Raw genomic sequence first — 115,343 nt, forward strand, 5'->3', positions numbered from 1 at the left:
CTGCCACCGACCGTTTACGAACGGACGATGGCCTTGAAACCACCTATCGAGGTGTCCGGAATTAGTTGACCACTACATCCCGGCTGAAGCCGGTCCTACTAAAGCATTCGCGTGCATTCAATGGGACTGGCGGAAACGCCGACTTGTAGGACCGGCTTCAGCCGGGAAGGCGTCGGATGCCTCACCGCAAAAGTGATGGTGCGCAGACTGGCCTCTTCCCGGCTGAAGCCTGTCCTACCAAAAGCCGCATTTAGCCTGTCAATGCCCGTGGCTGCGGCCTACGTGGGAGTGTTCGACGTCCGCTGCCACGACACTCCCGCTGATTTCCAGTCGATCAAGAATCCCGCAGTGATCCGGCGCCCCTTCGCTGCAGCGTTGGCGCAGGTCGACCAGTTGCTCCTGCAGCGCTTGCAGGCTCGCGACGCGGGCGTTCACGTGCTGGATGTGTTCGTCGATCAGCGCGTTGACGTTCTCGCACTGGTCCCGCGGACTGTCGCGCAACGCCAGCAGGCTGCGGATCTCGTCCAGCGTCATGTCCAGGCTGCGGCAGTTGCGGATGAACGTCAGGCGTTCGACGTGCTCCTGGGTGTACAGCCGATAGTTGCCGTCGCTGCGCGCGGGTTCGCTGAGCAGGCCTTCGCGCTCGTAATAGCGGATGGTTTCCACCGGGCAGTCCGTGAGTTTTGCCAGTTCGCCGATTTTAAATGAAGGGTTCATGTGCAAGATCTCGATAAGGACGCTTGACCCTATAGTGGCTACAGGGTGTTCACTTGGCAACACGCACATTTAGAGACTCAATCCATGAGTGACTCTGTACCCACATCTTCATCGCACAAGCCTGCCCACGACTCGCACAACCATGCCGAGCACGATCACGCAGGGCATGACCATTCTGCCCATGATCACGCTGGGCACGATCACGCCGGTCATGAACACGGGCAAACCAAGCTCACGCCCGTGCACGACCATGCTGCCCACGCCTGCTGCTCCCACGACAGCGCACCCGCCGTCGTGACCATCGATGGCGCATCAAATGCCGATGGAAAACTGAGTAGCTTCCGCATCGAAGCCATGGACTGCCCCACCGAGCAGACGCTGATCCAGAACAAGCTCGGCAAGATGAAGGGCATTCAGAAACTTGAATTCAACCTGATCAATCGCGTGCTGGGCGTGTGGCATGAGCTGCCGTCCACCGATCCCATTCGCGACGCCATTGGCTCGCTGGGCATGCAGGCGGACCTGATCGAAGAGGGCGCCAACAAGGAAACAGCCTCGCTGCCACCTGCCAACAAACCCTGGTGGCCGCTGGCGCTGTCGGGTGTCGCTGCGTTATCTGCTGAAGTCATCCACTTCACCAATGCCGCGCCCACCTGGGTGGTCGCCATCGTTGCGCTGATCGCCATTTTCAGCGGCGGCTTGACCACTTACAAAAAGGGCTGGATCGCCCTGAAAAACTTCAACCTGAACATCAATGCGCTGATGAGCATCGCCGTCACCGGTGCGGTGCTGATCGGGCAATGGCCAGAAGCGGCGATGGTGATGTTTCTGTTCACCGTCGCCGAGCTGATCGAAGCCAAGTCTCTGGACCGTGCCCGCAACGCCATTGGCGGCCTGATGCAGCTGACGCCGGAAACAGCGACCGTGCAGCAGAACGGCGAGTGGCTAGAGCTTGAGGTCAAAGATATTACGTTGGGCAGCGTCGTCCGGGTCAAGCCGGGTGAGCGCATCGGGCTGGACGGTCAAGTGGTTGCCGGCCAATCGAGCATTGATCAGGCGCCGATCACCGGCGAAAGCCTGCCGGTCGAGAAAACCGTGGGCGACAAGGTCTTTGCCGGCACGATCAATCAGGCCGGTTCGCTTGAATACAAGGTGACCGCCGCTGCCAACAACTCGACGCTGGCGCGGATCATCCATGCCGTCGAGGCGGCCCAGGGTGCGCGCGCGCCGACCCAGCGTTTCGTTGACAGCTTTTCAAAGATCTACACGCCCGCCGTGTTCGCGCTGGCGCTGGGGATTGCGATCCTCCCGCCGCTGTTCATGAGTGCAGTGTGGTTTGACTGGATCTACCGCGCCCTGGTGCTGCTGGTGGTCGCGTGCCCGTGTGCGCTGGTGATTTCCACGCCGGTGACGATCGTCAGCGGTCTGGCGGCGGCGGCGCGCAAAGGCATTCTGGTCAAGGGCGGTGTGTACCTGGAAATGGGCCACAAGCTCGATTACCTGGCCCTCGATAAGACCGGCACCATCACCCACGGCAAACCGGTGCAGACCGATTACGTATTGCTCAACGAGTCACTGGGTGAGCAGGCACTGGCGATCTCGGCAAGCCTGGCCGGTCGCTCGGATCACCCCGTGTCTCAAGCCATCGCCAAGGCGGCGCAAGAAGGCGCTCGGTTGCCGGTCGAGGCGTTCGAAGCCCTTGCCGGGCTTGGTGTGAAAGGCGAGGTGCAAGGGCGTTTGTATCACTTGGGCAATCACCGCCTTGTGCATGACGCCGGGTATTGCTCGCCGGAACTGGAAGCGCAACTTGAAGCGCTGGAAAGCCAAGGCAAAACCGTGGTGCTGCTGTTCGACACCTCTGGCCCGCTAGCGTTGTTTGCGGTCGCCGACACGGTGAAGGACAGCAGCCGCGAGGCCATCGAGCAGCTGCATGCGCTGGGCGTGAAGACGATGATGCTGACGGGCGACAACCCGCACACAGCCAAGGCCATCGCTGCTCAGGTGGGCATCGATCAGGCCCAGGGCAATCTGATGCCGACCGACAAGCTGCAAGCCATCGAAGCCCTGTACGCGCAGAATCACCGAGTGGGCATGGTCGGCGACGGCATCAATGATGCGCCGGCGCTGGCCCGGGCGGAGATCGGTTTTGCCATGGCGGCAGCGGGCACGGATACCGCCATCGAAACCGCTGATGTGGCGCTGATGGACGACGACCTGCGCAAGATCCCGACGTTTATTCGTCTGTCGCGGGACACGGCGGCGGTGCTCAAACAGAACATCGCGCTGGCGCTGGTGATCAAGCTGATCTTTCTGGCGGTGACCTTCACCGGGATGGCGACCATGTGGATGGCAGTGTTTGCCGACATGGGCGTTAGTATGCTGGTGGTGGCCAACGGCTTGCGGCTGTTGAAGAAGTAACGCTCACCATCAGGAGACTGATGGTGCCCAGACAGGCCTCTTCCCGGCTAAAGGCGGTCCCACTAACGCCGCGTGCGTATCCAGTGGGATGATGATCGTGCCCACGCTCTGCGTGGGCACGCGGGTGGTGGACGCTCCGCGTCCTTTGACGCGGAGCGTCAGTTGATTGGTGCCCACGCAGAGCGTGGGAACCATCATCCGGTGGTTACTTCCCGTACTTTTCACGTCCCCAGGCGATCATTTCTTCCAGCAGCCCTTTCAACACCACCTGCGTCGGCTCAGCCAGGTCCGGGCGGTAGTGGAAGGGCACGAACTCGTCCATGTACGTGCTTTGCGCCAGTTCCAGTTGCACGGCGTGGATGTGGTTGGCCGGGTCGCCATAGTGGCGGGTGATGTGGCCGCCCTTGAAGCGCCCGTTGAGCACATGGCTGTAGTTCTTCGCGGCAGCGCACGCGGTATCCAGACGCTGGGCCAGCGCTTCATCACAGCTGGCGCCATTGAAGGTGCCGAGGTTGAAGTCCGGCAGCCGACCGTCAAACAGATGCGGAATGTGCCCACGAATGGAATGCGCGTCGAACAGCAGCGCATAACCGAACTCGGCGCGCAGGCGTTCAAGCTCGCCGCGTAGCGTCTCGTGATACGGCGTCCAGATCTTCTCCAGATAAGTCGCGCGTTCTTCCTTGCTCGGCGCCTGACCCTCCTTGAACAGCGGATCGCCCTCGAACAGCGTCGACGGGAACAGCCCGGTGGTCGCGCCGGCGTAAAGCGGCGTGTCGTCTGACGGACGATTGAGGTCGATGACGAAGCGCGAATATTCCGCCGAGAGCACGCTTGCCCCTAGATCAGACGCAAAGTCATACAGACGCGGAATGTGCCAGTCGGTGTCCGGCAGGCTCACGGCCTCATCCACCAGACCGTCCCGCACGGCGGGCGTCAGGTGCAGTCCCGGGTGCGGCATGCTGATCAGCAGCGGTACGCGACCGCGAGTGAAACTCAGAACCTTGTCCACAGTATTCCCCTGATTAGAGAGTGCGTTCCACGCCATGACGCACGACGCGTTTGTCCAGATCGCCGCCCAGCCAGTAGGCGAGGTCGGCGGGCCGTTCGATGTGCCAGGCGACGAAATCCGCCGTTTTGCCAACTTCCAGTGAGCCATGGGTCTCAGCCATGCCCAGCGCCTGTGCTGCGTGGACAGTTGCGCCGGCCAGGGCTTCTTCCGGCGTCATGCGGAACAGTGTGCAGGCCATGTTCAGCATCAGCCGCAGCGACAGACCCGGCGACGTGCCCGGATTGAGGTCGGTGGAAATGGCGATCTTCACCCCGTGTTTGCGCAGAGCCTCCATCGGCGGCAATTGAGTTTCGCGCAGGAAGTAGAACGCCCCTGGCAGCAGTACCGCGACCGTGCCTGAGGCCGCCATCGCAATGGCGTCTTCTTCGGTCATGAACTCCAGATGGTCAGCCGACAGCGCTTGATAACGCGCCGCCAGACTCGAGCCATGCAGCGAAGACAACTGCTCGGCGTGAAGCTTGACCGGCAGGCCCAGCTGGCCGGCGGTGACGAACACCTGCTCGACCTGCGCTGGCGAAAACGCCAGGTATTCGCAGAACGCATCAACTGCATCCACCAGGTTTTCCGCCGCCAGCGCCGGCAGCATTTCGCTGCAGATGTGGGCGATGTAGTCGTCGGCGCGGTCTTTGTATTCCGGCGGCAGGGCATGGGCGGCCAGGCAGGTGCTGCGCACGGTGACCGGCAGGTTTTCACCCAGTTGGCGAATCACCCGCAGGATTTTGCGTTCGCTGGCGAGGTCCAGGCCGTAGCCGGATTTCATCTCGATCGTGGTGACGCCGTCCCTGAGCAGGTGCAGCAGACGACGTTCGGCGCTGGCGTAGAGTTCTTCTTCACTGGCGGCGCGGGTGGCGCGCACGGTGCTGGCAATGCCGCCGCCCGCTGCCGCGATTTCCGCGTAGCTGACGCCCTGCAGACGCTGCTCGAACTCGCCGCTTCGATTGCCGCCGAACACCGTGTGCGTGTGGCAATCGATCAGGCCGGGCGTGACCCACGCGCCATTCAGGTCGACGCGCTTGATGTCGCCCTGGTCAGGCAGGTCTCGGAGAGGACCGATCCAGACGATCCGCGCTGCATCGGTCACGATGGCGGCGTCCTCGATGATCGAGTACGTGCCGTTCGCCATGGTTGCTGCGTGACAGTGGTGCCAGAGCGTTTTCATCGATCTCTCCAAGGTTTCGGTTTTACAGCCTGTTGCAAGTACTAAGTGTAGGAGTGAGCTTGCTCGCGAAGTGTCTCCGCCGAATATTCGGCGCCTGAAATTCAGTCTTCGCGAGCAAGCTCGCTCCCACACGGACCGTTCATGACAGTCCATTTATCAGCTGTTTGATGTGGCCTTTATCAGGTTCTGCTTCGGCTTCACCCAAATCCAGTACGCAACCACCAGCAACCCGATCCACACCGCCCCCACCACCAGCGCGGCCTGGCTGTCCGGGAAATAACCCAGCACACCAAACACGAACACCATGAACAACGTGGCAACAATCGGCGCGACGGGCCAGAACGGCACCGGGAATTTCAGCTGGGCCACTTCTTCTGCGCTCATCGAGCGGCGCATGGCGATCTGCGTGACCAGAATCATCAGCCACACCCAGACCGTCGCAAAGGTCGCGATCGAGGCGATCAGCAGGAACACGTTTTCAGGGATCAGGTAATTCAGCACAACGCCGCAGAGCAGCGCGACGCCCATCACCAGCACGGTCATCCACGGCACGCCCTGGGCGGACAACTGAGCAAAACCCCTGGGCGCCTGACCTTGTGTCGCCAGGCCGTACATCATGCGTCCGGCGCCGAAGATGTCGCTGTTGATCGCCGAAACGGCTGCAGTGATGACTACGATGTTGAGGACGGTGGCGGCGGAGGAAATCCCGAGGTGATCGAAGATCTGGACGAACGGGCTGCCTTGGCTGCCGATCTGCTGCCACGGATACAGGGACATCAGGACGAACAGCGTGAGCACGTAAAACAGCAGAATTCGCAACGGCACCGCGTTGATCGCGCGAGGAATCACGCGCTCCGGGTTGCGTGCTTCACCGGCGGTGATGCCGATGATTTCGATGCCGCCAAAGGCGAACATCACCACGGCCAGCGAGGCCACGAGGCCACCGATGCCGTTGGGCATGAAGCCGCCGTAGGCCCATAGATTGCTCACGCTGCTGACGCCGCCGCCCGAGACCGAGCCGAGTCCGAACAGCATGATGCCTAAGCCGGCGAGGATCATCGCGATGATTGCGCCGACCTTCAGCAGCGACAGCCAGAACTCCGTTTCACCGAAGACTTTGACGCTGCACAAGTTCAGCGCGCCGATCAGAAAGACAATGCCGAGCACCCAGATCCAGCGCGGCACTTCGGGAAACCAGAAGCCCATGTAGATGCCGAACGCAGTGACATCGGCCAGGCAGACGATGACCATTTCGAATGCGTAGGTCCAGCCGAGGACAAACCCTGCGAGCGGACCCAGATACGTGGTGGCGTACTCGCCAAACGAGCCGGACACCGGGTTGCGCACGGCCATCTCGCCGAGAGCGCGCATGACCATGTAAACCGCAGCGCCGGCGATGATGTACACCAGCAGAACGGCGGGACCGGCCAGTTTGATGGCCGACGCGGAACCGTAGAACAACCCGGTGCCGATGGCCGAGCCCAGCGCCATGAAGCGAATGTGACGCGCGCTGAGCCCGCGTTTCAGATCTGTAGCGTTTTGCGATGTCATTTCACACGTTCCTAGTCTTACTTTTTGCTGCGAAACGAGAGGCTTTTGTAGGCGTGAGCTGGCTCGCGATTGCGGTGTGTCAGACGGTAAATGCGTTTCTGACCTATTGCATCGCGAGCAAGCTCACTCCTACAGGGGGTAATCCCCCCACTCATTTCAACGACAGGCCATCCCTGGCCTGTCCCGATCAGAAGCTCGGCAGCAGGTCAGCAGAAACCAGGTCGCTCAGGCAGTTGGAAGCCAGCAGCTCGATGGCGGCCTCGATATCAGGGGCGAAGAAGCGGTCTTTCTCGTAGAACGGGACTTTGCCGCGCAGCGTGGTGCGGGCGATTTCCAGTTTTTCGGAGGTTTTCAGGCCGTTGCGCAAGTCCAGACCCTGACACGCAGCCAGCCATTCTACAGCCAGCACGCCGCGAGTGTTCTCCGCCATTTCCCACAAGCGCTTGCCGGCGGCGGGCGCCATCGACACATGGTCTTCCTGGTTGGCGGAGGTCGGCAGGCTGTCGACGCTGTGGGGGTGGGACAGCGCCTTGTTTTCACTGGCCAGCGCTGCAGCCGTGACCTGGGCAATCATGAAGCCGGAGTTGACGCCGCCGTTGGCCACCAGGAACGGCGGCAGTTGCGACATGTGCTTGTCCATCATCAGCGAGATGCGGCGTTCGCTCAGCGAGCCGATTTCAGCGATGGCCAAAGCGATGTTGTCGGCGGCCATGGCAACCGGTTCGGCGTGGAAGTTACCACCGGAAATCACTTCACCTTCGGCCGCGAACACCAGCGGGTTGTCCGACACCGCGTTGGATTCGATTGCCAGCACTTCGGCGGCCTGACGCAGTTGAGTCAGGCAGGCGCCCATGACCTGTGGCTGGCAGCGCAAGGAGTAGGGGTCCTGAACCTTGTCGCAGTCGCGGTGGGAGTCGGAGACCTGGCTGCCCTCGCCGAGCAGGTCGCGATAGGCCGCGGCCGAATCGATCTGGCCGCGCTGACCCCGTGCCGCATGAATGCGCGCGTCGAAGGGGGCGCGTGAGCCGAGCACGGCTTCAACGGTCAGCGCGCCGCAGCTCAAGGCGCCGGCGAACAGGTCTTCGGCTTCGAACAGGCCGCGCAACGCGTAGGCCGTCGACACTTGGGTGCCGTTGAGCAGGGCCAGGCCTTCTTTGGCCGCCAGCGTCAGCGGCGTGAGACCGGCAATGGCCAGCGCTTCCACAGCATTCAGCCATTCGCCCTTGTAGCGCGCCTTGCCTTCGCCCAGCAGCACCAGCGACATGTGCGCCAATGGCGCGAGGTCGCCGGAGGCGCCAACCGAACCCTTGAGCGGGATGTGCGGGTAAACCTCGGCGTTGATCAGCGCAATCAGCGCGTCGATGACCTGACGGCGAATCCCGGAGAAACCCCGGCTCAGGCTGTTGACCTTGAGCACCATGATCAAACGGACCAGCTCATCGCTGATCGGCTGACCAACGCCCGCGGCGTGGGACAGCACCAGTGAACGCTGCAGGTTTTCCAGGTCGGCGCTGGCGATGCGCGTTGACGCCAGCAGGCCGAAACCGGTGTTGATGCCGTAGGCGGTGCGATTTTCGGCGAGGATCTGCTCGACGCAGGCCACGCTGTCTTCGATCTGCCGATTGGCGCTGGCGTTGAGGGTCAGCGTGACGGGTCGCTGATAAATCGCGCGCAGCTGGGCGAGGCTCAATTGGCCGGGGATCAGATTCAGCGGGGTCGCCTGTTGGGTGTCGGTCACGATGCTGCTACTCCTGATTGGGTATCGGTCGTCTGCGCTGAACCGGCTCCTGCCTGTCCTGCACGAGGGGCGCTTGCGCTGCGACCGTTGTTGTCGGTGTCGGGATTAGCGCCTGCCGCGTAGTCGCGGCAACGCTGGAATACGGTTTCCAATGACTCTTCGTTCTTGAGCAGGGTCACGCTGCTGGCGATGTCCGGCGCCAGCCAGCGGTCTTCGTCATAGGCCGGCACGCGCTCGCGCAACAGACGCCACGCCGCTTCGGTGCCAACGCCAAAGCGCGGGCCCTTGAAGAACTCGAACGCCTGGGCGGCCAGCAAATACTCGATCGCGAGGATCTGCGTCACGTTCTCCAGCACCTTGTGCAGCTTCAAGGCGGCGCTGGTGCCCATGCTCAGATGATCCTCCTGCAGGCCGGACGTCACGTAGTTGTCGATGACCGCCGGTTGTGCCAGCTGGCGGTTTTCCGCGCACAGTGAGGCGGCGACATATTGGGTGATCATCATTCCGGAGTTGACCCCCGGCTGGCTGACCAGAAACGCCGGCAGCCCGCTGACCGTGGGGTTGATCAGCCGGTCCAGCCGTCGCTCGGCAATCGAGCCCAGTTCGGCCATGGCAATCGCCAGCAGATCAGCCGCCATCGCCACGGACTGGCCATGGGGATTGGCCTGGGAAACCACGCGATACGCTTCAGGCGTGCCGAGCAGCAGCGGGTTGTCGGTGGCGGAGTTGAGCTCGATTTCGATCTGCCGTGTGGCGTGGGCCAGCTGGTCGCGGGTGGCGCCGTGCACCTGCGGAATCGAGCGGATGCTCAACGCGTCCTGGGTGCGGATGCCCTGACTGTTGGCGAGTACTTCACTGCCGGCGAGCAGGCCGCGCAGGTTTTTGCCGACTTGCTGCATGCCGGGGTGTGGCTTGAGCGAAATAATGGTTTCGTCGAAGGCGTCGAGCTGGCCGCGCAGTCCCTCGAAGGTCATGGCGCTGATGACATCGGCCCACTGCATAAGGCGATTCACGTCAGCGACGGCCAGGCAGCTCAGGCCGGTCATGCACGGCGTGCCGTTGACCAGACACAGACCGTCCTTGGCGCCCAGCTCCACCGGCGACAGGCCTTCTTCGCTAAGCGCCTGCAACGCCGACATCACTTGCCCGCGGTAACTGACCTGACCCACGCCGAGCAGTGCGACGCCGATGTGCGCCATGTGCGTGAGGTATCCCACCGAACCCTGGGACGGCACTTGCGGGGTGATGCGTCGGTTAAGGAGGGCGAGCAAGGCCTCGACCACCTGACGATGAATCCCGGATTTGCCCTGGCTGTAGTTGATGATCGCGGCACAGGTGATCGCGCGGGTCTGCTCGTCCGGTAACGCCGGGCCGACGCCGCAGGCATGGCTGAGCAGGGTGTTGCGTGACAGTCGGCCAAGCTGCTCGTCGGCCAGTGACACGTTGCACAGCGCGCCGAGGCCGGTGTTCACGCCATAGGCGCGTTCGCCGCTGGCAACGATGCGTTGCACGATCGCCTGGGCATTGTCGATCCGCGCCCACGCGCTTTCCGACAGCGACAGCGTCGCGCCATGACGGGCAACCGCGGTCACGTCCCGCCAGCTGAGCGGGCCTTCGCCGATGATGATCTGTTCTGCTCGCGACATGACCACAGCGTCCTTAGAGAGTCGCCACGCGCCGCTGCACGAAACGATCTACGTAATCGTCGGCGGGCGAGTAGAGGATTTCTTTCGGCGTGCCGACCTGAATCAGCCGACCGTCCTTGAGAATGGCGATGCGGTTGCCGATGCGCACGGCTTCGTCGAGGTCGTGGGTGATGAACACGATGGTTTTCTTCAGGCTCGACTGCAGCTCCAGCAACTGGTCCTGCATCTCGGCGCGAATCAGCGGATCGAGTGCGCTGAACGCTTCGTCCATCAGGATGATGTCCGTGTCAGCCGCCAGCGCCCGTGCCAGGCCGACGCGCTGACGCATGCCGCCGGAAAGCTGATGCGGGTACTTTTTCTCGTAGCCCTTCAGGCCCACCGTGGTGATCCAGTGCTGTGCGCGCTCGGCGCATTGGGTCTTGCTTTCGCCACGGATGGTCAGCCCGTAGGCGACGTTGTCGATCACAGTCTTGTGCGGCAGCAGGCCAAAGCTCTGGAACACCATGCTGATCTTGTGCCGACGGAAGTTGCGCAACGCTTCCATGTCGTAGGTCAGTATGTTCTCGCCATCGACCAGGATCTCGCCGCTGGTGGGATCGATCAGGCGGTTGAAGTGGCGCACCAGGGTCGATTTGCCGGAGCCCGACAGGCCCATGATCACGAAGATTTCGCCGCTGGAAATGGACAGCGACAGGTCGTTTACCCCGACCACGCAGCCGGTCTGCGCCAGGACCTGATCCTTGCTCTGGTTGTTCTGCACCATGGCCAACGCATCTTTCGCGCGGTTGCCGAAGATTTTGTACACGTTCTTGACGACGATTTTGCCGCCCGTGTTCTCTGGAACGCCCGCGCTCAGTGGATTGCCCGAGCTCGCTGGATTGATAGTCTCGACGCTCATTTGTTCGCCTCATGCCGTGGACGGCCGTAGGCCTGCGTAATGCGGTCGATCACGACCGCCAGAATGACGATGGCCAAACCTGCTTCCAGGCCACGACCGACGTTGAGGGTCTGGATGCCGACCAGCACGTCTTCGCCCAGACCGCGGGCACCGATCATCGAGGCGATCACCACCATCGACAGCGCCATCATCGTGGTCTGGTTGATCCCGGCCATGATGCTCGGCAGGGCCAGCGGCAGTTGCACGCCAAACAGTTGCTGCCAGCGGTTGGCGCCGAACGCGTTGATCGCTTCCATGACTTCGCCATCGACCTGACGAATGCCCAGATCGGTCAGGCGAATCAGCGGCGGCGCAGCGTAGATGACTGTGGCGAAGATTGCCGGGACCTTGCCCAGGCCAAACAGCATCAGCACCGGAATCAGGTACACGAAGCTGGGCATGGTCTGCATGATGTCCAGCAGCGGCATCAGCACCGAGCGCAGGCGATTGCTGCGCGCCGACAGAATGCCGAGCGGTATGCCGATGATCACCGAGATCACCGTGGCGACCAGCATTAGCGCCAGGGTCTGCATCAGCTTGTCCCACAGGCCCACGGCACCGACCAGGAACAGCAGGCCGACGATGACCACCGTGGTGGTGATCTTGCGGGTCGCGTGCCAGGCGATCAGGCCGACGATGGCCAGCAGCAGCCACCACGGCGCAATGCGCAGCAGGCCTTCGAGCTTGACGATGGCCCACAGCAGCGTGTCGGAGATGTGCCGGAACACGTCGCCGTAGTTGGTGACCAGCTTGTCGACCCAGTCATTGACCCAGTCGGCGATGGAGAACGTGAAGCTTTCGGGGAACATATCGTTATCTCATTCAAATACTGCGTGCGGATCCGTGCTCTGCTAATGCCTGGGGGCGGTGGTTGACGACGAATCTGTGGGAGCGAGCTTGCTCGCGAAGTTCTTGTATTCGCCACATTTTCGACGCCTGATCATCCCCATTCGTGAGCAAGCGAAGGCCTACAGGTTTGGATGCCGCCGGATCGCACGGCACCCGGATCAAGGTCTTACAACGAAGCATCCACCTTCTTCGCCGCATCCTCGCTCACCCACTGATGCCACACTTCCGGGTGCTCCTTGAGGAAGATCTTCGCCAGCTTCGGCGACTCGATACGTTCCTTGGTCATGCGCGCCAGATTCTGGTTGAGCAGGTCGATCGGGATGTTGACCTTCTCCATCACCGACACCAGTTCAGGCGCCTGTTCGTGGAACGCCTTGGACAGGCCGACCTTGATCTCGATGGTCTTGTTCACGCCGTCTTTCTCTTCCAGACGGACCATATCCACCTGGCCCATCAGCGGGGTCGGCGACCAGTAGTAAGCCAGGATCGGCTCGCCACGTTTGTAGCTGGACAGAATCGCCGCATCCAGCGCCGGGCCGGTGCCTGGGCGGAAGTTGGTGTATTTGCTTTCCAGACCATAGCTTTTCAGCATCTCGCTGTTTTCCAGCTCGCAGGTCCAGCCCGCCGGGCAGTTATAGAAACGGCCTTTCTCCGGCTCTTCGGCGTCCTTGAACAGCGCTGCGTATTTGCCCAGATCGGCGATGGACTTCAGGTCAGGCGCCTTGGCTTCCAGCTTGCGCTTGGCGTCGCCTTCGATCACGTAACGTGGCACGTACCAGCCTTCCACCGCGCCCTTCACCGGCGAACCGACGCCGACCACTTTGCCGGCGGCTTCAGCCTTGTTCCAGACTTCGCTGCGACCCACCCACTCTTCGGCAAACACTTGAATGTCGTTGGTGCTCAGGGCGTTTTCCATGGTGATGGAGTTGCCCGGCAGGCTGTCCGTTTCGCAGCCATAGCCCTTGTTCAGCACAACTTGCAGTACGTCTGTCAGCAGCATTGCGCTTTCCCAGTTCAGGCCGGCGAATTTCACCGGCTTGCCGGACTCGCACCATCCCGCAGCCTGACTGGCGCCAGTGGCGAGCACGCCCGCGGTGAGCAACGTGGATAGCAGGGCCTTTTTCGTGTTCATTGAGTGACGCTCCGGTCTTGTAGTGGATGACGGCAGTAACGAAAACAGACGGCTTCCAGCCAAGGGGAGAGGCACTTGTCGGCCTCGTCCCGCTTCTCTCTCCAGCATGCCCCCTGCAACAGACGTGCATGACGAACGGTCAGTTCACCGCGACCTGCGCAGGGGCAACGGTGCAACTTGCCTGAGGCGCCCCCGAATCCGCCGGCAGGATCAGGCGATCGGCCACGTTGCCCGGCCACCTCTTCGCCGCCACGTAGTACAGCACAGCCGGCACGATGAGGCCGATGATCCACGAGATGTCGGTGTCATCGAGGCTCGCCACTAGCGGCCCGGTGTAGAAATGCGTGGAAATGAACGGCATCTGAATCAGCACGCCCAGCACGTAGATCCCGATGCCCATCCCGTTCCAGCGGCCATAGCGACCGTTCGGGTCCGACAGCGCGGGAATGTCGTAGCGCTCTTTGGTGATGCAGTAGAAATCCACCAGATTGATCGCGCTCCACGGCGTGAAGAACGCCAGCAGAAACAGGATGAAGGCCGAGAAGTCCTTGAGAAACGAGTCCTTGCCCAGGAGCGCAAGCGCCGTCGCGATGCCGACCATGGCGAAGATGTACGTCAGCCGCAGCGCGCTGGAGATATGCCGGTTGCCGCGAAAGCCGCTGACGATGGTGGCGATGGACATGAAGCTGCCGTAGGCGTTGAGCGTGGTGATGGTCACCTTGCCGAACGCGATGCTGAAATACAGCGCGGCGGCCACCGCGCCTGTCCCGCCAAGGCCGACGATGAACGAGACCTCGTGATGGGCGAAGTTCTTGCCGGCCAGTGCCGCCGCGAACACGCCGAAGACCATGGACGCCTGCGCGCCGATCACCGAACCCAGGCCCACCGCCCAGAAGGTTTTGCCAGCCGACGTGCTGCGCGGCAGGTAGCGCGAGTAGTCCGCGACGTAGGGGCCGAAAGCGATCTGCCAGGACGCCGACAGGGAAATCGCCAGCAGGAAACTGCTCAGCGAGAAGTGCTTGTTGCCCAACAGCGCGCCGACGTCGTTGCCCGCCAGCAGTGCGGCGAACAGGTAAACGAAGGCGATCACGCCGATGAGGCTGGCGACGCGGCCGATCATGTGGATGACCCGGTAGCCCAGAATGGTCAGCACCACGATGGCAGCGGCGAAGATCACCACGCCTTGCCAGTCCGGCACGTTAATCAGTTGCGCCACCGCTTGACCGGCAAGCAACGAGCCGCTGGCGGAAAAGCCGATGTACATCAGGCACACCAGCACCAGCGGGATCACCGCGCCGTAGACGCCGAACTGCACCCGGCTGGAAATCATCTGCGGCAGGCCGAGCTTCGGTCCTTGTGCCGCGTGGAGCGCCATCACGCCACCGCCGATGAGCTGACCGATGAACAGCCCGATCAGCGACCAGAACACATCGCCGCCCAGCACCACGGCCAGGGCCCCGGTGACGATCGCGGTGATCTGCAGGTTGGCGCCCAGCCAGAGGGTGAACTGGCTGAACAGACGACCGTGTCGTTCGGCATCAGGGATGTAATCGATCGAACGCCGCTCGATCACGGAAGCAGGTGCAGCACGATCATCTGGAATAGCCATCTCAAACATCCCCCTAAAGCGAGTGTCGGCACGCGTAACTGCAGAATGCATCCCTCTGTGTAGGAGTGAGCTTGCTCGCGAAGAGGCCGGTACAGACGACGCATCACCTGCGTCTGGGCCTAAGCATTCGCGAGCAAGCTCGCTCCCCCATGGGCTGCGAGCAACCCGGGCATTGATCAGTTATTGATCATCGGCAGGTTCAGACCCTGCTCTTTGGCGCAGTCGATCGCGATCTGATAACCCGCATCGGCATGACGCATCACGCCGGTGGCCGGGTCGTTGTGCAGGACGCGGGCGATGCGCTCGGCGGCTTCATCGGTGCCGTCGCAGACGATGACCATGCCCGAGTGCTGCGAGAAGCCCATGCCGACGCCGCCGCCATGGTGCAGCGAGACCCAGGTCGCACCGCTCGCGGTGTTGAGCAGGGCGTTGAGCAGTGGCCAGTCGGACACGGCGTCGGAGCCGTCCTGCATCGATTCGGTCTCGCGGTTCGGGCTGGCGACGGAGCCGGAGTCCAGGTGATCGCGACCGATGACTACCGGCGCCGACAGCTCGCCGCTGCGGACCATTTCGTTGAACGCCAGGCCCAGCTTGGCGCGCTGACCCAGCCCGACCCAGCAGATACGTGCCGGCAGACCCTGGAAGCTGATGCGCTCACGGGCCATGTCCAGCCAGTTGTGCAGGTGCGCGTCGTCCGGGATCAGCTCTTTGACTTTGGCGTCGGTCTTGTAGATGTCTTCAGGATTGCCCGACAGCGCGGCCCAGCGGAATGGACCGACGCCACGGCAAAACAGCGGACGAATGTAAGCAGGCACGAAACCGGGGAAATCGAAGGCGTGGGTCACGCCGACTTCCTTGGCCATCTGACGGATGTTGTTGCCGTAGTCAAACGTCGGCACGCCCATTTTCTGGAACGCCAGCATGGCCTCGACGTGCTCGGCCATGGACTGCTTGGCGGCCTTGACCACAGCGGCAGGCTCGGTGGCGGCGCGCTCGCGGTACTGCTCCCAGGTCCAGCCTTTTGGCAGGTAGCCGTTGAGCGGGTCATGGGCGCTGGTCTGGTCGGTGACCATGTCGGGGCGTACGCCACGGCGGACCATTTCCGGGAGGATCTCGGCGGCGTTGCCGCACAGGGCGATGGAGATCGCCTTGCCTTCGGCGGTGTATTTGGCGATGCGGGCGAGGGCGTCGTCGAGGTCAGTGGCTTGCTCGTCGACGTAACGGGTCTTCAGGCGGAAATCGATGCGGCTCTGCTGGCATTCGATGTTCAGCGAGCAGGCGCCCGCCATGCCGGCGGCCAGCGGCTGTGCGCCGCCCATGCCGCCAAGGCCTGCGGTCAACACCCAACGGCCTTTCAGGTTGCCGTCGTAATGCTGGCGACCGGCTTCGACGAAGGTTTCGTAGGTGCCCTGAACGATGCCCTGGCTGCCGATGTAGATCCAGCTGCCGGCGGTCATCTGTCCGTACATGGCCAGGCCTTTGGCGTCCAGTTCATTGAAATGCTCCCAGCTCGCCCAGTGCGGCACGAGGTTGGAGTTGGCGATCAGTACGCGCGGTGCGTTGCTGTGGGTCTTGAACACGCCGACCGGCTTGCCGGATTGCACCAGCAGGGTTTCGTCGTCATTCAGGTTCGTCAGGCTTTCGACGATCTTGTCGTAGCATTCCCAGTTGCGCGCTGCACGACCGATACCGCCGTAGACCACCAGTTCGTTCGGGTTCTCGGCAACTTCCGGGTCGAGGTTGTTCATCAACATCCGTAACGGTGCCTCGGTCATCCAGCTCTTGGCCGTCAGCTGAGTGCCACGGGCTGCGCGGATTTCCACATCGCGGCGTTTGGTCCATTGCTGAGCAGGGGTGTTGTGTTCAGTAGTCACTTAACAATCCTCGATGATCAATCCGGCCGGGACGCGGGGTCCGTGACGAATGTGGGAATAAGGTTCTGCATGAGCGTCGCTGCTGTGATCCGAACCGGGCGTGGACGCCTTTTATCGACTCATGCTTACTTGTACATACAAGCATATGCAACCAAGGGGCCAATGTTGGTTTTGCAGGCGCAGAAATCCCGTCGGCCCGCTCTGCGTCGGGCTTGCCAAGATTTCAGGTGTAAGGAGGGTTACGGATGCAAAGAAGATGAAACGAAGGAAATTGTTACTTTTCGGTGCGAACGCCCCAGCTCAGTGCGCGAATTGGGTAACAGAACGTCGTGTGCAGCTATCGCTGCCGACACCTGACCTGTGGGAGCGAGCTTGCTCGCGAAGAGGCCCGTACATCCGCCAAATTCTCTGCGGCTGATACACGGTCTTCGTGAGCAAGCTCACTCCCACATGATCGGTAGCGCTGGGTATATCAGGGTAGTCTCAGTGCTAATCAGTGCTGCGCCAGCTTGCTGCGCAGCAGCCACACCCCGGCAAGCGCCGACGCGATCGAACCCAGCAACACGCCCACTTTCACTTCATCGATCAGATGCGCAGCGCCTGGGAAAGCCAGGTTGCCGATGAACAGGCTCATGGTGAACCCGATCCCGCAGAGCAGGGCCACGCCATACAGCTGCGGCCAGTTGCTGCCTTCTGGCAGCGTTGCCAGGCCGGATCGGATCGCCAGCACGGCTGCGAGAAACACGCCGATCTGCTTGCCGACGAACAACCCCAGTGCCACCCCAAGCGGCACTGGATCGACCAGATTGCCGAGGGTGATGCCCGACAGGGACACGCCCGCATTGGCGAAGCCGAAAATCGGCACCACCGCGAACGCCACCCAGTAGTGCATTTTTTCTTCAAGGAACAGCAGCGGCGAGCGGGCTTCTTCCTTGGGCGTGCCCAGCGGAATGCACAGCGCCAGCGCCACACCGGCTAGCGTCGCGTGCACGCCGGATTGCAACACGAAGAACCACAACAGCAGACCCAGCAGCAGGTACGGCAGCAATCGCTGCACGCCCATGCGGTTCATGATCACCAGCACGGCCAGCGTCGCGAAGGAGGCACCGAGCATCGGCATGTTCAGGCCGCTGCTGTAGAACAGAGCGATGATAGTGACGGCGCCCAGGTCATCGAGAATCGCCAGTGCGGCCAGAAACACCTTTAACGACGTCGGCACCCGCTTGCCCAGCAACGAAAGCACGCCGAGAGCGAAGGCGATATCGGTGGCCGCAGGAATCGCCCAGCCGCTGAGGGTTTCGGCGTTGCCCATGTTGATGCCGATGTAGATCAGCGCCGGCACCAACATGCCGCCCGCTGCCGCAAAACCGGGGAGCGCGCGCTGACCCCATGTGGCAAGGCCACCGGCCAACACTTCGCGTTTGATTTCCAGACCGACCATGAGAAAGAAGATCGCCATCAGCCCGTCGTTGATCCACAGCTCGATCGACAACCCGCCCCACACACTGTGCAGTGCGGCGAAATACGAGGGGGCGAGGGGGGAGTTGGCAACGATGATCGCCGCGAGGGCAGCGCCCATCAGCACAAGGCCGCCTGCCGACTCCGATGAAAGAAAACTGGCAAGAATGGCGAGGGCTCGGGGGCTTTCTTTATTGTTGTTGAGCGTCGTCATGGTCGTCCCTGTGCTGGCGAAAAAAAACGCAATCTACCACAGGGACGGCGGGACTCAGACGCGTGACAACTCGATCACGCACACGCGACTGGCGCGAGGGGCGTAGAGCACAACCTCCAGCAGCCCGCCTGCAGCGTTGTCCAATTGCAGGCAATCGTGTTTTTCCAGCCGTTGCGGCGGATGCTCGCCGACATTGGCGGCCATCTGCTCGGCGGCGCTGAATACCACGAACATGTTGGCCGAACTGAAAAACCGCTGCGGCTGCATCACGTCGATCCACTGCAGGCGCGCGCGGTAGCGGGCGGGCGAGTAGATCAGGTTGAAGTCGCGTATCGGGCCGTCGAGTAGCGTGCATGACACTGCGCTGTCGCCGCTGAACGCGAACGGATCGGACGGCAGCAGTGGCTCGCTGTCCTTGCCATCGATGTTCAGCGTCATGCCTGCGCCTTGCAGCACCGTGATGATGCGCTGATAACCGGCGAACACCGAAAAGCCGCCCGACTCACCGATGTCGGCAATCGACAACCGCCAGCCGAAACCCTCCAGGCCTTCGCCGGCATCGCGAGTGATTTCCTCGGTGCTGCCGCCGCCGTTTTTCCAGGGCATGCGCGGGTAGTCAGCGGCGCGCAGAACAGTCAGTTGAGTCATTTGCTGAAGCGTCCTTCCAGCCGGTGGCGTGAGCCGGGATGAATCAGGCGGGCGGCAGTCACCGGTTGGCGCCCGGACCAGGTGCGCCGACGCACCAGCAGGCACGGCTCGCCCTTCTCGATCTGCAGCAATGTGCACTCGTCGGGTTCAGCGAGAATCGCCTCAACCACGTGCTCGCCCTCGGTCAGCGGCGCGACCTGAGACAGATAGGCGTAGGGCGTTTGTTGGGTGAAATCCTGCTGCAGGTAGTCCGGCGCGACGAGGGCGTTAACGAAACGGTCCTCGATTTGCACGGGGATACCGTTTTCGAAATGCACGATCAGCGAATGAAACACTCGCTGGCCTTCACGCATGTCCAGCGCCAGCGCGCGTTCGGAACCAGCGGCTTCTTCCGTGAGGATGATCACCTGGCAGGTGTGGGTATGTCCGCGGGCGGCGATCTCATCGGCGATGTTATGCACTTCGAACAGTGCCGATTGGGTCTTGGGCTCGGCGACGAATGTACCGACGCCTTGCATGCGCACCAGCAGCCCTTCGGCGGTCATCTCGCGCAGGGCGCGGTTGATGGTCATGCGGCTGAAGCCCAGCTGCGTCACCAGTTCGCTCTCGGACGGCACGCGGTGGTGCGGCGGCCACGTGCCGTTCTGAATCTGTTGGGTGATCATGTGCTTCACCCTGGCGTACAGCGGCGCCGGACTGTCACCCATTTGGGAGGCCAGCGGCAAATTGGCAGGCGGAGTCGGCACAGAGAGATCCTTGTTATGGCGTTATTCAGGCGAAAGAGGTTACAGCGTCCACGCTAACCATTAACAGGTGTGCCGACAAGCGCGGCGCAGTTTACCGGCCGTATAAACGTCTGTATATGTATAGACAATTTCACGCAAGGGGTGCCGAGTCATGTCCGTTTTCTTTGCCGAACGCGCGCTATTGCCCACCGGCTGGGCCAATAACGTTCGTTTCGAGGTCAGCGCCAATGGCCTGCTGAGCCAAGTTCAAGCCGATGCCGAACGCGCTGGCGCCGAGCTGCTCAACGGGCCGGTCGTGCCGGGCATGCCCAATCTGCACTCCCACGCCTTTCAGCGTGCCATGGCGGGCCTCGCGGAAGTGGCCGGCAATCCCAATGACAGTTTCTGGACCTGGCGTGACCTGATGTATCGCGTCGTCGGGCAGATCAGTCCGCAGCAGCTCGGCGTCATCGCGCGGCAGCTGTACATCGAAATGCTCAAGGGCGGTTTTACTTCGGTTGCGGAGTTTCACTACGTCCATCAGGACACCACCGGCAAGCCCTACGCCGACCCCGCCGAGCTGGCGCTGCAGGTCAGCCAGGCGGCGAGTTCGGTCGGCATCGGCATGACCCTGTTGCCGGTGCTCTACAGCCACTCCGGTTTCGGCGGGCTGAACCCGAACGAAGGCCAGCGCCGATTCATCAACAGCACCGACAGCTACCTGGACCTGCAAGCACGTCTTAAGCCCGTCATCGCCGCGCAACCCGCCCAGGCGCTGGGGCTGTGCTTTCACTCGTTGCGTGCCGTGACCCCGCAGCAAATCAGTGACGTGACGGCCGCCAGCGACACCCATTGCCCGATCCACATTCATATCGCCGAGCAGCAAAAGGAAGTCGACGATTGCCTGGACTGGAGCGGTCGCCGGCCATTGCAGTGGCTGTATGAAAACGTCGATGTCGACGCGCGCTGGTGCCTGGTTCATGCGACCCATGCCGAGCCTGACGAAGTGGCGTTGATGGCGAAAAGTCGTGCGATCGCGGGATTGTGCCTGACCACCGAAGCGAACCTGGGCGACGGGATTTTCCCGGCGGTGGATTACATCGCTCAGGGCGGGCGCTGGGGTATCGGCTCTGATAGCCATGTGTCGCTGAGCGTGGTCGAAGAGTTGCGCTGGCTCGAATACGGTCAGCGTCTGCGCGATCAGCGCCGTAACCGCCTGTACCGGCCTGATCAGCCGATGGTCGGGCGCACGCTATACGACGCGGCGCTGGTGGGCGGTGCCCAAGCGATGGGCCAACCGGTAGGTGCGCTGGAAGTGGGCAAACGGGCCGACTGGCTGGTGCTGGACGGTAACGACCCTTATCTGGCAACGGCGTCTGGCGATGCCATTCTCAATCGCTGGCTGTTCGCCGGGAGTGATCGTCAGATCAAGGATGTGATGGTCAATGGCCGCTGGGTGATCCGCGACGGCCACCATGCCGATGAAGGGCAGAGCAGCCGTGCGTTCGCTCAGGTGCTGAGGGAATTGCTGGGCTGAACATGTGTGCAGAGGCAAAGGCCCGCTTCGCGAGCAAGCTCGCTCCCACAGTTTTTGTGTCCACAGGTAGAACTGCGGCGCTGTCAAGTTTCATGAGAGTGAGCTTGCTCACGAATGACCGAACAGGTCAGTCCTTTGCCTTGCCCACTTTCGAATCCGCCACCCGCCAGATCAGCTTGGTGGTGTCGTAGCCCTGTTGCTGCGCTCTCATCAGCAGGTCGTTGCGCACTGCATCCGGCACTTGAGGCGTGCGCGACAGCAGCCAGAGGAACTTGCGGTTCGGGCTGCCCACCAGCGCCACCTTGTAGTCGGGGCTCACGTACAGCACCCAGTAATCGCCCTTCGCCACGCCCGGGAAGAGGTTCGAGAACCAGTTGTCGAACACGACCCACAGCTTGTCGGTCTTGCCCTGAACCTGCGGTGAAGCCGTTCCGGTTGCTTGCTCCCACTTGCCCTCGATCGTGCGGCAGCGGTTGGTGACAGCGATGTTGCCATCGTCCTTCAGCGTGTAATGCGCTTCGGACTGCGCGCAGTTGCGCTGGAAGAACATCGGCAGCCGCGCCACTTCGTACCACGTGCCCTGATAACGCTTGAGATCAACATGATCAACCGTCTTCGGCGCCATGGATTCGGTTTCTGGCTTAACCGCACAGGCGCTGATCCACAATGCTGCCAGCGCCACGGCGCCGATTTTCAATCCCTGACGAATATTCATTCAAGCCCCTGCGCCGAGAACAGCACGACCTTGTCGGCAGCGTATTGGACGCTGATTAAAGTCTTCGCATCGCCCCACGTGCAACTGGACATTCCCAACGCGCCGGAGCATTCGGTCGGACTGCCGAGCAATTGCTCGACTTGGGCCTTGGGCATGCCGGCCGAGATTTTCGAGTAATTTTCCTGAGTGACCTTGCTGCAGGCCGCCAGCAATACGCAGAACGACAACACCGCGAGAGTGCGCAAAGACATGAGATGAAGCTCCTGAATCGAGGGGGGGGAGTCAGCGACGCAGCGCCCGGCGATAGCCGCACAGCGCCAACGTGATGCCGTAAGTTTAGAAGAGAAAAGGGGAGGACTGGTTCCGAGGAAGAGATTTTCCCGCTCGGCCCGACAGCGCGCGGTTGTGCAGCAAAAGTAAACCCTGTGGGAGTGAGCTTGCTCACGAAGACGGAATTTCAGCCGCATAAAATTCAGCGGATGTTCTTGCCCGCCTGCGAAAACAGTCAAGCGCCACCCAAGTCACTTCCACATAACCGGGTCCTGCAGAAAAGAAATGGCCGCCAGAGGCGGCCATCCAGGACGTTACTCCTTGTGATACGCCGTTGCGCGTTCCACTTCTTCTTTCGAACCCAGGAACACCGCGACGCGCTGGTGCAGGCCTTCGGGCTGGATGTCGAGGATGCGCTGATGACCATCGGTCGACGCGCCACCGGCTTGTTCCACCAGGAACGACATCGGGTTGGCTTCGTACATCAGGCGCAGCTTGCCTGGCTTGGAAGGCTCGCGGGAATCGCGCGGGTACATGAACAGACCGCCACGGGTCAGGATGCGGTGGACGTCGCCCACCATCGCAGCGACCCAGCGCATGTTGTAGTTCTTCTTCAACGGACCGTCTTCGCCCGCCAGCAGCTCTTCGACGTAGCGCTTGACCGGGGCTTCCCAGTGACGCTGATTGGACATGTTGACCGCGAACTCCTGAGTGGACTCCGGGATCTTGATGTCTTCGTGGCTGAGGACAAAGCTGCCCATCTCGCGGTCCAGCGTGAAGCCTTTGACGCCGTCACCCAGGGTCAGCACCAGCATGGTCTGCGGGCCGTAGATGGCGTAACCGGCGGCGACTTGCTGGGTGCCTGGCTGCAGAAATGCCTTCTCGTTCAGCGCTTCGTTCTGGCTCAGGTACTCGTTCGGGCAACGCAGCACCGAGAAGATCGTGCCCACCGGCGCGTTGATGTCGATGTTGGACGAGCCGTCCAGTGGGTCGAACACCAGCAGGTAGGCGCCTTTCGGGTATTTGCCGGGGATCTGGTAGGCGTTGTCCATTTCTTCGGACGCCATGCCGGCCAGGTGACCGCCCCATTCGTTGGCTTCGAGCAGAATCTCGTTGGACATCACGTCCAGTTTCTTCTGCACTTCACCCTGCACGTTTTCAGTGCCCATGCTGCCGAGCACGCCGCCCAGGGCGCCTTTGGATACCGCGTGGCTGATCTCCTTGCACGCACGCGCCACCACTTCAATCAGAAAGCGCAGATCGGCAGGGGTGTTGTTGGTGCGGGTCTGCTCGATCAGATAACGACTCAAGGTAACGCGGGACATGGAGAGCTCCGAAATGGGGGATAAAAACGCGCACAGTCTAGCGTGAGCGGAGATTTAATACTGCCTGTCAGACCGGTTAGGTAGTGATTCAGTTCACGGGCTACATCCAAGTGCGACCGGCTTTAGCCGGGAAGAGGCCAGTGTGAACACCGCAAATCTTGCAGCGTGACGACCGACGCCTTCCCGGCTGAAGCCGGTCCCACAAGGGATCGTCGCACCCGGTTGCATCGGGTGTACGTTAAGCGTAACGCGATCGGGGTGACGAATTGGCGGCCATCGTCTGCAATTTTTTCGATGCCGGATCGATTCAGCGTCATCACCCCGACACTTATAATTTGGCGCCTCGGTTGGCGCGTTATTTTGCGCGTTACTTGCTACGAGACCCGCGCAGTGTGCCAAGCGCCATCCAGGCCAGAAAAACCACGCCGAGTATCAGCACGGCCCACAAACCGATGCGTTTCAGGTCGGGACCACTGGCCTCCACGGGTGCAGCCGCAGCAACCGGCGCGACCGGTGTGGAGGCCATGGACGCACTGCCCAGCGCCGCCAGTTTCTCGGGGCTGACACCGGGAATCAGCGTCGCCAGTGGCAGCGCCGCGCTTTTCACCGTGGCATTGCCGACGGCCAGGCTGTAAGGCGGCGCGCCGCGGCCGAGAAACACCAGTTGCGTGGCGCGCACGGCAAAACTCAGCGTAGGCGCGTCATTGCCCAGGCCGCCGCCACGGTCATCCACCTCAAGTTTCAGCTGCTGCACGACATTGCCCGGCAGCTCCATTTCATCCTGCACAACGTCCTGACCGTTCTGGCTGAGCCGATAAAGCAGGCCATTGTCGATCAACTGCCACGGCGCATTGCTATCGCGACGCCCATACAGCGTGGCGGGCGCGAGGCTGTTGGGTTGCGCGATGTCGATCCGCATCCGTTCCAGCGGCAGGGCCACTGGCAATTGCCACACATACACGCCAGGTTTTTCGACGCGTCCATTGATGGCCGGTGACCAGCTCAACGGCAGCACACCGGGTTGCGTGCTGATCAGTTGCACGGCGTTCAGCGTGGGCGCGGAAAGCGGCGATTTCCACAGCAAACGCAGATAGCGGGCGCTGCGCCCCGGCAGATTGACGACGCGCTGCTCAACCAGTTCCTCGGCAAATGACAGCCTCGCCACCTGACCATCGCCCCAGCGCTGCCAATGCTGGAGGTCGTCGCTGGCCTCGATGCTGAACCGCTGAAAACCGTCGCGCTCGCTGCTCCAGTCCAGAATCAGTTGATCCAGCGGCGCGTTGATCGAACTGGTGTCGAGCAACCAGCCGCGCAGAATTTCTTCGCCCGCCTCAATCTCGCCCTGGGGCTGAACCTCCACCAGCGTGCCGTTGGGCGTGCGCTCGACGCGGATTTTCGGCTCGGCGTCTTTCGCGCCATCGCTGTTGTACAGCGGGAACCATTTCACCGAGACCGGGCTGGCGTCGGCGGCACGCTGAGGCGGGCTTTGAGTGATCGCGTAGGGCTGGGCCTGGCCGTCCGCATTGAAAACGCGCACATCGTTGAGATTGCTCTGGCGCGCGTTCAACTGCACGCCGAGGGGCAATTCCAGCCGATACCAAGGCCCTTCGCCGCTGACGGTCAGGGGCGCATGGGTGGTGAAACCATCCGGCAGATCCTCCGCCTGACTGAGCGACGCCGCGCACAGCAGCGAGCCCAGCAACGGGACAAGCAGGGCAGCCTTGATGAAGAACTGACGACTCAACTGAACACTCCTTACACCCTTCATTTCGATGCCCGGTCCGCAATACCCGCATCGGTTAAACCCTCACTTCGGGCCGGATGCCGGGGCGGCAGGGGGGCGAAATATCCCACTACCAGCAACAGAACGCCAACGCCGATGAAGGAAATGATTCGCTCCAGTCCGCCGCGATTGCTCAGCTCGACGAAGAACAATTTGGCGACGACAACCCCGATCAGCGCGGCGCCGACGATCCACAGGTCGCGGCGGGCGCGCAGGTGGCCGCCGATCATCAGCGCCAGCGCGGTCAGCGTCCAGACGATGGAAAGCCCGGCCTGCACCCGCATGGATTCAAACAGCGCATCCAGATACCAGGCCACGCCCAGCCAGTGATGGGCCGTGCGAAGGACCATGGCTGTGATCAACGCAAATAGCGATGCGCCGGCAATGACCAGCGCCGCTTTTTGAGCATGGCCCTCACTGACGCCCAACTGCGGCAGTTGCTGGCGGGTCCAGCTGAAGATACCGGTCAGTGTGATCAGCAAGCCCAGCTCCAGCGGGTTCAGCAGCGGCAGATAGGGCAGGGGATCGGCAGCGCCTTCGCTGAATCCGTTCGCCAGCCAGAACCAGCCGAGCATCAATGCCGCCAGCGGCGCGGCGGCCCAGACGCGGTATTCGCGCGGGTACGCCCCGACAGGCCAGGGCCACGTGCGGGATGCGGTCATCGCCAGCAAGTACAGGCTCGGCAGCAACGCCCAGCCCAGCCAGCGCCAGGCGTTATACGACTCCGACAACACCAGCAATCCGTAACGAAGTTGCAGCGAGAGCACGGCGATGATCAGCCAGCAGCCGATCACATGGGCTGCACTGCGCAAGCGCGGGAGCAGCAGTTTGTCGAGCCGATTCAGCGACCACAGATGAACCGCAAACACCGCGAGCCAGCCCAGCCAGCCCCAGTCGGCGGCAGGGTTGTAGTAGGAATTGAAACTCATCAGTGCAAGCAACACAGCACTCATGGGCGTCAGCAGCGTGGACAGCTGCGCGATTCCCGCCCAGTTCAGACGCAGGGCCGCCATTGTCCACAGCCCGACACTGAAAGCGCCCAACAGCAAGAGCGTCGAGAACTCGGTCTCTCCCGGCACGTAATGGGTGCTGACGCCCACTGCCGCGGACCACCACAGCGCGCCCCAGATCAACAGCAACGGCTGCAGGAAACGATTGCTCAACGACAAACGCAAGGTGCCTACGCGCTCGACCGTGAAGGTGCTGACCAGGCCGGCAAGCGCGATGATCAGCGGTGTCCAGAAATCGCCGTGGTTGAAGTTCGGCACAAACCAGCGGCCGACCACGCCAAGGAACGCGATCCCCGCGCCCAGTTGCAGCAGCAAGCCAAAACCCCGCGCCATCAGGCGGTTCTGGCGCATGCCGAGCCAGAACACCGCCGCGCCTTCGACCGCCCAGGCGACCGTGGTCCATTGCGCGCTCAGGCCCAGCGGAATCGCCAGCGTGCCAAACACCACGCCCAGTGACAGGCACGTTTCGACCAACAGCAATGCCCGACCCGGTGCGCGCCCGGCCAGTAACCGGGCGATGCCCATGTACAGCAAGCCAAGCGCCAGTGCGCTCAACGCAGCGCCGAATTCCAGATGTTTGACGAGCGCGTATTGCAGGCCGAACCCCACGATGGGCGTGCCGAACAATAGGCTGCCATCGACGTAGTGGGTCTGGCGCGCGGACCAGCGCAGGGTGGCTTCGCGGCTGTCGTCGTCGGGCCCGGCGGCATGCTCTTGCAGCTTGCGCCGGGCGAACAGCAGGCCGATGGCCAGGTACATCAGGAAGAACAGAATCAGGAAGGGTTCGGTGCTCCAGAACAGCTCGGGCGTGTACGCGTCCATGCCCCAGGCGAAGCCAATGCCGAACGTGCCGATGAAGCCGATCAGGTTCAGCGGGCGCCATGCCTTGAACCACGCGATGGCGAAAATGCCGGCGTTGAGCAGGGCGAAATAACTGAACAACGCGACATGACTCCCCTCGCCGGAGGACGTCAGCAGCGGCGCGGCAAACCCGCCCAGCGCGGCGACGCAGGCGAGGGCCAGGGAGTTTTGCGTGACGGCGAGAATGGCCGAAAACACGGTGACTGCAACCAACAGGCTGAACGCCATCCCCGGCGCCAGCAGGGTGTGGACTTTCATGGCGGCGAATACGGTCAGGTACAGCACCGCGACGCCCGTCCCCTGGAGCATCAGCGCGAAGGACTCATTGCGGTGACGCAGCCACCAACCCAGACCCAATAGCGCCAGGGCTGCCAACGCCACGCCGGCATAACGGGCTTCGATCGGGACGACCATGCCTTCGGTGGCGTAGCGCAGCAGAAACGCCAGGCCAAGAAACAGCAGCACCACGCCGACCCGCAGCACGGTGTTGCCACCCAGCAGCCAAGTTTTCGCGCGCAGTAAGGCGCTGTCGAAGAGGCTGTGCTGGGGAGGAGCGGGCTGGGTTGAAGCGGGCAGGGAGGCGGGCGGGTAGCTCGAGGCTATAGGTGATGGCGCGTGCGCAGGCCTGCTCCATTCTGAGTCGCCAGCGTCCGAGGCGGCCGGTTCAAGATCCGGGAGGTCCCACAGCAGTTCCGGGCCGTCGTCTGCGATGGGCTGAACATTCAACGGCGCAGGCGCGGGCGCATCCGGCAATTGCGCGGCGGCTGAGTCCAGCTGGCTAAGGCGTTGTTGAACGGCGTTGAGGTCCAGCCGGGTTTTGGCGAGCTCGGCTTTTTGCGCAGCGGTCTCCCGCGTCAATGCACCAAGCCGGAAGCTCAAGCCCGCGGCCAGGCCAATGACCGCGCCGACAGCGCCGCCCAACAGCGACTCATCAAGAAGCGCTCCGATTACCAGACCGGCCAGCAGAAGAATCCATTGCACGCGACGACATCCCTTTTCGGCCGATTAACGGCGATGGCGAAAAGTATATCGGGCCTCAGGAAAGGGGAAACATTTTGTGTCGGGGAGGAGATCTGGGTTTAAGAGGGCGGTGAAGGGGGGCGGCGTTTTTTGGTGAGTGAAGGTAAGTCTTCGCGAGCAAGCTCGCAGGATCGAGGTGAGGTCAGGATCTTGGCCTCGCTGCTGGAATTGTGGGAGTGAGCTTGCTCACGAAGAGGGCGGTACATCCGCTAAATCACCAGCGGCTGAAATACCTATTCGCGAGCAAGCTCGCTCCCACAGGATTTGTACTTGCTGCGAGAGCGAGCGATCACATGAAGGTGATCGTCTCCGCTGAGGCGATCACCCCACGCGTCCTTAATCCAGCGCGTTCCAGATTTCGGTCGCGTACTCGCGGATGGTCCGGTCCGAAGAGAACCAACCCATGCGCGCGGTGTTGAGCACCGCCGAGCGCCACCATTCTTTCGAATCGTGCCAGCGCGCTTCCACCTTGGCCTGCGCGTGCCAGTACGACTCGAAGTCCGCGCAGACGAAGAAGCGGTCGTAGTTGATCAACTGATCGATCAGCCCGGCATAGCGATACGGATCATCCGGCGAGAACACCCCGCCCCGAATCGCTTGCAGCACGTCATTCAGACGCCCGGACGCCGCGATGTCCTGATGGGCGTTGAACTCACCGGCATGCTTGCGCGCTTCGACTTCCTGCGCGGTCATGCCGAAGATGAACATGTGCTCCAGGCCGACCTGCTCGCTCATCTCCACGTTGGCGCCGTCGAGAGTGCCGATGGTAAGCGCACCGTTGAGGCCGAACTTCATGTTGCTGGTGCCGGAAGCTTCCAGACCTGCCGTGGAAATCTGCTCCGACAAATCCGCCGCCGGAATGATGCTTTCCGCCAGGCTGACGTTGTAGTTGGGCATGAACACCACTTTCAAACGGCCGCGCAGCGTCGGGTCATTGTTGACCGTACGCGCGATGTCGTTGGTCAGCTTGATGATCAGCTTGGCCGAGTGATAACTGGCCGCCGCCTTGCCGCCGAAGATCTTCACCCGCGGCACCCAGTCGGTGCTCGGGTCGGCGCGCATGGCCTGATACAGCGCCACAGTGTGGAACAGGTTCAGCAACTGACGCTTGTACTCGTGGATGCGTTTGACCTGCACGTCAAACATCGCCTCGGGGTTAACCGAGATGCCCATGCGTTCCTGAATGATCGAGGCCAGGGCTTGTTTGCTTTGCAGGCGCTGAGCAGCGAACTCCTTCTGGAAACGTGCGTCGTCGGCCAGCGGCTCCAGTTTCAGCAGTGCGGTCTCGTGGTTGTCGAGCACCTGCTCGCCCAGCTCGTTGACCAGCATGGACGTCAGTTGCGGGTTGGACTGGAACAGCCAGCGGCGGAAGGTGATGCCGTTGGTTTTATTGTTGATGCGATCCGGGTGCAGCTTGTGCAGATGGGCGAAAACGGTTTTGCGCATCAGCTGCGTGTGCAGCGCAGACACACCGTTCACGCTGTGCGAACCGAGGAATGCCAGGTTACCCATGCGCACGCGACGGCCGTTGTCTTCTTCGATCAGCGACACGGCGCGCAGCAGGTCGAACAGTGCGGGGTCGTCTTTGAAGTCCTGGCGAACCTTGTCGATGTGCTGAGCGTTGATCATGTAAATGATCTGCATGTGGCGCGGCAACATGCGCTCCATCAGGCCGACCGACCAGGTTTCCAGCGCTTCAGGCAGCAGCGTGTGGTTGGTGTACGCCAGGGTGCCCACGGTGATGCGCCAGGCCTCGTCCCACTCCACGTCGTGCAGGTCGATCAGAACGCGCATCAGCTCTGCCACAGCGATCGACGGGTGCGTGTCGTTCATCTGGATGGCCACGTGTTCCGGCAGGCTGCTGATGCTGTAGCCCATGTTCTTGTGACGGCGCAGCAAATCCTGCAGCGACGCCGAAACGAAGAAGAACTCCTGACGCAGGCGCAGTTCCTGGCCCGCTTCGGTGCTGTCGTTTGGATACAGCACACGGGAAATACTTTCTGCCCGCACCACTTCCGCCACCGCACCGACGTGGTCACCGGCGTTGAAGCGTTCCAGGTGCAGGTCTTCCACGGCGCGCGCACGCCACAGGCGCAGCGTGTTCACCGCTTTGCCGCGCCAGCCCACAACCGGGGTGTCGTACGCGATCGCGCGGACGGTTTCACCTGCGGTCCAGACCTGACGGGTTTCGCCCGAGGCATCCAGAACAGGTGCGCCGGCTGCATCAAGCAGGGGCTGGACGCTGCCGCCGAAGCCGATCTGGTAAATCACTTCAGGGCGTTCGAATTCCCACGGGTTACCGAAGTCCAGCCAGTTCTCGGTCTGCTCCTGCTGCCAGCCATCGACGATGGCCTGACGGAACAGGCCGTGCTCGTAACGAATGCCGTAGCCATGACCCGCAATGCCGAGGGTCGACATGCTTTCCATGAAGCACGCCGCCAGACGACCGAGGCCGCCGTTGCCGAGTGCAGCATCAGGCTCCAGCGAGCGGATTTGCTCAAGGTCGACGTTCAGGCCCTTCAACGCTTCGCGCGCGGTTTCGAGAATGCCCAGGTTGCTCAGGCTGTCGAACATCAGACGGCCGATCAAGAACTCGAGGGATAGGTAATAGACGCGCTTTTTTTCCTGCCGGTAGACGTAGCGCGTGTGGTTCATCCAGCGCTCGGCCATTTTGTCGCGCGTCGCCAGGGCGATTGCCATGAACCAGTCATGGTCGAAGGCATGGTCGGGGTCTTTACCGACGGCATACTCGAGTTTGTTCAGCACAGCTTCTCGGAAGGCTGCCACTTCAGCGTCACGAACGTTGGGTTCCGGAGACATCGGGTACGACCTCAAGTTGGTTTGACGATTAAATGGGTGGGTTGACTGTAGGGCGTGTCATTGGTTATTTCCTCCCGATCGGATGAAAAATACGCGGTTGCACGACCCTCGGTTCGACTCGAACAAGCTACCTCGGTTCGCCGTCAATGCACACCGGCGGCGAATATCTGGCGCTTTCCCCCTGATCTGGAGACGGCTTGCATTGATCGTTCCACTCTGGCGTTGATCTTGCTCATGCCTGCTTTCAGTGGGCTTATGCCGCGTGAAACAGGGATCACAGTTGGCCAGAATGAGGCAGACATGTTCATTCGCCGATTCGGGTTTATGATGCCCCACGGCAGATACACCGCAGCCCCTGAACCGGACTTTTGGAGCACCTATGCAGACTTTGTACCCGCAGATCAAACCTTACGCCCGGCACGATCTGGCGGTGGAAGAGCCGCATGTGCTGTATGTCGATGAAAGCGGCTCGCCAGACGGCTTGCCCGTCATCTTCATCCACGGCGGGCCGGGTTCGGGATGCGACGCACAGAGCCGCCGCTACTTTGATCCGAACCTCTACCGCATCATTACTTTCGATCAGCGCGGTTGCGGCCGGTCCATTCCTCACGCCAGCCTGGAAAACAACACCACCTGGCATCTGGTCGACGACCTCGAACGCATTCGCACTCACCTTGGCGTCGACAAATGGGTGGTGTTCGGTGGCTCGTGGGGTTCGACGCTTTCCCTGGCCTACGCACAGAAGCACCCGGATCGGGTTCATGCACTGATTTTGCGCGGCATCTTTCTGAGCCGTCCCCAGGACATCAAGTGGTTCTATCAAGAGGGCGCAAGCCGGCTGTTCCCTGACTACTGGCAGGATTACATGGCGCCGATTCCGCCGGACGAGCGCCACGACGTGCTCGGCGCATTCCACAAGCGCCTCACCGGCAGTGACCAGATTGCGCAGATGCACGCCGCCAAGGCATGGTCGACGTGGGAAGGCCGCACCGCCACGTTGCGTCCGAACCCGCAGGTGGTCGATCGCTTCACTGAGCCTCATCGCGCCCTGTCCATCGCGCGCATCGAATGCCACTACTTCACTAATGGCGCGTTCCTTGAAGAAAACCAGTTGATTCGCGACATGCCGAAGATCGCCCATTTGCCGGGCATCATCGTCCATGGCCGCTACGACATGATCTGCACGCTGGACAATGCCTGGGAACTGCATCAGGCGTGGCCGAACAGTGAGCTGCAGGTCATCCGCGACGCCGGGCACTCGGCGTCCGAGCCGGGTATCACCGACGCGCTCGTGCGCGCAGCATCAGAAGTGGCGCGCCGTTTGCTGGATCTGCCGCCGGAAGAGGCATAAATGAAAGCGTTGCTGCAGCGCGTTTCCCAAGCGCGCGTCGACGTCGCCGGCGAAACCATTGGCGCGATTGATCAAGGATTAATGGTCCTGATTGGCATCGAGCCTCAAGACACGCCGGCCAGCGCCGACAAGATGTTGCACAAGCTGCTTAACTACCGGGTATTCAGTGACGCCGACGCAAAGATGAATCTTTCGTTAACCGACGTTAATGGCGGGTTGTTGCTGGTCTCTCAGTTCACACTGGCGGCGGATACCAAAAGCGGGATGCGGCCGAGCTTCTCAAAAGCCGCGCCTCCGGCACTCGGTGCCGAGCTGTTTGGCTACCTGGTGACGAAGGCCAGAACGTCTCACCCGACCGTGGAAACGGGCCAGTTTGGTGCAGATATGCAGGTGCATCTGGTCAACGATGGCCCTGTGACATTTTTGCTTGAGACCTAAATGGCCAGGTCTGTTAGATGACCCCGGATTTACGCGCTTTAACCGCAATAAATAGTTTGCGTCACCTGATGCGTTGTAACGCGAGCTACTGGATAATCGCGCGCTACAAGGACGGGCCAGGGCCCGTCAAATCGGTAAAACGCAGACTGGTCCGACACCGCTTGGGGAATCATTGGCCCCTTTTGGAGTCGGAACAATGCTCGCCAACCCGGCATTTGATAGCTGGCCGTTGGTTTCTTCATCTGTTTTCGGCGAGGGTTGCTCGTGATTGTTAGTCCATGTAATGCACCAAAGAACCCGGGTGGTCGCTTGCGTAGCGCACTGCTGGCAGGGTCGGCTTTGTTTTGTCTGTTCGGCGCCAGTCAGCTGTGGGCGTTCGATCTCGACGACGTGGCGACAAAGGCCAAAGATCTGGCCGGACAGAAATTCACCGCGCCGAAGAGCAATCTTCCGGCCGAATTCCGCGACATGAAGTTCGCGGACTATCAAAAGATCCGCTTCCTGCAAGACAAAGCCGAATGGGCCAATGACAAGACCCCGTTCAAGGTGTCTTTCTACCACCAGGGCATGCACTTCGACACCCCGGTCAAGATCAACGAAGTCACCGCCAACTCCGTCAACGAGATCAAGTACGACCCGAGTCGTTTCGATTTCGGCGACGTGAAGTTCGATCCGAAGTCGACCGAGAACTTGGGCTATGCCGGTTTCCGCGTGACTTACCCGATCAACAAAGATGACAAGCAAGACGAAATCATGACCATGCTGGGCGCGAGCTACTTCCGCGTCATCGGTAAAGGTCAGGTGTACGGTCTGTCTGCTCGCGGGATGGCGATCGACACAGCCATGCCGTCGGGTGAGGAATTCCCTCGCTTCACCGAATTCTGGATCGAGAAGCCGAACCCGGATGACAACCATCTGGTCATCTTCGCCCTGCTCGACTCCCCTCGCGCCACTGGCGCGTACAAGCTGACCCTGCGTCCGGGCACCAACACACTGGTTGATGTCCAGTCGCGCATGTACCTGCGTGACAAGGTCGGCAAACTGGGCGTTGCGCCGCTGACCAGCATGTACCTGTTCGGTGCCAATCAGCCGTCGAAGGTCCTCAACTACCGTCGCGAGCTGCACGACTCCAGCGGTCTGTCGATTCAGGCCGCCAATGGCGAGTGGATCTGGCGCCCGCTGAACAACCCTAAACATCTCTCGGTCAGCAGCTTCTCTGTGGAGAACCCGCGCGGTTTTGGTCTGCTGCAACGTGGCCGCAACTTCAGCCACTACGAAGATCTGGATGACCGCTACGACAAACGTCCAAGCGCCTGGATCGAGCCGAAGGGCGACTGGGGCAAGGGCACTGTTGATCTGGTCGAGATCCCGACTGCCGACGAAACCAACGACAACATCGTTGCGTTCTGGAAGCCGGAAACCCAGCCAGAGCCGGGTCAGGCGATCGACTTCAACTATCGTCTGCACTGGACCATGGATGAAGATGCCATTCACTCGCCAGATCTGGGCTGGGTCAAGCAGACCCTGCGCTCCACTGGTGATGTGAAGCAGTCGAACCTGATTCGTCAACCGGACGGCAGCGTTGCCTACCTGGTCGATTTTGTTGGCCCGACCCTCGCCAAGCTGGGCGAAGATCCGTCGATCCGGAGTCAGGTCATCACCGATGACAACACCGATCTGGTCGAGAACAACCTGCGCTACAACCCGGTGACCAAAGGCTGGCGTCTGACGCTGCGCCTGAAGGTCAAGGATCCGGGCAAGGCGGTTGAGATGCGTGCTTATCTACTGCGCGAAACCCCTGCCGAGCCAGGCAAAGAGCCCGCGGTGATCACAGCTGACAAGTCCGACAAGAAACCGGCCGCCAAAGCTGATTCCAAGCCTGCCGTTGCCGCTGCGCCAGTCGTTGCTGCACCGAAAGACGAGAAAGCTGAAATCGTCAAAACCGACGCCTTGAAGGCGGGTGATGCGAAGGAAGCCAAAGGTCCTAAAGCCGACAGCAAAGACGCCGCCAAGTCTGCCGACGCCACTAAAGTAGCGGAAGCCAAGTCGGACGAGGCCTCCAAGCCCGAAGCCGCTCTGGGCGACGCTGCCAAGGCCAACAAAGGCGTGAAAGATACCCCGCAGCCAGCGGTAGAGGCTGCATCCACCCAACAGGGGCCGGCCATGATTCAACAAGTCCTGACCGAAACTTGGAGCTACCAGTTGCCAGCCGATGAGTAATTCACACGCGGTGCCAGAGCCTTTGAATGAGTCTCTCAGCGAGTACCTGGCGCACTTGCCGATGACCGATGCGCAGCGGGCAGAACTTGCCAGCTGCACCTCGTTCGCTGAGTTGCACGAACGCCTTTCGGCGCAAACCGTCGCTGATTCTGCCGAGGCCTCCCAGGCTTCGGTGGGTCGTCGCCTCACCCTGACGACCGCTGATGAACTGCGCGAAGCCGAGATGCTGAGTGTCGACGCCAGCGGGCGCGTGGTCCTGAAAGCGACGCCGCCGATTCGTCGGACCAAAGTCGTGCCGGAGCCGTGGCGGACCAACATCCTGCACCGCGGCTGGCGCCGGTTGACCGGGAAATCCAATCCGCCGCCGCCAAAGGACGATTTGCCACGGGATCTACCGAAAGCGCGCTGGCGCACCGTCGGCTCGATCCGTCGCTACATTTTGCTGATTCTCATGCTGGGCCAGACCATCGTCGCCGGCTTCTACATGAAAGGCATCCTGCCGTACCAGGGCTGGTCGCTGGTTTCGTTTGACGAAATCAGTCATCAGACCCTGTGGCAGACCGCGGTTCAGGTCATGCCGTACGCGTTGCAGACCAGCATTCTGTTGCTGTTCGGCATTCTGTTCTGCTGGGTATCGGCGGGTTTCTGGACCGCGCTGATGGGCTTCCTCGAACTGCTCACTGGCCACGACAAGTACCGTATTTCCGGTGCCAGTGCGGGCAATGAGCCGATCGAAGCCGGTGCTCGCACTGCGCTGGTCATGCCGATCTGCAACGAAGACGTGCCTCGCGTATTCGCGGGTCTGCGGGCGACGTTCGAATCGGTCAAGGCCACGGGCGATCTGGATCGTTTCGACTTCTTCATTCTCAGCGACTCCAACGAAACCGACATCTGCGTGGCCGAGCAACAAGCCTGGCTAGACGTGTGCCGTGAGACCGGCGGTTTCGGCAAGATCTTCTATCGTCGTCGCCGCCGTCGCGTTAAGCGCAAGAGCGGTAACCTCGATGACTTCTGCCGTCGTTGGGGCGGTGAATACCGCTACATGGTCGTGCTTGACGCTGACTCGGTCATGAGTGGCGAATGCCTGACCAGCCTCGTGCGCCTGATGGAAGCGACGCCGGACGCCGGTATCATCCAGACCGCGCCACGTGCTTCGGGCATGGATACGCTGTATGCCCGCATGCAGCAGTTCGCCACCCGCGTATACGGCCCGCTGTTTACGGCCGGCCTGCACTTCTGGCAGCTGGGTGAATCCCACTACTGGGGTCACAACGCGATCATCCGCATGAAGCCATTCATCGAGCATTGCGCCCTGGCGCCGCTGCCCGGGAAGGGCGCCTTCGCCGGTGCGATTCTGTCCCACGACTTCGTCGAAGCAGCGCTCATGCGCCGTGCCGGCTGGGGCGTGTGGATTGCCTACGACCTTCCGGGCAGTTACGAAGAGCTGCCGCCGAACCTGCTGGATGAGCTCAAGCGTGACCGTCGCTGGTGCCACGGTAACTTGATGAACTTCCGCCTGTTCCTGGTGAAAGGCATGCACCCGGTACACCGTGCGGTGTTCCTGACCGGCGTGATGTCCTATTTGTCGGCGCCGTTGTGGTTCTTCTTCCTGGTGTTGTCCACCGCGTTGCTGGCGGTGAACACGCTGATGGAGCCCACGTACTTCATGGAGCCGCGTCAGCTGTATCCGTTGTGGCCACAGTGGCACCCGGAAAAAGCCGTCGCCTTGTTCTCGACGACCGTCGTGCTGTTGTTCCTGCCGAAACTGCTCAGCGTCATTCTGATCTGGGCCAAGGGTGCGACCGGCTTTGGTGGTCGTATCAAGGTCACGATGTCGATGCTGCTGGAAATGCTGTTTTCCATGCTGCTGGCGCCGGTGCGCATGATCTTCCACACCCGCTTTGTACTGGCCGCTTTCCTGGGCTGGGCAGCGACCTGGAACTCACCGCAGCGTGATGATGACTCCACGCCGTGGAGCGAAGCGGTCAAGCGTCACGGACCGCAGACGCTGCTGGGCTTTTGCTGGGCGCTGCTGGTGGCCTGGCTGAACCCGAGCTTCCTGTGGTGGCTGGTGCCGATCGTGGGTTCGTTGATGCTGTCGATCCCGGTGTCGGTGATTTCCAGCCGCACGAATCTGGGTTTGAAGGCGCGCGACAATAAGCTGTTCCTGATCCCGGAAGAGCACACGCCGCCGCAAGAACTGGTGTCCACTGACAAGTACACCCACGAGAACCGCTGGCACGCGCTGAACGACGGCTTTGTTCGCGCCGTGGTTGATCCGCAGCAGAACGCTTTGGCCTGTGCGCTGGCGACCTCTCGCCATCGCGAAGCCGAGCCGATCGAATGGATGCGTGTCGAGCGAGTACGTCATGCGATCAAAGGTGGCCCTGAGCTCCTGAACAACCATGAGCGCCTGCAGTTGCTGAGCGATCCGGTTGCCCTGGCTCGGTTGCACGAACTGGTCTGGAGCGAAGGCAATTCTGCGTGGCTCAATGCCTGGCGCGCCTCGGTCGAAGCCGATCCCCATGCGCCGCTGCTGCCTCTGCAGCCAGCGACCCATGTGAACGACGCGACGCTCGTCAACGCCTGATTGACCCGCTAAACAAAACGCCGCCGGAGAGCCAATCTTCGGCGGCGTTTTTGTTTGGGAATCCGTTGCATTGAAGTCGTAATGCTCAGGCCATGTGCAAGCTCGTTCTCAGCCAACATGCCGACGTCGCAGATCTATCTGTCGAAACGCAAATTGTGGGAGCGAGCTTGCTCGCGAAGATGTCGGTGGATCCACTGAATCTTCAGCGACTGAAATGGCGCCTTCGCGAGCAAGCTCACTCCCACAAGGACTCTGTTTGTTGCGCCATCGCGCTCCGTCCAGAGGCGTTGTCCTGCAAGCTCTGATGCCGGATCAACTCACCCGAAACTTCCCGACCATCTCCTGCAACTGCACCCCGAGCCGCGCCAGTTCAATGCTCGACGCGGCCGTCTCTTCGCTGGACGCGGCGGTTTGCTCGGAGACATCCCGCACGTTCAGCACGCTGCGATTGATCTGCTCCGCCACGCTGCTCTGCTCCTCGCCCGCCGCAGCGATCTGCTGGTTCATTGTCTGAATCGTCGACACCGTGCGTGTGATGTGTCCCAGGGCATCGCCGGCCTGACGACTCAGCTCGACGCTGCTGTCGGTCAGGGTCCGGCTGGCATCAAGGGTCATCACCACCTGCTGGGTGCCGCTTTGCAGCGCCGCGATCAGCACTTCGATTTCTTCGGTGGATTCCTGAGTGCGTTGCGCCAGGCCGCGAACCTCATCGGCCACCACCGCAAACCCGCGTCCCGCTTCGCCTGCACGGGCGGCCTCGATGGCGGCGTTCAGTGCGAGCAGATTGGTCTGCTGCGACACTGACTTGATCACGTCGAGCACCCCGCCGATCTTGTCGCTTTCCAGTTTCAGCTTGCCCATGGCTTGGGTTGAGTTGTTGACCTCCAGCGCCAGGCGCTCGATCTGCGCGATAGCGTCGTTGACCACCTTGTCGCCGTCCCGCGCCTGCTGATCAGCGTGCCGTGCGGCTTCGCTGGCTTCTTCGGCATTGCGGGCCACTTCCATCACGGTCGAGGTCATCTGGTTCATCGCCGTGGCGACGCAGTCCGTTTCGTCTTTCTGGCTGGTGACGCCGACGCTGGTCTGCGCAGTGACGGCCGACAATTGCTCCGCCGCGCTGGCGATCTGGGTCACGCCGTCGCTGATGCCGCTGATGAGTTGCCGCAGGCTCAGGGTCATGTCCTGCATGCTGCGCTGGAGCATGCCCATTTCGTCGCGACGGCCGATTTCCAGGTCCTGACTCAGATCACCCTTGGCGATGCGCGCGGCGGCGCTCAAGGTCAGCCGTAGCGGCGCGATGATCTGCTGGGTGATCAGCCAGGCGGCCAGCAGGCCAAGCAGCATCGCCAACCCGGCCACGCCACTGAGCGTCTGCCGCGACTGAGTGGCTTCGGCATCACGCCGCTGGCCTTGCAGCGCAGTGATCTCCCCGGTTGATGTCAGCAGATTCTCGCTGAGCGCCTCCATGGACTCCTGGGCCGCTTCAACCTTGACCTGGAGGTCCTTGAACTGGCCCATGTGCTCGCGGTACTTGAGCAGCGTCTTACGGGCGTTGAGCAATTCACTGACATTGCCATCGGCCTGGTCGGTGGCAATTTGTTCGACTTCCTTCAGCGCTTCGTCGATGGCGGTAATGGCGGCGACCTCGTAGGACTCCTTACCGCTGAACACGTACGCCTGGACTTCGTAACGGGCGTTCTGCACCTGGCCGCGCAATTGCTGGATGTTGGTGAACTCCCCCAGCCGCTCGCTGCTGTCCTGCTCCTGACTCACGGCCTTCAAGACTTCGCTTTCCACCTGGCCAATGGACGTGATCGCCTCTTCAGACAGAACGGCCAGTTGCGCGCGGGAATCTGCCCGCGCACTCAACAGCTTGGCCAGATCGGCGAAGGTGGCTTCGAGGGCCCGCACGGTGTCGCTCTGCCCGTTGAGTAACGTGAGGATGTCGGCCGGTGGGGCGTCGTCACGCAGGAGCACCAGATGCGCTTCGATCTCATTGATGCGGGCAACGACGCGCGAGGCGCTGTCAGCGGTGTTTTCGACCCGAAAGACAATGCGCTCGGCGCGCAGGTCCTTGGTCATCGCGTTGAGCTGGGCGATGGAGGTCAATGACTCCGAGCGCTCGATCATGGTGTCGAGCCCATGCCAGCCGGTCAGCGTGATGGCCAGGGTCAGAAGCAAAACCAGGCCGAAGCCCAGCGAGAGTTTGAGTTTGACGCTGGTGTTAGCCAGCGTCCGGTTGATGCCTTGCAGCATGATGCGTCTCCTGCGGATGAGCGATAAACGCGCATCGGCAGGGCAAGCGGAGGCGTGACCTGATCAGGTCGTAGGAGATTTCCGAGGGGCGGGAAGGGGTGACGCGTGTCACAGATTCCACCCCTGATCGGAGGTTTTGCGGCAGGTGCGTTACTGAGACGGGTGCGGATCAGGCAACTGAATCAGACCCGGAAGCGACCCACCAGCGCTTGCAGATGGCTGCCCAGTCGCGCCAGTTCGACGCTCGATGCGGCAGTTTCCTCGCTCGCGGCCGAGGTCTGTTCCGATACATCGCGCACGTTGAGCACACTGCGGTTGATCTCTTCGGCGGTGGCGCTTTGCTCCTCGGCCGCGGCAGCGATCTGCTGGTTCATGGATTGAATCGCAGACACGGTGCGGGTGATGCTTTCCAACGAGCTGCCAGCACGTCGGGTCAGCTCGACGCTGCTGACAGTGAGCTCGCGGCTGTTGTCCATGATCGTCGCCACCTGCCGCGTACCGTTCTGCAGGCCGGAAATCAGTTCCTCGATCTCTTCAGTGGATTTCTGAGTGCGCTGCGCCAGGCTACGCACTTCGTCCGCCACTACGGCAAATCCGCGACCGGCCTCGCCCGCCCGCGCAGCCTCGATAGCGGCGTTCAGGGCGAGGAGGTTGGTTTGCTGTGCGACGGACTTGATCACGTCGAGGACGCTGCCGATCTTGTCGCTCTCGCGCTTGAGCTCGGCCATGGCCTCGGTGGAGTGACCGACTTCGGTGGCGAGAAGCTCGATCTGGGCGATGGCCTCGTTGACCACCTTGTCGCCTTCGCGCGCCTGGAGGTCGGCAGCTACGGCGGCCTCGGACGCTTCTTCGGCGTTACGGGCGACTTCCTGCACCGTGGTGGTCATCTCGTGCATCGCGGTCGCTACCTGGTCAGTCTCGACCTTCTGGCTGTTGACGCCGGCGCTGGTCTGTTCAGTAACCGCCGACAGCTCTTCGGCGGCGCTGGCGATTTGAGTCACGCCTTCGCCAATGCCGCTAATCAACTGACGAAGCTCCACGGTCATGCGCTGGATGCTGCCCTGCAACTGACCCAGCTCATCGCGGCGGTCGACGCTCAAGTTGTGGGTCAGATCACCGGACGCCACGCGCTCGACCGCCACGAGCGTCTGGCCCAGCGGCACCGTGATTTGTCGTGTGATGATCCAGGCGGCGAGAACACCGAGGATCAGGGCCACTATCGTAGCGATGCCAAGCGTCGATTGGGCCTGACGAGTGTCTGCATCACGCTTGGCGTTTTGCGAACTGTTCAATTGTTCGCTGTTGTCCAGCAGCTGCTGGCCCAGCTGGGTCATTTTGGCCAGGGCCTGAACGCTGACCAGTTGTGCGTCACGGTACTGGCCGACAGCGTCGCGGTAGCCTTTGAGCGCGAGGTTGGCCTTTTGCAGCTGCGGGATGTATTGGGAGGAAACGTCCCCGGCCAGCGTGTTAACTCCGACGATGGCTTCGTCGATGGCGGCGGTGGCGTTCTTCTCGAAATCCGCTTTGCCGCTGAAGGTGTAACCGCGCACCTGGAAGCGTGCCTGCTGAATCTGTTTGCTGACATCCACCGCGCTGTTGAATTGCAGGATGTTGTCGTGCTGGATCAGCGCTTCTTCGATCTTTTTGACGACATCTACGGCTGCATCGGCCGTAGTTCCCAGATTGGTTCGGCTCGCTTCGCGGGTCTGGATGGCTTTGGTCATGTCGCCAAAGGCGCGGCGGTATTCGCCCGCGGCCTGAGCCTGAGCGTCCATCAGTTTGAGATCGCCGACACCTTTGACCATGCTCTGCGCGGTTTTCAGGTCGGCGTCGAGATTGTCCAGCGCGGTCATGACAGCCGTCGCGGCTTCAGCGGTGTATTGGGTTTCATACACCATGCGTGCCGTGCGCAGGTCCATCGTCCGCTCACTGATCTGCGAGATCATCCCCAGCTTGTCGCCGCGCTCGATCAACGCCTTCACGCTAGACCACCCCGTCGCCGTGATGAGCAGCGTCAGCAATAGCACCAGGCCGAAGCCGATACCCAGTTTGAGGCTGACGCTCATATTTCCAAGGCGTTGGGTAAACCAGCGAGACATGATGATTCCTGCGAATTGTAGTTATGGACGCCTGTACATCGGCCGCTGCGTGACGAACTGAAGCGTGGGGTGATGAAGAGGGCGTGGGGGTGTTGGATGGAAAATTCCCCATCGCTCTGACACCGCGTAATTCAGCCAGCCAACACTGCCCATGTGGGACTGAGCTTGCTCAGGAAGAAGCCGGGACAGTCAGCAACGTTGTCGGGTGACTGACAGTGAGCCTTCGCGAGCAAGCTCGTTCCCACGGGTTATCAGTCTGCGGGGAAATCGGTGTCACGATGTTCGGTGAGCGTTGGTGTGCGTTCTGACACCGCGCTGTCGAGCAGCAAACACAGGACTTGTGGGAGTGAGCTTGCTCACGAAGACTGCATTTCAAGCGCCGGATATTTAGCGGATGTATCGGCGTCTTCGCGAGCAAGCTCCTCCCACGGGGTCTTCGTCGGCGGGGAGATCGGCGTCACGATGTTCGGTGAGCGTTGGTGTGCGTTCTGAAACCGCGCGGGGGCACAGCAAACATCGATCGTGTGGGAGTGAGCTTGCTCACGAAGACTGCATTTCAAACGCCGGATATTTAGCGGATGTATCGGCCCCTTCGCGAGCAAGCTCGCTCCCCACAGGTTTTGCGTCTGCGGGGAAACGGGTGTCCCCATGTTCGATGTGCGCGGGCCCTAGAACAATCGGGCGAGCAGCGCGGTGACGGCGGTTTCGACGCGCAGGATCCGCGCGCCCAGCTGGACTGGAGTCAGGCCCGAGGCCTGCAGCAAATCAACTTCGTAGGGAATCCAGCCACCTTCAGGGCCGATCGCCAGGGTGACAGGCTGCTCAACCGCACGCGGGCAGGCGGGGAAGTCACCCGGATGACCGACCAACCCCAACGTTCCGTCCACAATGGCGGGCAGTCGGTCCTCAACGAAGGGCTTGAAACGCTTCTCGATGATGATCTCCGGCAGCACGCTGTCCCGGGCCTGTTCCAGCCCGAGAATCAACTGTTCGCGGATGGCCGCAGGCTCCAGAAAAGGCGTCTGCCAGAAGCTTTTTTCGACGCGGTAACTGTTGACCAGGATGACTCGGGGCACACCCATCGTCGCTACGGTCTGAAACACCCGGCGCAGCATCTTCGGGCGGGGCAGTGCCAGGATCAGCGTCAGGGGAAGTTTGGCCGGCGGGGCGTGCTCGAAGCTCACCGAAAGCTCGGCTTCCCGCGCTTCCAGCCGCAGCAGTTGCGCACTGCCCAGCAGTCCGCTCACACGACCGACCCGCAGGCTGTCGCCCACTTCGCTGCGATGCACTTCCTGCATGTGCTTGAGGCGCCGATCACGCAGCACAACCCGGTCCGCCGCTATAAAGTCGGCGTCCTCAAGCAACAGCAGATTCATGGCTGGGTCGCTGGCGGTTGGCTCTGTTCGTCTTCGGCTTTTTCGTCGTCTTCATGATCGCCGCGCTTGGTGATCATCGAACTGCACAACACGCCGATTTCAAACAGCAGCCACATCGGCACAGCCAGCAGGGTCTGCGAAAAGATGTCCGGCGGGGTGAGGATCATGCCGACCACGAAGCAACCGATCACCACGTACGGACGAATCTTCTTCAGGTATTTGACGTCGACGATGCCGATCCACACCAGCAGCACAACCGCCACCGGGATCTCGAACGCCACACCAAACGCCAGGAACAGCGTCATGACGAAGTCCAGGTAGCTGGCGATGTCCGTCATCATCGACACGCCTTCCGGGGTAACGCTGGCGAAAAAGTGGAAAATCAGCGGGAAGACCAGAAAGTAGGCAAATGCCATCCCGGCATAGAACAGGATGATGCTGGAGATCAACAGCGGCACTGCCACGCGTTTTTCATGCTTGTACAGCCCCGGCGCGATGAAGCCCCAGATCTGATACAGAATCACCGGCATCGCCAGGAACAGCGCCACCATCATCGTCAGCTTGAACGGCGTAATGAACGGCGAGGCCACATCGGTCGCGATCATCGTGGCGCCGTCAGGCAGAAACTTGCGCAGCGGGGCAGAGACGAAGGTGTAGATCTTCTGGGTGAAGTAGAACAGCGCGCCGAAGATCACGAAGATCGCCAGCACACAGCGCAGCAGTCGCGAGCGCAGTTCTGTCAGGTGCGAGACCAGCGGCATTTGCTGGTCATTTTCCGGAATTTCGCTCATGGGGCTCGTGGTGGCAGTGACGAATCGTTGGCAGAAGGCGCACTTTGCACCGCTGTTGCGGGGGTGATGACGGGCGCGGGTGCAGGTGCAGATGCGGATTCTGGTGCAGCAGGCGCGGCAGGCCCGACGTGAGCAGGCGGCGGTGTGACCGACGCACTTTCAGCCGGAGCGGCCGGACCAATGTCCGCGCTCTGTGCCAGAGATGCGGCACCTATAACCGGCGCTGTAGAGGCCGGAGCCGGTGAAACCGGCGTATCGGCACCAGGTTCGGCCGGCGCTGGCGCAACAGTTGCCGCCGGGGCCGCCGGTGCGACAGGCGCAGCAGGCGGTTGCTGCGGCTGCATGATTTTGCGGGCTTCTTCTTCCAGCGAAAGAATGTGCTCGTTGTGCAGCTGACGCCGAATTTCGTCAGCGCCGATTTCGCGCTCAACTTCCTGTTTGATCGCATTGAAGCTGCGTTTCAGGCGGCCGATCCAGAGACCGGCCGTCCTTGCTGCGCCCGGCAGACGCTCGGGGCCCAGCACCAGCAGGGCAACGAGGCCGACCAATAGCAGTTCAGAAAAGCTGATACCAAACATGCGTCACGACCTAGTCTTTGCGGAGGGGGTCTTCGACTCGTTGCGCTTGCGCGTCGATGGTGTGCGGCTGGTGCAGCGGCTGACTCGGAGGCACCGGCTGCGCGGTCGGCTGTGGCTGAACCGGCGGTTGAACCGTCGGCTCTTCCGGATGCTTGTCGTCGTCATTCATGGCTTTGCGAAAGCCCTTGATCGACTCACCCACGTCAGTCCCCAGGTTCTTGAGTTTCTTGGTGCCGAACACCAGCACGACGACCACAAGAATGACGATCCAGTGTTTCCAGTCAAAAATGCCCATGACGCGTTCCTCACAAGAAATTTCGGGCCGCAGCCCAGGTGTTTATTCCGCCGAGCGAGACGCTTTCTCGGCGTGTCCGGACAGGCCGAAGCGGCGGTCCAGCTCATCGAGCACGGCTTGCGGGTGTTGGCCCAACTGGGCAAGCATCACCATGCTGTGGAACCACAAGTCGGCGGTTTCATAGACGACATCACTGCAGTCACCGCTGATGGCAGCGTCCTTGGCAGCGATTATGGTTTCGACCGACTCTTCGCCGACCTTCTCCAGAATCTTGTTCAGTCCCTTGTGATAAAGGCTGGCGACGTAAGAAGAGTCGGCAGCCGCGCCCTTGCGTGCTTCAAGCACCTCGGCAAGGCGTGACAAGGTATCAGTCATGTTCAGTGTCCTGCTTGGTAAATGGCATCCGGGTCTTTGAGCACCGGGTCCACGGTCTTCCAGCCGGCGTCGTCGTAGACGCGGTAGAAGCAGCTCTCGCGGCCGGTATGGCAAGCGATGCCGCCGATTTGCTCGACCATCAGGATAATGACGTCGGCATCACAGTCCAGGCGCAGTTCATGAAGCTTCTGCACGTGGCCCGATTCTTCGCCCTTTCGCCACAACTTGCCACGTGAACGTGACCAATAGATAGCGCGCTGTTCGCTGGCAGTCAGGCTCAAGGCTTCGCGGTTCATCCAGGCCATCATCAGCACGCGACCGGTCTTGTGGTCCTGCGCGATGGCGGGCACCAGACCGTCCTTGTCCCACTTAATCTCGTCCAGCCAGTCTTTCATCATCGGCTCCGGCCGTTCCAGGGGAGGGTTAGTGTGCCAGCGGCTCGCGCCGATGGCTATCGGCGAACGACCAGATAGACGCCTGCCGCCAGCATCAGCAAGGCAGGCCAGGCGCTCAGCGTGTTCAGCGCTTCGCCGGTCTGGGTATGGGTGATCGCCAACAGAACGCCACCGGCCAGCAGGCCAGCGCCGAGCAAGCGAAGGGCCCAATGATCGCCGTCGCGCCGATAGGGCGGGGGCGGATCGTGGCGATGGGGCTGGGACAGGCGCTCAAGTAAATCCCGGGTCATGTTCGCCAGATGCGGAATCTGTTCGACCTGGGACTGCAGGTTGCCGAGCAGGGTCTTCGGGCTGACCCGTTCGCGCATCCAGCGTTCGAGGAACGGCTGCGCAGTCGCCCAGAGATCCAGCTCCGGGTACAGCTGACGGCCCAGGCCTTCGATGTTGAGCAGCGTCTTTTGCAGCAGCACCAGTTGCGGCTGCACTTCCATGTTGAAGCGGCGAGCGGTCTGGAACAGGCGCATCAGCACCTGGCCAAAGGAAATGTCCTTCAGCGGTTTTTCGAAGATCGGCTCGCACACCGTCCGGATGGCCGCTTCGAATTCATTTAGCTTGGTCTCGGCCGGCACCCAGCCCGAGTCAATATGCAGCTGTGCCACACGGCGATAATCACGCTTGAAGAACGCAAACAGGTTGCGCGCCAGATAGTCCTGATCCTCAGGGGTCAGGCTGCCGACAATGCCGCAGTCGATGGCAATGTACTGAGGATCCCACGGCGTGACCGTGCTGACGAAAATGTTGCCGGGGTGCATGTCGGCGTGGAAAAAGCTGTCACGGAAGACTTGGGTGAAGAACAGCTCGACGCCGCGCTCGGCCAGCTTCTTCATGTCGGTGCGCTGATCGGCGAGGGTTGCCAGATCGGTCACTTGCACGCCGTAGATGCGCTCCATGACCAACACCTTCGGCCGGCACCAGTCCCAATAGACCTGCGGCACGTAAAGCATGGTCGAGCCTTCGAAGTTACGGCGCAGCTGGCTGGAGTTGGCCGCCTCGCGCAACAGGTCGAGTTCGTCGTAGATGGTTTTTTCGTAATCGGCGACCACGTCCACCGGGTGCAGCAAACGCGCATCAGCCGAAACTCGCTCGGCAATCTTCGCCAGGATGAACAGCCACGCCAGGTCAGAGCCGATGATCGGCTTCAGGCCCGGCCGCACGACCTTCACCACCACTTCTTCGCCTGTTTTCAGGCGCGCGGCGTGGACTTGAGCGACAGACGCCGAAGCCAGCGGGGCCACGTCGAAACGACTGAAGACCTCGCTGATGGTCGCGCCCAGCTGTGATTCGATCAGCGCAACGGCTTTGGCAGAGTCGAACGGCGGCACGCGGTCCTGCAGCATCATCAGCTCGTCGGCGACGTCTTCAGGCAGCAGGTCACGGCGGGTGGACAGCAGCTGCCCGAACTTGATGAAAATCGGCCCCAGGTCCTGCAACGCCAGCCGCAGACGCGCGCCACGGCTCAGTTCATTCTTGCGCCGCGGCAGCCAGCGCCATGGCAGTACAAAGCGCACGGCCAGCAGCCACCACGGCAGGGGCAGGGCGAACAACAGATCATCAAGGCGGTAACGGATTACGACACGCTGGATGCGAAACAGGCGGCGGACGGCAAGCAGGCTCATGCGTTATCGCTGGATTTGAGGGAGTGGGCCAGACGCTCGAAGCGGGCTTCGAGGCGTTCCAGGTCTTGTTTGGTCTGATCCAGTTCGGCGAAGCGGGCTTCGGCCTCGCGTTTGCCGACCAGCGTGCGGGATTCTTCGGCCAGGTATTCGGCCAGGTTGTGGCTGAGGCTGGCTGCGCTGTCGCGGGTCCAGCGCGCGCTGTTGCGCAGGTGCCCGCCGATCAGGGGCGCCGCGACGGGACCGAGCCAGCGTTGCAGCTCGTATTCCCAGTCGAGGTCCAGGTCCTGCAGCACGCCCACCAGCTCAAGCAGCACGGCGCTTTCACCCTCCAGCTCGACTTCCGGGCTGTGCAGCACGGCATTTTTGTCTTTGCTCATCGCCAGGCGCATCAGGCTCGCAGCGGGGGCGCGCAGGGTCACATCAGCACCGCCTTCCCAGTTCGCCGCCAGCATCAGGCCGTCGTCGCTGGGCAGTACGTGCAGATGAAACGCCGGGCTGGTGCACTCGATCGCGATGACCTTGCCGCTCAGCCGGTCAAGGCGTGGCAAGGCAGTGCTGTCCATGCGCAGCACGCGGTTGATGCCGTGCTCGGCACTGGCGAGCAAGCCGTTGATCAGCATCAGGGCTTGATGCCCCGGTGCAGCGCGACGATGCCGGAGGTCATGTTGTGGTAGGTCACGCGGTCGAAACCGGCCTGGACCATCATCGACTTCAGGGTTTCCTGATCAGGGTGCATGCGGATCGACTCCGCCAGATAGCGATAGCTTTCCGAATCGTTGGTGATCAGCTTGCCGGCCAGCGGCATGAAGGCGAACGAGTAGGCGTCGTAGATCTTGGACATGACTTTGCTGGTGGGCTTGGAGAACTCCAGCACCAGCAAACGACCACCTGGCTTGAGCACGCGCAGCATGGAGCGGATGGCGTCTTCCTTGTGCGTCACGTTGCGCAGGCCGAAGGCGATGGTCACGCAGTCGAAGTAGTTGTCGGGGAACGGCAGCTTTTCAGCGTCGGCCTGGACGAACTTGATGTTGCCGGCCACGCCACGATCCAGCAGGCGGTCACGACCGACCTTGAGCATCGAAGCGTTGATGTCGGCCAGCACGACTTCGCCGGTCGGGCCCACGAGATGGGAAAACTTCTTCGCCAGGTCGCCAGTACCGCCTGCGATGTCGAGCACGCGGTTGCCGCTGCGAACGCCTGACAGTTCGATGGTGAAGCGCTTCCAGAGGCGATGCATGCCGCCAGACAGGACGTCGTTCATCAGGTCATATTTGGCCGCGACGGAGTGAAACACCTCGGCGACTTTCTCGGCCTTCTGGCTTTCCGGTACGTTTTTGTAACCGAAGTGGGTGATGGGTTCGGCATCGCTGCCTTTGCGCGGATCATTCATATCGCTGTCACCGGAATAAAGTGGCGCCATTCTAATCGTCGGGGCTGGCTTTGTCTTGACAAGGCTCACGGCCAACAGTTTCTTCGGTCCGGGCCGCTGGTATAGTGCGCCGACGATTTAAGCCGAAGCAGGAGCCCGTCAGTGGCCAGAATTACCGTGGAACGCCAGCACACGCTGGGAAAGGAAAAGGCCCGCGAGAAGGCTGAAATCATGCTGCAGAAGCTGTCCGACAAGTACGGCATCGAGCACGAGTGGACAGGCGATACCGTCGCCCTGGAAGGCAAGGGCGCCAAGGGCACGGTCGCTGTCGAAGATGAGTGGGTGCGGGTGAATATCGACCTCAACTTCTTCCTCTCGGCCATGAGCGGTTCGATTCAGACCGAAGTTGAACGGCAACTGGACAAGGTATTGACGGCCTAAGCCCAGAGAGCCGAGCTATAGCATCAGCCTAATGACTTGCTCGGAAGGGTCGCGGGATTTGCCGGCGGCCTTGAGCTCGGCCAAATACTCGTCCCACAGTTGCGTCTGGCGTTGCGCCAGTTGCTCCAGGTATTCCCAGGTAAACAGCCCGCTGTCATGACCGTCGTCGAAGGTCAGCTTCAGCGCGTACTGGCCGGCGGGCTCCACTTTGGTGAGTCCGACGCCCAGCTTGCCGAATTGCAGAATCGGATTGCCATGGCCCTGTACCTCCGCCGACGGCGAGTGCACCCGCAGGAACTCCGCCGGCAAGCGGTATTCCTCATCCGACCCGTATTTCAGGCTGAGGACTTTCGAGGCTTTGTGCAGCTGGATAGCGGTGGGGATGCGGGTCATGGAGGTAATCTCAGCTACAAGCTACAAGCTACAAGCTACAAGCTACAAGCGAAGCAGATTCGTGCAGCCAGTGAAATCTGCTTGCCGCTTGAAGCTAACCGCTTGCAGCTGCTTTAAAGGATATAGCGCGACAGATCTTCGTCTTCCGCCAGCTCACCCAAGTGACTGTTCACGTATTCAGCGTCGATCTGGATCGTCCCGCCATCCTGCGCGCCTGCCAGGTCACCGGCACTGAAAGAAACTTCTTCCAGCAACCGCTCAAGCAGCGTGTGCAAGCGACGCGCACCGATGTTCTCGGTTTTCTCGTTGACCTGCCAGGCGATCTCGGCCAGGCGCTTGATGCCATCCGGCAGGAACGCAATGTTCAGGCCTTCGGTCTTCAGCAGCTCCCGGTATTGCTCGGTCAGCGACGCATGGGGTTCGGTCAGGATGCGTTCGAAATCCTGCGGGCTCAGCGCTTTCAGCTCGACACGAATCGGCAGACGACCCTGCAGCTCAGGCACCAGATCGCTTGGCTTGCTCAGGTGGAATGCACCAGATGCAATGAACAGAATGTGGTCGGTCTTGACCATGCCCAGCTTGGTATTAACGGTGCAGCCCTCGATCAGGGGCAGCAAGTCGCGCTGCACACCTTCGCGGGACACATCGGCGCCGCCGACATTACCGCGCTTGGCCACTTTGTCGATCTCGTCGATGAACACGATGCCATGCTGCTCGACGGCTTCCAGCGCCTTGGCTTTCAGTTCTTCATCGTTGACCAGACGGCCCGCTTCTTCATCGCGAACCATCTTTAGCGCGTCTTTGACTTTCAGCTTGCGGCTCTTCTTCTTGCCCTTGCCCATGTTGGCAAACAGGCTCTGCAGCTGGTTGGTCATCTCTTCCATGCCCGGCGGCGCGGAAATGTCGACGCCGCCCATTTCAGCGACCTCGATCTCGATTTCCTTATCGTCCAACTGGCCTTCGCGCAGGCGCTTGCGGAACAGCTGGCGGGTGTTGGAATCGCTGCCCGACGACGCATCTTCGTTGAAGCCCGCGCGTGCCGGTGGCAGCAGGGCGTCGAGAATGCGGTCTTCGGCGGCGTCTTCGGCGCGGTGGCGAACCTTGGTGATTTCCTGTTCGCGCAGCAGCTTCATCGCTGCGTCGGCGAGATCACGGATGATCGACTCGACATCGCGGCCTACGTAGCCAACTTCAGTGAACTTGGTCGCTTCGACCTTGATGAACGGCGCGTTGGCGAGTTTCGCCAGACGACGGGCGATTTCGGTTTTACCGACGCCGGTCGGGCCGATCATCAGGATGTTCTTGGGAGTGACTTCGACGCGCAGCTCTTCAGGCAGCTGCATCCGGCGCCAGCGATTACGCAGCGCGATGGCGACGGCGCGTTTGGCATCGTCCTGGCCGATGATATGGCGATTGAGTTCGTGGACGATTTCACGGGGAGTCATGGACATGGTTTTCAACGGTCCTCGGCAGATGGCAAGTCGGGCAGGCGGCGATGAATGGCGGCCAGCACCTCAGGCTTACTCGGCGAGGTCCTGCTCCTCAATGGTGATGTTGTGGTTGGTGAAGACGCAGATGTCGCCGGCAATGTGCAGGGCGGTTTCGGCGATTTCACGGGCAGAGAGTTCGGTCTTCAGCAGCAATGCGCGGGCAGCGGCCTGGGCGAAGGCGCCGCCGGAACCCATGGCGATCAGGCCGTCTTCGGGCTCAACGACGTCACCGTTACCGGTAATGATCAGCGAAGCGTCCTTGTTGGCAACGGCCAGCATGGCTTCAAGGCGACTCAGGGAGCGGTCGGTACGCCATTCTTTCGCCAGTTCTACGGCGGCGCGAATGAGGTGACCCTGGTGTTTTTCCAGTTGGGCTTCGAAACGCTCGAACAGGGTGAAGGCGTCAGCGGTGGCGCCTGCGAAACCGGCGATGACCTGGCCGTGGTAAAGGCGCCGGACTTTCTTGGCGTTGCCTTTCATGACGGTATTGCCCAGGGAAACCTGGCCGTCACCGGCCATGACGACTTTGCCTTGGCGGCGCACTGAAACGATGGTGGTCAAGGGGAGAGTCTCCACGCTGCGGGGCGAAAATGCCCTGATGGAAACTCATATGGGGGTGGGGGCGGGTATTTCAACCGTTGAGTGGGTTGAGGGATGAATGGTGGTGCCGATCACTGCCTGATCGTTCCCACGCTCTGCGTGGTAACGCCGACCGCACGCTGAACGTCCTCGAGTGCTTTCCCTGCGGGGGTATGAGAACGATTAATCCATACACCGCAGATGTATCTGATGATGAATGATTCGTGGGAGCGAGCTTGCTCGCGAAAGGGCAGGAACATCCGCTAGATCTTCAGCGGCTGAAATACCGTCTTCGCGAGCAAGCTCGCTCCCACAGGTGCGGTGTTTGATGCGCTATGGCGTTGCATCAGGACCAAGAGCAGCTACCACATTCTATGAAGTGCCCTAGCGAGCCTGGCGCTGTTGCAGCAGCAGGTTGCTGAAACCGCCACCTGCCAACTGCTTCTGCGCTGTGGTCAGCTGTTCGCGGTTGCTGAACGGGCCGACCAGCACGCGGTACCAGGTTTCATCCTTCACCGTGCCTGACTCCACGGTCGACGTTTGCCCCAGCAGAATGATCTGCGCGCGCACCTTCTCGGCGTCGGCCTGTTTGCGGAACGAGCCCGCTTGCAGGAAGAACGTCGTCACCGCCGCCGGCTTGGTCACCGGAGGCGCTGGCGGTGGCGTCAGACCGCTGAGCGCCGCCTGGGCGCGAGCGGTGTCGATCTTCGCGGCCACTTCAGGCGTAACCGGCGTGCTTGGCGCAACGACCGGTGGCGTCTTCTCCGGCACTGCTTCGTTCGGCACGATGACTTCCGACTCAGGCAACAGCGTGTAGAAGTCGTATTTCGGCTTCACAGGCGCGGTCGGGCTGGGCGGCGTCTTGTTTGCTTCGGCAATCTTCGCGGCCTTGGCTTCAGCCTTGACGCGCTTGATGTCGTCGCCGCTGCCGGGTTCGAGCTTCATCAGGAAAACAACGAACGCGCCGACGGTCAGGCCGATCGCCATCCACACCCAGCCCGGAATCGGCTTCTTGGCGGGTGCCTGATACCGGCTGGCGCCGCGCTTGGGAGCAGGTTTCTTTTTAACGGCCAACTTACATACGCTCCAGAGTGTCCAGACCCAGCAACTGCAGGCCTTGCTTGAGGGTGCGACCGGTCAGGGCGGCGAGGCGCAGACGGCTTTGCTGTTGTTCAGGGTTTTCCGCCGCCAGGATCGGGCAGTTCTCGTAGAAACTGGAGAACAGGCCGGCGAGGTCATACAGATACGCGCAGAGCACGTGAGGTGTGCCCTTGTCGGCAACGGTGTTCACGGTCTCACCGAACTGCGCCAGGCGCGCGGCCAGGTCTTGCTCCTGGGCGGCGTCCAGGATGATTCGGCCCTCGCTCGCGTTGAAGCTTTCGCCGTTTTCTTCGAGCTTGCGGAATACGCCGGCCACACGGGTGTAGGCGTACAGCAGATAAGGCGCGGTGTTGCCTTCGAAGCTGAGCATCTGGTCGAAGTTGAAGCTGTAGTCGCTGGCGCGATGCTTGGACAGGTCCGCGTATTTCACCGCGCTGATGCCCACGGCCTTGGCGATCGAGCGCAACTCGTCTTCGGCGACGTCCGGGTTTTTCTCTTTGACCAGCGTGTAGGCGCGCTCTTCGGCTTCATCGAGCAGGTCGACCAGCTTGACCGTGCCGCCATCGCGGGTCTTGAACGGACGGCCATCGGCGCCGTTCATGGTGCCGAAGCCCATGTGCTCCATCTGCATGCCGTTGGTGACGAAGCCTGCGCGGCGCGCCACTTCGAAGACCTGCTGGAAGTGCAGCGCCTGACGCTGATCGACGAAATACAGCGCGCGATCGGCTTTCAGCACGTTGCTGCGGTAGCGAATGGCGGCGAGGTCGGTGGTGGCATAGAGATAACCGCCACCGGCCTTTTGCACGATCACCGGCAGCGGCGTGCCTTCAGCGGTTTTGAATTCTTCAAGAAACACACACTGCGCGCCGTTGCTCTCGACCAGCAGTCCGGCCTTCTTCAGGTCGGCGACGACATTGGCGAGGTCGTCGTTGTAGGCGCTCTCGCCCATGACGTCCTTCGGCGTGAGTTTGACGTTCAGGCGCTCGTACACTTCCTGACAGTGGGACAGGGAGATGTCTTTGAAGCGCGTCCACAGGCTCAGGCACTCGGCGTCCCCGGCTTGCAGCTTGACCACCAGCCCACGTGCGCGCTCGGCGAACTCTTCGGACTCGTCGAAACGGCCCTTGGCGGCGCGATAGAAGTTTTCGAGGTCAGCCAGCTCATCGCTGGTCGCCGGGGTTTCCTGCAGATAGGCCAGCAGCATGCCGAACTGAGTGCCCCAATCGCCGACGTGGTTCTGACGGATCACGGTGTCGCCAAGAAACTCAAGGACGCTGGCCACGCCGTCGCCAATGATGGTCGAACGCAAGTGACCGACGTGCATCTCTTTGGCCAGATTCGGCGCAGACAGGTCGACCACAACGCGTTGAGCAGGGCCGTTCTTGCGCACGGACAAGGTCGCGTCGGCGAGAGCTTCGTCGAGGCGCGAAGCCAGGGCCTGGGTGTTCTGGAAGAAATTGAGGAAACCGGGGCCGGCGATGTCGACCTGGGTGATCTGCTCGTCCGCGGGCAACGCGGCGACGATTTTCTCGGCCAGGTCACGCGGCTTCATGCCCGCAGGCTTGGCCAGCATCATGGCGATATTGCTGGCGAAGTCGCCGTTTTTCTTGTCCTTGGCGTTCTCCACCTGAATCGCCGGCGTCAGCCCTTCCGGCAAGACGCCATCGGTGACGAGTTGGCTCAGAGCTTGTTGAATCAGCTGGCGAATGGTGTCTTTCATGGTGCTCTCTTTCGACCGCAAGCGCGGCCGCGCCTGGATGCGCGGGTGGAAAAACTGGGCATTATCCGTGGCCGGGGCCACCTTGCCAACCGCGCTGGATGCGCGGTCAACCGATGCGAATCAATAAAGGTCCACCGGATCCACGTCCAGCGACCATCTGACCTGGCGCCCGCTGGGCATGTTTTCCAGTGTCAGCAGCCAGGTCGCGAGCAGCTTGTGCAGCGGCGCGCGGGCGTTGGCCTGGACCAGCAACTGAGCGCGATAGCGTCCGGCGCGTCGCTCCATCGGTGCCGGAACCGGGCCCAGCAGCTCAATGCCGCCCAGCGCCATGTCTTTCAGCAAGCGCTCGGCTTCGGTGCAGGCTTCGTCGAGAAAACCCTCGGCGTGACCCGGCTTGTGCGCTTCGGCGCGCAACAGCGCCAGGTGCGAAAACGGCGGCAGCCCGGCGGCGCGACGTTCGCTCAAGGCCTGCTCGGCAAACGCGAAATAGCCCTGTTCGGTCAGTTGAATCAACAAAGGATGGTCGGCCAGGTGAGTCTGGATGATCACCTTGCCCGGCTCTTCGGCGCGCCCGGCTCTGCCTGCGACCTGCACAATCAATTGCGCCATGCGCTCGCTGGCGCGGAAGTCGCCGGAGAACAGCCCGCCATCGGCATCGAGAATAGACACCAGCGTCACGCGCGGGAAATGATGCCCTTTGGCGAGCATTTGCGTGCCCACCAGAATGCAGGGCTGGCCTTTCTGGATGGTCGCGAACAGCTGATTCATCGCGTCCTTGCGCGAGGTGCTGTCGCGATCAACGCGCAAGACCGGGTAGTCGGGGAAAAGAATCGCCAGCCGCTCCTCGGCACGCTCGGTCCCCGCACCCACCGGGCGCAGATCGACCTTGCCGCACGCCGGGCAATTGCGTGGCACCCGTTCGACATGGCCGCAATGGTGACAACGCAGCTCACCCGAGCGCTGGTGCACGGTCATGCGCGCGTCACAGCGAGGGCATTCCGACAGCCAGCCACAGTCGTGACACAGCAGCGTCGGGGCAAAGCCTCGCCGGTTGAGGAACACCAGCACTTGCTGGCCCGCCGCCAGGGTCTGACCGATGGCTTGCTGCATCGGGCCCGAGATGCCGCTGTCGAGCGGGCGGCTTTTGACATCCAGGCGCAGGAAGCGGGGTTGCTGGGCCCCGCCCGCGCGCTGATTCAGACGCAGGAGCGCGTATCGACCGGTGTGGGCGTTGTGCAGACTTTCCAGCGAAGGCGTCGCCGAGCCGAGGACGATCGGAATGTCCTCCTGATGCGCCCTCACCAGCGCCAGATCCCGGGCGTGATAGCGCAGGCCTTCCTGCTGTTTATAAGAGCCGTCGTGCTCCTCGTCGATGATGATCAGCCCCGGATTCTTCATAGGGGTGAACAGCGCCGAGCGGGTGCCGATGATGATGTCGGCTTCGCCATCGCGCGCCGCCAGCCAGGCGTCCAGCCGGTCGCGATCATTGACTGCCGAATGCAGCAGCGCGATGCGCGCGTTGAAACGCTGCTCGAAGCGCGCCAGGGTCTGCGGACCCAGGTTGATTTCCGGAATCAGCACCAGCGCCTGCTTGCCCGCTTCCAGCGTTTCGCGGATGAGCTGCAGGTACACCTCCGTCTTGCCGCTGCCGGTGACCCCCGCCAGCAGTGAGGCATGAAAGCTGCCGAAACCCGAGCGGATGGCTTCATAGGCGGCCCGCTGCTCAGTGTTGAGCGGCAGTTCCGGCTGCGCCAGCCAGTGCTCGTGCCGCTCGACCGGCCCATGACCGCGCACCTCGACGGTCACCAGTCCCTTGGCGAGCAGCAGATTCAGGCTGTCCCGGTTGAGCATCAGCTTGCTCAGCAACTGGTGAGCCACTCCGTGGGGGTGCTGGGCCAGGGTGCGCAGCGCTTCCTTTTGTTTTGGCGCCCGGGCGATGCGCGGGTCATCGACGCTGGCATCCGGCGCCGCGTGCCAGAAACGCTCCTGCCGCGCTTCCGCCGGCTCGCCCTGACGCAGCAACACTGGCAACGCCCAACTGAGCGTGTCGCCCAGGCTGTGCTGGTAATACTGGGCCGTCCACAGGCACAACTTGAACAGTGCGGGCGGCAACGGCGGTTCGGCATCCAGCACAGCAATGGCCGGCTTGAGCTTGTCGGCCGGCACGTCGCTGTGATCGACGACTTCCACCAGCACGCCGATCATTTCCCGACGGCCAAATGGCACGCGCAGGCGCATCCCCGGCTGCAACGTACTGCGCGCCACACCTGCGGGGGCAAGGTAGTCGAACAGGCGACGCAGCGGCGAGGGCAGGGCGAGGCGCAAGATGGCGTCGGGCACGCGGGGGATATCCTGTTACGGAGTATGACGAAGGGCGCGATCTTAGCAGACGACCGGCGTGAACGTTCCCTTGCGTGATTGGCGTTGTCTGTTAATATGCGCGGCCTAATTCCGTGCGGTATTCAACAATAGTGTTGGGTGGCGGCACGATAGCCTGAGGAAATACCCATGAAAGCTGATATCCATCCAGTTTACGAAGCCATTGACGCAACCTGCAGCTGCGGCAATGTCATCAAAACCCGTTCCACACTGGCCAAGCCTCTGAGCCTGGACGTGTGCAACGAGTGCCACCCGTTCTACACCGGCAAGCAAAAAACTCTGGACGTCGGCGGTCGTGTCGACAAGTTCAAGTCGCGTTTCGGTGCATTCGGTCCTACCAAAGCTCCTGCTGCTGCAGAGTAAGGTTGGCCGCTCTGGAGTCGCCGATGCGTTTCTCCAGGCTGCTTAAGAAGGCGTCCCTCGCGGGCGCCTTTTTTATGTCCGCGATTTGGCTTTCGACGGCCCAGGCCTTGTGCCCGGCGCCGCCGTCGCTGCCTGTGGCTCAGGTGCAGCGAGTGGTCGATGGCGACACGGTGCGCCTGAGCGATGGTCGCAGCGTTCGCATGATTGGCCTCAATACGCCGGAAACCGGCAAAAAGGGTCAGTCAGCCCAGCCGTTTGCAGATGTGGCGAAGCGTCGTTTGCAGGCGTTGATCGATGCCAGTGATGGGCAGGTCAGGCTGCGCGTGGGTGAAGAGCCGACCGATCATTACGGCCGCACTCTCGCTAACGTCTATGGCCGTGATGGCGCCAACCTTGAGGCGCAATTGCTTGCCGAGGGCCTTGGCTATCTCGTCGCCGTTTCCCCGAACGTTGCGCTGGTCAGCTGCCAGCAGGCCGCAGAGCAGTCAGCTCGCCAGGCAGGCCTGGGTCTGTGGCGCAATTCGCCGGTTCAACCGGCCGAGCAGATCAGCGCCGGCGGGTTCGCGCTGGTCAGCGGGCGCGTGACCAGCGTGCAGCGCAATGGCGGCGGCCTGTGGATCGAATTGGGCGATTCATTGGTGCTGCGCATTGCGCCCAAGCTGCTCGGCCAGTTCGACACTGCCGCGCTGCAGCGCTTGAAGGGGCAGCGAATCGAAGCCCGTGGCTGGGTGGTCGATCGTTCGCGTCGGGGCGGTCTGAAATCAGGTCAACCGCGCTGGATGATGTCGATCACTCACTCTGCAATGTTGGATACAGTTAATAAATAAATTGTAGACATTTTTGCTGAGGATTGTTGCCGCTCCAGGCCTTATGTTCTGCGGCTCTACGCTGAAAGTCGTAGATGCGGCCTCTTGACACAGGTGACCCGCCAGTCTTGTTAGGACTTTATGACTTGCGTATGCTCGGCGGTCCGTCTGTCCAACAGCAAAAAAGCGGAATGCCCCCATGTCAGATTTGAAAACTGCCGCTCTCGAATATCACGCTCATCCCCGTCCGGGGAAACTCAGCGTCGAGCTCACCAAAGCCACTGCTACCGCTCGCGATCTGTCGCTGGCCTACAGCCCGGGTGTGGCTGAGCCGGTCCGCGAAATCGGTCGCGATCCGGAACTTGCCTACAAGTACACCGGCAAGGGCAACCTGGTAGCGGTCATCTCTGATGGCACCGCGATTCTGGGTCTGGGTAACCTCGGGCCTCTCGCGTCCAAGCCGGTCATGGAAGGCAAAGGCGTGCTGTTCAAGCGCTTTGCCGGTATCGATGTGTTCGATATCGAAGTCGATTCTGAAAGCCCGCAGGCCTTCATCGACACCGTGCGACGCATCTCCATCACCTTCGGCGGCATCAACCTGGAAGACATCAAGGCGCCTGAGTGCTTCGAGATCGAAAAGGCGCTGATCGAGCAGTGCGACATCCCTGTTTTCCACGATGACCAGCACGGCACCGCGATCGTTACCGCAGCCGGCATGATCAACGCGCTGGAAATTGCTGGCAAAACCCTGGAAGCGGCGAAGATCGTCTGCCTGGGTGCTGGCGCTGCGGCCATCTCCTGCATGAAGTTGCTGGTGAGCATGGGCGCGAAGATCGAAAACATCTTCATGATCGACCGCAACGGCGTGGTTCACGACGGGCGTACCGATCTGAACCAGTACAAGGCGCAGTTCGCTCACTCCACCGAAAAGCGCACGCTGGCCGATGCACTGGAAGGCGCCGACGTGTTCGTCGGTCTGTCCGGTCCGAACCTGCTGAGCGCTGAAGGCCTGAAGTCGATGGCGGCCAACCCGATCGTGTTCGCCTGCTCGAACCCGGATCCGGAGATCTCGCCAGAACTGGCTCACGCCACCCGCAGCGACGTGATCATGGCCACCGGCCGTTCGGATTACCCGAACCAGGTCAACAACGTGCTGGGCTTCCCGTTCATCTTCCGTGGCGCACTCGACGTTCGCGCCAAGCGCATCAACGAAGAGATGAAAATCGCAGCGGCCAACGCTTTGCGCGAATTGGCCAAGCTGCCAGTGCCCCAGGAAGTCTGCGACGCCTACGGCGGCATCGCCTTGGAATTCGGTCGTGAGTACATCATCCCGAAACCACTGGACGTGCGCCTGCTGACTATCGTTTCCGATGCCGTGGCTAAGGCCGCCATCGAGAGCGGTGTCGCAACCCTGCCGTATCCAAAGCACTACCCGCTGAAAAGCGTGGATGACGTGTTTAACGGCTGATAGCAATGCCCACAAAAAACCCAGCCAAGTGCTGGGTTTTTTATGGGCGCTCGTTTTGCTGTCCGGCTGGACACAACACCTTTGTTCAGGATACGCAATCCTTGTGGGAGTGAGCTTGCTCACGAATACGGTGCTTCAACCGCTGAAGATGCAGCGGATGTTCCGACCTTTTCGCGAGCAAGCTCGCTCCCACATGGACGGTGTTGATGCCTGAGGATCACCCGCCTACTGATCTACGCCTCACTAGAACAAATCGATCGGCGCCGACTCATCCGCCGGCAGCGGGCTGCCTGGAGGCGGGCTGCCGCCGAGTTCGTTCACGCTAGGCGGTGTGTCCTCGCTCTTGAACAGTTCGAAGAACGCGCCCGGCGTGCTCGGTGTGGCGGAGCGGCCGCTGACGGGATCGATGCGCAGGCTGAGGATGCCATCCGGTTCGGCTTGAACGTGTGGCGGTTTGTCCTTCAGCGCGGCGCTCATGTACTTCATCCAGATCGGCAGCGCGACCGTGCCGCCGAACTCGTGGCGACCCAGGCTTTCCGGCTGATCGAAACCGGTCCAGACCGTCGTCACGTAATCCGCGTTATAGCCCGTGAACCACGCGTCTTTCGAATCGTTGGTAGTCCCGGTTTTACCGGCGATGTCCGGACGGTTCATCGCCAGGGCACGGCGGCCAGTACCGCGTTTGATCACGTCCTGCAGCATGCTGTTGAGGATGTAGACCGTGCGACCGTCAACGATCCGTTCAGCGACCACGGGGGCGGGCGCTGCACCCGACGCGTCGAGTGCGTTCGGTACGACGTTGGCCGTCAACGGCGGGGTCTCTGGCGCTGCATAGGTCGATGCACTGCTGATGGCCGCTTCGCTGACCGCTTTCGGGTTCGGGTCGTTGGCAGGCACTGTCGGCGGGTTGGCTACGAACAGGGTTTTGCCTTCACGGTCCTCGATCTTCTGGATGAGGTACGGGCTGATCTTGTAGCCGCCGTTGGCGAACGCACTCCAGCCGCCGACGATTTCCATCGGCGTCAGGGTTGCAGTGCCCAGTGCGAGGGACAGGTTGGGCGGCAAGTCCTGTTTGTTGAAGCCAAAGCGGGTGATGTAGTTGATCGCGGTGTTCACGCCCAGGCTTTGCAGCAGGCGGATCGACACCAGGTTACGTGACTTGTACAGCGCCTCGCGCAGCCGAATTGGACCGAGGAAGGTGCCGGTGTCGTTCTTTGGCCGCCATACTTTGTCGATGGCCTCGTCGACGAATACGATCGGCGCGTCGTTGACCAGGCTGGCGGCGGTGTAGCCGTTGTCCAGCGCCGCCGAATACAGGAACGGCTTGAAGCTGGAGCCCGGCTGACGCTTGGCCTGCATCGCGCGGTTGTAGTTGCTTTGCTCGAACGCGAAGCCGCCGACCAGCGCACGAATCGCGCCGTTCTGCGGATCCAGCGAAACCAGTGCGCTCTGCGCCACCGGAAGCTGGCTGAACTTGAGCGAGTTGTCCGCCTGACGCTGCAGGCGCACCAGATCGCCGACATGGGCGACATCGCCGGGCTGTTTGGGATTGGCGCCGACGCTATTGGTGTTCAGAAACGCCTTGGCCCACTTCATGCTGTCCCAGGTGACGGTTTCTTCGTTCTCGCCATTGCGGGTCAGGACGCGGATGCCGGTCCTGTCGACCTGAGTGACGATGGCCGGCTCCAGACCGCTGATCGGACGCTGTTTGCTCAGCTCCTGCACCCAGCCCTCGCGGGTCAGGCCTGGGAATCGGCTCTCAGGCCCGCGATAGCCATGGCGCTGGTCGTATTCGATCAGGCCGTCCTGCACCGCCTTGTTGGCGTCTTCCTGCAGGCCGCTCGGGACAGTAGTGGTGACGCGGAAGCCTTCTGTATAGGCTGCGCTGCCATAACGACCCACCATCTCGGCGCGCGCCATTTCAGCGATATACGGCGCGTTCACTTCAGGGCTCTGAACGTGATAGCTGGCGTTGATCGGCTCGGCAAGGGCGGTCTGGTAGGTGTTCTGGTCGATTTTCCCCAGCTTGAACATGCGGCCAAGAATCCAGTCGCGGCGCTCTTTGGCGCGCACCGGATTGGCCAGTGGGTTGAATCGTGACGGCGCCTTGGGCAGGCCGGCAATCATTGCCATCTGCGCAACGCTCAGGTCGCGGATGGATTTGCCGTAGTAAACCTGCGCTGCGGCCTCGATGCCGTAAGCGCGGTTACCCAGATAGATCTTGTTGACGTACAGCTCGAGAATCTCGTCCTTGGTAAGTTGGCGCTCGATTTGCAAGGCCAAGAGAATCTCGGTGGTTTTGCGCGAAAAACTGCGCTCGCTGGTCAGGAAATAGTTTTTCGCGACCTGCATGGTGATGGTCGAGCCGCCGGACTGAATGTGACCGCTCTTGACCAGTTGGCTGGCCGCGCGCATCAGGCTGCTCGGGTCCACGCCATAGTGGTTCTCGAAGTTGTCGTCTTCGGCGGACAGCAGGGCATGGATGAAATTGGGCGGAATGTCGGCGAAACGGATGGGAGAGCGGCGCATTTCGCCAAACTCTGCAATCAGCTTGCCGTCGCTGCTGAAGACGCGCAGCGGGATCTGCAGCTGGATATTGCGCAGCGCATCGACCGATGGGAGGTTCGGGGCCAGGTAGAGAAAGGCGCCGCTCAGGCCGAGGAGCAGCCCGCAGACGACCGCGACGATGGACCACCAGACAAACTTCAGCAGGCGTATCAAGGCTTTTGGATTTCCAGAAAAAAGAATGAGTTAGACGCAGGCATTTACAAATGAACACGCCTTGAAGCTTTGGTACACGAAAAAAACGCTGGGCATTATAAGCATTTTTCGTCGTCGAGCGTTATTTGCGCTACTGTCAAGTCAGCCGACAGTGGCACTGGACTAGAAATCATCCGTAAGTGACGGAAACGCATAGGGAATCGGTTGTGTTCGAACTCTTCAGTAAGAAGGCCAACACCCTTCTGGGGATCGATATTAGCTCCACCTCGGTCAAGCTCCTGGAGCTAAGTCGTTCCGGCAACCGTTACAAGGTCGAGTCTTATGCGGTCGAGCCACTGCCAGCCAACGCAGTGGTCGAAAAGAACATCGCGGAGCTCGAAGGCGTCGGCAGTGCTTTGACGCGTTTGCTGGTAAAAGCCAAGAGTAACGTCAAAATCGCGGCGGTTGCTGTCGCGGGTTCGGCTGTTATTACCAAGACTATCGAGATGGATGCGGGGCTTTCCGACGACGAGATGGAAAACCAGCTCAAGATCGAGGCTGATCAGTACATTCCCTATCCGCTGGAAGAAGTCGCCATCGATTTCGAAGTTCAGGGCTATTCAGCCCGTAATCCAGAACGCGTCGAAGTGTTGCTCGCCGCCTGCCGCAAGGAAAACGTCGAGGTGCGCGAAGCTGCTCTGGCACTGGCCGGGCTGACCGCCCGCGTGGTCGACGTCGAAGCCTACGCGCTGGAGCGCTCGTTCGGTCTGTTGTCTGCGCAGTTGGGCCAGGACCACGAACAGCTGACGGTCGCCGTCATCGACATCGGCGCGACGATGACCACTCTCAGCGTGCTGCACAACGGCCGCATCATTTATACCCGCGAACAATTATTTGGCGGTCGCCAGTTAACCGAAGAAATCCAGCGCCGTTATGGTTTGTCCGTCAGCGAGGCCGGGCTTGCGAAAAAGCAGGGCGGGCTCCCCGATGACTACGTCATGGAAGTCCTGCAGCCGTTCAAGGACGCCGTGGTGCAGCAGGTGTCCCGTTCGCTGCAGTTTTTCTTTGCGGCCGGCCAGTACAACCGCGTCGACTACATCATGCTGGCCGGCGGGACCGCCTCTATTTCCGGTCTTGATCGGCTGATCCAGGAGCGCCTCGGCACGCCGACGCTGGTGGCTAACCCCTTTGCTGACATGGCACTGAGCGTCAAGGTCAACGCCGGCGCGCTCGCCAGCGATGCTCCCGCACTGATGATCGCTTGCGGTCTGGCCCTGAGGAGCTTCGACTAATGGCACGGATCAACTTACTTCCCTGGCGCGAACAGCAACGCGAGGAGCGCAAGAAGCGCTTCATCCTGGCGCTGGCGGGTGTGCTGGTGCTGGGCATCGGCGCCATTCTTTTGGCTGATCAATATTTGAGCAGTGCCATTGCCCACCAAAACGCCCGCAATCAATTCATCAGGACCGAAATCGTCCAGCTCGACGCGCGCATCAAAGAGATCAGCGAGCTCAAGGCACGTCGCAAGCAACTGCTGGAGCGGATGAAGATCATTCAGGACCTGCAAGGCAACCGGCCGATCATCGGGCGCATCTTCGATCAGATGGCCCGCACCCTTCCCGATGGCGTCTATTTCAACGACGTGAAGATGACCGGGCAGATGATCAGCATTTCCGGGGCTGCCGAATCCAATAACCGGGTTTCGGATCTGCTGCGTAATCTGGATGCGTCTGACTGGCTTGAGTCGCCGAGTCTGACCGAGGTCAAGGCAAACACTGCGGCGGGCGGCGTGGATCAGACCAACACCTTCCAGTTGACGGTGCGCCAGACGCAGCCAGCGGTTGAGGGGGTCAGGCCATGAACATGAATGATTGGCTCGATAGCCTGAAAAAGATCGACATCAACGACCTGGACATCAATAACCTGGGTTCCTGGCCCGCCGCGGTGAAGACCATTGCCGGCGCGTTGTTGCTGGCGCTGGTGTTGGCCGGTGGGTATTTCTTCTATATCCAGGACATGCAGACTCAGCTCGATCAGGCCCGTGGCGAAGAGACCGCACTGAAAGAACAGTTCGCGACCAAGGCGTATCAGGCTGCCAACCTCGCGGCTTACAAGAGCCAGATGGTGGAGATGGAAAACACCTTCGGCGCCTTGCTGCGGCAGTTGCCAAGCGACACCGAAGTCCCCGGCTTGCTGGAGGACATCACCCGCACCGGTCTGGGCAGCGGCCTGGAGTTCGAGGAGATCAAGCTGCTCCCCGAAGAGGCCCAGCAGTTTTATATCGAATTGCCGATCCAGATTACCGTGACGGGCAGTTATCACGACCTCGCGACCTTCGCCAGCGGCGTCGCCAGCCTGCCGCGAATCGTGACCCTGCATGACTTCGAGATCAAACCGCTGGACGCCAAGTCCCCCGGGAAGCTACGCATGAGCATCCTTGCCAAGACCTACCGCTATAACGACAAAGGTCTTCAGAACGTCGACACGAAAGGGCCAGCGAAATGAGGGCGATGCGTTGGTTGTGCGTCGGCGTCACGCTGATGGGGCTCGCAGGTTGCGACAGCTCGAACGAATTTGACGATCTCAAGCAGTTCATGGCCGAGGTGCGCGCGCGGCCGGTGGGCACCATCGAGCCGATGCCCAAATTTCGGCCGTACGAAGCCTTTACCTATGCGGCGGCCAGTTTGCGCAGTCCGTTTCAGCCGCCGATCAAGATTGATCTGGTCAACCGTCCAAAGGGCTCGCACCTGGTGCAGCCTGATCCGACGCGGGTGAAGCAGTTCCTCGAAGGCTTCAACATCGACTCCTTTGAAATGGTCGGCACGTTGAGCAATGAAACCGGCACGTTCGCGCTGCTTCGCGGGGCGGGTGGCGTGCATCGGGTGAAAGTGGGCGATTACCTGGGACGTAACGATGGCCGGATCACGGCGATCACCGACTCGGCGGTGCAAGTGATGGAAATCGTTCCGGATGGAGAGGGGGCGTGGCTGGAGCGCCCGCTCAGTATTTCCCTCAAGGAGCGCTCATGAAGACGGCAAGCAAGCGAAGCACCTTCGGATCGGCACAGTGGTGGAATGTGAACATGAACAGGATTCTCTCGATTATCGGCCTGTCGCTAGGGATGGCGATGCTCTCACCGGTTGTCCAGGCGGCTAACCTCAAGACGCTGGATGTGGCTGCATTGCCGGGGGATCGAGTCGAACTGAAACTGTCCTTCGACGGTCCGGTGGCGGCGCCGCGCGGCTACACCACCGAGCAACCGGCGCGCATTGCGCTGGACCTGCCGGGGGTCACCAGCCAACTGGCGATCAAGAGCCGTGACCTGGGTTCAGGCAACGCCCACAGCGTTGTGGTCGTCGAAGCCAAGGACCGCACGCGGGTGATCATCAACCTCACCACGCTTGCGCCCTACAGTTCGCGTGTCGATGGCAACAACCTGTTCGTGGTCGTGGGCCAGGGCGCCGCTGCGGCCCAGGGTTCGCAGCCGAGCACCGCCATGGGCGCGGCGCGAGTGAGTGTGCCGAGTGGGCCTGCCGCTCAATCGAAACCTGTTGCCCGCTCGTATGCGCCAGGCCCGCGTTCGGTGAAAAACGTCGACTTCCAGCGCGGCGAGTTGGGTGAAGGCAACGTCATCATCGAGCTGAGCGACACCGGCATTGCCCCGGACATTCAGGAGCAGGGCGGCAAGATCCGCGTCGACTTCGCCAAAACGCAATTGCCTGAACCGCTGCGCGTGCGTCTGGACGTGAAGGATTTCGCCACCCCGGTGCAGTTCGTCAATTCCAGCGCCACGGGTGACAAGGCGAGTATCTCCATCGAACCGTCCGGTGCGTTCGATTACTCCGCCTACCAGACCGACAACAAGCTGACCATCAGCGTGCGTCCCTTGACCAACGAAGATCAGGAGCGCCGCAACTCGGAAAAACTGGTCTACACCGGCGAGAAGCTGTCGCTGAATTTCCAGGACATCGACGTGCGTTCGGTGCTGCAACTGATCGCTGACTTCACCAACCTCAATCTGGTGGCGAGCGACACCGTTCAGGGCGGCATCACCTTGCGCCTGCAGAACGTGCCGTGGGATCAGGCGCTGGATCTGGTGCTCAAGACCAAAGGCCTGGACAAGCGCAAGATTGGCAACGTTTTGCTGGTCGGTCCGGCTGACGAGATCGCCGCGCGTGAGCGCCAGGAGCTGGAATCCCTCAAGCAGATTTCCGAACTGGCCCCGCTGCGCCGCGAGTTGCTGCAGGTGAACTACGCCAAGGCCGCCGACATTGCCAAGCTGTTTCAGTCGGTGACCAGCGCTGAATCGAAAACCGACGAGCGTGGTTCGATCACCGTCGATGAGCGCACCAACAACATCATTGCCTACCAGACCCAGGATCGTCTGGACGAGCTGCGCCGCATCGTGTCGCAACTGGACATCCCGGTGCGTCAGGTGATGATCGAAGCGCGCATCGTTGAAGCCAACGTCGATTACGACAAGGCCCTGGGCGTGCGCTGGGGTGGTTCGAGCAACAAAGGCAATTTCACCACCGGCGGTAATGGCACGGTCTCGGGCGCATCAGCGACCAATGGTCCTTACGTGGACATGGGTGTGACCGACGCCACCTCGTCGATCGGCCTGGGCTTCCTGACCAACAACACGATTCTCGACCTTGAGCTGACGGCCATGGAGAAAAGCGGCAACGGCGAAGTGGTCTCGCAGCCGAAGGTCGTCACGTCGGACAAGGAAACGGCGAAAATCCTGAAAGGTACGGAAGTGCCTTATCAGGAAGCCAGTTCCAGCGGCGCGACCTCGGTGTCGTTCAAAGAGGCGTCGCTGTCGCTGGAGGTGACCCCACAGATCACCCCTGATAACCGCATCATCATGGAGGTCAAGGTCACGAAAGATGAGCCGGACTACGTGAACACGGTGCTGGGTGTGCCGCCGATCAAGAAAAACGAAGTGAACGCCAAGGTGCTGGTGGCCGACGGCGAGACCATCGTAATTGGTGGCGTGTTCTCGAATACGCAGAGTAAAGTCGTCGACAAGGTGCCATTTTTAGGCGATGTGCCGTATGTTGGCCGCCTTTTCCGGCGCGATGTGGTTTCGGAGTCAAAATCCGAGCTGTTGGTGTTTCTCACTCCGCGTATCATGAATAACCAGGCGATTGCTGTGAGTCGTTGATTCTGTGCGAAATTTAATTCTTGTGGGGCCGATGGGGGCTGGCAAAAGCACCATCGGTCGCTTGCTGGCCAAAGAGCTTCGACTGCCGTTCAAGGATTCCGACAAGGAAATCGAGCTGCGAACGGGTGCCAATATTCCCTGGATCTTCGACAAGGAAGGTGAAGCGGGCTTTCGCGATCGTGAGCAAGCGATGATCGCCGAACTCTGCGCGCTGGACGGTGTGGTCGTGGCCACCGGCGGTGGCGCGGTCATGCGCGAAGAAAACCGTCGCGCCCTGCACGCCGGCGGTCGGGTGGTGTATTTGCACGCGTCGGTTGAGCAGCAGGTGGGCCGTACCTCACGAGATCGTAATCGCCCCTTGCTGCGTACGGCTGACCCGGCGCGCGTGCTGCGTGAGCTTCTGGAGATTCGCGATCCGCTGTACCGCGAGATCGCCGATGTCATCATCGAAACCGATGAGCGGCCCCCGCGAATGGTGGTTATCGACATCCTCGCCCTGCTGGCCGAGCTTCCTCCCCGTTAAAGCGCAGACGGAAATGCGCTATCCTCGGCGACCATAAAAAGTGGGGTCGCTACATGGCCTTGCGCCATAGCCGGTGTCGGCGTTTTTCAAGACCCGCACAGGCAACCAATTGTTAACAGCGTGGGGACACATGCAGACACTCAAGGTCGAGCTTGGCGAACGCAGCTACCCGATCCATATCGGCGAAGGCTTGCTGGATCAGCCCGAGTTGCTCAAGCCGTACATAGCCGGAAAACAAGTGGCGATCGTTTCCAACGCCACCGTCGCGCCGTTGTACATGGACCGCCTCACCCGCTCCCTCGCCGGTTACAGCGTCTTGCCGATCGTGCTTCCCGACGGAGAAGCCTTCAAGAACTGGGAAACCCTGCAAACCATCTTCGACGCGCTGCTCACCGCACGCCATGATCGCCGAACCACCGTGATTGCGTTGGGCGGCGGCGTCATCGGTGACATGGCCGGCTTTGCCGCTGCCTGTTACCAGCGCGGCGTCGAATTCATTCAAGTGCCGACCACGTTGCTGTCCCAGGTCGATTCCTCGGTCGGTGGCAAAACCGGCATCAATCACCCGCTGGGTAAAAACATGGTGGGCGCGTTCTACCAGCCCAACGCGGTGCTGATCGACACCTTGTCGCTGAACACCCTGCCTGAGCGCGAGCTGTCCGCCGGTCTTGCCGAGGTCATCAAATACGGTTTGATCTGTGACGAACCCTTCCTGACGTGGCTCGAAGAGAATGTCGACAAGCTGCGCGGGCTGGATCAGGCCGCGCTGACTACGGCGATCGAGCGTTCGTGCGCCGCCAAGGCTGCGGTCGTCGGTGCCGATGAGCGAGAGTCAGGCGTGCGTGCCACGCTGAACCTCGGTCATACCTTTGGCCATGCCATCGAAACTCACATGGGCTACGGCGTATGGCTGCACGGCGAGGCGGTGGCAGCGGGCACGGTGATGGCGCTGGAAATGTCTGCGCGTCTGGGCTGGATCAGCGAGCAGGAACGTGACCGCGGCATCCGTATTTTCCAGCGCGCCGGCTTGCCGGTGGTTCCGCCGGAAGACATGACGCCCGAGCACTTCCTCGAGCACATGGCGGTGGACAAAAAGGTCATTGACGGTCGTCTGCGCCTGGTGCTGTTGCGTCGAATCGGTGAAGCAATGGTAACGGACGAATATCCACAAGAAGTACTACAGGCCACACTGGTCGCGGACTACCGCGCCTTGGTGGATCAGCTTAGAGGTTAATGAGAAATCCATGACTAGTTTGCACGCCGATGAGGCCTTCCTCGGTCATTACCAGTTGAGTCATGACCCCTTTGCAACGCGGGTTCCCGGCTTCAAATTTTTCCCGGCACAGCGCAAGCCCGTGCTCGGTCAGCTGCATCACCTCGCGCGCTACAGCCAGCTGCTGCTGGTCGTCACCGGGCCTCAGGGCAGCGGCAAGACGCTGCTGCGTCAGGCACTGGTGGCGAGCACCAACAAGCAATCGGTTCAGAGCGTCGTGGTGTCGGCGCGTGGCGCCGGTGATGCGACGGGCGTGTTGCGTCAGGTCGCTCAGGCGCTGAACGTCGCTCAAGCGGAAATGCGCCCGATCCTGGCGCAGGTCGTGCAGTTGGCGCTGACCGGTCAGGAAGTCTACATCCTGGTCGACGATGCCGAACAACTGGGCGAATCCGCACTCGAAGCGTTGTTGGGATTGGCAGCAGGCACCCCGGAAGGGCGTCCGCATGTCTTCCTGTTCGGCGAGGCTTCGATCATTGATCGCCTGGATCAGCTGTGCGCCGAGAGCGGTACCGAGGAAGAGCGCTTCCACGTTATCGAGCTCGCGCCGTACACCGAAGAAGAAACCCGTGAGTATCTGGCTCAGCGTCTCGAGGGCGCAGGGCAGGGCGTTGAGTTGTTCAGCGCCGCACAGATCACTGATATCCACGAGCAGTCCGGTGGATGGCCAGGCGCGATCAACCAGGTCGCGCGCGACTCGATGATCGAAGCCATGATTGCCAGCCGCTCTGCGGTCAAGCGTCCAAGTATGGGGTTCAAAATGCCTAAGAAACACGTGTTGGCTTTGGGTGGGGTTGTTGTCGCAGCCGTTCTCGCGGCGTGGCTGATTCCAGGCCGCAGCAACGCACCTGCCACTGCGCCAGCCAACTCTCAGGCTCAACTGCCTCTGGGTCAGGGCCAGGCGCCGGCACAACAATCGAACAACGGTGGCCCGGCCATCGAATTCGCCGGAAATTCGCAGCCGATGCCGCTGCCGATGAACGGCTCGCAACCGGCGACCCGCGCGCCACTGGCTGAAGCTGCGGGCTCGGGCGAAGGTGATGGGGAAGATGGCGGCCCGGCAGCCAACCAATCGCTGCAGCCACCGACGGTGACCACCACTGCGCCACCGGCGGGCGCGACGGCAAGTCCTGCACCGACCATGGCGCAGCAGCCGGTTCCGGCACCGCGTCCGGCCCCGGCCGCCAAGCCAACGCCTGCTCCGGCGGCGGCTGCGAAACCTGCGCCAGCGCCGACGCAAGTGGCCACCGCCAAACCTGCCCCGGCACCGGCGGCCAAGCCAGCAGCGGCGGCCGCAGCGTCCGGCGCTGCGGGCAGCGGCTGGTACGCAGGTCAGGCTCCGACGCATTACGTGGTGCAGATCCTAGGCACCAGCTCTGAAGCCACCGCTCAGAGCTACGTGAAAGAGCAGGGCGCCGAGTACCGTTACTTCAAGAAAACCCTACAGGGCAAGCCCCTGTTCGTGGTGACTTACGGCAGCTTCGCTGACCGCAATGCGGCACTGACCGCTATCAAGGCCTTGCCAGAGAAGGTTCAGGCTGGTAAACCTTGGCCTCGTACTGTCGGCAGTATCCAACAGGAACTCGCCGCCGCCCGCTGATGACGCAGGGACCTTATCCAGGTCCCTCGCTTGGCCCTCCCGATATCACGCATGAGCGTGCTGCCAACGAGCAGCGCGCCTTGCGGTGTCTGCGTCTCAGACACGCATTGATCTTCGGGCTCTCATTGGTCAGACTCGCAAAAAAGCTCTGGCTAGCACGAGAATCGATATAAAACCTTTCATGAATGCGACATAAATTTGCGACACTTCGTCGTCAAATTTGTGAGGACTTGTGTCGCTGTGTACAATGACCTCCCTTTTGCTCCCGCAAAGCCGGCATACGTTCGGCGTGGATGGTAAATGGTTGAATTGAAAAGAAATTTGCCTCGTTAAGGGGCAGCCTGGTGAGAATGTGTCTATGAAAGCAGGTCTGTACCATCCAGAAGAATTCAAGGATAACTGTGGTTTCGGCCTGATCGCCCACATGCAAGGCGAGCCAAGTCATCACCTGTTGCAGACGGCTATCGAAGCCCTGACCTGCATGACCCACCGGGGTGGGATCAACGCCGACGGCAAGACCGGTGACGGTTGCGGGCTGTTGATGCAAAAACCTGACACCTTCCTGCGTGCGGTGGCCACCGAGCACTTCGGCGTCGAGCTTCCGCGCCAGTATTGCGCAGGCATGGTCTTCCTCAATCAGGACGACACCAAGGCTGAAGCCGCCCGCGAAAACATGAACCGTGAAATCCTCGCGGCCGGCCTGACCCTGATCGGCTGGCGCCAGGTGCCGATCGACACCAGCGTTCTGGGTCGTCTTGCCCTCGAGCGTCTGCCGAAGATCGAGCAGGTGTTCATCGGCGGTGAAGGCCTGAGCGATCAGGAATTCGCGATCAAGCTGTTCTGCGCACGTCGTCGCTCCTCGGTGGCCAACGCCGCTGACACCGACCACTACATCTGCAGCTTTTCCCACAAGACCATCATCTACAAAGGCCTGATGATGCCGCGTGACCTCACGGCATTCTTCCCGGACCTCAACGACGAGCGCCTGCAAACCGCGATCTGCGTGTTCCACCAGCGTTTCTCGACCAACACCCTGCCGAAATGGCCACTGGCTCAGCCATTCCGCTTCCTCGCCCACAACGGCGAGATCAACACCATCACCGGTAACCGCAACTGGGCTCAGGCCCGTCGCACCAAGTTCACTAACGACCTGATGGACCTCGACGAGCTCGGCCCGCTGGTCAACCGCGTGGGTTCCGACTCTTCGAGCATGGACAACATGCTCGAGCTGATGGTGACCGGCGGCATCGACCTGTTCCGTGGCGTGCGCATGCTCGTGCCGCCGGCGTGGCAGAACGTCGAGACCATGGACCCGGATCTGCGCGCGTTCTACGAATTCAACTCCATGCACATGGAGCCGTGGGACGGCCCGGCCGGCATCGTCATGACCGAAGGTCGTCACGCCGTCTGCCTGCTGGACCGCAACGGCCTGCGTCCTGCGCGCTGGGTCACCACCAAGAACGGTTACATCACCCTCGCCTCGGAAATCGGCGTGTGGAACTACAAGCCGGAAGACGTGATTGCCAAGGGCCGTGTCGGTCCGGGTCAGATCTTCGCCGTGGACACCGAAACCGGCCAGATCCTCGACACCGACGCCATCGACAGCCGCTTGAAGTCGCGCCATCCGTACAAGCAGTGGCTGCGCAAGAACGCCCTGCGTATTCAGGCGACGCTGGAAGACCATGACCACGGTTCGGCCTTCTACAACCCGGATCAGCTCAAGCAGTACATGAAGATGTTCCAGGTCACGTTCGAAGAGCGTGATCAGATCCTGCGCCCGCTGGGTGAGCAGGGCCAGGAAGCAGTCGGCTCCATGGGCGATGACACGCCGATGGCGGTGTTGTCCCGTCGTGTCCGCACGCCGTACGACTATTTCCGTCAGCAGTTCGCGCAGGTCACCAACCCGCCGATCGATCCGCTGCGTGAAGCCATCGTCATGTCGCTGGAAGTCTGCCTCGGTGCCGAGCGCAACATTTTCCAGGAGTCGCCGGAGCACGCTTCCCGCGTGATCCTCAGTTCGCCGGTCATTTCCCCGGCCAAGTGGCGCTCGCTGATGACCCTGGATCGTCCGGGCTTTGATCGTCAGATCATCGACCTGAACTATGACGAAGCCATGGGCCTGGAAGCGGCTGTGCGCAACATCGCCGATCAGGCTGAAGAAGCCGTGCGTTCGGGCAAGACCCAGATTGTCCTGAGCGACCGTCATATCGCACCCGGCAAACTGCCGATTCACGCATCGCTGGCCACCGGTGCGGTGCACCACCGCCTGACCGAAAAAGGCCTGCGCTGCGACAGCAACATCCTCGTCGAGACAGCAACGGCTCGCGACCCGCACCATTTCGCCGTGTTGATCGGCTTCGGCGCGTCGGCGGTCTATCCGTTCCTGGCGTACGAAGTGCTGGGCGACCTGATCCGTACCGGCGAAGTGCTGGGCGATCTGTACGAAGTCTTCAAGAACTACCGCAAGGGCATCACCAAAGGCCTGCTCAAGATCCTGTCGAAGATGGGTATTTCGACCGTTGCTTCGTACCGCGGCGCCCAGCTTTTCGAGGCCATTGGTCTGTCGGAAGAAGTCTGCGATTTGAGTTTCCGTGGCGTGCCGAGCCGCATTAAGGGCGCGCGTTTCGTTGACATCGAAGCCGAGCAGAAAGCCCTCGCTTTTGAAGCCTGGAGCGCGCGCAAGCCGATCCAGCAGGGCGGGTTGCTGAAGTTTGTCTACGGCGGCGAATACCACGCGTACAACCCTGATGTGGTGGCGACGCTGCAAGCCGCCGTTCAGCAGGGTGATTACAGCAAATTCAAGGAATACACAGCGCTGGTGGACAACCGTCCGGTGTCGATGATCCGCGACCTGTTGAAGGTCAAAGAGCTCGACACGCCGTTGGGCATCGATGAAATCGAGCCGCTGGAAGGTATTCTCAAGCGCTTCGACTCGGCGGGCATCTCGCTGGGTGCGTTGTCGCCGGAAGCCCACGAAGCGCTGGCCGAGGCGATGAACCGCTTGGGCGCGCGCTCCAACTCCGGTGAGGGCGGCGAAGACCCGGCGCGCTATGGCACCATCCGCAGCTCCAAGATCAAGCAGATCGCGACCGGCCGTTTTGGCGTGACGCCTGAGTATCTGGTCAACGCCGACGTGCTGCAGATCAAGGTCGCCCAGGGCGCCAAGCCGGGTGAAGGCGGGCAACTGCCAGGCGGCAAGGTCAACGGCCTGATCGCCAAACTGCGTTATGCAGTGCCGGGCGTGACGCTGATTTCGCCGCCGCCGCACCACGACATCTATTCGATCGAAGACTTGTCGCAGCTGATCTTTGACCTCAAGCAGGTCAACCCGGCCGCACTGGTTTCGGTCAAGCTGGTGGCTGAAGCAGGCGTGGGCACGATTGCGGCCGGTGTGGCCAAGGCCTATGCCGACCTGATCACCATTTCCGGCTATGACGGCGGCACCGGTGCATCGCCGCTGTCGTCGATCAAATACGCGGGCTCGCCGTGGGAAATCGGCCTGGCCGAGACTCACCAGACCCTGCGCGGCAACGACCTGCGCGGCAAGGTTCGGGTGCAGACCGACGGCGGCCTGAAAACCGGCCTGGACGTTATCAAGGCGGCCATCCTCGGCGCCGAAAGCTTCGGCTTCGGCACCGCGCCGATGATCGCGCTGGGCTGCAAATACCTGCGCATCTGCCACCTGAACAACTGCGCCACCGGCGTCGCGACTCAGAACGACAAGCTGCGCAAGGACCACTACATCGGCACCGTCGACATGGTGATCAACTTCTTCACCTACGTGGCTGAAGAAACCCGCGAATGGCTGGCGAAGCTGGGCGTGCGTTCGCTGGAAGAGCTGATCGGGCGTACCGATCTGCTGGAAATCCTGCCCGGTGAAACCGCCAAGCAGCAGCACCTGGACCTGACGCCGCTGCTGGGCAGCGACCACATTCCGGTCGACAAACCGCAGTTCAGCCAGGTGGACCGCAACCCGCCGTTCGACAAGGGCCTGCTGGCCGAGAAGATGGTGGAACTGGCGATCTCCGCCATTCAGACCAAGAGCGGCGGCGACTACGAACTGGACATCTGCAACTGCGACCGCTCCATCGGCGCGCGGATTTCCGGCGAAATCGCCAAGCTCCACGGCAACCAGGGCATGAACGATGCGCCAGTGACCTTCCGCTTCAAGGGCACGGCCGGGCAGAGCTTTGGTGTGTGGAACGCCGGCGGCCTGAACATGTACCTGGAAGGCGACGCCAACGACTACGTCGGCAAAGGCATGACCGCCGGCAAGCTGGTCATCGTGCCGCCAAAAGGCAGCCCGTTCAAAACCCAGGACAGCGCCATCATCGGCAACACCTGCCTGTACGGCGCGACCGGCGGCAAGCTGTTCGCGGCGGGTACGGCGGGTGAGCGTTTCGCGGTGCGTAACTCCGGTGCCCACACGGTTGTGGAAGGCACGGGCGACCACTGCTGCGAATACATGACCGGCGGTTTCGTCTGCGTGCTGGGCAAGACCGGCTACAACTTCGGCTCAGGCATGACCGGCGGTTTTGCTTACGTGCTCGATCAGGACAACACCTTCGTTGACCGGGTCAATCACGAGCTGGTCGAGATTCAGCGCATCAGCGGCGAAGCGATGGAGGCCTACCGCAGCCACCTGGAGCGCGTGCTGGCCGAATACGTGACCGAAACCGACAGCGAATGGGGCCGCAACCTCTGGGAAAACCTGGACGACTACCTGCGCCGCTTCTGGCTGGTGAAGCCGAAGGCCGCGAGCTTGAAGTCGCTGTTGTCCAGCACCCGCGCGAATCCGCAGTAAAGCAGCTGCGAGCGGCACGCTTCAAGCCGCACGCTAACGGCAGCGCGCGAGTGCCTGCGAACATGATTTTCTTGCAGCTTCAAGCTTGGCGCTTGAGGCTGTAGTCAGGAGTTTTAACACCATGGCTGAACGTCTCAGTAACGACTTCCAGTTCATCGAAGTCGGGCGTAAAGATCCGAAGAAGAAACTGCTGCGTCAGCGCAAGAAAGAGTTCGTGGAAATCTACGAACCTTTCAAGCCTCAGCAGTCGGCCGATCAGGCGCACCGTTGCCTGGGTTGCGGCAACCCGTACTGTGAATGGAAATGCCCTGTGCATAACTTCATTCCCAACTGGCTGAAGCTGGTGGCCGAGGGCAACATCCTCGCGGCCGCCGAGCTGTCGCACCAGACCAACACCCTGCCGGAAGTCTGCGGCCGCGTGTGCCCGCAGGACCGTCTGTGTGAGGGCGCGTGCACCCTCAACGACGGCTTCGGCGCGGTGACCATCGGTTCGGTCGAGAAGTACATCACCGACACGGCCTTCGCCATGGGCTGGCGCCCGGACATGTCCCGCGTCGTGCCGAACGGCAAGCGCGTGGCCATCATCGGGGCAGGCCCGGCGGGTTTGGGCTGCGCTGACGTTCTGGTGCGCGGCGGCGTGAAGCCGGTGGTGTTCGACAAGAACCCGGAAATCGGCGGTCTGCTTACCTTCGGGATCCCCGAGTTCAAGCTCGAGAAGAGCGTGCTGAGCAATCGCCGCGAAGTCTTCACCGGCATGGGCATCGAGTTCCGCCTCAACACCGAGATCGGCAAGGACATCACCGTCGAGCAGTTGCTGGAAGAGTACGACGCGGTGTTCATGGGCATGGGCACGTACACCTACATGAAGGGCGGCTTCCCCGGTGAAGACCTGCCTGGCGTGCACGATGCGCTGGATTTCCTGATCGCCAACGTCAATCGCAACCTGGGCTTTGAAAAGTCGCCGGAAGATTTTGTCGACATGAAGGGCAAGAAGGTCGTGGTCCTGGGCGGTGGTGACACGGCGATGGACTGCAACCGCACGTCGATTCGCCAGGGTGCCAAGTCGGTGACCTGCGCCTATCGCCGCGACGAAGAAAACATGCCCGGCTCGCGCAAGGAAGTGAAGAACGCCAAGGAAGAAGGCGTGAAGTTCCTCTACAACCGTCAGCCCATCGCCATCGTTGGTGAGGATCGGGTCGAAGGCGTGAAAGTCGTCGAAACGCGTTTGGGCGAGCCGGATGCGCGCGGCCGTCGCAGCCCCGAGCCAATTCCGGGTTCCGAAGAGATCATCCCGGCGGACGCCGTGGTCATCGCGTTCGGTTTCCGTCCAAGCCCGGCGTCGTGGTTCGATCTGCAGGGCATCCAGATGGACAGCCAGGGCCGCGTCGTGGCACCGGAGCAGGGCCAGTTCAAGCACCAGACCAGCAACCCGAAGATCTTCGCCGGTGGCGACATGGTGCGCGGATCTGATTTGGTGGTGACCGCGATCTTTGAAGGCCGGAATGCGGCTGAAGGGATTCTGGATTATCTGGGCGTCTGATGACGCCTGCGGCAAGCTGCTAGCGGTAAGCTACAAGCTACAAGCAGACGCGATCTGCTTCTACTTGAAGCTTGCAGCTGCTCCATGCTGGCAGCTGCTTCCACATCTGTTTCGTTTCCTTCCTCGGCTCTCCCGTTCGTGAAAACGTCAGGCACCGCTACGAGTGTCATTTCTGACAGTTCCCAACACGATTCAATAAGTTTCTAATTCGGCAAGGTCTCGGACGCTAGCGAGCCTTTCTGAAATTGAATGGAAGCACGGGCCGGTGTCTGGCGGCCTGTTGGATCACGGAGCGAAAAATGAACAAGTTAGTTTGCTGTCTTGGCCTCGCGGCTTTTTTGACCGGTTGCGGTGAATGGGCGGGTGTGAATGAAAGCAAAAAAATCGTCGGAGGAGAGCCAGCCCCGAGAGGGCAGTACCCGTTCTTTGCAGCAATTGTTAAAGAGGATGGGTCGCACCTCTGTGGCGCTGCATTGATTGCGCCGCGGTGGGTACTGACTGCTGAACACTGCATCGACGGCCAGGCTCCTCACTCCGTGAGCATTGGCCTGGAACAATACCGGCCGACTGTCGTCGAGAAGGACCGGGTCAGGATCCAGGCCACATACGGGCATCCGCAGTTTGATCACAGCGGGCGATACGATATTGCATTGATCAAGCTGGAGCGCGCGGCCAACAGTACCGATTTCCTTGAGTTCGACGGGGCCGAGTCTGTGATGGAACCGGGGGTTGGCTACCCCGTGACGCTGATCGGGTTCGGGAGAACCGAGACGGGATACGGGCCAGATGTGCTGTATCAAGGCCTTGGCGAGACGCTGGAGGACAAGGCGTGTATCGAAGTGCCTCCCGGCTACCCGGCCACCCACTTCGATCCATTGGTCAACCTCTGCGCCGGATACAATCAGGCGTCTGGCGATTCCGGAGGGCCTCTGCTCTACAAGTCAGGCAGCCACTACCTTGAAATCGGACTGGTCAGTCGTTCGTTGTGGATGAATGCCGGTCAGTACACCAGAGTCGCTCACTTCGCAGGCTGGATTACAAAGACGATGGAGGACAACCAATAGGTCGCCGACGTCAGCAAAGCCGGCAGGGCATTGATGCGACAAATCGCCCCGATAAATAAATGGCACGGCACCGACCGTGCCTTTTGCGTTGGTGTCTGAGAAAATGCCCGCACTTTTTTTCCGGATGCCGACATGACTGCCCTGAAGAACGACCGTTTCCTTCGCGCCCTGCTCAAGCAGCCTGTTGACGTCACGCCTGTATGGATGATGCGCCAGGCCGGCCGCTATCTCCCGGAGTACCGCGCCAGCCGCGCCAAGGCCGGAGACTTCATGAGCTTGTGCATGAACCCGGCGTTCGCCTGTGAAGTCACCCTGCAGCCCCTTGAGCGCTACCCGCTCGACGCCGCCATTCTGTTTTCCGATATCCTCACCGTTCCCGACGCCATGGGCCTGGGCCTGTACTTCGAAACCGGCGAAGGCCCGCGCTTTCGCAAAACCGTCACCACCCTGGCTGATATCGAAGCGCTGCCAATCCCTGACGCCCAGAAAGATCTCGGCTATGTCATGGACGCAGTCAGCACCATCCGCCGCGAGCTCAACGGACGCGTTCCGCTGATCGGGTTCGCCGGTAGCCCGTGGACCCTGGCGACCTACATGGTCGAAGGCGGCTCGTCCAAGGACTTCCGCAAATCCAAGGCCATGCTCTACGACAACCCGCACGCCATGCACCTGCTGCTCGACAAGCTGGCGCAATCGGTGACGGCGTACCTGAACGGCCAGATTCTCGCAGGCGCTCAGGCGGTGCAGATCTTCGACAGTTGGGGCGGCAGCCTGTCGGCCGCGGCGTACCAGGAGTTCTCACTGGCCTATATGCGCAAGATCGTCAACGGCCTGATCCGTGAGCACGACGGGCGCAAAGTGCCGGTCATTCTGTTCACCAAGGGCGGAGGTATGTGGCTTGAAAGCATTGCCGACGCCGGCGCCGACGCACTGGGCCTGGACTGGACCTGCGACATCGGCGAAGCCCGCCGTCGTGTCGGCAGCAAAGTCGCGCTGCAAGGCAACATGGACCCGACCGTGCTTTACGCCAACCCAAACGCCATCCGCCAGGAAGTCTCGAACATCCTCGCCAGCTACGGCAGCGGCACCGGCCACGTCTTCAACCTCGGCCACGGCATCACCCCCGAAGTCGACCCGGCCAACGCCGGCGCCTTCATCGAAGCAGTGCACGAAATGTCGGCCAAATACCACCAGTAAGCGCTTTGCAGCTATGAAAACGCCCGGCACATGCCGGGCGTTTTTGTGTGGGGTCAGGCTGCGGTAATCGTCGGGGCGATATACAACGGCGTTATGGGCGGCTGCTCCCGATGCTCGGCCTGCCAGAGGTCGTGGCTCATCTGTACAGCTAGCCAAAAGCGAGCAGTGCTTAAACCTGCACGTTCCAGTCTTACCGCCAGATCTGGGCTAACCGGAGCACGGCAATTGATGACCCGAGACAACATTTCACGTGAAAAATGGAGCCGCCGTGCCATTTCGGCAATTTTGATGTTCATCTCCGGCAGCATCTCCTGGATCATTTCGCCAGGGTGGGGAGGGTTGTGCATCCTCATGCATGAACTCCTGTCAGTGGTAATCGAGATAATCGACAAGCTCGACATCGTTCTCGATAAATCTAAAAATAATTCGCCAGTTCCCGCTTACTGATACTGACCAATATTGCGTCAGATTGCCTTTCAATGGATGCAGATTCAGTGCTGTTAAGCCCAGTTCATGGGGTCCTTTAGCGATCTCTAGCGCACCCAAGATAAATCGCAGGCGGTTTGCGTGAGCCGCGCGAATCCCTTGCGTCGTTCCAGTGTGGAAGAAAGCCCTAAGGCCCTTATGTTTGAAAGATCTAATCATAGCAGCAGAGCGTGAATCAATTAGTCACGCTTTGCTGTCAGGCGATGTAGATGCGGGGGATGTGAAACGATGCCGCGTTTTGTGTGAAAACGCCTATATCCATCAAACCTGCACATTCACCGCCAACGGCTTCACTTTCGCCAGTTTCAGCGCCACAGCGAGGGCGATCAGCAGCAGGGTGCCGATGAAGGCGCCGATGCCGTTCCAGCCGGCGTAATGCCAGAATACGCCGCCGCCGGTGCCGGCGACGCTGGAGCCTACGTAGTAGCTGAACAGGTACAGCGACGAGGCCTGGCCTTTGGCTTTGATGGCGCGGCGGCCGATCCAGCTGCTGGCGACGGAGTGGGCGCCGAAGAAGCCGAAGGTGAACATCAGCACGCCGACGATCACCACCAGCAGCGGGGTGAACATGGTCAGCGCGACACCGACGAGCATCAGCACGATCACGGCCCACAGGACGTTACGACGGCCCAGTTGGTCGGCCAGTGCGCCGATCTTCGCCGAGCTGTAGATGCCGGACAGGTACACCACCGAAAACAGGCCGACCACGGCCTGGCTCAGGTTGTACGGGTCGGCCAACAGGCGGTAGCCGATGTAGTTGAACAGCGTCACGAACGCGCCCATCAGCAGGAAGCCTTCAAGAAACAACCACGGCAACCCGGCGTCACGGAACTGCAGGACAAAGCCTTCCAGCAGGCTGCGGCTGTTGAGCGGGCGGGCGCGGAAGTTACGCGACGGCGGCAGGATTTTCCAGAACACGCCCGCCGCGCCCAGCGCGATGATGCCCATGATCAACAGTGCCGTGTGCCAGCTGACGTAATCACTCAACACGCCGGTGATCACCCGGCCGCTCATACCACCTATGGCGTTGCCGCCAATGTACAGGCCCATTGCCAGTCCGATGTGCTGTGGGTGGATTTCTTCGCTGAGGTAAGTCATGGCGACGGCGGCCAGTCCGCTCAGCGACAAGCCCACGAACGCCCGCGTGATCAGCACGCCTTCCCAGGTCGGCATCAGTGCGCTGGCGATGGTGAAAAGGGCGGCCGAGAACAGCGAGAACACCATCACCGACTTGCGGCCGAGCCGATCTGAAATGGGGCCGGTGATGAGCAATCCGATCGCCAGCATCGCGGTGGACACCGACAGGATCATGCTGCTCTGGGCAGCGTTGATGGAGAAGTCCCGCGACAGCACCGGCATCATCGGCTGCACGCAGTACAGCAGCGCAAATGTCGCGAAACCGCCGGAGAACAGCGCCAGCACCGTGCGGATGAAAGCGGGCGTGTCCTTCTCGATGTAGGAATCGCCCAACGGGATGGCCGCTGTGGCGAACTCGGCAGACGCGGCGGGGGATGCAGCAGTATTCACGGGTGACCTCAGGCGGGAGAGCGGGGAGCAGTGGCAAAAGAATATAGCCGCCTAACGATCGCTTCCAATATATTGTTCGACCTGTTTGATAGGTTTGACGACCTACTGGAATGACTGTGGAATTACGACACCTGCGTTACTTCATCGCTGTCGCTGAAGAGCTGCATTTTGGACGCGCTGCTCAGGCGCTCGGCATCTCTCAACCGCCGTTGAGTCAGCAGATTCAGGCGCTGGAGCAAGAGCTCGGCGCGCGTCTGTTTGAGCGAACCAATCGAAGGGTGGAACTGAGCGAGGCGGGCCGGTTGTTCCTCGATGAAGCGCGCCTGGTGCTGGCGCAGGTCGAGAAGGCCTCGGACGTCGCTCGGCGTGCGCAGTTGGGAGAGCTGGGCGAACTGAAAATCGGCTTCACGGCATCCGCGCCGTTCACCTCAAGCATCCCGCAGGCCATCTTCGCGTTTCGCCAGCGCTATCCGGCGGTGCACCTGGCACTTCAGGAAATGAGCAGTCGGGAAGTCGCCGAGCGGCTCGAGAACGAGTCGATGCAAGTGGGCATCATGCGGCCGCTGCCGTTGCCGGATTCACTGGTCGCCGTGGAGCTGCTGCACGAACCCTTGGTGGCGATATTGCGCTCGGACCATCCACTGGCCGAAGGCTCGGAACGCGGCATTCATCTGCGGGAACTGGCCAGTGAGCCGTTTGTGTTCTTCCCGCGCAGTTACGGCAGCGGGCTCTACGCACAGTTGCTGGATCTGGCGCGGGAGGCGGGCTTTAGCCCATTGTTTACTCAGGAGGCGGGCGAGGCGATGACCATCATTGGTCTGGTGGCGGCGGGACTGGGCGTGACGGTGCTGCCGGCGTCCTATCAACGCATGCGCATTGATGGAGTGGTGTACCGGACGCTGCTGGATGCCCAGGCTACGTCAGCGGTGTGGCTGGTGCAGCGCAAGGATCAGAAATCGCCCATGGCCAAGGCGTTTGTCGAACTGGTGACGCGCAAGGCGGGGTAACTGACCCAGAGCAAAGCAGATGGGGTTGTGGGAGTGAGCTTGCTCACGAACGTGGCATTACAACCACTGAAGATGGGGTGAATGTACTGACCTCTTCGCGAGCAAGCTCGCTCCCACACGGCCTGCGTCGCCCAGTGACCCGTGACGAATGCAAATCTGCAGACTCCCCATTGTTCTGACACCGCACTGGGCTGCGGCAAACGGCGCTCATGTGGGAGTGAGCTTGCTCACGAAGGCTCAGGTGGGTTCGCCGATGATTTGTCGGTTGAACGACCATTTCGCAACCTCCCTCCCATAGCGCAGCCATCCAAGCCAGTGAGCGAGGCAAGACGCCTCAACTCACTGGCAAAAACTTACTGCACCTTCGCCAGATCACCCTTCAACGCAACGCCTGCCATGATGGCGCCGGCGTGGCATTCATACGTAGCCGGGTCTTTGCGTTCGATCTTTTTGTAGTAGCTGGCAATGTTGACCACCGCGTTGGCGCCTGCGCTTTTCGCGGCCTCGTTCAACTGCAGGATGGCGGACTGCAAGACCCACTCGCAGGCCTCGTTGTCGCTCTTGTTGAAGGCGTTGGTTTTCTTGTTGGTCACCGCATTGGCTGACAGTACCGACACCTTGCCTTTTGGCTGCACGCCAGCGAGGTAGAACTTGACGCTGCCGTCGAGCTTCTTCTCTTGGGTCATCTGTGCGACCACCTTGTCGAACGGCAGATACAGGGCCGTGTCCCGAGCCTGGCTGATGCCCGGCAGTGTGCACAAAACGACGGCGGCCGTTGCTGCCCAGACTTTCAATTTCATGGTTTCGCTCCTTGAGGTGGTTAACGGGTGTAGAAGATCAGTGATGTGCCCCGCCGGGAGCGTCTTCCGTTGCGCCGGCGGGTTGAACGAATTACGGGGTCAAGACCAACGCCGGAAGATCAGCGACGTGTTGACCCCGCCGAACGCAAAATTGTTGTTCATCACAAACTCGTGACTCATGTGGCGGGGCTCGCCGCGCAGGTAGTCCAGTTCGCCGCAGCGACTGTCGACCTCGTCGAGGTTGAGCGTGTGGATGTAGCGGTCGCGGTTCATCATCTCGATGCTGAACCAGGATTCCAGCGCACCGCAGGCGCCGAGGGTGTGTCCCAAAAAGCTCTTCTGCGAACTGATCGGCATGCGCGAGCCGAACAGGCTTTGCGTGGCAAGCGTCTCGGCGATGTCGCCCTGTTCCGTCGCCGTGCCGTGGCCGTTGACGTAACCGATGGCCTCGGGCGGCAGGCCCGCGTCTTCCAGCGCCAGTTCCATGGCACGACGCATGGTCACTCGTTCAGGGCGAGTGGTGTGGACGCCGTCGGCATTGCTGCCGAAGCCGACCACCTCGGCGTGAATCTTCGCCCCACGCGCCAGCGCGTGTTCCAGCTCCTCGAGCACCAGCATGCCGCCGCCTTCGCCGATCACCAGGCCGTCACGCCCATTGTCGTAGGGACGCGGGCTGGTGTGGGGCGCATCGTTCTTCAGGCTGGTCGCGTACAGCGCGTCGAACACCATGGCTTCGGTGGGGCACAACTCTTCGGCGCCACCGGCCAGCATCAACGGCAGACGCCCGAACTTGATCGCTTCATAGGCATAGCCCACGCCCTGGCTGCCGCTGGTGCAGGCGCTGGAGGTCGGGATCAGGCGGCCGGTGAGGTTGAAGAAGATGCTGATATTCGCCGCCGTGGTGTGCGGCATCATGCGCACGTACGAGTTGGCATTGAGGCCTTCGGCGACGGAATTCAGCAGCATGTTGCCGAAGGCCTTGATCTCGTCGGTGCTGCCGGTGGACGAACCGCAGGCCACGCCCATGCGCCCGTCGCGAATGATCGGGTCGCCCAGCAAGCCGGCGTCACGCAGCGCCTGTTCTGCGGCGCCGACCGCCAATCGCGACACCCGGCCCATGCTGCGCAGCTGCTTGCGCGTCCAGTACGACGGCACCGCGAAATCATCTATCGGGCCGGCCAGACGGGTGTTGAGCTCGGTGAAGCGATCCCATTCGTCCATGCGCCGGATGCCGCTGCGATTGCCGCTGAAATTGGCCTCGATACTGGCCCAGTCGCTGCCCAGTGACGTAATACCGGCCATGCCGGTGACGACAACGCGTTTCATCAGCACAGGCCTCCATTGACGGCCAGCACCTGGCGCGTGATGTAGGAAGCTTCCGCCGACATCAGGAAATTCACGGCGCCGGCGACTTCTTCCGGCGTGCCCATGCGTTGCGCGGGAATCATCTTCATCAGTTCATCGACCGGCACGTTTTCGTCGAGCATGGCCGTGTCGATCAGCCCGGGCGCGACGCAGTTGACGGTGATCTTGCGTTTGCCCAGTTCTATTGCCAGCGCCTTGGCCGCGCCGATGACGCCCGCTTTCGATGCGCTGTAGTTGACCTGGCCACGATTGCCGATCAGCCCGGACACGGACGTGATGCAGACGATGCGCCCGGCAGCACGGCGGCGGATCATCGGCATCATCACCGGATGCAGCACGTTGTAGAAACCGTCGAGATTGGTGCGGATGACCATGTCCCAGTCGTCATCGGTGAGCGCCGGAAAAGCGCCGTCACGGGTCAGGCCGGCGTTGCAGACCACGCCGTAATAGGCACCATGGGTTTCGACGTCGGCTTCAAGGATGACCTTGCACGCAGCACGGTCGGCGACGTCGAATTGCAGCACGCGCGCCTGACGCCCGAGCGCCTCGACTTCACGCTGTACAGCGTCGGCTTCAGCGCGGCCACTGCGGCAATGCAGCACGATGTCGTAGCCGGCCTGGGCCAGGCGCAGCGCAATGGCGCGCCCGATACCGCGGCTTGAGCCTGTGACCAGAATTGAGTCAGTCATTTACGGCTCCTTCGGCCAGGTAGCTCGCCGATTGCGGCGGGCAATAAACATTGAGTCGGGCGCTGACCTGAATGCCGGCACCGCTCAGAGAACACTCGAACACGCCCATACCGCTGTCATCCTGCAACGACCGCCGCGCATGAATGATCAGCTCGCTGCCGACCGGGAAGTGCTCGACATTGCATTCGAATTTGCGCGTGCCCAGCAGGAAACCCAGCTCGACCGGGTCACCCTTCACCCGTGCCTGACAGCCGGCAAACGCCGCAACGCTTTGGGCCATCAGCTCGACGCCGACCCAGGCCGGCAGGCTGCCGTCGGGGCGATTGAACAGCCCGCCGGGTCGAACGATGACGCGGGTGTGAATCTGCTCTTCGTCGAACGACAGCACTTCGTCGATGAGCACCATGTCGCCGGCGTGGGGCAGTAAATCAGCCGGCGGCCACGGGCATGAAGGGGCGGCGGTCATGGGTGCTCCCCGATGATCAGGCTGACGTTGTTGCCACCGAAGGCAAAGGAATTGCTCATCATCCGGCGTGGTGAATCACGCAGCAGGGTGTCGTTTGCCTTGACCCAGTTCAGCGCGGGCAGGCTTGTATCGGCTTCGCCATCCCACACATGAGGCGGCAGCTGATCCTCGTTATTTTCAGGGGCCAGCGCCAGCCAGCAGAACGCGGCTTCCAGTGCCCCGGCGGCGCCAAGGGTGTGGCCGCTCATGGGTTTGGTCGACGAGCACGCTACGCCGTGGGGGAATATGGCGCTGACCGCCAGACTTTCCATTGCGTCGTTGTGCTGGGTCGCGGTGCCGTGCAGGTTCACGTAGGCGATGTCGCTGGCGGTCAGTCTGGCGCTCGTCAGCGCCTTGCTCATGGCTTCTTGCGCGCCGCGCCCGGTGGGTTCGGGAGCGGAAATGTGGTGGGCATCCGAACTGGCACCGGCGCCCAGCAAGGCGATGCGATGGTCGTCTGCTGGCTCGCGCGTCATCAGAAACAGCACGGCCGCTTCGCCGATATTGATGCCGTTGCGATTGCGCGAGAACGGGTTGCAGCGCTCGTTCGATACCGCTTCAAGGGACGAGAAGCCGTTGATGGTCAGCTTGCACAGGCTGTCGACGCCGCCGCACAACACCGCGTCGCACAGGTTCATGTCGAGCAGCCGACGCGCGCTGAGCAGCGCGCGGGCGCTGGAGGTGCAGGCGGTGGAAATCACGTAGGCCGGGCCGCTGAGGTCCAGCCACGCCGCGAGGAAGTTGGCCGGAGCGCTGAGTTCCTGCTGGCGATAGTCGTAGCTGTCCGGAAAAGTCTGATCGGCCAGGTAACTCGCGATCCCGCGGCTCGCTTCGTCGATGCCCGACGTGCTGGTGCCCAGAATCACGCCGATGCGGCCACGACCATAGCGGGTGATCGCCTGCTGAATGTCAGGCTCGATCTGGAGGGCGGCGGCAAGCAACAGCTGGTTGTTGCGGCTGCTTTGCTGGCCGAGCGCCGCTGGGATTGTCGGCAACAGGCTTTTCACGCCGGCCACGGGCAGCGAGCGATCAGGTATCCAGCCGCTTTCCGTGCGCATGCATGAGGCGTCCCCGGCGAACAGCGTCCGGGCCACGCTCTGGCGGTCGTCGCCCAGTGCGCAGATCAGCCCCAGGGCACTGAGGTATGCCGTCATTGACTCGCCTTGCCTTCGAGCGGGCTGACGACGTATTTCAGTTCGCCGCTTTCCATGCTGATCTTGAAGAAGCCCTCGGAGGCGTAATCGACGATCCAGCGATCATCCAGACTGCGGCCATAGGGACGCAGCTCGACGCCAGGGTATTCAAAGCGCACTTCTTTCAGTGACGTCAGGGCAAACAGCACGGCCGCGAACAACTCGCGCGCTTCAGGATTGGGCGGCAGCAGACCATCGGCCTTCCAGCGATCTTCGCGAAGCTGCTGGCGCGCCACCGGAATACCGAGGGGGTCCATCAACGAGAACCGCAGGCCGTGGCGTTCCTTCTGGATCACCATCACCCAGTCCTGGCGCTGACCCGCCTGTTCGCGCTGCACGTGCAGCTGCACGGGGAATTTGATGTGGGGCGTTTGCGCAGGCAGCGGCGCGTGGCTGGCGCAGCCACTCACCAACAGGACGCAGAGCAACAGAAAGGCGCGAATCATAAGGCTTTACCTTCTAGGGTGGCCGAGAGAGGTTTGCGTGCGACGACATTGATCAGCGTCTCTTCACGTTCCCCAAAGGCCTTGGGTTTGACCAGTTTCAAACGTTCCAGCAGACCGAAGTCTTTGGCTCGGCTCCACCAGAGATAGGGGTAAGAAACGTTGTGCGCAGTGAAATGAAAACCTTCATTGCCCAGCATGTCCAGGTATTGCGCGGCGCTTTTCTGGACGTGCATCGGATGACGGAAGAGCCAGCGAATCACCCACGTGTCGATGTAGGCCTCGGTGGACTCGGCGAACAGCAGGTAACCGCCGGGCTTGAGCACCCGATAGAACTCGGCGAGGGATTTTTCCTGCTCGACCAGATGATGGAACGTCTGATGGCAGAAGACCATGTCGACACTCGCGTCCGCCAGTGGCAAGGCTGCGCAATCACTGCCGATCAGCTCAACGTTCAAACCGCGACGCTTGGCTTCTTCAGCGCTGAGTTGCAGGCTGAGGGGGTCGGCGTCGATGCCGAAAATCTTCGCCGGATTGAACGCGCTATGCAGGTACTGAAACGACTTGCCCTGCCCGCAGCCGGCGTCCAGCACCACCGGGTTCTCTGGCAGGGGCTCACTGAACAGGCTGCGCAGGTCGTCGATGGCCACTCGCAAAACGCGGTGCTGCCACGTGTGACTGCGCAGAAACAGAAAGCCCAGGCGCGTTTCTTCAACGTAACTGTCGCTGAAATACTGGCCGCTCATGGGCGAGGGCTCGCACAGATTTCGGCGAGCATGCGCAGGCGCCGCTTGGGCTCGGCGACGAACGGGTTGCGCTCGTCCCACGCGTAACCGGCCAGGATCGAGCTGATCATGCGGCGTATGTCGGGGCGGCTGTCCGGATAGAAAATCACATCCTGAAAACTGCCCTCGTACCAGCCTTCGACGTAGGCGCGGAAGGTGTCCACACCGCGTTTCAGCGGCGCGGCGAACTCGCTTTCCCAGTCAACGCTTTCGCCTTGCAGCTGACGATGCAAAACACCGGCCGCCATGCTCGCCGAGCGCATGGCGATGGTGACGCCAGACGAAAACACCGGGTCGAGGAATTCCGCCGCGTTGCCGAGCAAGGCAAAGCCTTCGCCGTGCAGGGTTTTGACGTTGGCCGAATACCCGCCGATGCTGCGCGCCGGGGTGTCCCAGACAGCGTTTTGCAACACGCGGCTCAAGCTCGGGGTCTCGTCGATGAACGCGCGCAGGCAGGCGTCGAGGTCATCGGGCTTGCCCGCGAAACGCTCGGCAGACGCCACGACGCCGACCGAACAACGACCGTTGCTGAACGGGATCGACCAGAACCACACGTCCTTCAAGGTTGGGTGAACCGTCACCAGAATCTTTTCGCGATCAAAGCGTGGGTCGTCGATGCGGTCTTCGACGTGGGTGAACACCGCCTGACGCAGAGGGAAGTTCGAGGGTGCTTCCAAGTCCAGCAAGCGTGGCAGCACGCGGCCATAACCGCTGGCGTCGAGCACGAACGTCGCTTGCACGCGGTAGGCCGTACCGTCTTCGCGCTGCACGTCGAGGATCGGCTGATCGCCGGAGAAGTCTGCGGCGGTGATGGTTTCCCGGTAGCGAACTTCAACGCCCTGGCGCTCGGCTTCGTCGGCCAGCAGTTTGTCGAAGTCGGCGCGCTGGACCTGGAAGGTCGTGGGCTTACCGTCACTGAAAGTGTCGCCGAAGTCGAAGGCGCTGTACTGCTCACCGCAGGCGAAGGCCGCGCCGTTTTTCATCTGGAACCCGGCGGCATTGACCGCTTCCAGCATGCCCGCTTCTTCGACGAAATCCAGGCAATGGGACAGCAGGCTCTCGCCGATGGAGAAGCGCGGGAATTCCTGGCGCTCGATGATCAGCACATCGTGGCCCTGACGTTTGAGCAACGCAGCAGCGATGGCTCCGGCTGGACCGGCGCCGATCACGACGATCTGACGACATTCCATTTCAGCTATTGGCACAAGGTTTCCTTTTCGAGTGTTCGACGACATCGACGTCATGCAAATCAAGAGGGCGGTTCATGCCCAGGAGGGCAGGCAACAGGGTGGCGATCAGGCTCATGAGCATCAGCGCGAAATACAGCGACGTGCTGATCAGCCCCTGTTGCAACAGCAGGTTGAGAAAGACGATTTCGCTGAGGCCACGGATGTTAAGCAGCAGGGCTTCTTTCCAGCGCACGGCACCTGCAAACGACGGCGCCGCCCAGCGCACGCCGATCCAGTTGCCCAGCAGTTTGCTGGCGATCGGCAGCACGAGCAGCCCCAGCAGAGTCAGCCAGCCCAGTTCGCCGATGGCGCTGTGAATATTGATCTGGACGATGCCGAACGTGAGGATCAGCGGGATCGCCACGTAGTGCTGCAGCGCCTTGAACCAGGCGGCTTTCAGCGGCAGCGCAAAGGGTTGCTTGAGCGCGTTCATGCACAGCAGATAGCCGATGCCGACGATGAGCGCGTTGAGGCGGTAGTGCTCGGCGACCATCAGCAGCAGAAAGAAAACAGCCCCGTAAACCTGTGGCTGGCGAACCCGCAGCAGCCGTAACAGCAGCGGCACGCCGGCGAGCAGCAGCGGGATAATCAGACTGGTCAGGTGCAGGCTGCCCTGGGCCAGCCCGAACAGCCCCCAGCAGGCCAGATCGATCAGGATCGCCGTCTGCACCAGACGTCGCGTGGCGTGCAGCGGGTAGCCGATGTGGTTGAGATAGAGATAGAGCACCGGGATGGCAGTGATGGCGAACACCAACCCCAACGCCAGGCTGCTCAGCCAGCTCGACGCCGGTAGAAGCCACACGGCGCAGGCTATGCCGCAGAGAAAGGGTACACAGAAGCTGGGCAGCGCGACTTTCAGGCTCTGCGGGTCGAGACGCACATCGATCACGTCGCTGAGGATATGCCCGAGCACGACCGCGAAACTCACGCCGTACAGGGTTTTCAGCCAGACCGGCGCGACCAGTTGCGCGCCGGTGAGCTGCCACTGCGGTTCGACGAGGAACAGCATCAGCAGCGGGATGGCAAACGTCGCCAGCAGCAGCTGGCTGACGATGGGGATCAGGTTCAGTCGGGCGCCGAGCCGGCTGGCCAGCGCAAACAGCCCGAGCACCATCGCCCAGAACGCGACGATTATCACGAGCGTTTCTCGTGCTGGTTGTTCGCGGCGCTCTCATCCTGACGCGCCGCATTCTCATGCTGACGCCCTGCCCAAGGCGCCAGAATGAAGCTGAAGGCCAGACCGAGGCTCACCGACAACCCGAAATTGCTCACCGCCGGGGTGCTGGAAATTGCGAGTAGACCGAATGACAGCCACGTGGTCGCTGCAGCCAACAGCGTGCCCAGCAGGCTCACGGCCGCGCCGCCAATCTGCTCGCGCATGAGGATCGCGTAATCGACGCTGATCGCAGTGACCAGCAGCAGACCGAACAGGCTGAACAGCGTCAGCGGCTGACCCAGCCAACCGAGGCTTGCCAGACTGCACACGGCCGCGAGCAGTGGAAGGGCGATCACCCTCAGTGCCCCGCGCAGACCGAATGGCAAAATCAACAGCAGAACGATCAGCACGCATGACGCCAGCTTGAGTTCCGCGGCGCTGATCTGGGTGGCGGCGAACACCTTGTTCAGGTCGCCAAGGCGGTCCACCAACTGGACGCCCGGAAGGTCCTGCGCCTGCACGCGGAGCAGCGCCGCATCGTTCAGGCCCTGCAGGCTGACGATTCCGGCCACGCCTTGATCGTTGCTGCCCAGCCATAGCAGGCGCCAGGGTTCGCCCAAAGGTCCGGCCAGTACATCGTCAATGCCTTGGACGGGAAGGGTGCGCAGGTTCGCCAATTCATTATCAAGCACCTCCGGTGGCATACCCAGTGCGAGCAGCGGCTGCCAGTGCGCAGGCAGCGTGTCGAGGGCGGCGCGCGCAGCCTGTTGTTCGGCGGGCGTCGCCACCAATTGGTTGAGGGACAGATAACCCTGCAGTTTGCCCTGGGTGACCAGTTGATCAAGTCGCTGACTCAGCGCGGTCTGACGCTCCAGTAATTGTTGCTGATCGGCGCCGCGCACCAGGAAGAACTGGCTGGTGGGTTGGTAGCCGGTGATGCGCGCCACGGAGCGCGCTTCGTCGGTCAGGCTTTGCGGCGCGGCGATCCATTGGCGGATGTCATTCTTGGTGGTCAATTGCAGCAGGCCGGCTGCGCAAAAAATGAGCAACGCCCCCAACAGCACCGGCGTGCCCACTCGAGTGAGCAGTTTGTCGCGTGCGTTCATCAAGGCTTCAGCGATCTTCAGCGGCCATTGCGCAGGCCGCAACTCGACACCGTTGAGCAGCGCCGGCAGCAGGCACACCGCTGTCAGATAGGCGCCCACCAGACCGGCCGCCGAGAACACGGCGATCTGGGTCAGGGCCGGGAAAGGCGTCCAGGCCAGGGCCAGATAGCCGATGCAACTGGTCGCCAGGCTCAGGCTCAGGCCCGACAGCGTCAGACGCAACGCCGGCCAGCTGCGCCAGGGTTTCAGGCTCCAGCTTTTGGAGAGGTAGTGAAGCGGATAGTCCACCGCCACGCCGATCAGGCTTGAGCCCAGCACCAGCGTCATGACGTGCATCTTGCCAAACAGCGCGACGCAGGCCGTGGCGCCGAACAGCATGCCGACCATCACCGGAATGAACGCCAGCAACACACGCCAGCGTTTGAACGCCAGCAGCAACAACAACAGGATGCCCAGCGTGGCGCCGCCGCCGACCCAGGTGATTTCCCGCGTGGCCTGTTGCTGGCCGTGGGCGGCGTACAACAGGCCGCTGGCCGCCAGCAATTGTGCATCGCTGGCGCTCGCCTGTTGGCGCGCTTCGTCCATCAGCGCGGAGACATGCAGCGGCAAGCGCATGTCGAACGCATCGGCGCGGGTGCGGGCGCGGAGCAGGACCCAGCTTTTGCCATCGGCTTTGGCGATCAGCGCGCCGCTGCCGATGTCCAGTTGCACCGAGCCGTGCATCGGCTGCCCGTTCTGAATGCGCCCTGTCAGCCCGAGCCAGTCTTCCTGGCTGGGCACCAGACTGAAACCGCCAAACGGATCGAACAGGCTTTGCACGCGCTGTTGAATAAAAGCTTCGGGATGCTCGATGAGCTCGGAGCGGTCCTTGGGCGGCAGCATCGCCAGACGACCGCGCAGCAGTTGTTCACGCAGCGCCGGAAGATCGGCCTGAACGTTCCACTGGACCTTTTCGAAGAGCCCGCTGGCCTGCCATTTCTCGCTCAGTTGCCGCGCCAGCTCGACGGCCTTTTCGGCATCGGCGTGACCCACCAGCACCAGCATCTCGCGGTTCATCGGCTCCTGAATGCGTTGTTCGGCGCGCAGCTCCAAGGCATCCGGCGTGCTGCCGGGGACCAGTTCCATGAGGTTGGCCGACAGCGGCGCGCCGTGACGCCATTGCCAGCCGGCGAGTGCCAGCACGGCCAGCAAGGCAATCAGGAAAAGGCGCGGCAGCAGGCGTTCAATCGGCAAAGTCAGCGCGCTCCGAATCGCTCAGCGGTTGGGCGCTGGAGCTGTCGATCATCTTCAGCAGCGTGCTGTCGCCCTGGGTTTCAAGCAGCTCGATACGTTGCACCAGTGCGCCGCCATTGATGTTGATCTGGTTGAACACCTGTTTCAGCAACATCGAGCGCGGCACCAGGGTCAGTTGCCAGGCCTGGGCGTCGCCGCTCAACTGCACGTCGAAATCACGCTGCAGGCCGCTGCTGTCACCTTGTAAAACGGCGAGAAACAGCCGGTTCTGCTCGGCGCCTGCGCTTTTGCCCGGCAGCATCTGCCAGCTGCCATCGGCATCGCGGCGGGCGATGCCGGCGGCGGTGATGCGGTAATCCTGTTTGAGCGGCGTATCGAGCAGCCACAGCAGACCTGAATCTTTCGCCAGTACGAAGTCGCCCTTGCTGGTCAGCGGCTGGGGCAGGGCGCGCAGGTGTTTTTCCTGCACGAAGGCGCCATGAATGACGGCAGGTTTGGCCAGTTGATCGCTCAGTTGCTGCAGATCGAAGGCGTGGGCCAGCGAGGTCAGCGTGAGCAGCATCAAGCTGAGGAGGCCTTTAAAGGCACTCATTTCAAAGCCCTCTCGACCGCTTCCACAAACACCATGGGGCAGGCCAGTTGCATTTCGCGGGTGTTCACGTCGACGGCCACTTGCACGGTGCTGGCGCGGGTCAGGCGCTCGCCGGTCGCGATGTCGGTGATCAGATAATCGATCTTCAAGCGGTTCTCCCACTCCACGAGACTGGCGCGCACGTTGATGCGCTGACCGAACACCGCGCCGCGCACATAGCGCAGTTGCAGATCGATCACCGGCCAGGCGTAACCCGAATCGAGCATGTGCGTGTAGTTGTGGCCGAGCTTGTCGAGGAGCGCGCAGCGCGCCACTTCCAGGTACTTCACGTAGTGCCCGTGCCAGACGACGTGCATGGTGTCGACGTCGAAAAACGGCACCAGGATTTCGGTGTCTTCGTGGATCACGCCTTTGCTACGCATGCAGCCTCCAATGTTGTTCGGCGATGCGCTTCAGGCACAACCGTAGTTCGCCTTCCAGCGCGCGGTCTTCGATCACCGGCGGGAAGTCCTCGCGCAGTTGTTCGTGCATGTCCGCAAGGGCCGGTGGAAGCGGGCGCGCATCGGCATCGCGGCTGCGCAACCAGACGCCCTGATTGGCGGCGATCAGCGTGGCGGCGGCGACCTGCTCGGTCAGCTCCAGCACGCGAATGGCGTCGCGGGCGGCGATGGTGCCCATGCTCACCTTGTCCTGGTTATGGCATTCGGTGGAGCGGGAAAACACGCTGGCCGGCATGGTGTTTTTCAGCGCTTCGGCGGTCCAGGCGCTGGTGCCGATCTGCACGGCCTTGAAGCCATGGTTGATCATCGCGCGGTCCGCCGGGGCGCCGGACAGGTTGCTCGGCAGGCCGTGGTTGTAACGCTCGTCCACCAGCAACGCGAGCTGGCGGTCCAGCAGGTCGGCGACGTTGGCAACGAGATTCTTCAGGCTGTCCATGGCGAAGGCGATGTGGCCGCCATAGAAGTGGCCGCCGTGGAGCACGCGTTCGGCTTCGGCGTCGATGATCGGGTTGTCATTGGCGCTGTTCAGCTCGATCTCGATGAAGCTGCGCAGCCAGTTCAGGCTGTCCGCCAGCACGCCGAGCACATGGGGGGCACAGCGCAGGGAGTAGCGGTCTTGCAGGCGATGCAGCGGGGCGGTCGGCGCGTCGATGGCCAGATCCTTGCGCAGCCAGGCGGCCACTTGCATCTGCCCCGGATGCGGTTTTGCAGCAAACAGACGCTCGTCGAAGTGCTCGGGGTTGCCTTGCAGCGCCACGACGTTCATCGCGGTAATGCGCGTCGCCAGTTGCAGCAGATAATCGGCGCGGGCGAAGGCCAGGCACGCCAGGCCGGTCATGACCGCGGTGCCGTTCATTAAGGCCAGCGCTTCTTTCGGACGCAGCACCAGCGGATCCCAGCCGAGTTGACGATGCACGTCGGCGGACTGCCGACGCTCGCCGTTGAACAGCACCTCGCGCTCGCCGGACAGTGTCGCCGCGACATACGAGAGCGGCGTCAGATCACCACTAGCGCCCACCGAGCCTTCTTCCGGAATCAGCGGCAGGATGTCGTGGTCGAGAAAGGCTTGAAGACGCTCAAGCAATTCGACCCGAACGCCGGACACGCCGTGACACAGCGAGCGCAGACGTGCGGCCAGCACCGCGCGGGTGGCCTGGGCATCGAGCAACTTGCCGAGCCCGCAACCATGGAAAGTGTAGAGATGACGCGGCAGCGCTTCGACGTGTTGCAGCGGTACCGCCACCACGCACGAATCGCCGTAGCCGGTGGTCACGCCGTAGATCACGCCTTCCTTGTCCAGCAGCGAATCAAGAAACTGCGCGCCCTTGGCGATGCGCTGGCGGTAGGCACTGTCGTTCTGTAACGCCGTCGGCCGCTGGCGGTTGGCCAGGGCCAGCACGTCTTCGATACGCAGGTGGCCTTCGCCGAAAATAATGGGCTCAGGTGCTTGGTTCGTCATCGGATTTCCAGAACGGGTAGAAGTTGAACCACTGCTGTGGCGCTTGCACGCAGTAGTGCGCCAGCCGGTCGGCGTAGCGTTGGGTCCATTGGGTGATCACTTGCTGGCGATCGCTGCGCCGCCATTCGATGGCAGTGGCGAACGGTTCGAGGATCACCCGGTAGCCGGTCGCGCCCTTGAGGCAGAAAATCAGGTTGATCGGGCATTTCAGCAACCCGGCCAGCAGCCATGGGCCCTGGGGGAACGCCGCCTGATGGCCGAGAAAATCGACCCGCGCGTTGCGCCCGCCGTGCAGCGGAACCCGGTCGCCGGCGATGGCCAGCCATTCGCCGCGATCCAGGCGCTGACTCAGCTGCAGCATGATCGCCGGGTCCAGTTCGCTGACCTGAATCAGCCGCAGATTAGTCGCGCCGGCCTCGCCCAGCAGGCGGTTGAAACGCTCGGCATGCTTGGTGTGCACCAGCACGTTCATGGTGACTTTTTCGCCCAGCTCGGCCAGCGCCCGACAGACTTCAAGGTTGCCCAAATGCGCGCCGACCAGCATCTGCCCGCGCTCGCCGCGCAACTGATCACGCAAGTGCGCGTCGTCGATGATTTCGATCTGCTCCAGACCGAGCTTGCCGTTCCACACGTCCAGCTTGTCGAGCAGGGCGTCGGCGAAGGCCATGAACTGCCCGAACACGCGCCAGTGCGTGGGTCGCAGCTCCGGTTGCTGGGTCCAGTCGGCCAAGTGCCGTTGGTACTGCCAGGCGCTGCGGCGAGCGCGGCGGCCGAACAGGAAAAAGTACAGCACGATGCCGTGCAGGATCGGGCTGAGCACCCGTCTCCCCAGGACTTTGACGCCCCAGGCCGTGAGCTTCATCAGCAGAAAGCTGCCGCGCTCTTCGTGCGCCGCCCAGTGCTGCTTTTGATCGGCGTCACTCATGGCAACCACCGCCGCCAGAGGATCAGCGGAAAGCGCCCGAGCATGCCGAAGAACAGCTTGGCGTGCATCTTCGAGATGAGGGCGTTGTCGTGAAACAGCCGAAAATGCGAGAGGCCGTCCTGGGGGTAGTGAACCTTGGTCGGCAGCCAGCGCATCGGCTGATTGCGCCACGAAAGGCGCACGAGGATTTCCGGGTCGAAGTCCATGCGCTTGCCCAGATTCACGGTGTCAATCAGGTGCAGCACCGGTTTGAGCGGGTAAACCCGAAAGCCGCACATGGAATCGGGAATCTGCAACGACAGGCTGTTGATCCAGACCCAGACGTGGGTCAGGTATCGCGCGTACAAGCGGCCTTTGGGCACGCTGGCGTCGTACTGCGGATAACCGCAGATCAGCGACGTCGGGTGCTCGCGGGAATGATCGAGAAACACCGCGATGTCGTTCAGATCGTGCTGGCCGTCGGCGTCGACTTGCAGGGCATGGCTGAAACCCAATTTCGACGCCTCGCGCAGGCCGGCCATGACCGCGCCGCCCTTGCCTTGATTGACCGGTAGCTTCACCAGAAAGACATTGGCCTGTTGGGCGAGGGATTCAAGCACGGCGGCGCAGGCCGGGCTGCTGGCGTCGTCGACCAGCACGCAGGGCAGGCCGGCGTGCAGCAACTCCTGAACGACAGCCGGTACGGCGAGTTCGTGGTTGTAAACCGGAATCACGGCGCAGGGGTTATGCATAAGCGACCTCTTCCTTGAATGTGCAGAGCTCATGCATCCGCGTTCACCAGTAAAATCCGCCCGCTGGAGCAGGCCGCTTCGCCGTTGCGATAGGCAAAATGCAGCTTGCTGCGCTCGGGGTCGAAACGCAGGGTCAGGCTGATGCGATCGCCGGGGCGCACCAGTTGTTGAAACTTCAGCACTTCCATGCCGGCAAACCGCGGCGGCAGGTCCATCAGACGCTGTGCCAGGTTCATCGCCCAATCGACCTGAACCACGCCGGGTAAAATCGGCGTGCCCGGGAAGTGGCCGGGGAAATGGGCGAGGTCCAAGGGGACGATCAACTCCAGTCGCAACTCGTCGTCGTGTTGCTCTTGAGCGACCAGATCAGGGGCTTGAGTGCGCGGCGACACCAGCAGTGTCTCAATCAGCGCTTGTGGCAACTTGCCTTGGGCGTTGAGGGGCAGATGGCCCAGCAGCCGCCAGCGACGCGGCAATGCCAGCGCCTCGCAGTGCGGCACCAGATGCTGACGCAGCGCCTGGGTCAGCGCGCGCCGACCCTGATTGCGCAACGCGTGCACGCCGCTGGCGCTCAACACCACCAATGCGCCCAGCGACGCGCGGTTTTCCCGGACCACGCCGAGGCGTGCTTCGCTGACCCACTCATGGGTCGCGAGCGCTTGCTCCAGAAGCGGCAGGGAGATGCGCTTTTCTTCCAGTTTGACGATGCGGTCCAGTCGGCCCAGCAGCTCGAAACGACCGTCTTCCAGAAAGCGCACCGCGTCGGCTGTCTGTTCGACATGGCCGCTCGGCAGGTATGGCGACTCGATCCGCAGGGCGCCGTCGGCATCCTGGCTCAAGGTAACGTCGTCGAAAGCGCGCCATAGCGGATCGCCCTGGCGCCAGGCGATGCCGCCGGTTTCGGAGCTGCCGAGTATCTCGCTCGGCCACTGCCCGAGCCGCTGATGGAGGCTGGCTGCGGCGTCGGCCGGCAGCGCACCGCCGGAAGAGAACACCCGGCGCGCGACGCTCAGGTGGGGCCAGTCGAGATTGTCGCCCATGCGTTTGAGCAGTGCAGGGCTCGCCACCCAGGCGAAGGATTCATGCTCGCGGCTGGCGCGTTGCAAGTCTTCGGTAAACGGCAGTTGCTGGCGCACAAAGCTGCGTCCGGCGCACAACGGCCACAACACCCGGAACAGCAGGCCATAAATGTGCTGCGCCGCCACGCTGCCGATGATGCAGGCATCGCCCAGTTCTGCGCCCCACAAGCGTTCGAGTGCACTGACTTCGTTGGCCAACTGGCGCAGGCGTTTCTCGATCAGCTTGGGCTCGCCGCTGGAGCCGGACGTGCACAGGCTCAAGCTGCACTGATCCAGATCGAGCGCGGCAGGGGGCAGCGGATCGGCGTTCAGTTGATCGAGGCGGGTGTCGTCCGGCAGATCCGTCAGCCACAGGTCGACATGACTGGCCCAGCGCTGTCTCGTCTGCGCCTGCAGATCGGACGGCAGCAACACCGCCACGCCGGCGCGCCAGGCCGCAAACAGCGCGATGGCCAATTCAGCGGCATCTTCGAGATGGACCGCCAGGCGTGTCACGCCACGCTGCTGCAATGCGGCGGCGACGCACAGCGCGCGTTTCTGCAGGGCGGCATGGCTCAGCGCGGGAGCATGGGCAACGGCGCGCTGCGGATGGGCTTTAAGCAACAGGTGTTCGAGATCGATCCAGCTCATGCCCGACCCCGGACGCGCTGACGAATGATCCATTCACCCGCAAACAGAAGACCCATCAAACCGTAGGCGATGAGCCCTGTGTATAACGTCCACCAGCTCAGCGGCGCCCAAAGGGTCAGCGCGGCGGCGACAAGGCCATTGAACAGGAAAAACAGGCACCAGACGCGGGTGACCTGGAGGGTGTAGCGAACCACAACGGGCGGCAGGTCAGGCTCCGTCAGGCGTGCCAGTCGCTCGATCAGCGGCATGCCGCGCATCAGGCTCAGGCCGAATAGGGTCAGCATGAAACCGCTGATCAGCACGGGGTACCAGCGTAGCAATTGCGGGCTGTTGAACAGCCCGAGCAGCAGGCAAAAACCCATCGCCGTCAGCGCCATCGACACGCCGCCCGGACGTCGCTCGCTGGTCAGCGCACGCACCGCCCACAGCGCGCCGAGCAGCAGTGCGAATTGCCAGGGGGCGAAGTGGCCCATGCCGAAGTAGACGGCAAACGGATACAGCACGCCTGCAAGCAGCAGGACCAGGCCAATCAGTCGACTCATGCGGCGCTGTGGACCAGGCGATAGACCGCGTCGACGACATCGCCCACGGTGCGCACCGACTTGAATTCTTCGGCGGCGATTTTCTTGCCGGTCTTGCGCTTGATGTGGTCGATCAGGTCCACGGCATCAATGCTGTCGATTTCCAGGTCCTGATACAGGTTGGCTTCGAGGGTAACGCGCTCGGGTTCGAGCTCGAACAGCTCAACCATCGACGAGCGCAGGGTGTCGAAGATGTCTTCACGGGATTGCATGTTCTGTCCTCAGGCCACTTGGCGCGCGCTGACGAATGCCGCGAGGCTGTCGACGCTGGTGAAGTGATTGCGAGTGTCTTTGGCGTCGGCGTCGATCTTGATGCCGTAGCGTTTCTGGATGGCCAGGCCCAACTCCAGCGCGTCGACCGAATCCAGTCCCAGGCCTTCACCGAACAGCGTCTGGTCGTTGCCGATGTCGTGGGTGCTGATGTCTTCGAGGCCCAGGGCATCGATGATCAGCTGTTTAATGTCCTGGTGCAGATCGCTCATCTGTGGCGAGCTCCTTGGTGAAGTGTTGATGCAGATAGTCGTTGAGCTTGCGCGACGCCACAGGGGCCGGGCCAAGCGCGGCGAATGCCGCTGGATCGATATCGTTGCCCACGCGCAGGTGAAAATGCGGGCGGCGCAGGGGAATGCGGTACCACGGCTCGGCCTTGGTCAGCGTGGTCGGCGACACGTGGATGGTCACCGGCGTAATGACGTGGGCGCCACGCAGGGCAATGGCCGCAGCGCCGCGATGGAAGGCGGGCGCATGGCCTGGCTGGGTCCGCGTGCCCTCAGGGAAGATGATCAGGGTTTGCCCGGTCCGCAGCAGATGCGCGGCTTGCTCCAGCATGTCGGCGCTGCCGTCGTTGCTGACGTAGCCGGTGGCCCTGACCGGGCTTCGGGTGAATACGTTTTGCCACAGGCTCTGCTTGACCACGCAATTGGCGTCACGCACCAGCCCGATGAGAAACACCACGTCGATCAGCGACGGATGGTTGGCAATGATCATCTGCCCCGGGCGGCCCAGACGCTCGGCGCCCTGGATTTCGTAGGTCAGCACCCCAGCGTTGCTCATGATGCGGATAAATGCCCAGAACAGGCGGCTGATGGTCCGCCGGGCGCGGCGTTGATGGCTGCAGGTATCGCCGGGCAGCAGCGCCAGCAGGGGAAAGACGAACACACGCAGGCACAGCCCGCCCACACCGAACAGGGCAAAGCTCAGGGCCGTGGCCAGCAGGCGCCAGTAATAGGCGTCGCGGCTTTTGCTCAGCGGTTGTGTTGCCAATTCCATAGCCGATTTTTCCAGGGATGTTGCAGAGCGCTCTGTTGTGTCGACAGCGCACGTAAAAGGTTGAGCGCGTGGGGCCATTGGCTGCGCTCGGAATCCGTCTCGATCGATTCGCGGGTCGTCAGCGAAAGCTGCCACTCATCCCCCGGCGTCAGCAGCAGGCCGAGCGCATAGGGAAACGGCACATCGTCGATCCACGGCGCGTACGCGGCAGGCGGCTGCTCTTCGGTGATCACCAGCAATACCGCCGGCGCACCTTCTTCAAGCAGGGAGGCCGCCTCGATGACGCCATGTTCAAGCCCGTCGCCCGCACAGGCCAGGGCCGTCATCTCGCTGGTCTCGCCGCGCAGGATCGACCACAGGCCAATAACGGCGTTGTGCACGGACAGGCTGAACTGGGTGGGCGACAGCGGCTCGTCTTTGGCCAGATCGCTGAGGATGTCGAAGGTCCGGGGCGTTTCGCCGTGGCGCGACACGAACACCAGCGGCAATCGCTCCAGACCCTCCGCCAGCGGCCAGCCTACGCCGAAGGCCATGCGGGCCAGACGGCTCAACCGGCGGCGCTGCATGGCCGGCAAAAATGAAACGTCCGGCGCTGCGTCCGTCAGGGCGGGGATCACGGGTTCGTGGCTCCATTGGCGCCACTCTTCGACCGACGTCAGCCCCGGCGCCCACGCGCGCCACTGTGCAATGTTGAACTTGATCACAAAATTATCCTGCCCTGACACGGGCATACTTCCGGGCTTCGAGTCTCCGAAGTGGCACCAACCATGGCGCGGCGCTATCACCGAGTGGCGGGCATTATCCCGATGCCCAGGCACCGAGGCAAACGTTGAAACAAAAGGTTTGTTTACTGGCGATTATTCTTACTGGTAGGGCAGCGGCGTCTGACACTGTTTTGTAGGATCAATAGGACTGTATGCGTTGCAGGCTTCGCCTTTGCAGTCAGATTTTTCCGAGAGACTCGCCCTACTCATCGCGATTGCCTAGACTCGGGACCATTCATCGGGTCGCTGGCGATCCTTTACGGCTAGACAGCAACAGGGAGTCTTACATGCGGCGTGTGGTGTTCAATCAGAAGGGCGGCGTTGGCAAGTCCAGCATCGCCTGCAATCTGGCGGCTGTCAGTGCTCATGAGGGTTATCGGACGCTGTTGATCGATCTTGATGCCCAGGCCAACTCGACGCAGTACCTCACCGGTCTGACCGGCGACGAGATTCCCATGGGGATCGCCGATTTCTTTAAGCAAACCTTGTCTTCCGGGCCTGGCGCCAAGAAGAATCAGGTCGACATCTATGAAACGCCCTTCGACAACCTTCATGTCGTGACTGCCACAGCGGAGCTGGCGGATCTGCAGCCCAAGCTGGAAGCCAAACACAAGATCAACAAGCTTCGCAAACTGCTGGATGAGCTGAGCGAAGACTACGATCGCATCTATCTGGACACGCCCCCGGCGCTGAATTTCTACGCGGTATCGGCATTGATCGCAGCGGATCGGGTGCTGATTCCGTTCGACTGCGACAGTTTCTCCCGCCAGGCGCTGTACGGGTTGCTCAAGGAAATCGAAGAGCTCAAGGAGGATCACAACGAGGATCTGGAGGTGGAAGGCATTATCGTCAACCAGTTCCAGGCGCGGGCGAGCCTGCCCCAGCAGATCCTTGATGAGCTCATCGCTGAAGGGCTGCCGGTGCTGCCGGTCTACCTCACCAGCTCGATCAAGATGCGTGAATCTCATCAAGCCAATATGCCGCTGATCCATCTGGAGCCGCGGCATAAGCTGACTCAGCAATTTGTCGAGCTGCATCACTTGCTGGAAACGGGTGCAGGTAATCGGTAGCTGCTAGGCGAGCGGTTCGGGGCTCTCTCGACGGGCTCGCGTCATCTGCTTGGCTCGTTTGCGCGCTTTTTCGGCCATGTCCTTGGGAATGTCGATGGTCGCGTCCATGTCGGCCTGAAGCTGAGTCTGGCTGGCGATCAAACGATGGGTGCCTTCCTCGCAGCCGCAGCGCACTGCCTGGCCGTGCGTCGCCACGGCCACGAGTTCGTCGATGAAGGTCGGATTGCCTTGGGCAATGAAGCCGATCTGCGCGCACAGCTCGCACCAGACCGGATCGCCCATGCGCGCCAGGCGCCGGTCCTCCCATGTGTGCGAGCCTGAGGCCCGCAAAACCACGCCGCCGGTTGTTGTTGAATCGCCCTCTCTGACCACATATGTCATTGCTAACCACTCCAGGGTGCCGATAGGAGTGGCGAAGCCTAGACGCAGAATTCGACGAATTCGGGGCAAAAGAGCGCTTTCAGAACATGCCTACAGCGCTGGCTGTCACGCACTTCGATCGCTGAAGAAACGCCCCTCATATTCCCTGACTGGTCAGCCAGGCCATCAACTGTTGCAACGGCATCGCGCCACTCTGCCGGGCGATTTCACGGCCGTCCTTGAACAGGATAAGACTCGGGATCGAGCGAATTCCAAGCTGTGCTGAAAGCTGCTGATTAGCCTCGCTGTCTAGCTTCGCCAAGCGAACACGACCGCTTAGCTGCGTGGCCGCTTGCTCGAACGTCGGCGCGAACGATTTGCAGGGGCCGCACCATTCCGCCCACACGTCCACCAGCAACGGCAGATCGCCCTTTATCTGGCTGGCGTAATCGCCCTGCGTCAGGTTGAACGGCTTGCTCAGCAAAACCGGCTGCTTGCAGCGCCCGCATTTCGGCTGGTCGGACAGCCGCCCGGCAGGAATGCGATTGAGCCCGTTGCAGTGCGGGCAGGGGATCAGCAGTGATTCGGACATGGGAGAGACCTGAGTAGGATTGATGACTGTTACGTGGAGTCTGGGGGATGGGTTATCAAGCTTTACGGCTGCACCTGTAGCGACGGGATGTCATCAATGGCGGTCGGCATTCACTGATCACCGGAAATGCCAGGTGTGAACTACCCCAGATTTCACCGCTCGTTTAAATACCCACGCCCAATAAAAGCTCAAACCTGAAGACGCAACGAATTCCCCTTTGACCCTTCGTACCAGCCCCCGACTGCGCGGGTCAAGCCACATCCCCGAGCGCTGATTACCCGAAAGCATCCCCCGTTCGCCCAACTGTTCGCCCGGCCTGGCCGTCGCTAGTGTCGACGCGAGGGGCTGACTGACGAACATGCGCGTCGGCCCTTGTCATCTCATAGCCAGGGAGTCGCCCATGATCAGCCAGATCCAGGCCGCGGTTGCAGCGGTTGTCGCGAACAAAAAGCCAGTCGTTGACGCCGCTCTAAACAGTGACCCCAAACCCGTCGACAAGGCGGCTACGACAGCTACCGACAAGGCGACGTTTTCGACACTGGCGGCTCAGCTTAACGAGAGCGCAGCGCGAGCCCAGAAGAGGGACGCGGTGATGACCCACTCCGAGTTGGGGCAGTACGGGCGTAATCGCATCAATGAGTTCTTGATCGAGGGCCGCACAGTCAACAGCGGCACCCGGGCCATGGAAGTGCCCAAGACGAACGACCCTGAATTGCTGGACCGCGCGCGCGAGGCCAGTGCGTTCGTGACCCGGACCCTGGCCGGCGACAAAACCGCCAAGAGCCCGTTCGAGAACCTCTCACGCGAGCAACTGAACCTGATTGCCTTCGACGACAGCGCAAGCTTCACGCTTAACGAGCGGCGCGCGGCCTGGCAGGGCGTGCAGAAGATGGACGAGGACTGGCGCAACGTTGCGATAAACGAGGGCGTGATCGAGCAAGCCCGGACGGGCAAGGCCACCCGGTTCTACAACGACGCCCTGAGCTACCTCAAGTCGCTGCCGGCGATTGAGAGGGCGGTGAGCTATCCCAAAGGAGCGGAAGCCATTCTGGAAGCGCGGATCAAGAGCGACCTGACGCTGCCCAGCCTGCCGGGCGCTTTTGGACGCCAGGCGCCGGACCGCAAGCTGACCCTTTACGACATCCTCGCCGGCATCGTCGACACCACCAAAGACAAGAAAACCGATCCGAATAATATCGTCCACACGAAGAAATTCTCGCCCCGCACTTCTCCGGTGCCGACTACCGCAGCTCAGGAGGTTGAGAAGCCAACGGCTGCGAATGCCAATGCGCAAGTTAAGCAAGCTGGTACCACGTCCAAGAATGAGAAGGCAGCAGGATAAAAGATGCTCCGGCTATTGCGGTTGGTGATGGTCGGATGGGTAGCTAGGCTGGATATTGCACGCACAACGGTAGGGAAATGCACGTCATCACTGAAAAGCGAATATGGGAGGCAAAAAAGAAATGGCCACAATCGGCAACTGCTCTTGACGCTTGGTACCGCTTAGTCAAAGCATCCAGGCTGAACGATTTTAGTGCGATGAGAGCGATGTTGCCCTCGACAGATAAAGTGGGAAGATTTCATGTTTTTGATATCGGCGGGAACAAGATCCGGCTGATTGCGTCGGTTAACTACTCAGCACAGCGGCTGTACATAAAGCATGTGTTCGACCATCGTGAATACGACAAAGGTAAATGGAGGGATGAGCAATGAGCGCGCTCATTAAACAGGCTGCGGAGCACTGGCATCACTTGGCGCCATTACTGACTCGGCCTGAAACGGAAGCTGAATATGATCTGCTTGTCAGCGGGCTCGACGAACTGTTGGAGATCATCGGAGAGGATGAGCAGCACCCTCTGAATCGTCTCGCCATATTGGTCAGCGAAATGATTGAAGCCTATGACCATGAGCATCGGCCCATGCCTATGGCCTCAAGCGCCGAGACGCTGCGTTACCTGATGCACGAGCACAACCTCGGCCAAGGCGACATGCCTGAAGTAGGGACGCAGTCCGTCATTTCCGAAATACTCTCAGGCGAGCGCCAGTTGAGCCTCAAGCAGATCCGCAAGATTTCGGAACGTTTCGGCGTGCCGGTAGAGGTCTTTATCTGACCTCAACTCACCCCCACTCACGACGAACAACTGATCTCCAGATGCTTCCCCCAATCCGGCGGACGCTGTGCATAACTTTCCATTCCGGGCTGTTCGTCGAACGGCTTGCACAGCACGTGATGCAGGCGGCGGACTTCGCTATCGTCGCCCTGTTCGGCCGCTTCGATGGCGCGTTGGGCCAGGTAGTTACGCAGGATGTACAGCGGGTTAACCGCGTGCATGCGCGTGCGGCGATCCTCTTGGCTGGACTCGGGCTCGCGGGCGATGCGGGCTGTGTAGGCGTCGGCCCAGGCGTCGAAGCCAAGCATGTCGACGAAGTCGTCGCGCAACTTTCCTGCCGCGACGTCGGCTGACTCCTCCCCCAGATGGCGGAAAAACAGGGTGTAGTCGACGCCGCTGTTTTGCATCAGCTGGAGCAACCGCGCGATCAAGTCAGCGTCATCGTCTTCAGCCGTTGTCAGCCCCAGCCGTCGGCGCATCAGGTCCAGGTAATGCGCCTGATACAGCGGCAGAAACAGGTCCAGCGCCTCACGCAATGCCTCGACGCTGACGAAGGGTGTCAGCGCCTGGGCAAGCGCGCTGAGGTTCCACTGGCCAATCGGCACCTGGTTGCTGAAGGAGTAGCGGCCTTCGTGATCGGAATGGTTGCAGACGAAATGCTGGTCGAAGTCATCCAGAAACGCGAAGGGGCCGAAGTCGAAGGTGATGCCGAGAATCGACATGTTGTCGGTGTTCATCACGCCATGACAGAAACCATAGGCCTGCCATTTGGCGATCAATTCGGCCTGACGCTCGACGATCACGCGAAACATCGCTAGGTACGGCTCGGGCTGTTCCAGGCATTCGGGGTAGTGCAGGGACAGCACGTGATCGGCCAGTTGCTTCAGCTGTTCCGGCTGTTTGGTGTAGAAGAAATACTCCAGGCTGCCGAAGCGCACGTGGCTTTGCGCCAGTCGCAGCACCATCGCCGCGCGCTCCTGGGTTTCACGCCACACCGGGGTGCTGGAGCCGATCACGCAGGCCGCGCGACTGGTCGGGATGCCCAAGGCATGCAGGGCTTCTGAGGCGAGAAACTCGCGGATCGACGAGCGCAAGACAGCGCGACCATCGCCCATGCGCGAATATGGCGTCTGCCCGGCGCCCTTCAGGTGCAGGTCCCAGTGTTCGCCGGCGTCGTTGTACACCTCACCGAGCAGCAAACCGCGGCCATCACCCAGGCGCGGGTTGTACGAACCGAACTGATGACCGGAGTAAACCATCGCCCGCGGATCGGCTTCGGCCCACAGTTTGTGGCCGCTGAAAATTTCAGCAAAAAGAGGTTGTTCTGCCTGAGCGAGGTCCAGATCGAGCAACGCGAGGACGGCTTCGCTGGCAACCACCAACCGCGGGTCGGCGATGGGCTCGGGCAGCACGGTGGTGGAAAACGCATCGCCCAGACGGGCAAAGCGATTATCGAAGGTCAGCTCGTCGAGGGCTTTCAAGGGATGCCTCCAGCAGAATGTCCGACCATTCTGCTGGGTTTTTACCGGTCAGTCGAGTTTGGCTTCGGGCGGCTCCGGTGCATCTTTTGGCGCCGGGGGCACGGCAGCGGGCGGTGTGATGGTTTTCTGCTCGGACTCGATGGGCACCATCTTGTACTCCTGTCCCTGCATGTTCTTGAGGTAAACCTCCATCTGCCGGAACGAGATATTGATGTGCTGCTTCTTGAATTCCTTGTTGATGAACCGGTTGATTTCGTCGAGCACCGGGTTGCGGTCGCCCAGGTCACGCACGTGCATGCGCAGCTCGTGGTCGAGGGTGCTTTCACCAAAATTGAGGAAGTAGACAATCGGCTCGGGCTCTTTCAAGACCCGTGGATTGTCACGGGCGGCCTTGAGCAGCAGGTTGCGCACCAGATCCAGATCCGAACCGTAATCCACGCCCAGCTTCAGCGTCACGCGGGTGATCGTGTCGGTCAGCGACCAGTTGATCAGTTGCCCGGTGATGAACGTCTTGTTCGGGACAATGATGTCCTTGCGGTCGAAGTCGGTGATGGTGGTCGCGCGGATGCGGATCTTGCTCACCGTACCCGACAGTGCGCCAATGGTGATCGTGTCGCCGATCCGCACCGGGCGTTCGAACAGGATCATGATCCCGGAGATGAAGTTGGCGAAGATCTCCTGCATGCCGAAACCCAGGCCCAGCGATAGCGCCGCCACCAGCCATTGCAGCTTGTCCCAGCTCACGCCGAGGGCCGATAGCGTGGAGACGAAACCCACGCCGACGATGGTGTACGACAGCAACGTGGTGGTCGCGTACGAACTACCTTGTTTGAGGTTGAGCTTCGACAGCACCAGCACTTCCAGCAGGCCCGGCAAGTTGCCGGCCAGCACGAAGGTAATGCCGATGATCACCAGGGCGCCGATCAGGTCGCCGAGGCTGATCGGCACCATGCTGATGTTGGCGCCGGTACCGCTGGTGTACTCGTACAGCGTGATGTTATCGAGGTACGAAAACACCGAAATCAGGTCGGCCCAGACGAAGTAGAGCGCGCCGATGAAGCCGGCAATCAGCGCCAGACGAATCAGCCGCAACGACTGCTGGTTGACCTGCTCGATGTCCAGCGTCGGCTCCTCGATCAGCGTCTCGCCTTCGCCGGCTTCTTTCGCGGCCTGACGTTTGCTCAGTGCGCGCTGGTACGCCAGACGGCGCGCGGCGACGCTCAGCCCGCGTACGAAAGCGGCTTCGATGACCAGCCACAGCATCAGCAGATACAGCGTGTCGATCAGGCGATCACTGAGTTTCAGCGCCGTGTAGTAGTAGCCAAAGCAAACGGCGACGAACAGCGCGACGGGCAGGGCAGTGAAGGCCAGACCGACGGCGCGGCGAAACAGCGAAGCGCTGCGGTGGGTCGGGCTGGTGAGCAACAGGCGCGCGAGCAGCCAGGTCATGAGCGCGTAGCAGGTCAGCACCACCGCGATGCCGATCACGTCGTCGGCCAGTGCTGAGGGTTCGTGCTCGGCTACCGCAACCACCGTCACCAGCGCCAGCACCACCAGACCCAAGCGCCGGATCCAGCCGCGCAGGAATTCAACCTGCGGCTTTTCCCAGCGGAAGTGCAGTTGCGCCACGCCGCCCGGCGCGAGAATCCGGTAAGCGGTGTAGAACACCAGCCAGGCCAGCGCCACTTGCAGCAGTGCCGAACCCAGATTGACGTTCTGCCCGCGGGCGTCGATCTGCAACGCGAACGCGCATACCGCGAGGGTCAGCGACAACGGCATCGCCAGCAACACGTTGATGAAAATCGCCAGCGGCGTCTGCCATTGCCGGTCACGCTTGAAGTGGCCGATGTCGGCGTGCAGGCGATTGAGCTTGTCGTACAGTGCCTTGCGTTTCCACATCAGCGCGCCGATCACCAGGAACAGCGGCAGGAAAATCAGTGGGCGCTGGGTCAGCCCGTCATACAGTTCGCTGACACTGGACGTCCAGGGCAGGGTGGTGACCTGTTTGACGAGTCGTGGCTGGATGCGCTCGAACCACTCCAGGTCCAGCGGCTTGTTACTCGGAATCCAGAACATCTGCTCATCAAGGGTGGCCCGCAGGCTGTTGGCCGTGCTGACCAGCTGCTTTTGATTGAGCTGCAGGGTGATGGATTCGTTGAGCAGCGCACTCAGCTCGCGGTTCAGCCGCTCCAGCAGGTCGCTCCGCGTGGTGGCCAGATCAAGCAACGTCTTGCGCAGTGCGGGTGTGACGTCTTCGGGCTTCTGCGTCGCCAGCAACGTGTCGACGTAAGCGCTCGGGCTGCTCATCTGCTCGCGCTGCTGATTGACCTCGAACTGATACAGGCGAATGTCGGCGATTTCGTCGGCCAGGCCGCTGTCGAGCTTGAGCTTGGGTAAGGATTGCTTCTGTTTGTAGAGGATTTTCGACAGCAGCAGACTGCCGCTCAACACGTTTATCTGCTCGTCCAGCGCCTGATCGGTCTGCGTGATGGCATCCAGCTGGGTCTTGGTCTTGAGATTCTGCTGGGTCAGCTCGTTGAGGCGGTCGGTGCCGCGCAGCAGGTAGTCGGAGAGCTTGAGGTTGGCCGCGCTTTCACTCGCCAGCAGGCTGCTGCCGCCGGCTTTCTGCGCTTCAAGGGACAACTGCGTCACGGTTTCCTGGGACTGGGCGCGACGCTTCTCGTTGATCAGCGTCTGCAGGTCCTGGATTTCCTGATCTTGTCGATTGACCTTTTCCGTGAGCAGGTCGCGCTGGCTGCCGCCCAGGTCCTGCAACTGGCTGTTGCCGGCGAGCTCCTGACGACGCAACGCAATCAACGCGTTCAATGAGGCCTGTTCAGCGTTCAACGCGTTGCGCTGGTCGGCGTTGATGGTTTTGCCGCCGTCTTTGCCCGACTTGAGGATGCCATTGATGGCCTGAATGCGCGTCTGGCTGCTGCTGATCTCGGCCTGGGCGCGCTCGGGCCGGGTTTGCGCGGTGATGGTCAGGCTGTTGGCGTCGTTGAGGGATTTTTGCAGATCAGCCTGCTGGGCGCTGCGTTGGCTCAGCACTTGCTCAAGCTGCGGCACGTCCAGATTGGCGTAGCGCTGGGTGACCGGAATGACTTTGCTGGCCTTTAGCTTGGCCAACTCGCGCTGGTTTTCGGCGGTCTGGCGGGGCGCGTCGGCAAGCTGCTTTTTCAGATCCTCCAGCTTCTGCTGATTGTCCTTCTGGCTGGACAGGAACGTCAGCGTCTGTTCCAGCACCTGCTGCAGCGCTTTCTGGTCGTCAGGGTTCAGTTTGCGGTCGGCGATCTTGTCCAGACTGCGCTGGACGGCCTCGCTGGACAGGGGAGGCGTATCGGCGGCAAGCGCCGGTACGGACGACAGGCAAAGCCCTAGCAGGGCCGAGGCAAAAAAGTTACGCAGCGTGAACATAGACACCGGGTCGAGCGAGCAGAAATGGGGGGCAGTTTAAAGGAACAGCGCGGGCCCCGGGCTGCTTCCTTCGGGGAATCTGACGCCCACTTTGAGGATCTTGTTCCCGTCCATAACCGCGACGGTCCAAATAGTTCCATTCCATTCGATCTGGTCGCCCACGATCGGCGCACCGCGATTCTTCTGAATGATGAACTGACTCAGCGGCATGCCCGGGTCCAGCCCGTCGAGTTTCAGACCGTAAAGTGCCGCGACAGCCCCCAGCTCAGCGTCTCCCTCGAGCACGAAGTCACCGAAGAAGCGCAGATCCAGACCGCGCTGCGGCGCCTGGCTGAACAGCTTGCCGAGGGCGGGAAGGTCATGTTCGTGACCAATGACGCACAGCAGATCGCCGACTTCCAGCACCGTACTACCCGACGGGTGGAGCAGTTGCTGGCCACGAAAAAGGGCTGCGATCCGCGTGCCTTCGGGCATTTTCAGCTCACGCAACGCGGCGCCGATGCACCACTTTTCGGCGCCAAGGCGATACACGAACAGCTCCCACTCGCTGGTGACATGCACTTCCAGCGCTGCGCGGGAAATCGGCGCCGGATCAGGCGGCACCGTCACTTTCAGCCATTTCGCCACCCACGGCAGGCTGGTGCCCTGAACCAGCAGCGACACCAGCACGATGAAGAACGCGAGATTGAAATACAGCTGCGCATGGGGCAGACCGGCCATCAGCGGGAACACCGCCAGAATGATCGGTACCGCGCCGCGCAAGCCCACCCAGGCAATAAAGGCTTTTTCGCGGCCATGGAACACCCGGAAAGGCAGCAGGCCCGCCAGCACAGACAACGGCCGCGCCACCAGAATCATCCACAGCGCCAGGCCCAAGGCTGGCAGCGCGATCGGCAGCAAATCGTGGGGCGTGACCAGCAGGCCCAGCACCAGGAACATGCCGATCTGTGCCAGCCAGGCCATGCCGTCGAGCATATGCAGGATGCCGTGGCGGCTGCGAATAGGCTTGTTGCCCAACACCAGACCGCACAGATACACCGCGAGGAAGCCGCTGCCGTGAATGGCGTTGGTCAGTGCGAAGACCACCAGACCGCCGGCGACCACCAGAATCGGGTACAGGCCGTTGGCCAGATTAATCCGGTTGACCAGCTGTAGCATGATCCAGCCGCCGCCCAGCCCGATGATCCCGCCGATGCCGAACTCCTGAACCAGATGGCCCAGCAGGCTCCAGTGCAGGCCGGTCTGGCCGCTGGACAGCATGTCGATCAGCGTGACCGTGAGAAATACCGCCATCGGGTCGTTGCTGCCGGATTCGATCTCGAGACTGGCGGTCACCCGTTCGTTCAGGCCTTTGCCGCCCAGCAGCGAGAAGACGGCGGCGGCGTCTGTGGAACCGACGATGGCGCCGATCAGCAGCCCTTGAATGATGTTCAGGTCGAACAACCAGGCGGCGACCATGCCGGTCAGCCCCGTGGTGATCAGCACCCCGACTGTCGCCAGGGACAAGGCTGGCCAGAGTGCGACGCGGAAACTCGCCACCCGCGTGCGCAGGCCGCCGTCGAGGAGAATGACTGCCAGCGCGAGATTGCCGACCAGATAGGCCGTCGGGTAGTTATCGAAGATGATGCCGCCGCCATCGACGCCGGCCACCATGCCGACGGCGAGGATGATCACCAGAATGGGAATGCCAAGGCGGGAGGACAGCGAGCTGACCAGAATACTTGCGCCCACCAGCAACGCGCCGATCAGGAACAGGCTGTTGATGGTCGTGGCATCCAAGGGCGGTACTCCAGAAAACGAATTCGAACAAACGAGGGCGCGAACTGACCATGCAGTCCGCGTGCCAAGGGATTTAACCTGTTGAATTGCTTGGCTGTCAAAGCGTAATTCCAGATGGGCAGGCTAATGGCCGTGCAACGGGCCTGTTACTCGCAGGCCGCTGATCACATCCGTTCCCGGATGACAGCAGCAATACATATTTATGCCAGCCCGCGCTGCCAACTCTGATCACCTCTGGCTCCTATTTCAGGAGAAGTGATCATCATGAACGTACAAGCCCACCCATTACCCGAATCGGATGAACGTCAGCTCAAACTGATAGCCAGCCGTTACGTCACCGACTATCCCGATCTCAATGCACTGGCGAGATCCGCTGCCCAGAGCATCATTTTCAGGCACACGGGTAAGCATCTGGACCCCGATCAGGTGTATTGGCATCGGTTCTCCAGCGCCAGCAGCAGTTCGCGCTCTTTTACCGGATGGAAGCACGCTGGCGCTACGATGGAATCCATGACGATGACCGAACTGGTGATTCGTCGTTTCAACGCAAGCGAGCAGCAAGCCCCCGACGAGCTCGCGGTGTATGGCGGTTTCTACACCGACGGTCCGCAGCATGGCTTTTATGACGAACGGAATGAAGTGCGCATGCTCCCGGCAGAGGTGCTCAACGATTTCTGGGCCCTTGATTTCAGTGCGGGCTACCGCCGCAAAATGGACAGGTTCTGGGCGCAGCACGGCGACAACTTCTGCGTGCTTGCCAAGGTTCGCTACCTGGCGTCTGCAGGAGAAGGCCGGAGCAGAAACCAGCTGTCAGCCACGGATTTCGAGATGCTGCGCAGCGTCCTGGCGACCGGGCCGGGGCTTGTAACCCTCGCGCAGCTGCGTGAGCCAATGCCTGTGACGTCAGCGGTGTCGGTGTTTTATCTGGAACTGGGCGCGTTCAAGGCTCGGGACATTCTGCGTATCGTCGATGAAAACGGACGTCAGATCCTGTATGTCTGCGGGGCGCAAACGCCGTTCTACTGCTTCGATACCCACCACCAAATGTACGAGTGGTTGAAGGCGCAGTTCCTGTCCATCAGAACTCGGGCGGTCTTTTGCGCCCGATTTCTGCATTCGGCGAGTGACTGGGAGACGCACCGCGCTGCATTCCAGCGCGATGTGGCTCGGCTGCTGAGCAATGATCACGACGACGCTGGAGTCAATCGCCTCCTCAATCGCGGAACAGAGCCGATCTCGGGTGATCCGTTCGTCTACCTGCGAGATGTCGCCCGTCATGACATGACTGCTGACGCCACCACCCTGCTTACCGATAACAGCGACCTTCGCAAGCAGATCTGGCTCGGCTACTTGAACGCCTTTCTGTCCGTGCTCGGCAATCTGGCGCCGCTGGGCTGGCCGCTGGCGTTGGCTGTGGTGGGCGCGAGCCTGATCAGCACGGGGTTGAATATCGATCAGGCGGTCAACGGTAAAAGCGCCGAACAACGCAGGCGAGGTATTTTGGGCGCCATCGCCAGCGCTATTTATCTGTTCTTGAACCTGCCGCTGCTGACGCGCATGGGGACTGATGTCAGGCCGTCCATGGCGGCACGAAGCCCGTTGGGGCTAGACGCAGGCGCCGATGCGATGCCGGCTCTCCCGGCGACCGATCCGTTGTCGGGCATGAGCGACAACGTCGTCCTCGAATCGCTGGCGCCTGTGTTGGAGGAGGGGCCCTATCAAGGGTCATTCCGGCTGAGCAGTGGCGAAGCATGGGCGGTCATCGAAGGGCGAGCGCATCGTTTGAACTTCGATCAAAGCCTGGACAGCTGGGTCATCATCGATCCCCAGAACCCGTTTGCGTTCCATGGCAGATGCCCGGTCCGCTTCAGTGTGCAAGGCGGCTGGGAACGGCTTCCGATCCCGGGCTTGTCTGGCGGTGCACCCATGGACGCCGGCGCCGTGACGATCAGTCCGCCGCCCACGACGGCCATTGCCAATGTGCAATCGGCGTTCTGGGACCGCTTCATGCAGCTCAACCTTTTCGATGAGCAGCTTTATTCGGAGGCGGCGCTGGCCCGGCAAAAGGCAGTGGTCGAGGTGTTCTGCATGGAGCCCGAAGAAGTTATCGCCACTGATTCCGAGGGTGAAGAGGTGCATTTTGATGAGTGGTGGGCCAAACATCGCGTGTTCAAGACCGCGGACGGTGAATATGTCGGTGCTTCCATCAAGCATTACACCCATGAGGACGATGCGTATAACCGGTACTTGCGAACCGGCGTGGCGACCTATTCCGATCAAGTCGCGATGGTGCAAAGGCTTGCCGAGGACGTCAGCACGCTGGGGTACAACAATGACGTCGCGCTGTATCGAGGAGGCAGTGGGGCGCGTGGTACGTCGGGCGCCTTTTTCCGTAACGGCGACGTCAGCGTGGGCGATGTGCTGGTCAACACCGATATCACCTCATTCAGCGAAAACCCCTATCAGGCGCGCACCTTTGCCAGCAGTCAGGGCGGCGCCCATGCCAGTGCCACGAGTGCGCCGATCCGCTTTGACGACACCAGCGTGGTGTTCGTACTGCCGGAAAAACAGTACTTGAGCGCAACCCCGATCGCACTGTTCTCTGCGAGTCCGGAAGAGGCCGAGGCTATTTTTTTACCCGGCCACTATTTTCAGATCGACAGCATCGAACACGTCATCGGGACGTTCTACCGGTTCATGAAAGTCCAGCTGCGTGAAGTCACCGGGCCAGTCCCGGGCCGAAAATTGCTCGACATGCGGACCGCTGAGCCTTTCAGTCGCCAGGGTTATGCGGCGCGATTGGGAAGTGCCGGGCGGGTGCTGGTTGATCGTTTCTTTCCGATTCAACAACCCTGAACAGTCTGCACATTTCGTAAGCAATAATTATCTATAGCGGCCCTGCGTGCCTGTCGGTGGACTCTACGGACTCACTCACTGACAGGATGTCGGGTTATGAAAGACAGAAAGGATACGACCGCTC

96 protein-coding genes and 1 pseudogene (1 of these 97 running past the window's edge) are annotated in these 115,343 nt (G+C 61.5%); 29 read left to right on the top strand and 68 right to left on the bottom strand.

From position 1 onward, the window contains the following. Positions 1-258: 258 nt before the first annotated feature. Positions 259-717, bottom strand: coding sequence for a Cd(II)/Pb(II)-responsive transcriptional regulator (gene cadR, locus AC07VF_RS10175; RefSeq protein WP_122533975.1), 459 nt, complete (start codon positions 715-717; stop codon positions 259-261). 84 nt (positions 718-801) lie between these two features. Between cadR and AC07VF_RS10180 the strand changes: the two genes are divergently transcribed. Next, the gene (locus AC07VF_RS10180) at positions 802-3,135 is read left to right on the top strand and encodes a heavy metal translocating P-type ATPase (RefSeq protein ID WP_495008604.1); all 2,334 of its coding nucleotides are present in this window, start codon (positions 802-804) and stop codon (positions 3,133-3,135) included. A 205-nt stretch (positions 3,136-3,340) separates the two neighbouring features. Here the strand turns inward: AC07VF_RS10180 and hutG are convergent, their stop codons facing one another. The 13 genes from hutG to hutC all read right to left on the bottom strand — a co-directional run bounded on the left by hutG (position 3,341) and on the right by hutC (position 19,726). Beyond that, positions 3,341-4,144, bottom strand: a complete 804-nt coding sequence (gene hutG, locus AC07VF_RS10185; RefSeq protein ID WP_282369795.1) for an N-formylglutamate deformylase — start codon at positions 4,142-4,144, stop codon at positions 3,341-3,343. A gap of 13 nt (positions 4,145-4,157) precedes the next feature. Further along, positions 4,158-5,363, bottom strand: a complete 1,206-nt coding sequence (gene hutI / locus AC07VF_RS10190; protein ID WP_495008603.1) for an imidazolonepropionase — start codon at positions 5,361-5,363, stop codon at positions 4,158-4,160. A 156-nt stretch (positions 5,364-5,519) separates the two neighbouring features. Next, entirely contained in the window at positions 5,520-6,914 is a 1,395-nt protein-coding gene (locus AC07VF_RS10195) for an amino acid permease (protein ID WP_495008602.1), read from the bottom strand. 187 nt (positions 6,915-7,101) lie between these two features. Next, on the bottom strand, positions 7,102-8,652 hold the full coding sequence (gene hutH / locus AC07VF_RS10200; protein ID WP_495008601.1) for a histidine ammonia-lyase: 1,551 nt from the start codon (positions 8,650-8,652) through the stop codon (positions 7,102-7,104). Beyond that, positions 8,649-10,298 (bottom strand): histidine ammonia-lyase, encoded by a 1,650-nt coding sequence (hutH, locus tag AC07VF_RS10205; protein WP_495008600.1) that lies wholly within the window; start codon positions 10,296-10,298, stop codon positions 8,649-8,651. The genes hutH (AC07VF_RS10200) and hutH (AC07VF_RS10205) overlap by 4 nt, the downstream gene beginning before the upstream one ends. Before the next feature lie 13 nt (positions 10,299-10,311). After that, positions 10,312-11,196 (bottom strand): quaternary amine ABC transporter ATP-binding protein, encoded by an 885-nt coding sequence (locus AC07VF_RS10210; protein WP_282369788.1) that lies wholly within the window; start codon positions 11,194-11,196, stop codon positions 10,312-10,314. Continuing rightward, on the bottom strand, positions 11,193-12,044 hold the full coding sequence (locus AC07VF_RS10215) for an ABC transporter permease (RefSeq protein ID WP_423571017.1): 852 nt from the start codon (positions 12,042-12,044) through the stop codon (positions 11,193-11,195). Before AC07VF_RS10215 ends, AC07VF_RS10210 begins: the two co-directional genes overlap by 4 nt. Before the next feature lie 206 nt (positions 12,045-12,250). After that, positions 12,251-13,216: an ABC transporter substrate-binding protein gene (locus AC07VF_RS10220; protein ID WP_495008599.1), complete on the bottom strand. Its 966-nt coding sequence runs from the start codon at positions 13,214-13,216 to the stop codon at positions 12,251-12,253. A gap of 139 nt (positions 13,217-13,355) precedes the next feature. Beyond that, entirely contained in the window at positions 13,356-14,825 is a 1,470-nt protein-coding gene (locus tag AC07VF_RS10225) for a purine-cytosine permease family protein (RefSeq protein WP_495008598.1), read from the bottom strand. Between the two features lie 176 nt (positions 14,826-15,001). Next, positions 15,002-16,699, bottom strand: a complete 1,698-nt coding sequence (hutU, locus tag AC07VF_RS10230) for a urocanate hydratase (protein WP_495008597.1) — start codon at positions 16,697-16,699, stop codon at positions 15,002-15,004. A 493-nt stretch (positions 16,700-17,192) separates the two neighbouring features. Continuing rightward, the gene (gene nhaA, locus AC07VF_RS10235) at positions 17,193-18,371 is read right to left on the bottom strand and encodes a Na+/H+ antiporter NhaA (RefSeq protein WP_463583969.1); all 1,179 of its coding nucleotides are present in this window, start codon (positions 18,369-18,371) and stop codon (positions 17,193-17,195) included. Positions 18,372-18,425: 54 nt separating this feature from the next. Continuing rightward, positions 18,426-19,019: a HutD/Ves family protein gene (locus tag AC07VF_RS10240; protein WP_192171243.1), complete on the bottom strand. Its 594-nt coding sequence runs from the start codon at positions 19,017-19,019 to the stop codon at positions 18,426-18,428. Beyond that, positions 19,016-19,726 (bottom strand): histidine utilization transcriptional repressor HutC, encoded by a 711-nt coding sequence (gene hutC / locus AC07VF_RS10245; RefSeq protein ID WP_495008619.1) that lies wholly within the window; start codon positions 19,724-19,726, stop codon positions 19,016-19,018. The genes AC07VF_RS10240 and hutC overlap by 4 nt, the downstream gene beginning before the upstream one ends. A gap of 190 nt (positions 19,727-19,916) precedes the next feature. Between hutC and AC07VF_RS10250 the strand changes: the two genes are divergently transcribed. Next, entirely contained in the window at positions 19,917-21,281 is a 1,365-nt protein-coding gene (locus AC07VF_RS10250) for a formimidoylglutamate deiminase (protein WP_495008596.1), read from the top strand. Positions 21,282-21,408: 127 nt separating this feature from the next. Here AC07VF_RS10250 and AC07VF_RS10255 read toward each other — a convergent pair whose 3' ends face one another. The 6 genes from AC07VF_RS10255 to AC07VF_RS10280 all read right to left on the bottom strand — a co-directional run bounded on the left by AC07VF_RS10255 (position 21,409) and on the right by AC07VF_RS10280 (position 31,085). Continuing rightward, the gene (locus tag AC07VF_RS10255; protein WP_244655860.1) at positions 21,409-21,906 is read right to left on the bottom strand and encodes a lipocalin family protein; all 498 of its coding nucleotides are present in this window, start codon (positions 21,904-21,906) and stop codon (positions 21,409-21,411) included. Between the two features lie 86 nt (positions 21,907-21,992). Further along, positions 21,993-22,247 (bottom strand): outer membrane protein assembly factor BamE domain-containing protein, encoded by a 255-nt coding sequence (gene bamE / locus AC07VF_RS10260; protein WP_495008595.1) that lies wholly within the window; start codon positions 22,245-22,247, stop codon positions 21,993-21,995. 333 nt (positions 22,248-22,580) lie between these two features. Beyond that, the gene (locus tag AC07VF_RS10265; RefSeq protein WP_065986681.1) at positions 22,581-23,591 is read right to left on the bottom strand and encodes a class 1 fructose-bisphosphatase; all 1,011 of its coding nucleotides are present in this window, start codon (positions 23,589-23,591) and stop codon (positions 22,581-22,583) included. A gap of 367 nt (positions 23,592-23,958) precedes the next feature. Continuing rightward, positions 23,959-25,305, bottom strand: a complete 1,347-nt coding sequence (locus tag AC07VF_RS10270; RefSeq protein ID WP_495008618.1) for a DUF3999 domain-containing protein — start codon at positions 25,303-25,305, stop codon at positions 23,959-23,961. Positions 25,306-25,355: 50 nt separating this feature from the next. After that, the gene (locus AC07VF_RS10275; protein ID WP_495008594.1) at positions 25,356-28,226 is read right to left on the bottom strand and encodes a DUF2339 domain-containing protein; all 2,871 of its coding nucleotides are present in this window, start codon (positions 28,224-28,226) and stop codon (positions 25,356-25,358) included. 375 nt (positions 28,227-28,601) lie between these two features. Next, positions 28,602-31,085, bottom strand: a complete 2,484-nt coding sequence (locus AC07VF_RS10280; protein WP_192171236.1) for a glycogen/starch/alpha-glucan phosphorylase — start codon at positions 31,083-31,085, stop codon at positions 28,602-28,604. 379 nt (positions 31,086-31,464) lie between these two features. On the opposite strand from AC07VF_RS10280, the gene pip reads away from it, so the two are divergent. The 4 genes from pip to mdoH all read left to right on the top strand — a co-directional run bounded on the left by pip (position 31,465) and on the right by mdoH (position 37,684). Next, positions 31,465-32,436, top strand: a complete 972-nt coding sequence (pip, locus tag AC07VF_RS10285; protein ID WP_495008593.1) for a prolyl aminopeptidase — start codon at positions 31,465-31,467, stop codon at positions 32,434-32,436. Next, positions 32,437-32,874 (top strand): D-aminoacyl-tRNA deacylase, encoded by a 438-nt coding sequence (gene dtd, locus AC07VF_RS10290; RefSeq protein ID WP_495008592.1) that lies wholly within the window; start codon positions 32,437-32,439, stop codon positions 32,872-32,874. A 264-nt stretch (positions 32,875-33,138) separates the two neighbouring features. Next, the gene (locus tag AC07VF_RS10295; protein WP_282369765.1) at positions 33,139-35,094 is read left to right on the top strand and encodes a glucan biosynthesis protein; all 1,956 of its coding nucleotides are present in this window, start codon (positions 33,139-33,141) and stop codon (positions 35,092-35,094) included. Further along, positions 35,087-37,684: a glucans biosynthesis glucosyltransferase MdoH gene (gene mdoH, locus AC07VF_RS10300; protein ID WP_495008591.1), complete on the top strand. Its 2,598-nt coding sequence runs from the start codon at positions 35,087-35,089 to the stop codon at positions 37,682-37,684. Before AC07VF_RS10295 ends, mdoH begins: the two co-directional genes overlap by 8 nt. Positions 37,685-37,996: 312 nt before the next feature. Here mdoH and AC07VF_RS10305 read toward each other — a convergent pair whose 3' ends face one another. The 12 genes and pseudogenes from AC07VF_RS10305 to ubiE form a co-directional block, all read right to left on the bottom strand. Next, on the bottom strand, positions 37,997-39,940 hold the full coding sequence (locus AC07VF_RS10305; protein WP_495008590.1) for a methyl-accepting chemotaxis protein: 1,944 nt from the start codon (positions 39,938-39,940) through the stop codon (positions 37,997-37,999). Positions 39,941-40,122: 182 nt separating this feature from the next. Then, complete coding sequence (locus AC07VF_RS10310; RefSeq protein WP_495031057.1) at positions 40,123-40,986, bottom strand: methyl-accepting chemotaxis protein; 864 nt, start codon at positions 40,984-40,986, stop codon at positions 40,123-40,125. A gap of 39 nt (positions 40,987-41,025) precedes the next feature. Next, positions 41,026-42,039 (bottom strand): annotated as a pseudogene (locus tag AC07VF_RS10315) (methyl-accepting chemotaxis protein); the annotation flags it as partial. Positions 42,040-42,707: 668 nt separating this feature from the next. After that, positions 42,708-43,415 carry a 16S rRNA (uracil(1498)-N(3))-methyltransferase gene (locus tag AC07VF_RS10320; protein WP_495008589.1) on the bottom strand — a complete coding sequence of 236 codons (708 nt, stop codon included), beginning with the start codon at positions 43,413-43,415 and terminating at the stop codon, positions 42,708-42,710. After that, positions 43,412-44,206, bottom strand: a complete 795-nt coding sequence (gene tatC / locus AC07VF_RS10325; RefSeq protein WP_065986665.1) for a twin-arginine translocase subunit TatC — start codon at positions 44,204-44,206, stop codon at positions 43,412-43,414. The genes AC07VF_RS10320 and tatC overlap by 4 nt, the downstream gene beginning before the upstream one ends. Next, a complete protein-coding gene (gene tatB, locus AC07VF_RS10330) occupies positions 44,203-44,784 on the bottom strand; it encodes a Sec-independent protein translocase protein TatB (protein ID WP_495008588.1) in 582 nt (193 codons plus the stop codon). The genes tatC and tatB overlap by 4 nt, the downstream gene beginning before the upstream one ends. 10 nt (positions 44,785-44,794) lie before the next feature. After that, positions 44,795-45,079 carry a twin-arginine translocase TatA/TatE family subunit gene (locus AC07VF_RS10335; protein ID WP_495008587.1) on the bottom strand — a complete coding sequence of 95 codons (285 nt, stop codon included), beginning with the start codon at positions 45,077-45,079 and terminating at the stop codon, positions 44,795-44,797. A gap of 42 nt (positions 45,080-45,121) precedes the next feature. Further along, on the bottom strand, positions 45,122-45,454 hold the full coding sequence (locus AC07VF_RS10340; protein WP_192171226.1) for a phosphoribosyl-ATP diphosphatase: 333 nt from the start codon (positions 45,452-45,454) through the stop codon (positions 45,122-45,124). Between the two features lie 2 nt (positions 45,455-45,456). Then, positions 45,457-45,849: a phosphoribosyl-AMP cyclohydrolase gene (hisI, locus tag AC07VF_RS10345; protein WP_074890798.1), complete on the bottom strand. Its 393-nt coding sequence runs from the start codon at positions 45,847-45,849 to the stop codon at positions 45,457-45,459. A gap of 56 nt (positions 45,850-45,905) precedes the next feature. After that, the gene (ubiB, locus tag AC07VF_RS10350; protein ID WP_192171224.1) at positions 45,906-47,525 is read right to left on the bottom strand and encodes a ubiquinone biosynthesis regulatory protein kinase UbiB; all 1,620 of its coding nucleotides are present in this window, start codon (positions 47,523-47,525) and stop codon (positions 45,906-45,908) included. After that, positions 47,522-48,145, bottom strand: coding sequence for a ubiquinone biosynthesis accessory factor UbiJ (locus AC07VF_RS10355; protein WP_423570995.1), 624 nt, complete (start codon positions 48,143-48,145; stop codon positions 47,522-47,524). Before AC07VF_RS10355 ends, ubiB begins: the two co-directional genes overlap by 4 nt. Beyond that, a complete protein-coding gene (gene ubiE / locus AC07VF_RS10360; protein WP_122534362.1) occupies positions 48,145-48,915 on the bottom strand; it encodes a bifunctional demethylmenaquinone methyltransferase/2-methoxy-6-polyprenyl-1,4-benzoquinol methylase UbiE in 771 nt (256 codons plus the stop codon). Before ubiE ends, AC07VF_RS10355 begins: the two co-directional genes overlap by 1 nt. 141 nt (positions 48,916-49,056) lie before the next feature. Here ubiE and AC07VF_RS10365 point away from each other — a divergent pair, with 141 nt between their 5' ends. Further along, on the top strand, positions 49,057-49,335 hold the full coding sequence (locus AC07VF_RS10365) for a polyhydroxyalkanoic acid system family protein (RefSeq protein WP_346629408.1): 279 nt from the start codon (positions 49,057-49,059) through the stop codon (positions 49,333-49,335). A gap of 15 nt (positions 49,336-49,350) precedes the next feature. On the opposite strand, the gene AC07VF_RS10370 is transcribed toward AC07VF_RS10365, so the two are convergent. From AC07VF_RS10370 to AC07VF_RS10395, 6 genes are all read right to left on the bottom strand, one after another. Then, positions 49,351-49,728 (bottom strand): gamma-butyrobetaine hydroxylase family protein, encoded by a 378-nt coding sequence (locus tag AC07VF_RS10370; protein WP_192171221.1) that lies wholly within the window; start codon positions 49,726-49,728, stop codon positions 49,351-49,353. A gap of 113 nt (positions 49,729-49,841) precedes the next feature. After that, entirely contained in the window at positions 49,842-51,179 is a 1,338-nt protein-coding gene (gene hslU, locus AC07VF_RS10375) for an ATP-dependent protease ATPase subunit HslU (protein ID WP_192171220.1), read from the bottom strand. Between the two features lie 69 nt (positions 51,180-51,248). Next, the gene (gene hslV, locus AC07VF_RS10380; protein WP_065986638.1) at positions 51,249-51,779 is read right to left on the bottom strand and encodes an ATP-dependent protease subunit HslV; all 531 of its coding nucleotides are present in this window, start codon (positions 51,777-51,779) and stop codon (positions 51,249-51,251) included. 402 nt (positions 51,780-52,181) lie between these two features. Next, the gene (locus tag AC07VF_RS10385; protein WP_192171219.1) at positions 52,182-52,871 is read right to left on the bottom strand and encodes an SPOR domain-containing protein; all 690 of its coding nucleotides are present in this window, start codon (positions 52,869-52,871) and stop codon (positions 52,182-52,184) included. Position 52,872: 1 nt separating this feature from the next. Further along, on the bottom strand, positions 52,873-54,618 hold the full coding sequence (gene argS / locus AC07VF_RS10390; RefSeq protein ID WP_495008586.1) for an arginine--tRNA ligase: 1,746 nt from the start codon (positions 54,616-54,618) through the stop codon (positions 52,873-52,875). 120 nt (positions 54,619-54,738) lie between these two features. After that, positions 54,739-56,958, bottom strand: a complete 2,220-nt coding sequence (locus tag AC07VF_RS10395; protein ID WP_192171217.1) for a primosomal protein N' — start codon at positions 56,956-56,958, stop codon at positions 54,739-54,741. 168 nt (positions 56,959-57,126) lie between these two features. Between AC07VF_RS10395 and rpmE the strand changes: the two genes are divergently transcribed. From rpmE to AC07VF_RS10410, 3 genes are all read left to right on the top strand, one after another. After that, a complete protein-coding gene (gene rpmE, locus AC07VF_RS10400) occupies positions 57,127-57,360 on the top strand; it encodes a 50S ribosomal protein L31 (protein WP_065986634.1) in 234 nt (77 codons plus the stop codon). Between the two features lie 23 nt (positions 57,361-57,383). Then, positions 57,384-58,187 carry a thermonuclease family protein gene (locus AC07VF_RS10405; protein WP_495008585.1) on the top strand — a complete coding sequence of 268 codons (804 nt, stop codon included), beginning with the start codon at positions 57,384-57,386 and terminating at the stop codon, positions 58,185-58,187. Positions 58,188-58,365: 178 nt separating this feature from the next. Continuing rightward, positions 58,366-59,634: a malic enzyme-like NAD(P)-binding protein gene (locus AC07VF_RS10410; RefSeq protein WP_282368788.1), complete on the top strand. Its 1,269-nt coding sequence runs from the start codon at positions 58,366-58,368 to the stop codon at positions 59,632-59,634. A 243-nt stretch (positions 59,635-59,877) separates the two neighbouring features. On the opposite strand, the gene AC07VF_RS10415 is transcribed toward AC07VF_RS10410, so the two are convergent. Then, positions 59,878-62,352 (bottom strand): penicillin-binding protein 1A, encoded by a 2,475-nt coding sequence (locus AC07VF_RS10415; RefSeq protein WP_495008616.1) that lies wholly within the window; start codon positions 62,350-62,352, stop codon positions 59,878-59,880. A 209-nt stretch (positions 62,353-62,561) separates the two neighbouring features. Here AC07VF_RS10415 and AC07VF_RS10420 point away from each other — a divergent pair, with 209 nt between their 5' ends. The 12 genes from AC07VF_RS10420 to hemE all read left to right on the top strand — a co-directional run bounded on the left by AC07VF_RS10420 (position 62,562) and on the right by hemE (position 79,499). Beyond that, positions 62,562-63,626 (top strand): pilus assembly protein PilM, encoded by a 1,065-nt coding sequence (locus AC07VF_RS10420; RefSeq protein ID WP_074890782.1) that lies wholly within the window; start codon positions 62,562-62,564, stop codon positions 63,624-63,626. Next, positions 63,626-64,195 carry a PilN domain-containing protein gene (locus AC07VF_RS10425; RefSeq protein ID WP_192171214.1) on the top strand — a complete coding sequence of 190 codons (570 nt, stop codon included), beginning with the start codon at positions 63,626-63,628 and terminating at the stop codon, positions 64,193-64,195. Before AC07VF_RS10420 ends, AC07VF_RS10425 begins: the two co-directional genes overlap by 1 nt. After that, positions 64,192-64,839, top strand: coding sequence for a type 4a pilus biogenesis protein PilO (gene pilO / locus AC07VF_RS10430; RefSeq protein WP_192171213.1), 648 nt, complete (start codon positions 64,192-64,194; stop codon positions 64,837-64,839). Before AC07VF_RS10425 ends, pilO begins: the two co-directional genes overlap by 4 nt. Beyond that, a complete protein-coding gene (locus AC07VF_RS10435) occupies positions 64,836-65,363 on the top strand; it encodes a pilus assembly protein PilP (protein ID WP_065986622.1) in 528 nt (175 codons plus the stop codon). Before pilO ends, AC07VF_RS10435 begins: the two co-directional genes overlap by 4 nt. Positions 65,364-65,416: 53 nt before the next feature. Further along, the gene (locus AC07VF_RS10440; RefSeq protein ID WP_282368776.1) at positions 65,417-67,501 is read left to right on the top strand and encodes a type IV pilus secretin PilQ; all 2,085 of its coding nucleotides are present in this window, start codon (positions 65,417-65,419) and stop codon (positions 67,499-67,501) included. A gap of 4 nt (positions 67,502-67,505) precedes the next feature. Beyond that, on the top strand, positions 67,506-68,024 hold the full coding sequence (gene aroK / locus AC07VF_RS10445) for a shikimate kinase AroK (RefSeq protein WP_192171211.1): 519 nt from the start codon (positions 67,506-67,508) through the stop codon (positions 68,022-68,024). 130 nt (positions 68,025-68,154) lie between these two features. Continuing rightward, on the top strand, positions 68,155-69,258 hold the full coding sequence (aroB, locus tag AC07VF_RS10450) for a 3-dehydroquinate synthase (protein ID WP_495008584.1): 1,104 nt from the start codon (positions 68,155-68,157) through the stop codon (positions 69,256-69,258). 10 nt (positions 69,259-69,268) lie between these two features. Then, positions 69,269-70,894, top strand: a complete 1,626-nt coding sequence (locus AC07VF_RS10455) for an SPOR domain-containing protein (RefSeq protein WP_282368765.1) — start codon at positions 69,269-69,271, stop codon at positions 70,892-70,894. Positions 70,895-71,252: 358 nt separating this feature from the next. Continuing rightward, complete coding sequence (gene gltB / locus AC07VF_RS10460) at positions 71,253-75,698, top strand: glutamate synthase large subunit (RefSeq protein WP_495008583.1); 4,446 nt, start codon at positions 71,253-71,255, stop codon at positions 75,696-75,698. 121 nt (positions 75,699-75,819) lie between these two features. Then, a complete protein-coding gene (locus AC07VF_RS10465) occupies positions 75,820-77,238 on the top strand; it encodes an FAD-dependent oxidoreductase (protein ID WP_346626913.1) in 1,419 nt (472 codons plus the stop codon). A 299-nt stretch (positions 77,239-77,537) separates the two neighbouring features. Then, on the top strand, positions 77,538-78,302 hold the full coding sequence (locus tag AC07VF_RS10470; protein ID WP_346629397.1) for a S1 family peptidase: 765 nt from the start codon (positions 77,538-77,540) through the stop codon (positions 78,300-78,302). A 132-nt stretch (positions 78,303-78,434) separates the two neighbouring features. Beyond that, complete coding sequence (hemE, locus tag AC07VF_RS10475; protein WP_346629396.1) at positions 78,435-79,499, top strand: uroporphyrinogen decarboxylase; 1,065 nt, start codon at positions 78,435-78,437, stop codon at positions 79,497-79,499. Positions 79,500-79,552: 53 nt separating this feature from the next. Here the strand turns inward: hemE and AC07VF_RS10480 are convergent, their stop codons facing one another. From AC07VF_RS10480 to AC07VF_RS10490, 3 genes are all read right to left on the bottom strand, one after another. Next, complete coding sequence (locus AC07VF_RS10480) at positions 79,553-79,852, bottom strand: HigA family addiction module antitoxin (protein WP_282368753.1); 300 nt, start codon at positions 79,850-79,852, stop codon at positions 79,553-79,555. A 13-nt stretch (positions 79,853-79,865) separates the two neighbouring features. Next, positions 79,866-80,144, bottom strand: coding sequence for a type II toxin-antitoxin system RelE/ParE family toxin (locus tag AC07VF_RS10485; protein WP_495008582.1), 279 nt, complete (start codon positions 80,142-80,144; stop codon positions 79,866-79,868). 102 nt (positions 80,145-80,246) lie between these two features. Then, on the bottom strand, positions 80,247-81,512 hold the full coding sequence (locus AC07VF_RS10490; RefSeq protein WP_346626911.1) for an MFS transporter: 1,266 nt from the start codon (positions 81,510-81,512) through the stop codon (positions 80,247-80,249). A gap of 116 nt (positions 81,513-81,628) precedes the next feature. Between AC07VF_RS10490 and AC07VF_RS10495 the strand changes: the two genes are divergently transcribed. Beyond that, positions 81,629-82,519 (top strand): LysR family transcriptional regulator, encoded by an 891-nt coding sequence (locus AC07VF_RS10495; RefSeq protein WP_122625545.1) that lies wholly within the window; start codon positions 81,629-81,631, stop codon positions 82,517-82,519. Positions 82,520-82,872: 353 nt separating this feature from the next. On the opposite strand, the gene AC07VF_RS10500 is transcribed toward AC07VF_RS10495, so the two are convergent. The 21 genes from AC07VF_RS10500 to AC07VF_RS10600 form a co-directional block, all read right to left on the bottom strand. Further along, on the bottom strand, positions 82,873-83,319 hold the full coding sequence (locus AC07VF_RS10500) for an excinuclease (RefSeq protein WP_192171201.1): 447 nt from the start codon (positions 83,317-83,319) through the stop codon (positions 82,873-82,875). A 99-nt stretch (positions 83,320-83,418) separates the two neighbouring features. After that, positions 83,419-84,645, bottom strand: a complete 1,227-nt coding sequence (locus AC07VF_RS10505) for a beta-ketoacyl-ACP synthase (RefSeq protein ID WP_495008581.1) — start codon at positions 84,643-84,645, stop codon at positions 83,419-83,421. Beyond that, positions 84,645-85,373 carry a 3-oxoacyl-ACP reductase FabG gene (gene fabG / locus AC07VF_RS10510; RefSeq protein WP_172610449.1) on the bottom strand — a complete coding sequence of 243 codons (729 nt, stop codon included), beginning with the start codon at positions 85,371-85,373 and terminating at the stop codon, positions 84,645-84,647. The genes AC07VF_RS10505 and fabG overlap by 1 nt, the downstream gene beginning before the upstream one ends. After that, on the bottom strand, positions 85,366-85,839 hold the full coding sequence (locus AC07VF_RS10515) for a hotdog family protein (protein WP_346626907.1): 474 nt from the start codon (positions 85,837-85,839) through the stop codon (positions 85,366-85,368). The genes fabG and AC07VF_RS10515 overlap by 8 nt, the downstream gene beginning before the upstream one ends. Then, a complete protein-coding gene (locus AC07VF_RS10520; RefSeq protein WP_495008580.1) occupies positions 85,836-87,032 on the bottom strand; it encodes a beta-ketoacyl-[acyl-carrier-protein] synthase family protein in 1,197 nt (398 codons plus the stop codon). Before AC07VF_RS10520 ends, AC07VF_RS10515 begins: the two co-directional genes overlap by 4 nt. Then, positions 87,029-87,517: a hypothetical protein gene (locus tag AC07VF_RS10525; protein ID WP_192171196.1), complete on the bottom strand. Its 489-nt coding sequence runs from the start codon at positions 87,515-87,517 to the stop codon at positions 87,029-87,031. Before AC07VF_RS10525 ends, AC07VF_RS10520 begins: the two co-directional genes overlap by 4 nt. Further along, the gene (locus AC07VF_RS10530) at positions 87,514-88,260 is read right to left on the bottom strand and encodes a class I SAM-dependent methyltransferase (protein WP_495008579.1); all 747 of its coding nucleotides are present in this window, start codon (positions 88,258-88,260) and stop codon (positions 87,514-87,516) included. Before AC07VF_RS10530 ends, AC07VF_RS10525 begins: the two co-directional genes overlap by 4 nt. Continuing rightward, entirely contained in the window at positions 88,257-89,504 is a 1,248-nt protein-coding gene (locus AC07VF_RS10535) for an NAD(P)/FAD-dependent oxidoreductase (RefSeq protein ID WP_495008578.1), read from the bottom strand. Before AC07VF_RS10535 ends, AC07VF_RS10530 begins: the two co-directional genes overlap by 4 nt. Further along, positions 89,491-90,666, bottom strand: a complete 1,176-nt coding sequence (locus AC07VF_RS10540) for a cation:proton antiporter (RefSeq protein WP_495008577.1) — start codon at positions 90,664-90,666, stop codon at positions 89,491-89,493. The genes AC07VF_RS10535 and AC07VF_RS10540 overlap by 14 nt, the downstream gene beginning before the upstream one ends. Continuing rightward, the gene (locus tag AC07VF_RS10545; protein WP_495008576.1) at positions 90,663-93,023 is read right to left on the bottom strand and encodes an MMPL family transporter; all 2,361 of its coding nucleotides are present in this window, start codon (positions 93,021-93,023) and stop codon (positions 90,663-90,665) included. Before AC07VF_RS10545 ends, AC07VF_RS10540 begins: the two co-directional genes overlap by 4 nt. Further along, positions 93,013-93,615, bottom strand: a complete 603-nt coding sequence (locus AC07VF_RS10550) for an outer membrane lipoprotein carrier protein LolA (protein WP_192171191.1) — start codon at positions 93,613-93,615, stop codon at positions 93,013-93,015. Before AC07VF_RS10550 ends, AC07VF_RS10545 begins: the two co-directional genes overlap by 11 nt. After that, entirely contained in the window at positions 93,612-94,037 is a 426-nt protein-coding gene (locus AC07VF_RS10555; RefSeq protein WP_192171190.1) for an acyl-CoA thioesterase, read from the bottom strand. Before AC07VF_RS10555 ends, AC07VF_RS10550 begins: the two co-directional genes overlap by 4 nt. Continuing rightward, on the bottom strand, positions 94,030-95,574 hold the full coding sequence (locus tag AC07VF_RS10560) for an HAL/PAL/TAL family ammonia-lyase (RefSeq protein ID WP_495008575.1): 1,545 nt from the start codon (positions 95,572-95,574) through the stop codon (positions 94,030-94,032). The genes AC07VF_RS10555 and AC07VF_RS10560 overlap by 8 nt, the downstream gene beginning before the upstream one ends. Continuing rightward, entirely contained in the window at positions 95,555-96,499 is a 945-nt protein-coding gene (locus tag AC07VF_RS10565) for a lysophospholipid acyltransferase family protein (protein WP_495008574.1), read from the bottom strand. Before AC07VF_RS10565 ends, AC07VF_RS10560 begins: the two co-directional genes overlap by 20 nt. Further along, the gene (locus AC07VF_RS10570; protein ID WP_192171187.1) at positions 96,496-97,230 is read right to left on the bottom strand and encodes a glycosyltransferase family 2 protein; all 735 of its coding nucleotides are present in this window, start codon (positions 97,228-97,230) and stop codon (positions 96,496-96,498) included. Before AC07VF_RS10570 ends, AC07VF_RS10565 begins: the two co-directional genes overlap by 4 nt. Positions 97,231-97,259: 29 nt before the next feature. Further along, complete coding sequence (locus AC07VF_RS10575) at positions 97,260-98,939, bottom strand: ApeI family dehydratase (protein WP_495008573.1); 1,680 nt, start codon at positions 98,937-98,939, stop codon at positions 97,260-97,262. Further along, the gene (locus AC07VF_RS10580) at positions 98,936-99,481 is read right to left on the bottom strand and encodes a COG4648 family protein (protein ID WP_495008572.1); all 546 of its coding nucleotides are present in this window, start codon (positions 99,479-99,481) and stop codon (positions 98,936-98,938) included. Before AC07VF_RS10580 ends, AC07VF_RS10575 begins: the two co-directional genes overlap by 4 nt. Next, the gene (locus AC07VF_RS10585; RefSeq protein ID WP_192171184.1) at positions 99,478-99,732 is read right to left on the bottom strand and encodes an acyl carrier protein; all 255 of its coding nucleotides are present in this window, start codon (positions 99,730-99,732) and stop codon (positions 99,478-99,480) included. Before AC07VF_RS10585 ends, AC07VF_RS10580 begins: the two co-directional genes overlap by 4 nt. A gap of 9 nt (positions 99,733-99,741) precedes the next feature. After that, a complete protein-coding gene (locus AC07VF_RS10590; RefSeq protein ID WP_192171183.1) occupies positions 99,742-100,002 on the bottom strand; it encodes a phosphopantetheine-binding protein in 261 nt (86 codons plus the stop codon). Beyond that, entirely contained in the window at positions 99,977-100,789 is an 813-nt protein-coding gene (locus AC07VF_RS10595) for a lysophospholipid acyltransferase family protein (protein WP_423570954.1), read from the bottom strand. Before AC07VF_RS10595 ends, AC07VF_RS10590 begins: the two co-directional genes overlap by 26 nt. Then, the gene (locus AC07VF_RS10600) at positions 100,765-101,520 is read right to left on the bottom strand and encodes a beta-ketoacyl synthase chain length factor (protein ID WP_495008571.1); all 756 of its coding nucleotides are present in this window, start codon (positions 101,518-101,520) and stop codon (positions 100,765-100,767) included. The genes AC07VF_RS10595 and AC07VF_RS10600 overlap by 25 nt, the downstream gene beginning before the upstream one ends. Before the next feature lie 320 nt (positions 101,521-101,840). Here AC07VF_RS10600 and AC07VF_RS10605 point away from each other — a divergent pair, with 320 nt between their 5' ends. Next, the gene (locus AC07VF_RS10605; protein ID WP_172610465.1) at positions 101,841-102,623 is read left to right on the top strand and encodes a ParA family protein; all 783 of its coding nucleotides are present in this window, start codon (positions 101,841-101,843) and stop codon (positions 102,621-102,623) included. A 3-nt stretch (positions 102,624-102,626) separates the two neighbouring features. Here AC07VF_RS10605 and AC07VF_RS10610 read toward each other — a convergent pair whose 3' ends face one another. Then, entirely contained in the window at positions 102,627-103,004 is a 378-nt protein-coding gene (locus AC07VF_RS10610) for a PAAR domain-containing protein (RefSeq protein WP_192171179.1), read from the bottom strand. A 136-nt stretch (positions 103,005-103,140) separates the two neighbouring features. After that, positions 103,141-103,575, bottom strand: coding sequence for a thioredoxin TrxC (gene trxC, locus AC07VF_RS10615; protein WP_423570950.1), 435 nt, complete (start codon positions 103,573-103,575; stop codon positions 103,141-103,143). A gap of 400 nt (positions 103,576-103,975) precedes the next feature. On the opposite strand from trxC, the gene AC07VF_RS10620 reads away from it, so the two are divergent. The 3 genes from AC07VF_RS10620 to AC07VF_RS10630 all read left to right on the top strand — a co-directional run bounded on the left by AC07VF_RS10620 (position 103,976) and on the right by AC07VF_RS10630 (position 105,686). Further along, entirely contained in the window at positions 103,976-104,917 is a 942-nt protein-coding gene (locus AC07VF_RS10620) for a hypothetical protein (protein WP_495008570.1), read from the top strand. 77 nt (positions 104,918-104,994) lie between these two features. After that, positions 104,995-105,288, top strand: coding sequence for a type II toxin-antitoxin system HigB family toxin (locus AC07VF_RS10625; RefSeq protein WP_192171176.1), 294 nt, complete (start codon positions 104,995-104,997; stop codon positions 105,286-105,288). Further along, positions 105,285-105,686: a helix-turn-helix domain-containing protein gene (locus AC07VF_RS10630; protein WP_192171175.1), complete on the top strand. Its 402-nt coding sequence runs from the start codon at positions 105,285-105,287 to the stop codon at positions 105,684-105,686. Before AC07VF_RS10625 ends, AC07VF_RS10630 begins: the two co-directional genes overlap by 4 nt. Positions 105,687-105,703: 17 nt before the next feature. Here AC07VF_RS10630 and selO read toward each other — a convergent pair whose 3' ends face one another. From selO to AC07VF_RS10645, 3 genes are read right to left on the bottom strand one after another with little or no spacing between them, the layout of a single operon-like run. Next, complete coding sequence (gene selO, locus AC07VF_RS10635) at positions 105,704-107,167, bottom strand: protein adenylyltransferase SelO (protein WP_495008569.1); 1,464 nt, start codon at positions 107,165-107,167, stop codon at positions 105,704-105,706. Positions 107,168-107,215: 48 nt separating this feature from the next. After that, the gene (gene mscK / locus AC07VF_RS10640; RefSeq protein WP_495008568.1) at positions 107,216-110,584 is read right to left on the bottom strand and encodes a mechanosensitive channel MscK; all 3,369 of its coding nucleotides are present in this window, start codon (positions 110,582-110,584) and stop codon (positions 107,216-107,218) included. A gap of 36 nt (positions 110,585-110,620) precedes the next feature. Beyond that, positions 110,621-112,363 (bottom strand): potassium/proton antiporter, encoded by a 1,743-nt coding sequence (locus AC07VF_RS10645; protein ID WP_192171172.1) that lies wholly within the window; start codon positions 112,361-112,363, stop codon positions 110,621-110,623. Between the two features lie 264 nt (positions 112,364-112,627). Between AC07VF_RS10645 and AC07VF_RS10650 the strand changes: the two genes are divergently transcribed. Both AC07VF_RS10650 and AC07VF_RS10655 read left to right on the top strand, forming a co-directional pair. Then, positions 112,628-115,219: a dermonecrotic toxin domain-containing protein gene (locus AC07VF_RS10650; protein ID WP_495008567.1), complete on the top strand. Its 2,592-nt coding sequence runs from the start codon at positions 112,628-112,630 to the stop codon at positions 115,217-115,219. 96 nt (positions 115,220-115,315) lie between these two features. Further along, positions 115,316-115,343: the start of a dermonecrotic toxin domain-containing protein gene (locus AC07VF_RS10655; RefSeq protein ID WP_495008566.1), read on the top strand. The gene runs 3,365 nt beyond the window's last position; the window shows 28 of its 3,393 coding nt (coding positions 1-28); the start codon lies at positions 115,316-115,318; the stop codon falls past the right edge of the window.

Source organism: Pseudomonas sp. GW821-FHT02H06 (genome assembly GCF_059421525.1).

Excerpts from the sequence above, each read along its gene's own strand:
- fabG (WP_172610449.1), bottom strand. The coding sequence starts at position 85,373 with ATGACTGACTCAATTCTGGTCACAGGCTCAAGCCGCGGTATCGGGCGC.
- AC07VF_RS10225 (WP_495008598.1), bottom strand. The coding sequence starts at position 14,825 with ATGGCTATTCCAGATGATCGTGCTGCACCTGCTTCCGTGATCGAGCGG.
- AC07VF_RS10600 (WP_495008571.1), bottom strand. The coding sequence starts at position 101,520 with ATGCCCGTGTCAGGGCAGGATAATTTTGTGATCAAGTTCAACATTGCA.
- AC07VF_RS10520 (WP_495008580.1), bottom strand. The coding sequence starts at position 87,032 with ATGACGGCATACCTCAGTGCCCTGGGGCTGATCTGCGCACTGGGCGAC.
- hutI (WP_495008603.1), bottom strand. The coding sequence starts at position 5,363 with ATGAAAACGCTCTGGCACCACTGTCACGCAGCAACCATGGCGAACGGC.
- gltB (WP_495008583.1), top strand. The coding sequence starts at position 71,253 with ATGAAAGCAGGTCTGTACCATCCAGAAGAATTCAAGGATAACTGTGGT.
- mdoH (WP_495008591.1), top strand. The coding sequence starts at position 35,087 with ATGAGTAATTCACACGCGGTGCCAGAGCCTTTGAATGAGTCTCTCAGC.
- hisI (WP_074890798.1), bottom strand. The coding sequence starts at position 45,849 with ATGAAAGACTGGCTGGACGAGATTAAGTGGGACAAGGACGGTCTGGTG.
- AC07VF_RS10220 (WP_495008599.1), bottom strand. The coding sequence starts at position 13,216 with ATGAACACGAAAAAGGCCCTGCTATCCACGTTGCTCACCGCGGGCGTG.
- AC07VF_RS10480 (WP_282368753.1), bottom strand. The coding sequence starts at position 79,852 with ATGAGGATGCACAACCCTCCCCACCCTGGCGAAATGATCCAGGAGATG.
- nhaA (WP_463583969.1), bottom strand. The coding sequence starts at position 18,371 with ATGACGACGCTCAACAACAATAAAGAAAGCCCCCGAGCCCTCGCCATT.
- AC07VF_RS10530 (WP_495008579.1), bottom strand. The coding sequence starts at position 88,260 with ATGAGCGGCCAGTATTTCAGCGACAGTTACGTTGAAGAAACGCGCCTG.
- AC07VF_RS10340 (WP_192171226.1), bottom strand. The coding sequence starts at position 45,454 with ATGACTGATACCTTGTCACGCCTTGCCGAGGTGCTTGAAGCACGCAAG.
- ubiE (WP_122534362.1), bottom strand. The coding sequence starts at position 48,915 with ATGAATGATCCGCGCAAAGGCAGCGATGCCGAACCCATCACCCACTTC.
- AC07VF_RS10585 (WP_192171184.1), bottom strand. The coding sequence starts at position 99,732 with ATGCAATCCCGTGAAGACATCTTCGACACCCTGCGCTCGTCGATGGTT.
- AC07VF_RS10625 (WP_192171176.1), top strand. The coding sequence starts at position 104,995 with ATGCACGTCATCACTGAAAAGCGAATATGGGAGGCAAAAAAGAAATGG.
- hslU (WP_192171220.1), bottom strand. The coding sequence starts at position 51,179 with ATGTCCATGACTCCCCGTGAAATCGTCCACGAACTCAATCGCCATATC.
- AC07VF_RS10525 (WP_192171196.1), bottom strand. The coding sequence starts at position 87,517 with ATGATTCGCGCCTTTCTGTTGCTCTGCGTCCTGTTGGTGAGTGGCTGC.
- AC07VF_RS10405 (WP_495008585.1), top strand. The coding sequence starts at position 57,384 with ATGCGTTTCTCCAGGCTGCTTAAGAAGGCGTCCCTCGCGGGCGCCTTT.
- AC07VF_RS10310 (WP_495031057.1), bottom strand. The coding sequence starts at position 40,986 with ATGACCGTGGAGCTTCGTCAGTTGATTAGCGGCATTGGCGAAGGCGTG.
- AC07VF_RS10515 (WP_346626907.1), bottom strand. The coding sequence starts at position 85,839 with ATGACCGCCGCCCCTTCATGCCCGTGGCCGCCGGCTGATTTACTGCCC.
- trxC (WP_423570950.1), bottom strand. The coding sequence starts at position 103,575 with ATGTCCGAATCACTGCTGATCCCCTGCCCGCACTGCAACGGGCTCAAT.
- AC07VF_RS10555 (WP_192171190.1), bottom strand. The coding sequence starts at position 94,037 with ATGCGTAGCAAAGGCGTGATCCACGAAGACACCGAAATCCTGGTGCCG.
- AC07VF_RS10180 (WP_495008604.1), top strand. The coding sequence starts at position 802 with ATGAGTGACTCTGTACCCACATCTTCATCGCACAAGCCTGCCCACGAC.
- AC07VF_RS10575 (WP_495008573.1), bottom strand. The coding sequence starts at position 98,939 with ATGAGCTGGATCGATCTCGAACACCTGTTGCTTAAAGCCCATCCGCAG.
- AC07VF_RS10370 (WP_192171221.1), bottom strand. The coding sequence starts at position 49,728 with ATGACCCGCATCCCCACCGCTATCCAGCTGCACAAAGCCTCGAAAGTC.
- AC07VF_RS10335 (WP_495008587.1), bottom strand. The coding sequence starts at position 45,079 with ATGGGCATTTTTGACTGGAAACACTGGATCGTCATTCTTGTGGTCGTC.
- AC07VF_RS10570 (WP_192171187.1), bottom strand. The coding sequence starts at position 97,230 with ATGCATAACCCCTGCGCCGTGATTCCGGTTTACAACCACGAACTCGCC.
- AC07VF_RS10605 (WP_172610465.1), top strand. The coding sequence starts at position 101,841 with ATGCGGCGTGTGGTGTTCAATCAGAAGGGCGGCGTTGGCAAGTCCAGC.
- AC07VF_RS10470 (WP_346629397.1), top strand. The coding sequence starts at position 77,538 with ATGAACAAGTTAGTTTGCTGTCTTGGCCTCGCGGCTTTTTTGACCGGT.
- AC07VF_RS10355 (WP_423570995.1), bottom strand. The coding sequence starts at position 48,145 with ATGCTGATCAACGGCTTGCTCGCCAGTGCCGAGCACGGCATCAACCGC.
- AC07VF_RS10435 (WP_065986622.1), top strand. The coding sequence starts at position 64,836 with ATGAGGGCGATGCGTTGGTTGTGCGTCGGCGTCACGCTGATGGGGCTC.
- AC07VF_RS10485 (WP_495008582.1), bottom strand. The coding sequence starts at position 80,144 with ATGATTAGATCTTTCAAACATAAGGGCCTTAGGGCTTTCTTCCACACT.
- aroB (WP_495008584.1), top strand. The coding sequence starts at position 68,155 with ATGCAGACACTCAAGGTCGAGCTTGGCGAACGCAGCTACCCGATCCAT.
- tatB (WP_495008588.1), bottom strand. The coding sequence starts at position 44,784 with ATGTTTGGTATCAGCTTTTCTGAACTGCTATTGGTCGGCCTCGTTGCC.
- AC07VF_RS10580 (WP_495008572.1), bottom strand. The coding sequence starts at position 99,481 with ATGAGTCGACTGATTGGCCTGGTCCTGCTGCTTGCAGGCGTGCTGTAT.
- cadR (WP_122533975.1), bottom strand. The coding sequence starts at position 717 with ATGAACCCTTCATTTAAAATCGGCGAACTGGCAAAACTCACGGACTGC.
- AC07VF_RS10320 (WP_495008589.1), bottom strand. The coding sequence starts at position 43,415 with ATGAATCTGCTGTTGCTTGAGGACGCCGACTTTATAGCGGCGGACCGG.
- AC07VF_RS10410 (WP_282368788.1), top strand. The coding sequence starts at position 58,366 with ATGTCAGATTTGAAAACTGCCGCTCTCGAATATCACGCTCATCCCCGT.
- AC07VF_RS10620 (WP_495008570.1), top strand. The coding sequence starts at position 103,976 with ATGATCAGCCAGATCCAGGCCGCGGTTGCAGCGGTTGTCGCGAACAAA.
- AC07VF_RS10210 (WP_282369788.1), bottom strand. The coding sequence starts at position 11,196 with ATGAGCGTCGAGACTATCAATCCAGCGAGCTCGGGCAATCCACTGAGC.
- AC07VF_RS10195 (WP_495008602.1), bottom strand. The coding sequence starts at position 6,914 with ATGACATCGCAAAACGCTACAGATCTGAAACGCGGGCTCAGCGCGCGT.
- AC07VF_RS10465 (WP_346626913.1), top strand. The coding sequence starts at position 75,820 with ATGGCTGAACGTCTCAGTAACGACTTCCAGTTCATCGAAGTCGGGCGT.
- AC07VF_RS10240 (WP_192171243.1), bottom strand. The coding sequence starts at position 19,019 with ATGACTCAACTGACTGTTCTGCGCGCCGCTGACTACCCGCGCATGCCC.
- AC07VF_RS10610 (WP_192171179.1), bottom strand. The coding sequence starts at position 103,004 with ATGACATATGTGGTCAGAGAGGGCGATTCAACAACAACCGGCGGCGTG.
- AC07VF_RS10305 (WP_495008590.1), bottom strand. The coding sequence starts at position 39,940 with ATGCTGCAAGGCATCAACCGGACGCTGGCTAACACCAGCGTCAAACTC.
- AC07VF_RS10255 (WP_244655860.1), bottom strand. The coding sequence starts at position 21,906 with ATGGCGCCGAAGACGGTTGATCATGTTGATCTCAAGCGTTATCAGGGC.
- AC07VF_RS10565 (WP_495008574.1), bottom strand. The coding sequence starts at position 96,499 with ATGAGTGACGCCGATCAAAAGCAGCACTGGGCGGCGCACGAAGAGCGC.
- argS (WP_495008586.1), bottom strand. The coding sequence starts at position 54,618 with ATGAAAGACACCATTCGCCAGCTGATTCAACAAGCTCTGAGCCAACTC.
- rpmE (WP_065986634.1), top strand. The coding sequence starts at position 57,127 with ATGAAAGCTGATATCCATCCAGTTTACGAAGCCATTGACGCAACCTGC.
- ubiB (WP_192171224.1), bottom strand. The coding sequence starts at position 47,525 with ATGAGCCTGCTTGCCGTCCGCCGCCTGTTTCGCATCCAGCGTGTCGTA.
- AC07VF_RS10630 (WP_192171175.1), top strand. The coding sequence starts at position 105,285 with ATGAGCGCGCTCATTAAACAGGCTGCGGAGCACTGGCATCACTTGGCG.
- AC07VF_RS10215 (WP_423571017.1), bottom strand. The coding sequence starts at position 12,044 with ATGTTCCCCGAAAGCTTCACGTTCTCCATCGCCGACTGGGTCAATGAC.
- mscK (WP_495008568.1), bottom strand. The coding sequence starts at position 110,584 with ATGTTCACGCTGCGTAACTTTTTTGCCTCGGCCCTGCTAGGGCTTTGC.
- hutC (WP_495008619.1), bottom strand. The coding sequence starts at position 19,726 with ATGGGTGACAGTCCGGCGCCGCTGTACGCCAGGGTGAAGCACATGATC.
- AC07VF_RS10505 (WP_495008581.1), bottom strand. The coding sequence starts at position 84,645 with ATGAAACGCGTTGTCGTCACCGGCATGGCCGGTATTACGTCACTGGGC.
- AC07VF_RS10650 (WP_495008567.1), top strand. The coding sequence starts at position 112,628 with ATGAACGTACAAGCCCACCCATTACCCGAATCGGATGAACGTCAGCTC.
- AC07VF_RS10280 (WP_192171236.1), bottom strand. The coding sequence starts at position 31,085 with ATGTCTCCGGAACCCAACGTTCGTGACGCTGAAGTGGCAGCCTTCCGA.
- bamE (WP_495008595.1), bottom strand. The coding sequence starts at position 22,247 with ATGTCTTTGCGCACTCTCGCGGTGTTGTCGTTCTGCGTATTGCTGGCG.
- tatC (WP_065986665.1), bottom strand. The coding sequence starts at position 44,206 with ATGAGCGAAATTCCGGAAAATGACCAGCAAATGCCGCTGGTCTCGCAC.
- AC07VF_RS10425 (WP_192171214.1), top strand. The coding sequence starts at position 63,626 with ATGGCACGGATCAACTTACTTCCCTGGCGCGAACAGCAACGCGAGGAG.
- dtd (WP_495008592.1), top strand. The coding sequence starts at position 32,437 with ATGAAAGCGTTGCTGCAGCGCGTTTCCCAAGCGCGCGTCGACGTCGCC.
- AC07VF_RS10500 (WP_192171201.1), bottom strand. The coding sequence starts at position 83,319 with ATGAAATTGAAAGTCTGGGCAGCAACGGCCGCCGTCGTTTTGTGCACA.
- AC07VF_RS10250 (WP_495008596.1), top strand. The coding sequence starts at position 19,917 with ATGTCCGTTTTCTTTGCCGAACGCGCGCTATTGCCCACCGGCTGGGCC.
- hemE (WP_346629396.1), top strand. The coding sequence starts at position 78,435 with ATGACTGCCCTGAAGAACGACCGTTTCCTTCGCGCCCTGCTCAAGCAG.
- AC07VF_RS10590 (WP_192171183.1), bottom strand. The coding sequence starts at position 100,002 with ATGAGCGATCTGCACCAGGACATTAAACAGCTGATCATCGATGCCCTG.
- AC07VF_RS10550 (WP_192171191.1), bottom strand. The coding sequence starts at position 93,615 with ATGAGTGCCTTTAAAGGCCTCCTCAGCTTGATGCTGCTCACGCTGACC.
- pip (WP_495008593.1), top strand. The coding sequence starts at position 31,465 with ATGCAGACTTTGTACCCGCAGATCAAACCTTACGCCCGGCACGATCTG.
- pilO (WP_192171213.1), top strand. The coding sequence starts at position 64,192 with ATGAACATGAATGATTGGCTCGATAGCCTGAAAAAGATCGACATCAAC.
- AC07VF_RS10595 (WP_423570954.1), bottom strand. The coding sequence starts at position 100,789 with ATGGAATTGGCAACACAACCGCTGAGCAAAAGCCGCGACGCCTATTAC.
- AC07VF_RS10265 (WP_065986681.1), bottom strand. The coding sequence starts at position 23,591 with ATGTCCCGCGTTACCTTGAGTCGTTATCTGATCGAGCAGACCCGCACC.
- hutH (WP_495008600.1), bottom strand. The coding sequence starts at position 10,298 with ATGTCGCGAGCAGAACAGATCATCATCGGCGAAGGCCCGCTCAGCTGG.
- AC07VF_RS10560 (WP_495008575.1), bottom strand. The coding sequence starts at position 95,574 with ATGACGAACCAAGCACCTGAGCCCATTATTTTCGGCGAAGGCCACCTG.
- AC07VF_RS10455 (WP_282368765.1), top strand. The coding sequence starts at position 69,269 with ATGACTAGTTTGCACGCCGATGAGGCCTTCCTCGGTCATTACCAGTTG.
- AC07VF_RS10440 (WP_282368776.1), top strand. The coding sequence starts at position 65,417 with ATGAACAGGATTCTCTCGATTATCGGCCTGTCGCTAGGGATGGCGATG.